Origin of the sequence: Nonomuraea endophytica, assembly GCF_014203235.1 — a bacterium.
Taxonomy (GTDB): domain Bacteria; phylum Actinomycetota; class Actinomycetes; order Streptosporangiales; family Streptosporangiaceae; genus Nonomuraea; species Nonomuraea endophytica.
Genome location: NZ_JACHIN010000001.1, coordinates 228,640 through 342,711, shown reverse-complemented (window position 1 = coordinate 342,711; position 114,072 = coordinate 228,640). Strand labels below are relative to the sequence as shown.

108 protein-coding genes (2 of these 108 cut by a window edge) are annotated in these 114,072 nt (G+C 70.1%); 61 read left to right on the top strand and 47 right to left on the bottom strand.

What is annotated here, in order from left to right; all coding sequences use genetic code 11:
- The 5 genes from eccB to HNR40_RS01515 all read right to left on the bottom strand — a co-directional run.
- Positions 1-630, bottom strand: the beginning of a protein-coding gene (gene eccB, locus HNR40_RS01535) for a type VII secretion protein EccB (protein WP_184957839.1). Its footprint begins 789 nt before the window's first position; 630 of the gene's 1,419 nt are visible here — the first part of the coding sequence; it begins with the start codon at positions 628-630; the stop codon falls past the left edge of the window.
- A 550-nt stretch (positions 631-1,180) separates the two neighbouring features.
- A complete protein-coding gene (locus HNR40_RS01530) occupies positions 1,181-1,597 on the bottom strand; it encodes a YbaB/EbfC family nucleoid-associated protein (protein ID WP_184957838.1) in 417 nt (138 codons plus the stop codon).
- Positions 1,581-2,567, bottom strand: coding sequence for a hypothetical protein (locus tag HNR40_RS01525; protein ID WP_184957837.1), 987 nt, complete (start codon positions 2,565-2,567; stop codon positions 1,581-1,583). Before HNR40_RS01525 ends, HNR40_RS01530 begins: the two co-directional genes overlap by 17 nt.
- Positions 2,560-2,853 (bottom strand): hypothetical protein, encoded by a 294-nt coding sequence (locus HNR40_RS01520; protein WP_184957836.1) that lies wholly within the window; start codon positions 2,851-2,853, stop codon positions 2,560-2,562. The genes HNR40_RS01525 and HNR40_RS01520 overlap by 8 nt, the downstream gene beginning before the upstream one ends.
- Before the next feature lie 557 nt (positions 2,854-3,410).
- The gene (locus HNR40_RS01515) at positions 3,411-8,276 is read right to left on the bottom strand and encodes a type VII secretion EssC family protein (protein WP_221339882.1); all 4,866 of its coding nucleotides are present in this window, start codon (positions 8,274-8,276) and stop codon (positions 3,411-3,413) included.
- Between the two features lie 1,228 nt (positions 8,277-9,504).
- Here HNR40_RS01515 and HNR40_RS01510 point away from each other — a divergent pair.
- The 12 genes from HNR40_RS01510 (at position 9,505) to HNR40_RS01455 (ending at position 19,650) form a co-directional block, all read left to right on the top strand.
- Positions 9,505-10,158, top strand: a complete 654-nt coding sequence (locus tag HNR40_RS01510) for a hypothetical protein (protein WP_184957835.1) — start codon at positions 9,505-9,507, stop codon at positions 10,156-10,158.
- A gap of 1 nt (position 10,159) precedes the next feature.
- Positions 10,160-10,876, top strand: a complete 717-nt coding sequence (locus HNR40_RS01505) for a CpaE/TadZ family protein (protein ID WP_184957834.1) — start codon at positions 10,160-10,162, stop codon at positions 10,874-10,876.
- Positions 10,873-12,141, top strand: coding sequence for a TadA family conjugal transfer-associated ATPase (locus tag HNR40_RS01500; RefSeq protein WP_312896145.1), 1,269 nt, complete (start codon positions 10,873-10,875; stop codon positions 12,139-12,141). The genes HNR40_RS01505 and HNR40_RS01500 overlap by 4 nt, the downstream gene beginning before the upstream one ends.
- On the top strand, positions 12,141-13,010 hold the full coding sequence (locus HNR40_RS01495; RefSeq protein ID WP_184957833.1) for a type II secretion system F family protein: 870 nt from the start codon (positions 12,141-12,143) through the stop codon (positions 13,008-13,010). Before HNR40_RS01500 ends, HNR40_RS01495 begins: the two co-directional genes overlap by 1 nt.
- Positions 13,003-13,923 carry a type II secretion system protein gene (locus tag HNR40_RS01490; RefSeq protein WP_184957832.1) on the top strand — a complete coding sequence of 307 codons (921 nt, stop codon included), beginning with the start codon at positions 13,003-13,005 and terminating at the stop codon, positions 13,921-13,923. Before HNR40_RS01495 ends, HNR40_RS01490 begins: the two co-directional genes overlap by 8 nt.
- Positions 13,923-14,156: a hypothetical protein gene (locus HNR40_RS01485; RefSeq protein WP_184957831.1), complete on the top strand. Its 234-nt coding sequence runs from the start codon at positions 13,923-13,925 to the stop codon at positions 14,154-14,156. The genes HNR40_RS01490 and HNR40_RS01485 overlap by 1 nt, the downstream gene beginning before the upstream one ends.
- On the top strand, positions 14,140-14,565 hold the full coding sequence (locus tag HNR40_RS01480) for a TadE/TadG family type IV pilus assembly protein (protein ID WP_312896144.1): 426 nt from the start codon (positions 14,140-14,142) through the stop codon (positions 14,563-14,565). The genes HNR40_RS01485 and HNR40_RS01480 overlap by 17 nt, the downstream gene beginning before the upstream one ends.
- A 10-nt stretch (positions 14,566-14,575) precedes the next feature.
- Positions 14,576-14,944, top strand: a complete 369-nt coding sequence (locus tag HNR40_RS01475) for a TadE family protein (RefSeq protein ID WP_184957829.1) — start codon at positions 14,576-14,578, stop codon at positions 14,942-14,944.
- Complete coding sequence (locus HNR40_RS01470; protein ID WP_246508286.1) at positions 14,941-15,354, top strand: pilus assembly protein TadG-related protein; 414 nt, start codon at positions 14,941-14,943, stop codon at positions 15,352-15,354. Before HNR40_RS01475 ends, HNR40_RS01470 begins: the two co-directional genes overlap by 4 nt.
- Before the next feature lie 74 nt (positions 15,355-15,428).
- Positions 15,429-18,161 carry a BTAD domain-containing putative transcriptional regulator gene (locus HNR40_RS01465; RefSeq protein WP_184957828.1) on the top strand — a complete coding sequence of 911 codons (2,733 nt, stop codon included), beginning with the start codon at positions 15,429-15,431 and terminating at the stop codon, positions 18,159-18,161.
- Positions 18,158-18,736, top strand: coding sequence for a hypothetical protein (locus HNR40_RS01460; RefSeq protein WP_184957827.1), 579 nt, complete (start codon positions 18,158-18,160; stop codon positions 18,734-18,736). The genes HNR40_RS01465 and HNR40_RS01460 overlap by 4 nt, the downstream gene beginning before the upstream one ends.
- Complete coding sequence (locus tag HNR40_RS01455; RefSeq protein ID WP_184957826.1) at positions 18,733-19,650, top strand: hypothetical protein; 918 nt, start codon at positions 18,733-18,735, stop codon at positions 19,648-19,650. Before HNR40_RS01460 ends, HNR40_RS01455 begins: the two co-directional genes overlap by 4 nt.
- Here the strand turns inward: HNR40_RS01455 and HNR40_RS01450 are convergent.
- Entirely contained in the window at positions 19,647-20,087 is a 441-nt protein-coding gene (locus tag HNR40_RS01450; RefSeq protein ID WP_184957825.1) for a MarR family winged helix-turn-helix transcriptional regulator, read from the bottom strand. The genes HNR40_RS01455 and HNR40_RS01450 overlap by 4 nt on opposite strands.
- 87 nt (positions 20,088-20,174) lie before the next feature.
- On the opposite strand from HNR40_RS01450, the gene HNR40_RS01445 reads away from it, so the two are divergent.
- Positions 20,175-21,332 (top strand): MFS transporter, encoded by a 1,158-nt coding sequence (locus HNR40_RS01445; RefSeq protein WP_184957824.1) that lies wholly within the window; start codon positions 20,175-20,177, stop codon positions 21,330-21,332.
- Positions 21,333-21,385: 53 nt separating this feature from the next.
- Here HNR40_RS01445 and HNR40_RS01440 read toward each other — a convergent pair whose 3' ends face one another.
- From HNR40_RS01440 to HNR40_RS01430, 3 genes are all read right to left on the bottom strand, one after another.
- Positions 21,386-22,228: a hypothetical protein gene (locus tag HNR40_RS01440; RefSeq protein ID WP_184957823.1), complete on the bottom strand. Its 843-nt coding sequence runs from the start codon at positions 22,226-22,228 to the stop codon at positions 21,386-21,388.
- A 70-nt stretch (positions 22,229-22,298) separates the two neighbouring features.
- Positions 22,299-22,799, bottom strand: a complete 501-nt coding sequence (locus HNR40_RS01435) for a methylated-DNA--[protein]-cysteine S-methyltransferase (protein ID WP_184957822.1) — start codon at positions 22,797-22,799, stop codon at positions 22,299-22,301.
- Positions 22,796-24,178, bottom strand: coding sequence for a DNA-3-methyladenine glycosylase 2 family protein (locus HNR40_RS01430; RefSeq protein WP_184957821.1), 1,383 nt, complete (start codon positions 24,176-24,178; stop codon positions 22,796-22,798). The genes HNR40_RS01435 and HNR40_RS01430 overlap by 4 nt, the downstream gene beginning before the upstream one ends.
- Positions 24,179-24,272: 94 nt before the next feature.
- Between HNR40_RS01430 and HNR40_RS01425 the strand changes: the two genes are divergently transcribed.
- Positions 24,273-24,677 (top strand): ArsR/SmtB family transcription factor, encoded by a 405-nt coding sequence (locus HNR40_RS01425; protein WP_184957820.1) that lies wholly within the window; start codon positions 24,273-24,275, stop codon positions 24,675-24,677.
- Entirely contained in the window at positions 24,677-25,573 is an 897-nt protein-coding gene (locus tag HNR40_RS01420; RefSeq protein ID WP_184957819.1) for a cation diffusion facilitator family transporter, read from the top strand. The genes HNR40_RS01425 and HNR40_RS01420 overlap by 1 nt, the downstream gene beginning before the upstream one ends.
- Before the next feature lies 1 nt (position 25,574).
- On the opposite strand, the gene HNR40_RS01415 is transcribed toward HNR40_RS01420, so the two are convergent.
- Entirely contained in the window at positions 25,575-26,789 is a 1,215-nt protein-coding gene (locus tag HNR40_RS01415) for an MFS transporter (RefSeq protein WP_312896143.1), read from the bottom strand.
- A gap of 61 nt (positions 26,790-26,850) precedes the next feature.
- On the opposite strand from HNR40_RS01415, the gene HNR40_RS01410 reads away from it, so the two are divergent.
- Positions 26,851-27,828 carry an ArsR/SmtB family transcription factor gene (locus HNR40_RS01410; RefSeq protein WP_184957817.1) on the top strand — a complete coding sequence of 326 codons (978 nt, stop codon included), beginning with the start codon at positions 26,851-26,853 and terminating at the stop codon, positions 27,826-27,828.
- Here HNR40_RS01410 and HNR40_RS01405 read toward each other — a convergent pair.
- The 3 genes from HNR40_RS01405 to HNR40_RS01395 form a co-directional block, all read right to left on the bottom strand.
- Positions 27,802-28,746 carry an NYN domain-containing protein gene (locus HNR40_RS01405; RefSeq protein ID WP_184957816.1) on the bottom strand — a complete coding sequence of 315 codons (945 nt, stop codon included), beginning with the start codon at positions 28,744-28,746 and terminating at the stop codon, positions 27,802-27,804. The genes HNR40_RS01410 and HNR40_RS01405 overlap by 27 nt on opposite strands.
- A 106-nt stretch (positions 28,747-28,852) precedes the next feature.
- On the bottom strand, positions 28,853-29,386 hold the full coding sequence (locus HNR40_RS01400; RefSeq protein ID WP_184957815.1) for an acyl-CoA carboxylase subunit epsilon: 534 nt from the start codon (positions 29,384-29,386) through the stop codon (positions 28,853-28,855).
- Positions 29,367-30,953: an acyl-CoA carboxylase subunit beta gene (locus HNR40_RS01395; protein WP_184959347.1), complete on the bottom strand. Its 1,587-nt coding sequence runs from the start codon at positions 30,951-30,953 to the stop codon at positions 29,367-29,369. The genes HNR40_RS01400 and HNR40_RS01395 overlap by 20 nt, the downstream gene beginning before the upstream one ends.
- Before the next feature lie 36 nt (positions 30,954-30,989).
- Here HNR40_RS01395 and HNR40_RS01390 point away from each other — a divergent pair, with 36 nt between their 5' ends.
- The 3 genes from HNR40_RS01390 (at position 30,990) to HNR40_RS01380 (ending at position 36,045) form a co-directional block, all read left to right on the top strand.
- The gene (locus HNR40_RS01390; RefSeq protein WP_184957814.1) at positions 30,990-31,793 is read left to right on the top strand and encodes an ABC transporter ATP-binding protein; all 804 of its coding nucleotides are present in this window, start codon (positions 30,990-30,992) and stop codon (positions 31,791-31,793) included.
- Positions 31,790-33,355, top strand: coding sequence for a hypothetical protein (locus HNR40_RS01385; protein ID WP_184957813.1), 1,566 nt, complete (start codon positions 31,790-31,792; stop codon positions 33,353-33,355). Before HNR40_RS01390 ends, HNR40_RS01385 begins: the two co-directional genes overlap by 4 nt.
- A 68-nt stretch (positions 33,356-33,423) precedes the next feature.
- Positions 33,424-36,045 (top strand): phosphoenolpyruvate carboxylase, encoded by a 2,622-nt coding sequence (locus HNR40_RS01380; protein ID WP_184957812.1) that lies wholly within the window; start codon positions 33,424-33,426, stop codon positions 36,043-36,045.
- Here HNR40_RS01380 and HNR40_RS01375 read toward each other — a convergent pair.
- From HNR40_RS01375 to HNR40_RS01355, 5 genes are all read right to left on the bottom strand, one after another.
- Positions 36,008-37,168, bottom strand: a complete 1,161-nt coding sequence (locus HNR40_RS01375; RefSeq protein WP_184957811.1) for a DUF418 domain-containing protein — start codon at positions 37,166-37,168, stop codon at positions 36,008-36,010. The two genes, HNR40_RS01380 and HNR40_RS01375, sit on opposite strands and share 38 nt — an antisense overlap.
- A 115-nt stretch (positions 37,169-37,283) precedes the next feature.
- Complete coding sequence (locus HNR40_RS01370) at positions 37,284-38,711, bottom strand: MFS transporter (RefSeq protein ID WP_184957810.1); 1,428 nt, start codon at positions 38,709-38,711, stop codon at positions 37,284-37,286.
- Between the two features lie 150 nt (positions 38,712-38,861).
- Positions 38,862-39,950 (bottom strand): epoxide hydrolase family protein, encoded by a 1,089-nt coding sequence (locus HNR40_RS01365; RefSeq protein WP_184957809.1) that lies wholly within the window; start codon positions 39,948-39,950, stop codon positions 38,862-38,864.
- A gap of 74 nt (positions 39,951-40,024) precedes the next feature.
- On the bottom strand, positions 40,025-40,864 hold the full coding sequence (fdhD, locus tag HNR40_RS01360) for a formate dehydrogenase accessory sulfurtransferase FdhD (protein WP_184957808.1): 840 nt from the start codon (positions 40,862-40,864) through the stop codon (positions 40,025-40,027).
- A complete protein-coding gene (locus HNR40_RS01355) occupies positions 40,861-43,083 on the bottom strand; it encodes an FdhF/YdeP family oxidoreductase (protein ID WP_184957807.1) in 2,223 nt (740 codons plus the stop codon). The genes fdhD and HNR40_RS01355 overlap by 4 nt, the downstream gene beginning before the upstream one ends.
- 48 nt (positions 43,084-43,131) lie before the next feature.
- On the opposite strand from HNR40_RS01355, the gene HNR40_RS01350 reads away from it, so the two are divergent.
- From HNR40_RS01350 to HNR40_RS01310, 9 genes are all read left to right on the top strand, one after another.
- Positions 43,132-43,962, top strand: coding sequence for a biotin--[acetyl-CoA-carboxylase] ligase (locus tag HNR40_RS01350; RefSeq protein WP_221339880.1), 831 nt, complete (start codon positions 43,132-43,134; stop codon positions 43,960-43,962).
- A gap of 17 nt (positions 43,963-43,979) precedes the next feature.
- Positions 43,980-44,492, top strand: a complete 513-nt coding sequence (locus tag HNR40_RS01345) for a PH domain-containing protein (RefSeq protein WP_184957805.1) — start codon at positions 43,980-43,982, stop codon at positions 44,490-44,492.
- 9 nt (positions 44,493-44,501) lie between these two features.
- Positions 44,502-45,476 (top strand): adenylate/guanylate cyclase domain-containing protein, encoded by a 975-nt coding sequence (locus HNR40_RS01340; protein ID WP_184957804.1) that lies wholly within the window; start codon positions 44,502-44,504, stop codon positions 45,474-45,476.
- Between the two features lie 16 nt (positions 45,477-45,492).
- A complete protein-coding gene (locus HNR40_RS01335) occupies positions 45,493-46,578 on the top strand; it encodes an S-(hydroxymethyl)mycothiol dehydrogenase (RefSeq protein WP_184957803.1) in 1,086 nt (361 codons plus the stop codon).
- 31 nt (positions 46,579-46,609) lie between these two features.
- Positions 46,610-47,218 (top strand): MBL fold metallo-hydrolase, encoded by a 609-nt coding sequence (locus HNR40_RS01330; protein WP_184957802.1) that lies wholly within the window; start codon positions 46,610-46,612, stop codon positions 47,216-47,218.
- A gap of 134 nt (positions 47,219-47,352) precedes the next feature.
- Positions 47,353-47,529, top strand: coding sequence for a (2Fe-2S)-binding protein (locus HNR40_RS01325; RefSeq protein ID WP_184957801.1), 177 nt, complete (start codon positions 47,353-47,355; stop codon positions 47,527-47,529).
- 16 nt (positions 47,530-47,545) lie between these two features.
- Positions 47,546-48,028, top strand: a complete 483-nt coding sequence (gene bfr, locus HNR40_RS01320) for a bacterioferritin (protein ID WP_184957800.1) — start codon at positions 47,546-47,548, stop codon at positions 48,026-48,028.
- 255 nt (positions 48,029-48,283) lie between these two features.
- The gene (locus tag HNR40_RS01315) at positions 48,284-48,952 is read left to right on the top strand and encodes a response regulator transcription factor (protein ID WP_012888073.1); all 669 of its coding nucleotides are present in this window, start codon (positions 48,284-48,286) and stop codon (positions 48,950-48,952) included.
- A gap of 3 nt (positions 48,953-48,955) precedes the next feature.
- Positions 48,956-50,233, top strand: coding sequence for an ATP-binding protein (locus HNR40_RS01310; protein WP_184957799.1), 1,278 nt, complete (start codon positions 48,956-48,958; stop codon positions 50,231-50,233).
- A gap of 27 nt (positions 50,234-50,260) precedes the next feature.
- Here the strand turns inward: HNR40_RS01310 and HNR40_RS01305 are convergent, their stop codons facing one another.
- A complete protein-coding gene (locus tag HNR40_RS01305; protein ID WP_312896142.1) occupies positions 50,261-50,734 on the bottom strand; it encodes a GtrA family protein in 474 nt (157 codons plus the stop codon).
- 232 nt (positions 50,735-50,966) lie between these two features.
- Here HNR40_RS01305 and HNR40_RS01300 point away from each other — a divergent pair, with 232 nt between their 5' ends.
- From HNR40_RS01300 to purE, 3 genes are read left to right on the top strand one after another with little or no spacing between them, the layout of a single operon-like run.
- Positions 50,967-51,998, top strand: coding sequence for a hypothetical protein (locus HNR40_RS01300; protein WP_184957797.1), 1,032 nt, complete (start codon positions 50,967-50,969; stop codon positions 51,996-51,998).
- A gap of 27 nt (positions 51,999-52,025) precedes the next feature.
- Positions 52,026-53,180: a 5-(carboxyamino)imidazole ribonucleotide synthase gene (locus HNR40_RS01295; RefSeq protein WP_184957796.1), complete on the top strand. Its 1,155-nt coding sequence runs from the start codon at positions 52,026-52,028 to the stop codon at positions 53,178-53,180.
- Positions 53,177-53,671, top strand: a complete 495-nt coding sequence (gene purE / locus HNR40_RS01290; protein WP_184957795.1) for a 5-(carboxyamino)imidazole ribonucleotide mutase — start codon at positions 53,177-53,179, stop codon at positions 53,669-53,671. The genes HNR40_RS01295 and purE overlap by 4 nt, the downstream gene beginning before the upstream one ends.
- A 45-nt stretch (positions 53,672-53,716) precedes the next feature.
- On the opposite strand, the gene HNR40_RS01285 is transcribed toward purE, so the two are convergent.
- Together HNR40_RS01285 and HNR40_RS57775 are read right to left on the bottom strand one after the other, a co-directional pair.
- Positions 53,717-54,232, bottom strand: coding sequence for a SecDF P1 head subdomain-containing protein (locus tag HNR40_RS01285; RefSeq protein WP_184957794.1), 516 nt, complete (start codon positions 54,230-54,232; stop codon positions 53,717-53,719).
- Positions 54,233-54,274: 42 nt separating this feature from the next.
- Positions 54,275-54,556, bottom strand: a complete 282-nt coding sequence (locus tag HNR40_RS57775) for a TetR/AcrR family transcriptional regulator C-terminal domain-containing protein (RefSeq protein WP_376773453.1) — start codon at positions 54,554-54,556, stop codon at positions 54,275-54,277.
- A gap of 44 nt (positions 54,557-54,600) precedes the next feature.
- Here HNR40_RS57775 and HNR40_RS01275 point away from each other — a divergent pair, with 44 nt between their 5' ends.
- Together HNR40_RS01275 and HNR40_RS01270 are read left to right on the top strand one after the other, a co-directional pair.
- On the top strand, positions 54,601-55,614 hold the full coding sequence (locus HNR40_RS01275; protein ID WP_184957793.1) for a serine hydrolase domain-containing protein: 1,014 nt from the start codon (positions 54,601-54,603) through the stop codon (positions 55,612-55,614).
- Between the two features lie 46 nt (positions 55,615-55,660).
- Positions 55,661-56,116 (top strand): ribosomal protein L7/L12, encoded by a 456-nt coding sequence (locus HNR40_RS01270; protein ID WP_221339879.1) that lies wholly within the window; start codon positions 55,661-55,663, stop codon positions 56,114-56,116.
- A 139-nt stretch (positions 56,117-56,255) separates the two neighbouring features.
- Here the strand turns inward: HNR40_RS01270 and HNR40_RS01265 are convergent, their stop codons facing one another.
- Positions 56,256-57,569, bottom strand: a complete 1,314-nt coding sequence (locus HNR40_RS01265) for a UDP-glucose dehydrogenase family protein (RefSeq protein WP_184957792.1) — start codon at positions 57,567-57,569, stop codon at positions 56,256-56,258.
- A 124-nt stretch (positions 57,570-57,693) separates the two neighbouring features.
- Between HNR40_RS01265 and HNR40_RS01260 the strand changes: the two genes are divergently transcribed.
- Together HNR40_RS01260 and HNR40_RS01255 are read left to right on the top strand one after the other, a co-directional pair.
- The gene (locus HNR40_RS01260) at positions 57,694-58,857 is read left to right on the top strand and encodes an acyl-CoA dehydrogenase family protein (RefSeq protein ID WP_184957791.1); all 1,164 of its coding nucleotides are present in this window, start codon (positions 57,694-57,696) and stop codon (positions 58,855-58,857) included.
- A 277-nt stretch (positions 58,858-59,134) separates the two neighbouring features.
- Positions 59,135-59,374, top strand: coding sequence for a hypothetical protein (locus tag HNR40_RS01255; RefSeq protein WP_221339878.1), 240 nt, complete (start codon positions 59,135-59,137; stop codon positions 59,372-59,374).
- 31 nt (positions 59,375-59,405) lie between these two features.
- Here the strand turns inward: HNR40_RS01255 and HNR40_RS01250 are convergent, their stop codons facing one another.
- From HNR40_RS01250 to HNR40_RS01215, 8 genes are all read right to left on the bottom strand, one after another.
- Positions 59,406-59,837, bottom strand: a complete 432-nt coding sequence (locus tag HNR40_RS01250; RefSeq protein ID WP_184957789.1) for a nitroreductase/quinone reductase family protein — start codon at positions 59,835-59,837, stop codon at positions 59,406-59,408.
- Between the two features lie 35 nt (positions 59,838-59,872).
- Positions 59,873-60,400: a hypothetical protein gene (locus HNR40_RS01245; RefSeq protein WP_184957788.1), complete on the bottom strand. Its 528-nt coding sequence runs from the start codon at positions 60,398-60,400 to the stop codon at positions 59,873-59,875.
- Complete coding sequence (locus tag HNR40_RS01240) at positions 60,397-60,954, bottom strand: TetR/AcrR family transcriptional regulator (RefSeq protein ID WP_184957787.1); 558 nt, start codon at positions 60,952-60,954, stop codon at positions 60,397-60,399. The genes HNR40_RS01245 and HNR40_RS01240 overlap by 4 nt, the downstream gene beginning before the upstream one ends.
- Positions 60,955-60,975: 21 nt before the next feature.
- Positions 60,976-61,695 (bottom strand): DUF4097 family beta strand repeat-containing protein, encoded by a 720-nt coding sequence (locus HNR40_RS01235; RefSeq protein WP_184957786.1) that lies wholly within the window; start codon positions 61,693-61,695, stop codon positions 60,976-60,978.
- A 76-nt stretch (positions 61,696-61,771) separates the two neighbouring features.
- Entirely contained in the window at positions 61,772-62,611 is an 840-nt protein-coding gene (locus HNR40_RS01230) for an LLM class flavin-dependent oxidoreductase (RefSeq protein ID WP_312896141.1), read from the bottom strand.
- On the bottom strand, positions 62,608-63,438 hold the full coding sequence (locus HNR40_RS01225) for a GNAT family N-acetyltransferase (protein WP_184957785.1): 831 nt from the start codon (positions 63,436-63,438) through the stop codon (positions 62,608-62,610). The genes HNR40_RS01230 and HNR40_RS01225 overlap by 4 nt, the downstream gene beginning before the upstream one ends.
- Before the next feature lie 38 nt (positions 63,439-63,476).
- A complete protein-coding gene (locus HNR40_RS01220; protein ID WP_184957784.1) occupies positions 63,477-63,824 on the bottom strand; it encodes an STAS domain-containing protein in 348 nt (115 codons plus the stop codon).
- Between the two features lie 28 nt (positions 63,825-63,852).
- Positions 63,853-65,307, bottom strand: a complete 1,455-nt coding sequence (locus tag HNR40_RS01215; protein WP_184957783.1) for an LCP family protein — start codon at positions 65,305-65,307, stop codon at positions 63,853-63,855.
- Between the two features lie 82 nt (positions 65,308-65,389).
- Between HNR40_RS01215 and HNR40_RS01210 the strand changes: the two genes are divergently transcribed.
- Positions 65,390-66,406 (top strand): glycosyltransferase family 2 protein, encoded by a 1,017-nt coding sequence (locus HNR40_RS01210; protein ID WP_184957782.1) that lies wholly within the window; start codon positions 65,390-65,392, stop codon positions 66,404-66,406.
- Here the strand turns inward: HNR40_RS01210 and HNR40_RS01205 are convergent.
- Both HNR40_RS01205 and HNR40_RS01200 read right to left on the bottom strand, forming a co-directional pair.
- A complete protein-coding gene (locus HNR40_RS01205; RefSeq protein ID WP_184957781.1) occupies positions 66,369-68,096 on the bottom strand; it encodes a CDP-glycerol glycerophosphotransferase family protein in 1,728 nt (575 codons plus the stop codon). The genes HNR40_RS01210 and HNR40_RS01205 overlap by 38 nt on opposite strands.
- 20 nt (positions 68,097-68,116) lie before the next feature.
- Positions 68,117-69,508 (bottom strand): bifunctional cytidylyltransferase/SDR family oxidoreductase, encoded by a 1,392-nt coding sequence (locus HNR40_RS01200; RefSeq protein WP_184957780.1) that lies wholly within the window; start codon positions 69,506-69,508, stop codon positions 68,117-68,119.
- Between the two features lie 95 nt (positions 69,509-69,603).
- Between HNR40_RS01200 and HNR40_RS56015 the strand changes: the two genes are divergently transcribed.
- The 6 genes from HNR40_RS56015 to HNR40_RS01170 all read left to right on the top strand — a co-directional run bounded on the left by HNR40_RS56015 (position 69,604) and on the right by HNR40_RS01170 (position 75,450).
- Complete coding sequence (locus HNR40_RS56015) at positions 69,604-71,058, top strand: CDP-alcohol phosphatidyltransferase family protein (protein WP_184957779.1); 1,455 nt, start codon at positions 69,604-69,606, stop codon at positions 71,056-71,058.
- Entirely contained in the window at positions 71,055-71,678 is a 624-nt protein-coding gene (locus HNR40_RS56010; protein WP_184957778.1) for a DUF5941 domain-containing protein, read from the top strand. Before HNR40_RS56015 ends, HNR40_RS56010 begins: the two co-directional genes overlap by 4 nt.
- A gap of 156 nt (positions 71,679-71,834) precedes the next feature.
- Positions 71,835-72,566, top strand: coding sequence for a phosphocholine cytidylyltransferase family protein (locus tag HNR40_RS01185; protein WP_184957777.1), 732 nt, complete (start codon positions 71,835-71,837; stop codon positions 72,564-72,566).
- A gap of 11 nt (positions 72,567-72,577) precedes the next feature.
- Positions 72,578-73,636, top strand: a complete 1,059-nt coding sequence (locus HNR40_RS01180) for an iron-containing alcohol dehydrogenase family protein (protein WP_184957776.1) — start codon at positions 72,578-72,580, stop codon at positions 73,634-73,636.
- Positions 73,614-74,381 carry a CDP-alcohol phosphatidyltransferase family protein gene (locus HNR40_RS01175; protein WP_184957775.1) on the top strand — a complete coding sequence of 256 codons (768 nt, stop codon included), beginning with the start codon at positions 73,614-73,616 and terminating at the stop codon, positions 74,379-74,381. Before HNR40_RS01180 ends, HNR40_RS01175 begins: the two co-directional genes overlap by 23 nt.
- 187 nt (positions 74,382-74,568) lie before the next feature.
- Positions 74,569-75,450, top strand: coding sequence for a glycosyltransferase family 2 protein (locus HNR40_RS01170; RefSeq protein ID WP_184957774.1), 882 nt, complete (start codon positions 74,569-74,571; stop codon positions 75,448-75,450).
- Here HNR40_RS01170 and HNR40_RS01165 read toward each other — a convergent pair.
- Entirely contained in the window at positions 75,447-76,163 is a 717-nt protein-coding gene (locus HNR40_RS01165; protein ID WP_184957773.1) for an acetoacetate decarboxylase family protein, read from the bottom strand. The two genes, HNR40_RS01170 and HNR40_RS01165, sit on opposite strands and share 4 nt — an antisense overlap.
- An 89-nt stretch (positions 76,164-76,252) precedes the next feature.
- Between HNR40_RS01165 and HNR40_RS01160 the strand changes: the two genes are divergently transcribed.
- Together HNR40_RS01160 and HNR40_RS01155 are read left to right on the top strand one after the other, a co-directional pair.
- Positions 76,253-76,708 carry an RNA polymerase sigma factor gene (locus HNR40_RS01160; protein ID WP_312896232.1) on the top strand — a complete coding sequence of 152 codons (456 nt, stop codon included), beginning with the start codon at positions 76,253-76,255 and terminating at the stop codon, positions 76,706-76,708.
- Positions 76,708-77,625, top strand: a complete 918-nt coding sequence (locus tag HNR40_RS01155) for a hypothetical protein (RefSeq protein WP_184957771.1) — start codon at positions 76,708-76,710, stop codon at positions 77,623-77,625. Before HNR40_RS01160 ends, HNR40_RS01155 begins: the two co-directional genes overlap by 1 nt.
- Before the next feature lie 46 nt (positions 77,626-77,671).
- On the opposite strand, the gene HNR40_RS01150 is transcribed toward HNR40_RS01155, so the two are convergent.
- The 4 genes from HNR40_RS01150 to HNR40_RS01135 form a co-directional block, all read right to left on the bottom strand.
- Positions 77,672-78,580 (bottom strand): glycosyltransferase, encoded by a 909-nt coding sequence (locus HNR40_RS01150; RefSeq protein WP_246508282.1) that lies wholly within the window; start codon positions 78,578-78,580, stop codon positions 77,672-77,674.
- 108 nt (positions 78,581-78,688) lie between these two features.
- Positions 78,689-79,831, bottom strand: coding sequence for an acyltransferase family protein (locus HNR40_RS01145; RefSeq protein WP_184957769.1), 1,143 nt, complete (start codon positions 79,829-79,831; stop codon positions 78,689-78,691).
- A gap of 171 nt (positions 79,832-80,002) precedes the next feature.
- Positions 80,003-81,604, bottom strand: coding sequence for an LCP family protein (locus HNR40_RS01140; RefSeq protein ID WP_312896140.1), 1,602 nt, complete (start codon positions 81,602-81,604; stop codon positions 80,003-80,005).
- 233 nt (positions 81,605-81,837) lie between these two features.
- Positions 81,838-83,367: a hypothetical protein gene (locus HNR40_RS01135; protein WP_246508280.1), complete on the bottom strand. Its 1,530-nt coding sequence runs from the start codon at positions 83,365-83,367 to the stop codon at positions 81,838-81,840.
- A gap of 109 nt (positions 83,368-83,476) precedes the next feature.
- Between HNR40_RS01135 and HNR40_RS01130 the strand changes: the two genes are divergently transcribed.
- From HNR40_RS01130 to HNR40_RS01115, 4 genes are read left to right on the top strand one after another with little or no spacing between them, the layout of a single operon-like run.
- Entirely contained in the window at positions 83,477-85,744 is a 2,268-nt protein-coding gene (locus HNR40_RS01130) for a hypothetical protein (RefSeq protein ID WP_221339877.1), read from the top strand.
- A 46-nt stretch (positions 85,745-85,790) separates the two neighbouring features.
- Entirely contained in the window at positions 85,791-86,651 is an 861-nt protein-coding gene (locus HNR40_RS01125; RefSeq protein WP_184957767.1) for a hypothetical protein, read from the top strand.
- Positions 86,652-86,693: 42 nt separating this feature from the next.
- Positions 86,694-87,623 carry a glycosyltransferase family 2 protein gene (locus HNR40_RS01120; RefSeq protein WP_184957766.1) on the top strand — a complete coding sequence of 310 codons (930 nt, stop codon included), beginning with the start codon at positions 86,694-86,696 and terminating at the stop codon, positions 87,621-87,623.
- Positions 87,624-88,709, top strand: a complete 1,086-nt coding sequence (locus tag HNR40_RS01115) for a glycosyltransferase family 4 protein (protein ID WP_184957765.1) — start codon at positions 87,624-87,626, stop codon at positions 88,707-88,709.
- Here HNR40_RS01115 and HNR40_RS01110 read toward each other — a convergent pair.
- Genes HNR40_RS01110 through HNR40_RS01100 form a run of 3 tightly spaced genes read right to left on the bottom strand, consistent with a single transcriptional unit; the run spans position 88,616 to position 91,830 of the window.
- Positions 88,616-89,641, bottom strand: a complete 1,026-nt coding sequence (locus tag HNR40_RS01110) for a lysylphosphatidylglycerol synthase transmembrane domain-containing protein (protein ID WP_184957764.1) — start codon at positions 89,639-89,641, stop codon at positions 88,616-88,618. The genes HNR40_RS01115 and HNR40_RS01110 overlap by 94 nt on opposite strands.
- A 9-nt stretch (positions 89,642-89,650) precedes the next feature.
- Positions 89,651-90,721: a TFIIB-type zinc ribbon-containing protein gene (locus tag HNR40_RS01105; RefSeq protein ID WP_184957763.1), complete on the bottom strand. Its 1,071-nt coding sequence runs from the start codon at positions 90,719-90,721 to the stop codon at positions 89,651-89,653.
- 23 nt (positions 90,722-90,744) lie between these two features.
- Positions 90,745-91,830 carry an SPFH domain-containing protein gene (locus tag HNR40_RS01100; RefSeq protein ID WP_221339876.1) on the bottom strand — a complete coding sequence of 362 codons (1,086 nt, stop codon included), beginning with the start codon at positions 91,828-91,830 and terminating at the stop codon, positions 90,745-90,747.
- A gap of 163 nt (positions 91,831-91,993) precedes the next feature.
- Between HNR40_RS01100 and HNR40_RS01095 the strand changes: the two genes are divergently transcribed.
- The 4 genes from HNR40_RS01095 (at position 91,994) to manB (ending at position 96,026) form a co-directional block, all read left to right on the top strand.
- Positions 91,994-92,809, top strand: coding sequence for a class I SAM-dependent methyltransferase (locus tag HNR40_RS01095; protein ID WP_184957762.1), 816 nt, complete (start codon positions 91,994-91,996; stop codon positions 92,807-92,809).
- Positions 92,806-93,702, top strand: coding sequence for a lysylphosphatidylglycerol synthase domain-containing protein (locus HNR40_RS01090; protein WP_221339875.1), 897 nt, complete (start codon positions 92,806-92,808; stop codon positions 93,700-93,702). Before HNR40_RS01095 ends, HNR40_RS01090 begins: the two co-directional genes overlap by 4 nt.
- A gap of 93 nt (positions 93,703-93,795) precedes the next feature.
- The gene (locus HNR40_RS01085) at positions 93,796-94,914 is read left to right on the top strand and encodes a glycosyltransferase family 4 protein (RefSeq protein ID WP_184957761.1); all 1,119 of its coding nucleotides are present in this window, start codon (positions 93,796-93,798) and stop codon (positions 94,912-94,914) included.
- A gap of 32 nt (positions 94,915-94,946) precedes the next feature.
- Positions 94,947-96,026: a mannose-1-phosphate guanylyltransferase gene (gene manB / locus HNR40_RS01080; RefSeq protein ID WP_246508278.1), complete on the top strand. Its 1,080-nt coding sequence runs from the start codon at positions 94,947-94,949 to the stop codon at positions 96,024-96,026.
- A 270-nt stretch (positions 96,027-96,296) separates the two neighbouring features.
- Here the strand turns inward: manB and HNR40_RS01075 are convergent, their stop codons facing one another.
- A complete protein-coding gene (locus HNR40_RS01075) occupies positions 96,297-97,193 on the bottom strand; it encodes a DNA-3-methyladenine glycosylase family protein (protein WP_184957760.1) in 897 nt (298 codons plus the stop codon).
- A gap of 72 nt (positions 97,194-97,265) precedes the next feature.
- A complete protein-coding gene (locus tag HNR40_RS01070) occupies positions 97,266-98,792 on the bottom strand; it encodes an alpha/beta hydrolase (protein ID WP_184957759.1) in 1,527 nt (508 codons plus the stop codon).
- Between the two features lie 137 nt (positions 98,793-98,929).
- Between HNR40_RS01070 and HNR40_RS01065 the strand changes: the two genes are divergently transcribed.
- Positions 98,930-101,476 carry a bifunctional FO biosynthesis protein CofGH gene (locus tag HNR40_RS01065; RefSeq protein ID WP_184957758.1) on the top strand — a complete coding sequence of 849 codons (2,547 nt, stop codon included), beginning with the start codon at positions 98,930-98,932 and terminating at the stop codon, positions 101,474-101,476.
- 81 nt (positions 101,477-101,557) lie between these two features.
- A complete protein-coding gene (locus tag HNR40_RS01060; protein ID WP_312896139.1) occupies positions 101,558-103,285 on the top strand; it encodes a substrate-binding and VWA domain-containing protein in 1,728 nt (575 codons plus the stop codon).
- A gap of 59 nt (positions 103,286-103,344) precedes the next feature.
- Here the strand turns inward: HNR40_RS01060 and HNR40_RS01055 are convergent, their stop codons facing one another.
- The 4 genes from HNR40_RS01055 to cofD form a co-directional block, all read right to left on the bottom strand.
- Entirely contained in the window at positions 103,345-103,800 is a 456-nt protein-coding gene (locus tag HNR40_RS01055; RefSeq protein WP_246508277.1) for a DoxX family protein, read from the bottom strand.
- Complete coding sequence (locus HNR40_RS01050; RefSeq protein ID WP_184957757.1) at positions 103,772-104,512, bottom strand: lytic polysaccharide monooxygenase; 741 nt, start codon at positions 104,510-104,512, stop codon at positions 103,772-103,774. Before HNR40_RS01050 ends, HNR40_RS01055 begins: the two co-directional genes overlap by 29 nt.
- A 97-nt stretch (positions 104,513-104,609) precedes the next feature.
- Entirely contained in the window at positions 104,610-105,698 is a 1,089-nt protein-coding gene (locus HNR40_RS01045) for a coenzyme F420-0:L-glutamate ligase (RefSeq protein ID WP_312896138.1), read from the bottom strand.
- A 224-nt stretch (positions 105,699-105,922) separates the two neighbouring features.
- Entirely contained in the window at positions 105,923-106,861 is a 939-nt protein-coding gene (gene cofD / locus HNR40_RS01040; protein WP_184957756.1) for a 2-phospho-L-lactate transferase, read from the bottom strand.
- A 166-nt stretch (positions 106,862-107,027) separates the two neighbouring features.
- Here cofD and HNR40_RS01035 point away from each other — a divergent pair, with 166 nt between their 5' ends.
- Positions 107,028-109,079: a hypothetical protein gene (locus HNR40_RS01035; protein WP_184957755.1), complete on the top strand. Its 2,052-nt coding sequence runs from the start codon at positions 107,028-107,030 to the stop codon at positions 109,077-109,079.
- A gap of 316 nt (positions 109,080-109,395) precedes the next feature.
- On the top strand, positions 109,396-109,656 hold the full coding sequence (locus HNR40_RS01030; RefSeq protein ID WP_184957754.1) for a WhiB family transcriptional regulator: 261 nt from the start codon (positions 109,396-109,398) through the stop codon (positions 109,654-109,656).
- A 105-nt stretch (positions 109,657-109,761) separates the two neighbouring features.
- On the opposite strand, the gene HNR40_RS01025 is transcribed toward HNR40_RS01030, so the two are convergent.
- Positions 109,762-110,187 carry a metallopeptidase family protein gene (locus HNR40_RS01025; RefSeq protein WP_184957753.1) on the bottom strand — a complete coding sequence of 142 codons (426 nt, stop codon included), beginning with the start codon at positions 110,185-110,187 and terminating at the stop codon, positions 109,762-109,764.
- A 148-nt stretch (positions 110,188-110,335) separates the two neighbouring features.
- Between HNR40_RS01025 and HNR40_RS01020 the strand changes: the two genes are divergently transcribed.
- The 5 genes in view from HNR40_RS01020 to HNR40_RS01000 are tightly spaced (at most 42 nt apart) and all read left to right on the top strand, a layout consistent with a single transcriptional unit that may run on beyond the window.
- A complete protein-coding gene (locus HNR40_RS01020; protein WP_184957752.1) occupies positions 110,336-110,704 on the top strand; it encodes a DUF3499 domain-containing protein in 369 nt (122 codons plus the stop codon).
- Between the two features lie 30 nt (positions 110,705-110,734).
- On the top strand, positions 110,735-112,099 hold the full coding sequence (locus HNR40_RS01015) for a phosphomannomutase/phosphoglucomutase (protein ID WP_184957751.1): 1,365 nt from the start codon (positions 110,735-110,737) through the stop codon (positions 112,097-112,099).
- The gene (locus tag HNR40_RS01010) at positions 112,096-112,269 is read left to right on the top strand and encodes a Trm112 family protein (protein WP_221339873.1); all 174 of its coding nucleotides are present in this window, start codon (positions 112,096-112,098) and stop codon (positions 112,267-112,269) included. Before HNR40_RS01015 ends, HNR40_RS01010 begins: the two co-directional genes overlap by 4 nt.
- Positions 112,266-113,366, top strand: a complete 1,101-nt coding sequence (locus tag HNR40_RS01005; RefSeq protein WP_312896137.1) for a bifunctional phosphoglucose/phosphomannose isomerase — start codon at positions 112,266-112,268, stop codon at positions 113,364-113,366. Before HNR40_RS01010 ends, HNR40_RS01005 begins: the two co-directional genes overlap by 4 nt.
- Positions 113,367-113,408: 42 nt before the next feature.
- Positions 113,409-114,072 carry the 5' portion of a cation diffusion facilitator family transporter gene (locus HNR40_RS01000; RefSeq protein WP_184957748.1) on the top strand. The gene runs 257 nt beyond the window's last position, so only the first 664 of its 921 coding nucleotides appear in the window; the start codon lies at positions 113,409-113,411; its stop codon lies off the right edge, out of view.

The window sequence follows — 114,072 nt, the reverse complement described above, 5'->3', positions numbered from 1 at the left end:
GGAGTCGTTGATCCGCATGCGCTGGTTGTTCCAGATGGCCCACTTCTGACCGTGGTCGTCCATGACCACCATCACCCCGGTGCCGACCGGCCGCCCGCCGACGTCGATCCCGCCGATCATCGTCGTGTACTGCTTCACGCCCCCCGCCGGGTCGGGCCCGTCCACCACACAGACCGACCAGGGCGCCTTGACCAGCTTGTCCCGAGGCGGAAGGGAGTCAGGCAACCCCTGGATGCCGACCAGCGGCCCCCTGGCCAGCTCGTCCAGCGACGCCGACGCCACGCTGCGCGTCTTGACGTCGGGGGTGTCGAGGATCAGGCGCGCCGAGACATAGTTCGCGACCGGCAGCAGCCTGCTCTGCTTCTGGCTGTAGACGTATTTGGCGCCCGTCTCCTTCTCCACCAGGAGCTGGCCCGCTTCGGTGAGCTTCGTGGCACCACCAGGACTGACCAGACCCCAGATCCCGAACACCGCCATGATCAGAACGGCTACCAGAATGCCGCCGAACATCGCGATGTTCTGGCGGCGCAGGGGCGACTCTGGCACATCCGGCTCGGCTTGCAGCAGGGCCATGCCCAGGCGTTGCTGCATCAGGCGGTGCGCTTGGTAGAGGTCCTTCTTGGTCTGCATGTCACCTCTCCCCGATCACACGACGCGCCCCAGAGTAGTGGTGAACCACCTTTCCCCGGACAACACCCACCTTTCTCCCAACCACCACCCCCAACCACCACCCCCAACCACCACCCCCAACCACCACCCCCAACCACCACCCCCCACCACCACCCCCAACCACCCCATCCCCCGCCTCGGTCCCGGCCACCGCGCACCTGCCAGCCACCCGCCTGTCCACTAACCGCTCCACGTTCCGCGCCACGCACTCCGGGCGTCTGGCGTGTCCCGGGCCCATCTTGGGTGTCTCACGCCTCGGGTCCCGCATCCCGCGCCCCAGGCCCACACGCCTCGTGTCCCGTGCCCTCGCGCTCCACGTGCCCCCGTGCCCGCCCCCAGGCCCGCCGCCTCACGTTGTCGTGCTCTCGTGCCGGTGGTCTCGTGCCCGGTGGTCTCAGGCTTTTGAGGCCCGGCAGCCCGCTGGTCCTGGCCTTTGCCGGGTGTCGGGCCAGCGCGCTGTTCTGGTGTCGGGGGCGGCTTGCGGTACCGGCTGAGGTGTTCTTGGCGTGGGCTAGCGGAGGCGGTTGGTGAGGTTGATGGTGTTTTGGAGGCTGCGGGCCAGGGCGTCTTCGGCGGCGGTTGACAGGGTGGTCACGGTGTCTTCGAGGTCGGCGGTGGTGCCCAGGGAGTTGGTGACCAGGTCGGCGGCCTGGGTGCGGAGGTTGGTGCGGGCGGTTTCGATGGCCTCTTGGATGGTTTGGGCCAGCATGTCGGCGCCCAGTCGCATCGCGCGTGGGCCGATCTTGAGGTCGTGGACGCCCTTCAGCTCCGAGTACGCCACCGTCACCTGGCCATCCGCGGCTTGTCCCCGGCCGGTCAGCTCCGCCATCTCCTCCTGCACCTGGCTGAGCGTGGTGAGGAAGTCGCCGGTGAAGGTGTGCAGTTCGTCCGGGTCGAAGCCGAAGGAATGCCTAAGGTCGTCGTTCAATGTCCTCGTATCCCTGGTACGCGCCGCTTTCGTAGCGATCTGGCAGAAGGTGGCCGGTGGGCATGCGGCCGCTGATCACGTCCATGGCGCCCTTGGCGGCGGCGCCGAGCTGCCACTTGTTCGGGGTCAGATCGTGGGGAGACGTGGGCATGGGGCGGGGCTGGCCCTTGGTGCCCGTTCCCGCGCGGGCGTCCCGGCCCGAGAACAGCGGTGAACGTCCGGTCATCATCTTCGCCGTCAGATTGCGCTCCACATGGTTGGCGAACCCCCACACCAGCGCCGGACCCTGATTGATCGTCGCCTGCCGCAGGTCGAGCAGTCCCTGCCGGTCGCCGGTCAGGCTGTCCTTGGTCACCTTGGCCCCGAGACCGGTGGCGATGGCCGTCGCGATCCCGTTGAGCGCCGCCGTCAGCCGCGCCTCCTGCGCCTGCAACCGCGCGAACAACACCCGCGCCTGCTTGCCCGCCGCCACCTGCGCCGCGACGAACCCCACCCCGCCGCCGAACGACGCTCGTATCACCTGTACGGCAAGCCACACCAACCGCAACACAACCGCCGAGGTGTAGACGATGAACGCGAACAACAACGAAGCACTGATAAGCAACATGATCCCGAGCAGCCGCGCCGACATCTCCTCGGACAGCAGATCGCTGCCGAGGGTAAGCATCCAGGCGTCGAAGTCCCGGCGATCATCCCCCGGCCACTGCTCGGCACTCAGCCCGGCCATGAGGTCCGCGATGTTCGTCCGCCCTGTCCAGAGATCGCCCGCCGCGTCCTCAAGCACCTGGTACGCCGCCGCCAGTGCACCCGTGTCGTATTGGTGAACATAGAGCTTGCCCAGCAACGGCCACCCGCCCCACACGACCGCGCAGGCGGCGGTGGCGAGCCCGATGTTGGCATGCGCCAGGTACTTCCCACAGGCCAGCGCGGTGACGGTCGCATCCGGGACGCGCTGCCAGGGATCAGGCATCGAACGTCCTCGGCGACACCGTGCTGGCGTCCTCTCCCCGCTTCCAGTTCTGCCGCCCGTCCATGAGCTTGGCGCTGGCTTCCGAGACCCGTTGCACCCGCCGCCTCACACGTTGCGCCAGATACCCCTCGGCCTCGGTGTAGGCGGCGAACAGGCTCAGCGTGAACGCGGTCGGCGTGGCCTCGATCACCCGAAGTCCCACGATCTTCTCCAACGCCTGGACCAGAGGCGGCGCCCCTTGCTCGGCCAGATCCTCGGCCAGCCGCCGTACCCGGCCCCGGTCCATCCCCGTCTCACCCCAGGGCGAAGCCGCTTCGTCGTCCCTCCACCGCGGCTCGGCCGCACTCATCCTGGGCGAGGCGCCACTGGGCCGTGGGTGTCCATGATTGAGCAGGCTGCCAAGATCGGGCATTGCATCCCCCTTTCCCCCAAACACAACCACTTCATCCGACCCGCTCCGGCGATCTTGACGCCCTCCCTACACCCCATTGACGCGTTCCCAACGCCCAGGGCCCCGGCAACCCGCCCCACGCCCGCCGAGGCCCCCACCCCAACCGGCCAACGACCGTGGCCCCCTCCCAAGCGCACAGCAACGGGCCGACGACTGTGGACCCTCCCAAACCCACGCCAACCCGCCTACGGCCACGGACTCTCCCAACCCCACAGCGCCCCGGCCCACGACCGCGAAGACCCTCCCGACCTCTGCTCGACAACCCGGGATGTGAGCAGGGCAAGCCATCTGTGGGCCCAGGAATGGGTGATGGAGCGGTCGTGGATCTGGTGGTTTCCGGAACGGGCCTTCGGGCGGTCTCAGTGGGGCAGGTTGGGAACTTGCGGAGGGGTTCAGGTGGGGAGGGCGGTTTGGATGGGGGTGGTGGTGCCCATGGTGAGGAGGAGGCCGCGGCCCGGGGGACCGCCTACGGCGCCGCGCGGGAGCCGTACCGTGAAGAGGTCGCCGTCGGCCGGGCTCTGGATGGACAGCAGCAGGCCGGTGCGGGACTTGCGGGCCTCGGCGACGAAGCCGCGATAGGCCGTCGCCAGGTCGCCTGTCGCGCCGGCGATGATCAAGCCGTGGTCGCCGTCCCGGCCGGTGCGGAGGATCTCGTCCAGGGCCATGCCGAGCGGTGCGTCGGGGTTGATGAGTTCGGCATCGTCGACGATCACCACGTAGCTGGTCAGCGGGGCCACCAGGTCCAGGAGGCCGGTGCCGTTGCCGTCCAGGATGGCGGTGGCGCCTTCGAGGTCGCGCAGCGGGCTGCGGCGGGGGACCACCGCGATCACCGGGGTGTTCCGGGCGATCAGGGAGCGGGCGGAGGTCAGCAGGGCCGAGGAGCGGCCGGACCGAGGCGGGCCGGCGATCACCGCGCCCGGACCGTGGGCCAGGAGGTCTATGCCCAACGGGGCCAGGGCGTCGCCGCCCGCGCCGAGCAGGGCCCAGAGCGGGGACGGGGCGGTGAAGGACGGGCGCAGGGCCAACGCCTGGTCGGCGGTGATGCGCATGGGGAGGGCGTCCACACGCAGGGGGTGCTGGTCTTCGTCGAGGCCGGCAGGGGTGGCCGATCTGGACAGTGTTTGCAGGGCCGCGACCTGGGCCTGGCCGGACGGGTCGTCGGTCAGGAGGGCGATCTGGTTTTCCACCACGCCGTGTTCGCCGGTGGACAGGGCGCGGCCGGGGGGCATGGCGGCGGGGAGTTCCTTGAGGGGGAGCCCGGCCAGGGCGTAGTCCGCCTGGTCGGCAAGGCGGAGGATGAGGCGGTCGTCGAAGACCGTGGAGACCTGGCCGAGCAGGCTGGAACGGTCACCGGTCACCACCGCCCGCAACCCCACCGCCGGGCCCTCGCGCAGGAGCTGGAGGAGGGCTTCGGTGAGCCGGCCGTAGTCGTACGCCTCAAAAGCGGCCACGTACCCCTCCCAGCGGTCGAGCATGAGCACCAGCCAGGGCAGCCGGTGTCCCGCCGCCCGGCATTCGGCCAGGGAGGCGTGGCCGGCCTCGGCGAGGATCTGCTGACGGCGGCCCACCTCGGCGCGCAGGCGGGACAGGAGGCGTTCGACCCGGTCGAGCTGGTCGCGGGTGACCACGGCGCCGCAGTGTGGCATCGCGACCAGGGGGAGCAGGGCGCCGGAGCCGCAGTCGATGGCGTGCAGGTGTACGTCGGCGGGGGAGGTGCCGGCCGCAATGGCGCCGGCGATCGTCCGCAACGCCGTGGACCTGCCGCTTCGCGCGGCGCCCGCGATGAGCAGGTGGCCGCCGTGCGCGAGGTCGAGGGTGAGCGGCCGCCGGTCCTGCGCCCAGGGACGGTCGGTGGTGCCGAACACCAGCGGTTCCACCTCGCGGAAGTCACCCGGCTCCGGCGTCTCCCGGTCGAACGGGAGGACGAGCTGGTCGGGCAGCGGCTCCAGCCACGGGCTCGGCTGGGGCGGCACACCGGCCAGCCTCGCGGCCTCCGTCAGCGCGTCGGCCAGCAGGGTGAGGTCGGTGACGGCGGAGGTCTCGGCGGGCTCCGGGGCCGCGGGCAACGACCTGCCGAGAGCACGCCAGTCCAGATCGACCACACGGACCGCGCGCCGCCTGCCGTCCTCGTCGGTGGCCGCGCCGGGCGCACGACCACCCACCCGCCCGGTCTGTACGGCTACCGCCGCCCCAGCCCCCGACTTCACATAGCAGCGACCCGGCGCCGACTTGGGGATGTGGGCCGCGTCCGGCAGGTCGATCACATCCGTGGACTCGACCGGCTCCGTCACCCGCAGCGCGATCCGGAGCGAGGTGTTGGCCTGGATGTCGGCCGTCACGACCCCGGCCGGCCGCTGGGTCGCCAGGATGAGGTGAACCCCCAGCGACCGGCCACGCCGCGCGATGTCGACCAGCCCGGCGACAAAGTCGGGCAACTCCGCCACCAGCGCCGCGAACTCATCAATGATCAGCACCAACCGCGGCATAGCGAGCGGGTCTTCCCCGGCCACCCCCCGATCGAGCGGGTCATCCCCGGACAGGTCCCGGTCGGACCGAGCCTCCCCCGGCAAGTCCCGATCGGACCGAGCCCGTCCGGCGAGCACCCCAGGACTGAGGCCGTCCGCAGAGGAAGCCACGTACGGTCTGCCGAGCCGTGAGCCGGTGATGTCCCGGGGTCCGGGAGGTGGCCGGTGGAGGTCGGTGTAGTCGTCGATGTCCTTGGCGCCCGCATCAAGCAGCAGCCGCTCGCGCCGCCTGATCTCCGCGCCCAGCGAGTCGAGCGCCCGCCTGGTCAGATGCCCGTCGAGGTCGCTGACCATGCCCACCGTGTGCGGCAGCCGGGCGCACTCCTTGAACGCCGCCCCGCCCTTGTAGTCGATCAGGACGAACGCCAGCTGGTCAGGCCGGTTGGCCACGGCCAGCGAGCAGATCAGCGACTGCAGGAGCTCCGACTTCCCCGCGCCCGTCGTCCCCGCGACCAGCCCATGCGGACCGTCGACGCGCAGATCGATCGGGAACGCGCCCTCGGGCCCCATGCCGATCAGCGCCCTGGTGGACCCGGTGTCGCGCCATCCGGCGAGAACGTCCTGCCCAGTCGGGGCACGCAGGCCGAGCAGGTCGAGCAGGCGTACCGACTCCGGCAGGTTGCCCGACGGGTCGTCCCTGCTCACGTCGCGGATCGGCGCCAGCGACCTGGCCAGCCGGTCGCACCACTGTGGGGACACCTGGTCGGCCAGCACCGCGCCGATGGCGTCCAGGCCGCCGCCGCGCAGGCGTACCAGACCGTCGGCCCCGCACGTCGCGACCGTCGCGCACTCCTCGGGCAGCAGGCGCTGGTCCTCGTCGAGCGCGAGCGTGAAGACGCCCGCGCGCGGGCCGTGGCGCAGGACCTGCGGCATGCCCGGCAGCCCGCGCAGGGCCTGGGCACCGTCGAGGACGACCAGGACGTCGTAGGGACGCTCGTCGTAGGTGGAGAAGGCGGGAGGTTCGGGGCCGCCCAGATCGTCCCAGCCTGTGGGGATCTTGCCGAGCTCTGGGATGGCGGTGTTCTGGCGTTCGTCGATGAGGGCGGCCAGCTCGGACACCCGCCGCGCGGCCGAGTCGGGATCGGCGCCGATCAGGACAAGACAGTCTTCACCGCCGCGCGGGGCGCAGTGGGGCAGCCAGCGCACCCAGCTCCAGCGCCGCTCCCCGTCGGCATGCGCGGACAACACCACCACGGCCAGGTCGCGCGGGCTGTGCAGGGTCGCGGCCTGGCCGATCAGCCAGCCCGCGAGCGCGGTCGACGTCTCGCGCGGACCGGTCACCCCGGCCACGCCGAGGCGGCGCATCGGGAGCGCCACGGGCACGCTGGCGCACATCGGCGGGTCCAGCCGGCCGCCGCCGCTCTCCTCGACCAGCTCCAGGTTGGCGGGCAGGTCGGCCAGGCCCACCCGCAGCCGCAGCGCGTCGGGGTCGTGGATGCGCCGCTCCCACAGCCGCCTGCGCGGTCCCGTCGCGGTCAGCAGCACCTCGGCGGGATCGGGGGCGTCGGAACGCCGCGCCACCTCGTCGTCTGCACGGGCCCGCTCGACCGCCCGCTCATACTCCGCCAGCCGCTCCTGATGCTCGCGCATCGCCTGGCGGTGCTGCTTCCTGCCGTGACGCCGGTCGCTCCACCACTGGCCGATCATGATCATCGGGGTCATCAGCGCGATGAGCAGGAAGTACGGCTGACGCAGCACCAGCGCCAGCACCACTCCCAGCACGGCGGGCAGCAGCGCGGCCAGCAACTGCAGCCGCATCCCCTCGTTCTTGCGCGGCTCCGACGGCCGCTCGAACCTGCGCTCCGGCTCCGGACGCCGCAGCCTCGGCGGCCGGTTATACGCCACACCACCCTCGGGAGCCGGCGCCAGATGGGCGTCCCGCGGCTCCACCGCCCCCAGCGCGAACACCGAGGACCCGCACGTCAGCAACGCGTGCTCCGGCCAGTCGGCCGCCTCGGCCAGCGGCTTGCCGTCAAGCTCGGGCGGCCCACCAGGCCAAACGGCCCGCAGATCGTCGTCGGCAGGGGCAAGATAGCGCGCGCGCTCCGACGCCTCCCAGCGGTCGGCCTCGCGCTGGTCGTCGCGCTCGGCCAGCTCGGCGAGCTCCTCTGCGTAGCGGCCCTTGATCCGCCGCCGCCGCGGTCCCGGCGGCGGCTCCCTGCGCACCGGCTCGATCGTGATCGATTCGGGCGTGATGCGCAGCGTCGCCGCCTCAGGCGCCAGCACAGGATCCGGTACGGCTATCGCGCACATGGCATCGGAACCGATCACATGCGAGCCCAGGCTCAGCCGATGGACCGCTCCCGCCCCCGGACCACCCACGATCCGCACCTCGGCCACGCCGAGCGGCTCCTCGTTGAGGGTCGCGCGGGCCAGATGGCGCTCAAGCGTGATCCGGTCGCCGTCATGAAGCACCGCCCTGGCCAGCGCCCGCGAGTCGACCTGCCGCCCGCCGCGCCACAGCGCCGGACCCTCCTGCCCCAGCCCGTCACCCCGCTCGGGCTCGCGCTGCTCGGGAACGCGCGGGATCGCCCGCTCATGATGCTGCGGGTACGGCGGCGCCGACGACATCCCATAAGGCGCCCGGGACCGGGGCAGCTTGACCACCTTGGCCAGCGGCTCCCGCCCCCCGTCGAGGGCCTCGGCCACCCGGGCCACGGTGACGCCGTCGTCGAGCTCGACCACCACGTCACGGTCGCCCTGCTCGCCGAGCACGGTGAGCATGATCCGCATGTGCCGTCTCCTCGCAGGGGGTCGGACCTCGGCGTCACGGTAACGCCAGAAGTGAGGTTAGGCCCGTGGATTGACGGCACGGGCATGATCGGGCTTGCCTGTGGACAACTAAACGGACCTGTGGAAAACATGGGGAGATTTTGCCAGGACTTGGGCCGCGGCCTGTGGATAACTCTGTGGACGCATGCGCTGACCAGGGCCTGGGCCAGGGGGAGCTTGGGGATTGACGGGCGCGTCGGGGCCTCGACGGGCCGCCGGGTGGCATGGGCGGTGGGCAACGAGCGGCCGATTACGGAGCGTGACGGTTTCGGGGAGGGTGGAGACGACAAAGACAGCGAAAAGCCTCCGAGGCGAGGGGAGGCGTGGGCGTGGTGAGGAAGCACCGGTGGGCGTGGGCGCGAGGATGCGCTGACGGGGTGGGGAGCTGACGGGGTGGGGAGGGGGCCGCCTGAGGGGCGTGGGCGTGGTGCGGAGGTGCATGGGGGGCCGTGGACGCCAGGAGGGGCTGGGGGCGAGAAGGGTGGCGGGGAAGCGCCTGCGAGCCAAAGACCGGCGGGGAGGTGCTTGCGGTGCCTGTGGTGTGAGGGAGGTGCTTGCGGTGTGGGGGTGTGAGGGAGGTGCTTGCGGTGTGGGGGTGTGAGGGAGGTGCTTGCGGTGTGGGGGTGTGAGGGAGGTGCTTGCGGTGTGGGGGTGTCTGTTGGGTGAGGGGGTGCTGACGGGTGGTGGGGGGTTAGGGGGATTTTGGGGGGTGGGTTTTGGTGTGGAGGGCGTGGGCTTTTTCTTCCAGGAGTCCCGCATAGGCGTCCACCTCGGAGGTCACCGCCGCCAACCCGCTGGCCGCCCGAGCAGCCTCCCGGCCACCCTCCGCGACACCCGGGCAGAAGCCACCCGCCCCACAAACGCCCGCACACCAGGGCGAGCAAGGAACGACCGCACACGACTGGCCATGCCCGAATGATCCCACAACCTGAACCCGTTCAGAAGATCCCCAAATATCACATCAAGATCCCCCGCACAGTGACACCTGTGACTCCTGTGATTTCTGCGCCCTGTATCACGAAATTTCGGTCTGAATCAACCAACCCAACCCAACCGGTCTACCGATTTGGTGTTGACAGGCCCCCACCTGCGAAACGAGCATTGGTCACCGCATTCCCGCCCCACTCCCGCACGTGGGTGCACATAATGGCGTGAATTCTACAATTTCGCATATGGGAGCCCCCCACCCATGAGGACCAGTGAGAAACCCGCCACGAATTCGGCGGGGCCAAGTGGCGCGCTCTCCGCCGAGCGCAAGCTCCCCGTACCCCCACGCGAGCGCAAGCCCGCACTGGCCGCCCTAGCCGTCCTCCTGATCCTGGGCGGCGCCCTGGCGACCACGCTTCTGGTGATGCGCAGCGGTGACCGTATTTCGGCGGTCCGGGTGATCGAGCAGGTGGGCGCCGGACAGCAATTCACGGAGCAAGCACTGGAAGAAGTCCAGATCGCCGACACCGGCATTGCTTACGTTCCGTGGTCGCAGCGCGGAGAGGTGATCAAATCGTTCGCCTCCGTCACCATCCTGCCCGGCACCTTGCTCACGAATGACATGGGGATAAACGCCAGTAAGGAGCTGGGACCGGGAAAGGCCAAGGTGGGATTGGCCCTGAAACCCGGGCAGATGCCAGAAGGCCTTGCAAAGGGTGACCGTGTCCAGGTCGTGCACGTTCCCAGCCGCAGCGGCACGGAGCGGTCCAGGGTTCTCGCGGCGAGCGCGCTGGTCCACGGCGTCGGGGAGAAGGGCCTGGTCACCGTGATCGTCGACACGGCCGTCTCGGCCGAGGTGGTCGGCTACGCCTCCAGCGGGGAGATCGCCGTGGCCGAACTCCCGGGGGCCCGCTGACGTGGCGCTGATCGTGCTGGCCGCCGACAAGGGCGCGCCGGGCGTCACCACCGCCGCGACGGCCCTGGCCGCCGTGTGGCCGAGGGCGGTGCTGCTCGCCGAGTGCGATCCCGCGGGAGGAGATCTGGCCTACCGGCTGCCGGCCGCCGACGGCGGCGTGCTCAACCCCGGAAAGGGTCTGCTCAGCCTGGGCGCGGTCGCCCGCAGGGGGATCGAACCCGCCCAGATCCACGAGCACACCCAGAAGATCGTGGGAGGGCTCGACGTGCTGGCGGGGCTCACGCACGGTGAGCAGGCGGCGGGTCTCACGTGGCTGTGGGGGCCCCTGGGACGTTCGCTGGCGGGCATGCCCAACGCCGACGTCATCGCCGACTGCGGCCGCCTCGGAACTTATCCACAGGTCAACGACCTCATCAACGAGGCCGCGGTGACCGTCCTGCTGACCAGGCCCAGCCTCGACCACGTGGCCCATCTGCGCGAGCGCCTGTCCATCACCAAGGCCCACGGCGTCGTGGTGATCGCCAACCCGCGCCGCTACCGCGCCTCCATCGAGGAGGTACGCCGCGTCGTCGGCCCGAACGTCAAGTTCGTCCACGGCCTGGCCGACGACCCCAAGGGCGCCGAACTCCTACGCGGCGAATGGGGCGGCCGACTCGACCGATCTCTCCTCATCCGTACGGCACGCGACCTGGCGGGAAGGCTGGTGAGCTACCAGTGATCGACCACTCCCTCGTCAAGCGCTTCCGCCAGGACGTGGGCGACCGCCTGGCCCACCAGCGCCGCATCGACCAGGCCAACGGCCTGCCCGCGATGACCGGCGAGGACGAGCGCCAGTTCGCCAGGGCGCTCATCTCGCAGGTCCTGGAGGAGCACGCGCGCGGCGAGATCGGCATGGGCCGCACCCCGCCGACGATCGAGGAGGAGGAGGGGCTGGCCGCGGGCATCCACGCGGCGTTGTTCGGCGTCGGCCGCCTGCAGCCGCTCCTCGACGACACCGAGGTCGAGAACATCGACATCAACGGCCACGACAAGGTCTTCGTCTCCTACGCCGACGGCCGCGAGTCGATGCACGAGCCGGTCGCCGACTCCAACGAGGAGCTCGTCGAGCTCATCCAGATCCTGGCCGCCTACTCGGGCCTGTCGAGCCGCCCGTTCGACACTGCCAACCCCCAGCTCGACCTGCGCCTGCCCGACGGTTCCCGGCTGAGCGCCGTCATGGACGTCACGGTACGGCCGGCCGTCTCGATCCGCCGCAGCCGCCTGGGCAAGGTCTTCCTGTCCGACCTGGTCGGCAACGGCACGCTGACCCCGGACGTCGCCAGATTCCTCCAGGCGGCCGTCAACACCCGCCAGAACATCATGATCGCCGGATCCACGAACGCGGGGAAGACCACGCTCCTGCGCGCCCTGGCCAACGAGATCCCGTCCGGCGAGCGCCTCATCACCGTCGAGCGCGCCCTGGAGCTGGGCCTCGACCAGTTCCCCGAGCTCCACCCGAACGTGGTCGCCTTCGAGCAGCGCCTGCCCAACTCCGAGGGCCAGGGCGAGATCACCATGGCCGAACTGGTCCGCAGAAGCCTGCGCATGAACCCCAGCCGGGTCATCGTCGGCGAGGTGCTCGGCGACGAGATCGTCACCATGCTCAACGCGATGACCCAGGGCAACGACGGCTCCCTGTCGACCATCCACGCCAACTCCAGCATGGAGGTCTTCAACCGCATCGCCACCTACGCGCTCCAGGCCAACGAGCGCCTGCCGATCGACGCCACCCACATGCTCATCGCCGGCGCCATCGACTTCGTCGTCTTCATCGAGAAGCACAACGACTACGACCAGGGCGGCCGCCTGCGCCGGTTCGTCTCCAGCGTGCGCGAGGTCAACGGGTGCGACGGCCGCGTGCTGTCGAGCGAGATCTTCGCGCCCGGTCCCGACGGCGCCGCCGTACCCCATGCTCCCGTGCAGGCCGACCTGGGGAACTGGTGATGATCAACCTCGACCCCTTCACGATGCTCGCGGGCGCCGCCACCGGCGGCGGCCTGTTCCTGCTCTTCCTCTCCCTGTACGGCATGCGTCCCCACCCCGGCAGGCCCAAGCGCGAGGTCATCAGGATGCTGACCACCCGCACCGCCATCGCCGGCGTCAGCGCCGCGTTGATCATGGTGGTCACCGGCTGGCCGGTCGTCGCGGTAGGGGCGGTGCTGCTGGTGTTCGCGTGGCGCGGGCTGTCAGGAGGCGCCTCGGAGGAACGCGGGGCGATGCGCCGCCTGGAAGGGCTGGCCGCCTGGACCGAGTCGCTCCGTGACACGATCGCCGGCGCGGCCGGGCTCGAACAGGCCATCCCGGCCTCGATCAGGGCCGCCGCGCCGATGCTCAGGCCGCACCTGCGCGGGCTGGTCGACCGGATGCACTCCCGGATGGCGTTGTCCGACGCGCTGCGGCTGTTCGCCGACGAGCTGGACGACCCTTCGGCCGACCTGGTGGTGGCGGCGCTGATACTCAACTCGCGGCTGCGCGGGCCGGGTCTGCGCGACGTGCTGGGGGCGCTGGCCGTCTCGGCGCGCGAGGAGCTCGACATGCGCCGCCGGGTCGAGGCCGAACGCCGCTCCACCCGGCGCAGCGTGCAGATCGTGGTGATCACCGCGCTCGTCTTCGCCGGGCTGCTGGTGGTGTTCAACCCCTCCTACGTCAGCGAGTACAGCTCGTGGCTGGGGCAGGCCGTGCTGCTCGTGGTGGCCGGGCTGTTCGGCGCCGGGTTCGCGTGGATGCGGCGCCTGGCCAGGTTCGACAAGCCGACGCGGCTGCTGGCCCCCCAGGTCGCCGCTGAAGTACCCCAGGCGGTGAAGCATGGTTGAGGGTGTGCTGGCGGGCGGCGCGTTCGGGCTGGGCGCCTTCTTACTGCTGCGGGCGCTGTTCCCGGCCAGACCCGGGCTGGTGGCTCGGCTGCTGGCGCTGGACGCGGTCCGCGAGGACGCGGGCGCGCCCCGGCTGCAGCTCGTCCTTCCCGACGAGGAGGTCAGCGCGTTCCGCCGCGGTCTCGGCGTGCGGCTGGCCCGTTTCCTGATGTCGCGGGGCTGGGAGGCGCGCTCGATCCGGGCGGACCTGGCGCTGGTCGGGCGCTCGTTCGAGGGCTTCCTGGCCACCAAGGTGCTGCTGGCGGCGGCCGGGCTGCTCGCCTTCCCCGTGCTGCTCGGCTGGCTGGTGCTCATGGAGTGGGGCACCTCGCTGGCGATCCCGTTCTGGGCCGCCGTCGTGGTGGCCGTGGTCTTCTTCTTCCTGCCCGACCTGCAGATACGGCGCGATGCCGCGGCCCGGCGGCGTGACTTCCGTCATGTCGTCGGCGCCTTCCTCGACCTCGTGTCGATGAACCTGGCCGGCGGACGGGGCGTACCCGAAGCGCTGGTCATGGCCGTGTCGGTCAGCGGCGAGCAGCCGAACTGGGCGATGTCCCGCATCCGCGACGCGCTGAGCGGCGCGCGGATCGTCGGCATCACCCCCTGGCAGGCGCTCGGCCAGCTCGGCGAGGAGATCAACGTCGACGAGCTGCGCGACCTGTCCGCGGCGCTGGGCCTGGTGGCCGACGACGGCGCGAAGGTGCGCGCCTCGCTCACCGCCCGCGCCGCCACCCTGCGCCGCCGCGAGCTGGCCGAGATCGAGGGGCGCGCGGGCGAACGCTCGCAGTCGATGCTCGTCGCCCAGCTGCTGCTCTGCGCGGGCTTTGTGATCTTTCTCAGTTTTCCCGCCGCTATGAAGATGTTGGGGTCCTGATGCTGAACCATCCTTGGGTCGTTTACCTGGTCGCCTACCTAGGCGTGCGCGTCCATCGCGCGCGCACCGCACCCTCGCGCGGCGCCTCGGCCGTCGAATGGGTGATCATCACCGCGATCATCGCCGGAGTGGCGCTCGGCCTGGCGACGTTGATCAAGACACTGGTCGAGCAGAAGCAGAACGAGATCCAGAACAGCTTCGGCAATGGCGGCGGCGGTGGCGGCAAGGAATGACCGCGGCGCCACGGTCGTGGAGCTGGCGTTCCTCATGCCGGTCATCCTGGCCGTCGCCCTGCTCATCGTGCAGGTCGCGCTCTGGTTCCACGGCAGGCAGGTGGCCGAGGCCGCGGCCAGGGAAGGCGCGCGGGTCGCCAGGTCGGCGCCGGTGAGCGGCGGCTGGGAGGAACCGGCCAAGGCCAAGGCGAAGGCCGTGGTCGGCGCGATCGGCCCGCGCCTGCTGACCAACGCCGACGCCGCCACCTCGACGAGGGAGCCCGACGAGCGCTGGGTGACCGTGACCGGCACCGCCGTACAAGTGATTCCGCTGCTGCCCGAACTGGCGTTCACCGTCAGCGCGACCTCGGGCGGCCCGGTCGAGTGCTTCCGTCCCGACGACGGCGGGCTGGACTGCGATGAGGAGTGACCGGGGGTCGATGGCGGTCGAGACGGTCATGCTCGCGCCGGTGTTCCTGCTGTTCCTCATGTTCCTGGTCGGCGCCGGACGGCTGGTGGAGGCCCAGGGCGAGGTGAACGGCGCGGCCAGGGACTCCGCCCGCGCCGCGTCGGTCCAGCGGACCATGGACACGGCCGAGACCGCCGCGAAGTCGTCGGCCGGGCAGGCGCTCAAGGGCAGCTGCCAGTCGCACGAGGTGTCGTTGTCCGGATCGGAGTGGACCGAGGGCGGCCAGGTGCGCGCCGAGGTCAGCTGCGAGATGGACCTGGGCTTCCTCGGGTTCGGCGCGACCAAGCGGATCACCGGGACGTCGGTGGTGCCGCTGGAGCAGTTCAGGAGGGTCGAATGAGCGGCGGCGAGCGGGGCTCGATGTCGGTGTTCACCGTCCTGTTCTCGGTCGTGGTGTTCATGCTGGCCGGGCTGCTCGTGGACGGCGGCGCCGCGATCAACGCCAAGCTGCGCGCCACCGACATCGCCGAGCAGGCGGCGCGCGCCGCCGCCGACCAGGTCGACGTCGAGCACCTGCGCGCCTCCGGGCAGGCCAGGCTGCTGGGCGAGAGCGAGGTGTGCGAGCGGGCCGACGAGGTGGTCTCCGCGCACGACGCCGACGAGGTCGCGCGCGGCGACTGCGCGGTCTCCGGCGGCGCCGAGGTGCGCGTCACCGTGACCGTCCGCTGGAACGCCTTCTTCCTCGGCGCGCTCGGCTTCACCGGATCGGAGATGGAGGGCGAGGCCACCGCGGCGCCGGACGCCAGATGATCCAGACCGAAACCGGCCACTCGCTGGCCTGGGCGGGCCGTTCATGACAACGCTGGAGCGAGAAGGGAGAGGCGATGCCGACGCGAGAGCCGGTGCGGCCCAGACGGGCGCCCGTGCGCATTCCGACCAGGCGGACCGCGGGTGACGTGCTCGCCGGGCTCGGGGCACTCGTGGTGCTGGTCGCGCTCGTGGGCGGCGTGCCGTACGCGCTGCTCGTGCTCGCGGGCCCGCCGATCACCGCTGAGCTGCTCGACCTCGACCTGCTGACCAGCCGCGTCGGGCCGAGCACGATCGTCGCGCTGCTGGTCCTGCTGGTGTGGCTGGCCTGGTTCCAGCTGCTGGTCTGCGTGGTGGTGGAGGTCTACGCGGGGGTACGACGGGTCGGCATGCCCGCCCGCGTGCCGTTGTCCGGCGGCACGCAGGTGCTGGCCAACAAGCTGGTCTCGGCGGTGCTGTTGCTGTTCACCGCCTCCGCCGCGGTGGTGCCGATCGCCCGGCTGGGCGCGCCGCCGCCGGCCTCGCAGCCGATCGCGACGGTCGCGCTCGCGGCCCCGATCGTCGAGGCGGAGACGGCGAAGAAGGCCAAAAAGGTGTACGTGGTGCAGCCGCCGCACGGCCGTCACCACGAGAGCCTGTGGGAGATCGCCGAGAAGTGCCTGGGCGACGGGCGGCGATATCCGGAGATCTACCGGCTCAACCAGCACAAGGAGCAGCCCGACGGTACCCGGCTGCGGATGGCCGACCTGATCCGGCCCGGCTGGGTGCTGGACATGCCGGACGACGCGCGCAACGTGCACGTCGTGCCCGCCGGGCAGGGCCGGGTGGAGACGCTCCGCGAGCATCCTGGACGCGCGGAGCCGGTCGGCAGGATGCCCGGCAAGGCGGAGAAGTCGGCCACGCAGGAGCAGGCGCCGCTGGTCAAGAAGGAGACGACGACCCCCAGTCAGCCGGAGATCACGAAAAAGCCGGAAATTTCCGGGAACACATCCCTACAGCCCGCAGAAGAGACGAGCCAAGGGCTCGATCTGGTGGACTACCTGGCGGGGGCGTCGCTCGCGGCGGCGGGCCTGCTGGTGGTGCTGGGCAGGCGCAGGCGCGAACAACTGTGGCGGCGCGCGTTCGGCCATCGCGTGGTGCGCCCGCGTGACGACGCCGCCAAGGCCGAGGTGGCGCTGAGGTTCGGCGCGGACGCGCCGGGCACCCGCATTCTCGACGTCGGCCTGCGCCTGCTCGGGGCGGAGCTTGCGGCCCAGGACCGCACACCGCCCACCGTTTACGCGGCTCATCTGTCCGCGCGCCACCTCGACCTGTGGATCCACCCGCCGGACAACAACCCGCCCGCGCCCTGGACGGTTCAGGACGGCGGCCAGGTGTGGCGGCTGCACGCGCACGAGGGCCGCCTGCTGACCGACCAGGGACCCGCCCAGCAGGGCGGCGCGCCGTACCCGGGGCTGGTCTCGCTCGGCACGGACGAGTCGGGACGGGTGCTGATCGACCTGGAGGCGGCGCAGGGCCTGATCAACATCCGCGGCGCGCAGACGACCGCGGCGCTCGGCGCGCTCGCCGTGGAGCTGGCCACCAACCGCTGGTCTGACCGGATGCGGGTCACGCTGGTCGGGTTCGGCGAAGAGCTGACCGCGATCGCCCCCGACCGGATCAAGGCGGTCGGCAGCCTCGCCGAGGTGCTGCCCGAGCTGGAGGCCACGGCCGCGCCGCGCGAGCAGGTGCTCACCGGGCGCGTCAACGGCAGCCCGCGCGACGCCCACTTCCTGCTGTCGGCGGTCGCGCCCACCCAGGAGGAGGCGCGCCGCCTGGCGTTGCTGGCCCGCAAGGACACCGCCGGATACGTGGTGCCCGGCGAGTCGCCGCACGCCACCTGGACGCTGGAGATCACCGACGACGGCCGCGCCCGCATCGCCGAGCTCGGCTTCGAGGTCGCCGCGCAGCTCCTGCCGCGGCGTCACTACAAGGCCCTGGTCGATCTCTTCCGTACGGCTGAGCAGCTCGACGGCGAGGCCATGCCCGACCCGGAACCCCTGGACGAGATGCAGCCCCCGGCCGTCGAGATCAGGCTGCTCGGCCCGATCGAGATCATCGGCCCGGAGCCGCTGGAGGCCGGGCGGATGGCGATCGCCGTCGAGATGCTGATCTACCTGGCCACTCACCCCGGCGGCGTGCACCCAGTGGTGCTCGGCGGCGTGCTGTGGCCGCGCGGCGTCCAGGCCATGGTCAGGGACGCGACCATCGCCAGGGTGGCCGACTGGCTGGGCGCGGAGCACCTGTTCACCGACGACGCCGGAAGGTTGCGGCTCGGGCCGGGCGTGCGTACCGACTGGGTGCTCTTCCGTGAGCTGGTCAGGCGCTCGCACGGGGACGTGACGGCGCGGGCCGTCATACTCGACAAGGCGCTCGGGCTGGTCAGAGGCCCGCTGCTGAGCGGGCGGCCGCCCGGCAGATACGCGTGGCTGGCCGCCGACGAGCTGGAGTACGACGTCGCGGCCGGTGTCGCCGACGCCGCCCACCGGCTGTGCGAGATCCGGCTGGCGCACGGCGAGCCGGACGCCGCCGTCGCGGCCGCGCGGGCCGGGCTGCTGCTGGCCGCCGACGACGAGGGCCTCTGGCGCGACCTGCTGCGCGCCACCCACGCCACCGGCGACCAGGTACGGCTGCGCGCCGTCGTCGACGGCCTGACCAGGAGGTCGTCGTCGCACCCGTACGGCGGCGGGATGGCGCCGGAGACCGAGGCGCTGATCGACGAACTGCTGCCGTCCTGGCGGATCCACATCGTGAGGGAGTCGTCGGCATGAGGCGCGTGCTGATCGTGTTCTGCCTGCTGGCCGCCGGGTGCGCGGCTCAGCCGGACAAGGTCTACACGCCCAGGGTCGCCCCCGCTCCGGCCGGGTCGGTGGCCTCCGCCGTACCGTCGCCGACCACGGAGACGATCGAGGTCGGCGAGAAGCTCACGGTCCAGGTCGAGTGGCCGGCGGCCGCCGACCCGCTGCTGAAGACGTTCACCGACTACTACGTGGACTCGTGGCGGGCGGTGGTCAGCGGCGACGACACCTACCTGGAGCAGGTCGAGGGGCCCGCCGCGAAGGAGTCCTACGACTGGGTGAAGGGCTTCGGCAAAAGCTCGGTGACCGGCACCGCGAAGCTTTACGCGCTGGCCGTGAGCGCGCGGATGGGCGAGGGCGCGCAGATCAACGCGTGTGTGGACGAGACCGGCCTGCGGCTGATCGCCAAGAGCACCGGCCGGGCCTACACCCGCCAGCCCTCGTGGACGCGCGAGACGTACTTGCAGGCCGCGATCACGCACCGCGGCGACGACGGCGTTTGGCGGGTCAAGGACTTCCGCCACAGCAGCGAAGGGTGTGACCGATGAACCGCCTGCTCTCGGTACTGGCCGCGGGAGTCCTGCTGCTCGACCCCGGCGGCACGCGTGGCGACGGCTTCCAGGATGGCCGCACCGCCGGTGTCCGGCTGGAGAACTCCAAGATCGTGATCACCGGCAACGGGGTGAAGGGCGGCAAGAGCGACGGCTACCAGCTCAAACGCCCCTGCTGGTACGAGCCGGGACCCGGCGCCGACGAGATGCTGAAGACCCAGGAGGACGTGCGGGCGTACTGGTTCCGGATGAACCCGAACGGGACCGAGGAGGAGTTCGAGAAGTTCCTCAAGCAGTTCAAGGACAAGATCGGCCAGCCGGGCCGCTGGTGGACGCCCGCCTACAACGAGGCCGACTCGCGGGGCCGGGCGTGCTGGGGCGGTCTGGATGAGTTCGTCTGGGTTCCGCCGGGCACGACTCCGCCCTCGGGCATCACGCTCGCCGAGCTGGCCGAGATCGCCCGTGCCGCGCTGACCGTGCCGGAGCCGAACGTCAAGCTGAACCCCGACGCCAAGAGCTACGTCAACCTGCCCACCTGGGTGTGGCTGGACGGCGTCGGTGAGACGAGCCGGTCGGTGACGGCCTCGATCCCCGGCGTCATGTCGGCGACGGTCCGGGCGACGCTGGAGGACATCAAGATCGACCCTGGCACCGACAAGCGGCGGGCCGAGGTGCGCGAGCAGTGCGGGACGAGCGGCAAGCCGTACGTGAAGGGCGGGGAGTTCACCTGCGGCGTGCGCTACCTGCAGGCCTCCGTCGACCAGGCGCGCAAGGTGTACGTGCTCACGGTCACCACGGTGTGGCCGGTGGAGGTCGTGGACGACGTGGTGCCGTTCCAGTACGCGCCCGTCCAGGTGCAGGCGCAGCGCGACGTCCCGGTAGGGGAGGTCCAGAGCACCGTCCGGCCCTAGTGGTGGTCGGCGATCACGCTGACGAGCGGGGCGAGCTCGGGTAGCCGCGCGGCCTCGTCGAGCACCTCCTTCAGCACGGCGTCGTGCGTGGGACTCGCCTCGGCCAGAAGCGCGCGGCCGGCGGGCGTCACCTCGGAGTAGATGCCGCGCCGATCGTCCTCGCACAGGTACCTGCGCAGCAGGCCGCGGTTCTCCAGCCTGGTGACCAGCCGGGTGGTGGCGCTCTGGCTCAGGACGACCGCCCTGGCCAGCTGCTGCATGCGCATGTGCCAGCCGTCCTGCCGGTCGAGCACGTCCAGCACGGTGTACTCGCTCACGCTCAGCCCGTGCCCCTTCTGCAGCGACTTCTCCAGGCGCTCCTCGATCCGGGCGTGCAGTGCGGCGAGCGTGCGCCAGCCCTGGGCGCGAGCTTCCACGGCGTCGTCGGAGATGGCCACGTTTGACCTCCCAGCTCGTTGTGTGCTCATATAGTCGGCGTGTGCAACTAATGCATGCGCCTACTAGCGTCGTCTAAGGGATATTCTATGCCTCTCGCCTTGTTCGCGCTCGCGATCAGCGCCTTCGGCATCGGAACCACCGAGTTCATCATCAACGGCCTGCTCCCCGAGATGGCCCACGACTTCGGGGTCACCATCCCCGCCGCCGGCCTGCTCGTCTCCGGCTACGCGCTGGGCGTCGCCGTGGGCGGGCCGCCGCTGACCATGCTCGGTGGCCGGTGGTCACGCAAGACCATGCTGCTCGCGTTGATGGTGTTGTTCATCGTCGGCAACCTGCTGTCGGCCCTCGCGCCCGACTACGGCGTCCTGATGGCAGGCCGTCTCCTGGCCGCCTTCGCGCACGGCGCGTACTTCGGCGTCGGCTCCGTCGTCGCCGCCGACCTCGTCGCGCCGCACAGGCGGGCCAGCGCGATCGCGCTGATGTTCACCGGCCTGACGCTCGCGAACGTGCTCGGGGTCCCGCTCGGCACCTGGATCGGGCAGGCGTACGGCTGGCGCTCCACGTTCTGGGTCGTCGTCGTGATCGGCGTCATCGGCCTGGCCGGAGTCCTGGCCCTGGTCCCGCGCCAGGAACGCCGGCCGGTCAGCCTGCGTACCGAACTGGCCACCTTCAAGAAGGGCGGCGTGTGGCTGGCCCTGGCCATGACCGTCTTCGGCTTCGCCCCGGTCTTCGCGGTGATCACCTTCATCGCCCCGATGATGACCGGCGTCGGCGGCTTCTCACCCGGCGCCGTCCCCATCGTCATGGCCCTGTTCGGCGTAGGACTGGTCGTGGGCAACATCATCGGCGGCAAACTGGCCGACCGAGCGCTGATGCCCGCCATCTACGGCTCGGTCGCCGCGCTGACCCTGCTGGCCGTGGTCGTCGCCTGGCTGGCCGGCAACCAGATCGCCTTCGTCGTGGCCATCACGTTGTTCGGGGTGGCCGCCTTCGCCACGGTCCCACCCCTCCAGACCAGAGTCCTGGACGCCGCCGCAGGCGCCCCCACCCTGGCCTCGGCGGCGAACATCGGCGCCTTCAACGTCGGCAACGCGATCGGCTCCTTCGCCGCCGGCCTCACCATCGACGCGGGCCTCGGCTACACCTCACCCGCCTGGACCGCCGCCCTCCTGGGCCTGGTCGGCCTGGGCGTAGCAGGCCTAGCTGGCCTCCAAGCCCGCCGCCACACCCTGGTCACCGCCTGACAGCAGAAGCAGGAGGGCCCCGAAATCGGGACCCTCCTGCTTCTGCTAGTTGCTCAGTCGAAAAGTTCGTCTATGTGACTGATGGTGACGGCGTCGGCCAGCCAGGCGTCGAGCTGTTCGGTGTAGGTGCAGCTCAAGATGAGGTTCTCGGTGTCTTCGGGCACCTCGATGCCGCGCAGGCGCAGGAGCTTGACGATGGACTCTGCCTCACCCAAAGCCTTGCCCTTGGCGACGAACTCGGCTTGGAACTCCCGCATCATCGGGCTCTTGAACTGCTGGGTCGCCACGGACATGAGTTCCCTCCAGAACGCGATGGCTACTTCATAGGGTAGCCCTCCGAGCGCCGCGTCGCAGTAGACGGACCGCTGCTTAACGGGTATTGAGACGAGCATTTGCCGGAAAGTTTCGAACGTCACGGTGGCGTCGCTGGTTTTGCTGTGCATGATGGCCGACAGCGTCGCGAGCTCCGGCCGCTCGAGCGCCTCCTTGACGTCGGATATCACGGGAACCGACCCTGGCCCGACCATGAGCGGGAGCAGGGTCATGCCCGGATGCCCCAAGGGGATGGGCTTGCTGTACCGCTTGGTGGCGTTGGGGCAGGGACAGGCGACCAGCAGGACGACCGGGCATTTCAGCCGGGCGCGCAGGGTCGTCATGTAGACCGGCCACGACCACTCCTTGCGCTTGTCGTGCTTGAGCTGGACCTCGACGATGACGGCGAGTTGTGCCTCTTTCCTGCGCCGAAGCACCATGACGGCGTCGGCGCGGTACTCGGTTGGCTGGATGTCGGGAAAGTCGCCCGACTCCAGGCAGACCTGGTCGTGGGAGGGGATGTCCACGCCGTGCTCGCCCACCAATGTGGGTGCGAGCAGGGGGTGGTTTCTGAACAGGTCCACGAGGGACTCGTGAGCCAATGACGGCATGGGGTGAAGATTACCGACTGTTGATGTCAGATGACGGAGTGTTTCAGATCTTTGCCGACTCATGCGTCAGGAGCCACTGCTTTACCGCTGTGCCGTAGTAATAGCCGCCAAAGCCGCCGCTGCCCGGCAGTACCCGGTGGCAGGGGACGAAGGGGGCGATCAGGTTCTGGGCGCAGGCGGAGCCGGCGGCTCGGGCGGCGGTGCGGGGGAGGCCGGCGCGTTCGGCCAGTTCGCCATAGGTGACGGTGGTGCCGGGCTTCACCTCGCGCAGCGCCTTGTGCAGTGCCTGGCGCTTCGGGGTGCCGGGCTGGGAGACGGGCAGGGTGTCGATGGCCTCCAGGTCGCCGTCCAGGTAGGCCATGGTCAGGCGGGTGATCTCGCCTAGGTCGTCGACTACGTCAAGACCCTCGGACTGCAGGTTCGGGGCCAGGCGGGTGAACATGTCGGCGGGGTCTGCCGTGAAGCCGGCCGCCACCAGGACGCCGTCGCGGGCGAGGAGTGCGAGCGGGCCGGTGGGAGTCGGCAGGACTTGGGCTTCGATCATGTGGAGCTCCACAGGTGTAGGGCGGCGTAGGCGCGCCACGGGCGCCAGCGCTCGACGTGGTCGGCGGGGATGCCCAGGGCGGCCATGCGCTTGTTCAGGACGAGGTCGCCCGTGGGCCAGGCGTCGGGGTCGCGCAGTGCCCGCAGCCCGATGTACGCGGCGGTCCACGGGCCGATTCCGGGGACCTTCAGCAGTTCGGCCACCGCGTGCCCGGGCTCCTGGCCGCCGTCGAGGTCGATGCGGCCGTCGGCGACCCTTTCGGCCAGGTCTTTCATGGTCAGGATGCGGCGCGTGGTGAAGCCCAGGCCGTCGAGGTCGGCCTCGGCCAGGACGGCGGCGCTGGGGAACAGCGGGCCGTGCCGCGTGACGATCCGGCCCAGGAGCGTGCGTGCTCCCGCCACCGAGATCTGCTGGCCGACGATGGCGCGTACCGCCAGCTCGAAGCCGTCGAACGTGCCCGGGACCCGCAGTCCGGGACGGGCCGCGACCAGCGGCTCCAGGGAGGTGGCGCCCAGGGCGGAGGCGATCGCGTCCGGGTCGGCGTCGAGGTCGAGCAGCCGGCGGCAGCGGGCCACCACGCGGGCCAGCTGGCGGGTGTCGTCCAGCTTGACGTCCAGGTGGAACACGCCCGGCCCCGGCGTCAGTGTGAGCGTCCCGCCCGTCACCAGCCGGGTGTAGGTGAGCCCGTCCACGGTTTCAAGACCGGGAATCGCCCGGCTGGCCAGAAAGGCGAAAATGCCCTCCACGTCGTACGGCTCCCGCCGGTGGAGCCGCAGCCGCAACCCCGCCGCGGACGACTCGGACAGAGGCCGAGCGGAGGCGCGGAGTTCGCTGGGCGTGAAGCCGTAGGTCTCCCGCATGGTCGCGTTGAACTGCCGCACGCTGCCGAACCCCGCGGCGAACGCCACCTCCGTCACCGGCAGCCCCGTCTCGGTCAGCAACTGCTTGGCCAGCAGCAACCGCCGGGTCCTGGCCACGGCCAGCGGCCCGACGCCCAGCTCGGTCACGAACAGCCGGTGCAGGTGGCGCTCGGTGATGTGCAGCCGCTTGGCCAGCCCGGCCACGCCGGTGTCGTCGGCGGCCCCGTCGTCGATGAGGCGCAGCGCCCGGCCGATGAGGTCGCCGCGCAGGTCCCAGCCGGGGTCGCCGGGCGACAGCTCGGGCCGGCAGCGCTTGCAGGGGCGGAATCCGGCGGCCTCGGCGGAGGCGGCGTGCCGGTAGAAGCGCACGTTGCGCGAGGCGGGGGTGCGCGCGGGGCAGATCGGCCGGCAGTAGATGCGCGTCGTCTTCACCGCGGTGTAGAAGCGCCCGTCGAACCGGGCGTCCCGTGCGGAGACCGCCCGGTAGCAGGAGTCGAAGTCGAGCTCTACAGGTGCCATGTCATCGACAGTATGTGCCGGACAGGATTGGCGACTGGCGGAAATCAGACGTATGCATTGACAGGAAGATGACCATTTCCGCTAGCCTTAACATATGAACAGCTATTCAGAGGTGCAGATCGATGGCTGCACGGTAAGGGTCGTGGACGCGCCGCGGGTGGAGTCCGTGCGCTCGCGAATGCCGGGCCAGGAAGACCTCGCCGACACGGCCGAGGTGTTCGGGCTTCTCGGCGACCCCAACCGGCTGCGGCTGTTGCTCGCCCTGCTGGATGGCGAGCTGTGCGTGTGCGACCTCGCCGCGGTGACGGGCCAGAGCGAATCTGCCGTCTCCCACGCCCTGCGGCTGCTGCGCGCGCACCGGGTCGTCGCGGTCCGCCGCGCCGGCCGGATGGCCTACTACCGATTGGAGGACGCGCACGTGCGGATGCTGCTTGATCTGGCGATCGCCCACACCGGCCACACACAGGCCATTCATCCCGAGCGTGGGGGGAACGACTGATGGGATCGGGACACGGACACGGCCACGCGGGCGCCAAGCACCGCTGGCGGCTGGTCGTCTCCTTCGCGTTGATCGGCTCGTTCTTCGTGGTCGAGCTGATCTTCGGACTGATCACCGGCTCGCTGTCGCTGCTGTCCGACGCCGGCCACATGGCCGCGGACGTGGTGACGCTCGGCGCGGCTCTGGTGGCCACGCGGATCGCGAGCAGACCGGACACCACCGGCAGGCGCAGCTACGGCTCCTACCGCGCCGAGGTCTTCGCCTCACTTCTCGCCGTCGCGCTGATGATCGGCGTCGCCGTGTACGTCGTGGTCGAGGCCATCGGCCGGATCGGCGAACAGGCCGAGATCTCCACCGGCCCGATGATGATCGTCGGCGCCATCGGCCTCCTGATCAACCTGGTCGCGCTGTTCCTGCTGCGCAGCGGCGCCGCGGAGAGCCTCAACGTCAAGGGCGCCTACCTGGAGGTCATGGCCGACACGGCCGGCTCCGTCGGCGTCATCGTGGCCGGCTGGCTCGTCTCCTCCACCGGCAACCCCGTCTGGGACACGCTCGTGGCGCTGGCCATCGGCGCGTTCGTCGCCATCCGGGCCGTCGGCCTGGGCAGGCAGGTCTTCGCGGTGCTCGGTCAGCACGTGCCCGAGGGCATGAGCGCCGACGAGGTCGCGGGCGACCTGAAGGCCATCGACGGCGTCGAGGACGTCCACGACCTGCACCTGTGGACGCTCACCTCCGGCATGCACGTGGCGACCGCGCACCTGGTCGCCGAGGAGTCGCGCAGCCACGCCGTACTGGATCAGGCTCGTGACGTGCTGCGCGCCCGGCACGGGGTCGCGCACGCGACGTTGCAGGTGGAGCCCGCCAACCACAAGGGCTGCGACGAGATCGGCTGGTGACTCAGCGCTCGGCGCGCAGCGGCGAGAAGTAGATCGGCACCCAGCTGAGGGACATGAAGAGCGCGCCGGCCCAGAGCGCGGCGCGCACGCCCCACAACTCGCCGATCAGGCCCGCCAGCAGGCCGCCGACGCCGACGGCGCCCATGAGGATGAGGCGCATGGTGGCGTTCACGCGGCCGAGCATCTCATCCGGCGTCACCCGCTGGCGGAAGCTGACCAGCAGCACGTTGTTGAGGCCGGTGCGGTAGGTGAGCGCGAACCACGCGGCGGCCGAGACCCAGATCCACGCCCCGCCGTTCAGCAGCGGGACCAGCAGGGACGCGGGCGTCGTGATCAGGGAGACGATCCACACCGCGCGGCCCCGGCCGAGACGGGCGCCGACGTGGTGGGCGGTGGCCGAGCCGGCCAGCGTGCCGACGCCGCCCACCGCCAGGTAAAGGCCGAGTACCCACTCGGGGTAGCCGAGCTGGGAGACGACGAGCACCGGCAGCAGCACCGAATACAACGGGAAGCCCAGGTTCGTCATCGCGCCCTGCAGCACGATCGGCCGCAGCATGGCGTGGCCGAGCACGAAGCCGACGCCCTCGCCGATCTGCGTGGCCAGCTTGGGGCGCGGGCCGAGGGCCGGCGGGGTCTCGACGGCGGGCACCCCGCGCAGGAACACTGCCGAGCAGAGGTATCCGGCCGCGTTCAGCAGCACGGCCGCCGGGGCGCCCGCCGCGCCGACGAGCACGCCGGCGAAGCTGCGGCCGGAGATGTCCATGGCCGCGTTCGTGCCGACCAGCAGCGAGTTGGCCTCGGTCAGCCGCTCCCTGCCGACGAGTCTGGGCACGAGGCTCTGGGCGGCCACGTCGAAGAAGAGCGTGCCCACGCCGGTCAGCGCGGCCACGGCGTACAGGTGTTCCATCGTCAGCCCGCCCAGCCAGGCGGCCACCGGCACGGAAGCCAGCAGGACGGCCCGCACGAGATCGGCCACGATCATCAAGGGCTTCTTGCGCATCCGGTCGATCCACGCCCCGGCCGGCAGCCCGACGACCAGCACCGAGATCGTGGCCAGCGCGCTGAGCAGCCCCACCTGACCGGCGCCCGCGTGCAGGGTGGTCACGGCCAGCAGCGGCAGGGCGACATATCCCACCTGGGCCCCGAAAGCGCTCACGGCCGAGCCGAGATACAGGTTCCGGAATCCGGGTTCGAGCAGCAACGAGGTTGTCTTCACGCCGCCCACGATGGTGAACTACCGTCCACTATCGCGATTGATTAAGTGAGCAGCGAATCGAATGACCCTCGATCTGTCCTTCACCGCCGAGGATGTTGCCAACACCCGCTTCGCGATCTCGCCGCTGTGGGAGGTCGTGGCCAGCGTCCGCGTGCTCAAGGAGCCGTCCGGCCTCAACCGCCCCTGGGCCGAGCGGGTACGCCGCCGGCTGGCCGACGTGGACTGGAGACTGCTGTCCGACCTGGTCCCGGTGCCGACGATCTCCCTGGTCTGCTTCATCAGCCCGCCGCCCGCGACCGCCGTACCTGACCTCGAGCTGGAGCTGGCCGGACTGCTCGCCGCCGAGCACGAGGTACGCGACCAGCTCGACACCTGGCGCCACGGCGGCCCGCGAACCCCCAGGATCCAGGCGCTCCACGACGACCCCGCCGCCGGTCTGGCCCGGCTGGCCGGCGAGATCCGGGCGTACTGGGCGGCCGCCATCGCCCCCTACTGGCCGCGCATCCGCAGCCTGTGCGAGGGCGACGTGCTCTACCGCGCCAAGGCGCTGACGCAGGACGGCGTCCGCGGCATGCTCACCGGCCTCGACGACAACGTCAGCTGGCAGGGCGAGCGCCTGCGCCTGGACCACCGGTTCTGCCACGGCACGCGTGCGCTCGACGGCCGCGGCCTGCTGCTGGTGCCGTCGGTCTTCACCTGGCCGAGGATCTTCTCCATCACCGTGCCGCCGTTCCAGCCGACTCTGCGCTACTCGCCGCGCGGCATCGCCACGCTGTGGGAGCACCGCGAGAGCGACCCGCCGCAGGCGCTGGCGGCCGTGCTCGGCCGCACCCGCGCCCGCCTGCTCGCCTCACTCGACCAGCCCGCCTCGACGCGCGAGCTGGCCGTGCGCACCGGCCTGTCGGAGCCGGGCGCCAGCCAGCACCTCACCGCGCTGCGCAGAGCCGGTCTGTGCAGCGCCCACCGCACGGGGCGCTATGTCCTCTATGCCCGTACGGCTGTCGCCGAGGCCCTACTTGCTGGAGACGCCCACGCCTAGGTCGAACTCCCGGTACACCCGGGCCCAGAACCCGTCACGCAGCCACACGCGCGCCTCCGGGTAGGGGCGCAGCGAGTGCCCGAGCTCCTTCTCCGCCTCTATGAGCAGCTCGGTGTCGATGACCGTCGGCAGGATCGGCCCCGGCAGCAGGTCGCGGATGTTGTCGCGGCCACGGGTGAGGATCCACTTCTGCGCCACGTGCTCGCCCACGTCCTCCACGCGCGGCCGCGACGGGCCGAGCTTGGCCACCTGGCCGGGCTTGACCTGCGGCTTCGGAGTGGCCGGGCGACCGGCGAACACGGTGGCCGGTGAAGGCGCCGCGGCCGGCGGGGTGACCGGGACCGGCTGCGGTGCGCGGCTGAAAAAGGGTCTCAGAAAATCTGCAGAAATCACTTCAACGGTGTCGGACTCCCACACGAGCCGTTCCGCCTGGTTGGTGCCATAAGGGGGTTCGACACCCCACAGGTGTATCCGCACTCCGTAGGCCTGTGCGGCCTCGACGGCGGGCACCATGTCCTCATCGCCCGCCAGCAGGATCGTGTCGGTCACCGCGTGATGCCTGGCCAGCGCTTCAAGGTCGCTCCTGATCTGAGCGTCCACACCCTTCTGCTGGCCACGCGCGTTAAGGTTGCCCAGTCGTACCTTCACCCAGGGCAACTGTGCGATCACTCGCTGATCGACGGTGGGCACTCGGTCGCGTGCGGCGTCATACCAATAGATCCGCAGCAGTTCTCCGGAAATACGTTCCATTGCATGTTTCTGGAGGCTCTGGATGAGCTCATCCGCCGCAACCCGATATTCCTTGCGTTCCTTCGCGCCAAGCAGCACTTCACCTGCGGCGGCATACAGATAACCGACATCCACCAGGACGGCGTACTTCGCTGCCACAGGATGCGGCGTGAGGTCTGGGATGGGCATGTCGTCCTCCAGGCCGCGGCCTTAGTTGATCGGCTGACTATATACGCCTACTTTTCTAGATAGTCCCAACTCTCGGGGAAGTTGACACCCGATTCCAGGGATCCATCTAGGGTAGGGCGCTCAACCGCCAAGCCGACTTCCCTGGCACGAGTCGCCTACGCATGGCTCGGGCTGGGTTTCGCCAAGTTTCGGGCTTACGGCCCGGCGTTTGCGTGGGTTCCGGTTGCCGCGTGGTCAGGACGGTGACCAGAGCGGCGATCTCCTCGGGCGTCGCATCGCCCCGCACGACTTTCAGATGCGCTGTCACAGTGCTCTTTCGCTCTTTCGCTAGCTCCGCCGCAGATCCATCACAGTGTTGTTTGACCAGCTTGGCCCGCGGTTGTGAGGGATGTCCTCGCAGGCGGCGGGATCCCTCACTGTGTTGTTTTGACTCGCTTCGCTCGTGGGTTGTGATGGGTGTCCTCGCTAGGCTGCGGTACCCATCACTGTGTTGTTCTGACTCGCTTCGCTCGTGGGTTGTGATGGGTGTCCTCGCTAGGCTGCGGTACCCATCACTGTGTTGTTCTGACTCGCTTCGCTCGTGGGTTGTGATGGGTGTCCTCGCTACGCTGCGGTACCCATCACAACGGGATGTTCCCATGCTTCTTCGGCGGTAGCGAGGCACGCTTGTTACGGAGGGCCCGCAGAGCCTTCACCACTTGCGGCCGGGTGTCCGATGGACGGATTACGGCGTCGACATAACCCCGCTCAGCGGCGATATACGGATTGGCCAGCGTGTCTTCGTATTCGGTGACGAGCCGGGCGCGCTCGGCGTCGGGGTCGGCGGCGGCGGCCAGTTCGCGGCGGTAGAGGATGTTGACGGCCCCCTGGGCGCCCATGACGGCGATCTGGGCGGTGGGCCATGCCAGGTTGATGTCGGCGCCGAGGTGCTTGGAGCCCATGACGTCGTAGGCCCCGCCGTACGCCTTGCGGGTGATGATCGTGACGAGCGGGACGGTGGCCTCGGCGTAGGCGTAGAGGAGCTTGGCGCCGCGCCGGATGATGCCGTTCCATTCCTGGTCGGTCCCCGGAAGGAATCCCGGGACATCAACAAATGTCACGATCGGGATATTAAATGCATCGCAAGTTCGGATAAATCGTGCGGCCTTCTCTGATGCGTTGATATCGAGGCATCCCGCGAAATGCATCGGCTGGTTGGCCACGACGCCTACAGGGTGACCGTCCACCCTGCCGTAACCGACCACGACATTGGGCGCGAACTGCGCGTGGACCTCCAGAAACTCACCGTCGTCCAGCACGTGCTCGATGACCAGGTGCATGTCATAGGGCTGGTTAGCCGAGTCGGGGATGAGCGTGTCGAGCTCCGGGTCCGGCTCCAGCGCGGCTCCGGCCTCGTAGACGGGGGCCTCGTCCAGGTTGTTGGAGGGCAGGTACGACAGCAGCGCCTTCACGTACTCCAGCGCGTCGTCCTCGTCGGTGGCCAGGTAGTGGGCCACGCCGGACCTGGTGTTGTGGGTGTGGGCGCCGCCGAGCTCCTCGAACGTCACCTCCTCGCCGGTGACCGTCTTGATGACGTCCGGGCCGGTGATGAACATGTGCGAGGTCTGGTCGACCATGACCACGAAGTCGGTCAGCGCCGGGGAGTAAACATGCCCCCCGGCCGCCGAGCCCATGATCAGGGAGATCTGCGGGATCACGCCCGAGGCGTGCACGTTGCGCTTGAAGATCTCGGCGTAGAGGCCGAGCGCGACCACGCCTTCCTGGATACGCGCGCCGCCGCCCTCGTTGATCCCGATGATCGGACAGCCGGTCTTGATCGCCATATCCAGAATTTTCACGATCTTCTCGCCGTAGACCTCACCCAGCGAGCCCCCGAAAACCGTCACATCCTGTGAGAAGACGCACACCTGACGGCCGTCGACGGTGCCATATCCGGTGATCACTCCATCGGAGTAAGGCCGCTTGCCCTCCAGCCCGAACATCGTCGAGCGGTGCCGCGCGAACTCGTCGAACTCCACGAACGAACCCTCATCCAAAAGCGCTACAACCCGCTCGCGCGCGGTCATCTTGCCCTTGGCGTGCTGCTTTTCCACCGCCGCCGCCGACCCGGCGTGCGCGGCCTCGTCCAGCCGGCGCTCAAGGTCGGCGATCTTGCCGGCGGTGGTGTGAATATCCGGCAGTTCCGGCAATTCCTCAGCAGCACTCATGCCCAGAAGGTTAATCCCTCCTTCTAGGCTGGATCCATGACGGAGGCGGTTCACACGCAGGGGCTCTTCAAGCGCTACGGCCAGCAGATCGCGGTCGCGGGAGTGGACCTGGTGGTGCCGGCGGGAAGCTTCGCCGGCCTGGTCGGGCCCAACGGCGCGGGCAAGACCACCACACTCAGCATGATCACCGGACTGCTGCGTCCGGACGGCGGCCGGGCGGTGATCGACGGCCTGGACGTCTGGCGAGATCCGGTCCAGGTCAAGGCCAGGGTCGGCGTGCTGCCGGAGGGCCTGCGGCTGTTCGAGCGGCTGTCCGGCCGCGAGCTGCTCCACTACAACGGACGGCTGCGCGCCATCCCCATGGCCGAGGTCGAGCAGCGCACCGAGGAACTGCTCGGCGTCATGGACCTGCGCGAGGCCGCCGACAAGCTCGTCGTCGACTACTCCACCGGCATGCGCAAGAAGATCGGCCTGGCCGCCGCGCTGCTGCACAACCCGTCGGTGCTGTTCCTGGACGAGCCGTTCGAGGGCGTCGACCCGGTCAGCGCCAACACGCTGACCGACGTGCTCCAGCGCTTCACCGCCTCCGGCTCGACGGTCATCTTCTCCAGCCACGTCATGGACCTGGTGGAGCGGCTGTGCGACTGGGTGTCGGTGATGAGCGCCGGTCACATCGTGGCCCAGGGCCCGCTGGCCCAGGTACGCGGGGACCGTACGCTCAACCAGGCCTTCCTCGACCTCGTCGGCGGCCCGAAGCGGGCCGGTGACGCGGGCCTGACCTGGCTCGGCGCCAACGGTGCCGCGGCGGAGGAGAGCCCGAGCGCCGGTGGTGAGCGGTGAGCACGGCGCTGCTGTTCGCGCGGCTCAAGCTGCGGCTGGTCGCCGGGAACCTGCGCGGGGACCTCGCGCGCAAGCTGGGCTTCGTCTTCACCCTGCTCGCCGCGATCGCGGTGGCGGCTCTCGGGTTCCTGCTGATGAGCCTGCTGCGTCTTGCCGAGCCCGCGATGGCCACCGACCTGGCCATTCTCGCGTTCACGATGTTCTGGATCGGCTGGGCGATCGTCCCGCTGCTGGCGTTCGGGCTGGACGACACGCTCGACCCGGCCAGGCTCTCGCTGTTCCCCCTGCGCACGGGGCGGCTGGCCGTCGGCATGTTCGCCGCCTCCGCGACCGGCGTCTGGCCCGCCGCCACCCTGATCATCACGATCGGCGCGCTGGTCGGGCTGGCGAGCGGGATCGGCGGCGTGCTCGTCGGGATCGGGGCGGTGTTCCTGCAGTTCGCCCTCTGCCTGGTCACCTCCAGGCTGATCACCACGGCCCTTTCGGGCGCGCTGCGCTCGCGTCGCGGCCGGGACGCGCTGGCCGTGGCGGCCATCTTCGCGGTGCTGCTGTTCCAGTTGCCCAACCTCATCGCCAACCGGGGGCTCGGCGACCCGGTCGCGCTCATCACCAGCACCGCGGGAGTGCTCCGCTGGACGCCGCCCGGCCTGGCCGCCCACGCCATCGCCGACGGCGGCCTGATCGGCCTGGCAGAACTGCTCGTCCTCGCGGTGCTCGTGGTCCTGATCGGCTGGCTCTGGATCAAGGCGCTGGCCCACGCGCTCGTCACCGCGGACGCCTCCACCCAGTCGGCCTCGGTCCGCCGCTCCAGCGGGATCGTCGACCGCTTCCTGCCCGACGGCCCGCTCGCCGCCGTGGTCACCAAGGAGCTCAAGTACATCCGCCGCGACCCGCGCTTCCGCGTCGGCTGGTTCGCCTCCATCGTGGTCACCGGCGTGATCGCCTTCTCCATCACCGGTCAGTCCGGCGGGGGCGGCGGCCTGCCGCTGGTGATCGGGCCCGCGTGCCTGGGCGCGCTGATGCTCGCGCTGCAGTCGTGCAACGCCTTCGGCATCGACGGCCGCTCCCTGTGGATGAACACGGTCGCGTTCGGCGACGAGCGCGGCCTGCGCACCGACCTGGCCGGACGGCATCTGGCCGCGGCGCTCATCGCGCTGCCCCTGCTGGCCCTCATGACCGTGGCCGTCTCCCTGTTCGCGGGCACGCCGTCGGCCATCCTGCCCGCCGCCCTGACCGCATGGGGCGTGTACGGCGTGGGCCTAGGCGTGGCCTCCATGACCAGCGTGATCCTGCCGTACACGGTGCCCGACCGGCTCAACGCCTTCACCGGCGCCGCCCCGGGCCAGGGCGGGCAGGCGTTCGCCGGGTCGTTCGCCGCCATGATCGGCATCGCCGGGCTGAGCCTGCCGCTGGTGCTGCCGGTGCTGTTCGGGGTGGCGTGGGTGAGCGTGGCGGCCCTGCCGTACGGCCTCGCGGTCGAGTACTTCGGCCGGAGGCTGGCGGCCACGGTGGGTCACGCGCGCATGCCCGAGGTGCTGGCCGCGGTGTCCCGTCCCACGTGAGCAGTGGTCTAGTCCATTAGGTGAGACCGGTCTGCGCTCGTTCACGGGCACTCTGTACCCTTCGAAACATGACTGACCAGGCAGTTGAACGCCGTAGCGCCGCTGTCGTCGAGATGCCAGACGAGCTCCGCCGAGACGTGAAACTGCTCGGCAGGCTGCTCGGGGACGTGATCGCCGAGCAGGGCGGCAAGGACCTGCTGGCCGACGTCGAGCGGCTGCGCAAGGCCGTGATCGCCGCCAGGAGGGGAGAGGCCTCCGCCGACGAGATCGCCGCGATGGTCGCCGAGTGGGAGATCGACCGGGCGGTGCTCATCGCGCGGGCCTTCACCTGTTACTTCCATCTGGCGAACCTGGCCGAGGAGCACTACCGCATCAGGACGCTCCGGGAGCGCGACGCCGAGGGCGAGGTGCTGAAGGAGTCGCTGGCGCACGCCGTACAGGAGCTCGGCACCGCGCGCGTGCAGGAGCTCGTGGAGGAGCTGGAGCTGCACCCGGTGCTCACCGCGCACCCGACGGAGGCGCGCAGGCGCGCGGTCGTCACCGCGATCCAGCGCGTCAGCACCCAGCTGACCGAGTACAACTCGCCCGGCCGGGGCGCCTCGGAGCGCGAGGAGAGCCTGCGGCGGCTGCTGGAGGAGATCGACCTGCTCTGGCGCACCGCCCAGCTGCGCGACACCAAGCTCGACCCGCTCGACGAGGTACGCACCGCGATGGCCGCCTTCGACGAGACGTTGTTCCGGGTGGTGCCGCAGGTCTACCGCTCGCTGGACGCGGCGCTCGGCGAGGGCACCGGGACCAGGTCGCCGCTGGCGCGGCCGTTCATCCGCTATGGAAGCTGGATCGGCGGCGACCGCGACGGCAACCCCAACGTGACCGCGAAGGTCACCCGCGAGGCCGTGCTCATCCAGGCCGAGCACGTGCTCACCGCGCTGGAGACCGCCACCACCCGCATCGCCCGCACGCTCACCGCCAACGCCCAGTACGCCGCGCCGTCGCGTGAGCTGCGCTCGGCGATCTCCACCGCCGAGGACGCGCACCCCGACCTGGTCTCCGAGCTGGCCACCCGCTCGCCGCAGGAGCCGCACCGCCAGTGGCTGCTCTACGTCGCCGCGCGCATCTCGGCCACCAACCAGCGCGACCTCGACCTGGCCTACCGCGCCCCCGCCGAGCTGCTGGCCGACCTCAGGCTGGCCCAGGAGTCGCTGGCCGGGCACGCCGCCCGGCAGGCGTACGGCGAGCTGCAGCATCTGATCTGGCAGGTGGAGACGTTCGGCTTCCACCTGGCCGAGCTGGAGGTACGCCAGCACTCGCAGGTGCACGCGACGGCTCTGGCGGAGATCAGGGCGGGCGGCGCGCTGTCGCCGATCACCGAGGAGGTGCTGTCCACGATCCGGGTGATCTCCTGGATCCAGGAGCGCTTCGGCGTGAACGCCTGCTCCCGGTATGTCGTCTCCTTCACCCGTTCGGCCGATGACGTGGCCGCCGTCTACGAGCTGGCCGAGGCGGCGCTGGGCATGCGGGCGCCGGTGCTCGACGTGGTGCCGCTGTTCGAGTCGGGCGCGGACCTCGACAACGCTCCCGGTGTGCTCACCGGCATGCTGGAGATCCCGAAGGTTCAGACCCGGCTGGACACCACCGGGCGGCGCATGGAGATCATGCTGGGCTACTCGGACTCGGCCAAGGAGCTCGGTCCGGCCGCGGCCACGCTCAAGCTCTACCAGACCCAGGAGCGCCTCACCGAGTGGGCCCGCGAGCACGAGGTGAAGCTGCGCCTGTTCCACGGCCGTGGCGGCGCGCTCGGCCGTGGCGGTGGCCCGGCCAACCGGGCGGTGCTGGCCCAGGCACCCGGCTCGGTCGCCGGACGCTTCAAGGTGACCGAGCAGGGTGAGGTCATCTTCGCCCGCTACGGCCACATGGCGATCGCCAGGCGGCACATGGAGCAGGTGGCCAACGCCGTGCTGCTGGCCTCCTCGCCCACCAACGGCAGCCGTACCGCCGCTGCCGCCGCGCGCTTCCGTTCGCTGGCCGAGCAGGTGGCCTCCGCCTCCGAGGGCGCCTATCGCGCGCTGACCGAGGCGCCGGGCTTCCCCGAGTGGTTCGCGCTGGTCAGCCCGCTGGAGGAGATCGGCTCGCTGCGGCTCGGCTCCCGCCCGGCCCGGCGCGGGCTCGGCGCGCCCCGGTCGCTGGACGATCTGCGGGCCATCCCGTGGGTGTTCGCCTGGGCGCAGACCCGGGTGAACCTGCCCGGCTGGTACGGCCTGGGCAGCGGGCTGGCCTCGGTCGCCTCGGTCGAGGAGCTGCGGGCGGCGTACGAGGAGTGGCCGTTGTTCAACGCGATGCTGGACAACGCCGAGATGTCGCTGGCCAAGACCGACCGCTCGATCGCCGAGCGCTATCTCGCGCTCGGCGGCCGGAACGACTTCGCCGGGCAGGTGATGGCCGAGTACGACCTCACCCGCAAGCTGGTGCTGCAGGTCACCGGGCACACCCGGCTGCTGGAGAACCGCAAGGTGCTCTCGCGGGCGGTGCAGCTGCGCGACCCCTACGTGGACGCCCTGTCGCACCTGCAACTGCGGGCGCTCACCGCGCTGCGCAAGGGCGAGGTCTCCGAGCGGGAGGCCGAGCGGCTCTCGACGCTGCTCCTGCTGTCGGTCAACGGAGTGGCTGCGGGTCTGCAGAATACTGGGTGAACCCCCGCAGGACCCGTTCGATCGGGCCGTAGCGGTGGTGACGCATCCACCAGGCGCTCAGCAGCAGCAGAACCGTGTAGATCGCCGCGGCGACGCCGATCACCGCGATCGGCGTCAGCCTGCCGCCGAGCGCCAGCCCGTACCCGGTGAAGACGAGGCACTGCAGGATGGACTGCCCGATGTAGTTGGAGGCGGCGGCCCGGCCCGCCGGGGCGAGCGCGGCGCCGACGGCCGGCAGCCGCCGCACGAGCAGCAGGAGCGTCACCACGTACGCGGCGGCCAAGGGCAGGGACAGGATGTTGTTGAGCGCCAGGCCGACGAGTTGCAGCGCGCCCTCGTCGTGGCTGGACCAGGTGAAGAAGACGGCTGCCGGGAGGCCGACGCCGTACCCGATCCAGAGGACGCGCGGTGCGAGGCGCGCCCAGCGCTCGCGGTCCTCCAGCAGCCGCGACTTGCCCGCGGCCATGCCGAACAGGAACAACGCCATCGCCATCGGGCCCTGGCCGAACCAGACGAACGCCGCCAGCATCGGGTAGGTCTGCAGCTGGAACTGCAGGAAGCTCAGCGGGCTGCCGGTGACCTGCGCCTGCGCGGCGGCCATGACGGCGGGGTCGGGCGGCGTCGTCACGCCGGCCGAGGGGTCGAGCATGGTCAGCCCGGCGAGGATGAGCCAGATCGCCGACATGACGCCGATGATCCAGCAGCCGATCTTGACGGCGGTTCTCGGCCGGACGTTGCGCAGCGCCAGCAGGATCAGGCCGAGCGCGGCGTAGAGCGTGAGGATGTCGCCGATCCAGAACAGGATGCCCTGGGTGACGCCGAGCAGGAACAACCCGAGGCAGCGGCGGAGCATCCGCGGCTTGACCTTCTCGCCCCACGAGCGCATCTGCATCGTGAAGGAGTAGCCGAACATGAACGAGAAGATGACGTAGAACTTCGTCAGCACCAGCGTCTGGACCGTCAGGCTCACCGGGTCGCGGTTGAAGTCCATGCTGGAGATGGCCACGGACAGCCCGGGGTCGGCGAAGAAGCTGATGTTCGCGACGAGGATGCCGCCCAGCGCGAAGCCGCGGACGGCGTCGATCTCATGGATGCGCCTTAAAGCCGGCGCCGTGGTGGTCATGTCCGTGACGCTACGGACCGGCGGGGTGGCCCCGCATCCGTCCGAGGGTGCGGACGGCTCCATCCAAAGTCGGAAAGGGCCCGGCGAAATCGCCGGGCCCCTTCGTCCGAAATCCCTAGTGCACGAACTCGGCGTCCTGGCGGGCCTGCTTGGGAAGCATCAGCCCGACGAGGAAGGTGACCACGATCATGCCCGCCGCCACCGCGAAGGTGATCTCGGCGCTGCCGGTCCCGAAGAAGACGGTCCCGAGTACGGCCAGGCCGAGCGCGTTGCCCACCTGCTGGAGCGCGGTCAGCGTGCCGGAGGCCGAGCCGGTCTCCTGCGGGTCCACCGCGGCCAGGACGATGTTGAAGTACGGGCCCATGATCATGCCGCTGCCGAGGCCGACGAAGAGCAGGGCCGGAGCGAGCTGCCAGGGGGTGACGCCCGGCTCGGCCACGATCAGCAGGGCCACGACCGCCAGGGCCATGATGACGGCGCCGGCCAGCAGGACCTTGCGGCCGAAGCGCTGGGTGGACTGGGCGACGATCATGCCCACGATCATGCCGAGGGAGGAGGGGACGCCGGTCAGCGCGGCCTTCAGCGGGTCGTAGTGGAGCATGAGCTGGGTGTAGAGGCCGATGACCATGAACACCCCGCCGAAGGCGGCGAAGTAGACGGTGCCGACGGCCATGCCGGACAGGAACGCGGGCTTGCGGAAGAGCGAGGGCGCCACCAGCGGGTCGCCGCCGCGGGCGGCCCGGCGCTTCTCGTAGGCGACGAAGACGACGAGGGTGACGACCGAGGCGGCCATCAGCGCGAACGACCACCACGGCCAGCCGTGCTCCTGGCCCTGGACCAGCGGGAAGACCATCAGGACGACGCCGGCGGAGGCGAGGATCGCGCCGGGCAGGTCGAGCTTGACGCCGCCGATCGGCGGGGTCTTCGGCAGGAAGCGCAGCGCCGCGAAGACCGCGGCCACGCCGATCGGCAGGTTGATCAGGAAGATCATCCGCCAGCCGGTGCCGAACAGGTCGGCGCTGACCAGCCACCCGGCCAGGATCGGGCCGCCGATGGCCGACAGTCCCATGACCGGGCCGATCAGCCCGAACGCGCTCGCCAGCTCCTTGGGCGGGAACATCTCCTTCATCATCCCCATGCCCTGGGGGATCATGGCCGCGCCGAACAGGCCCTGCATGACCCGGGCCGCGATGATCATCTCCGGCGAGACGGAGACCGCGCAGAGCAGCGAGCCGACCGTGAAGCCGATCATCCCGATGAGGAACATCCGCCGGCGTCCCACGATGTCGCCCAGCCGGCCGCCGGTCAGCAGGCCCGCGGTCATGGCCAGGATGTACGCGGCGCCCAGCCATTGGATGAACGCGTTGCCGGCGCCGAAGTCGTTCCTCATGGTCGGGCCCGCGATGTGGGTGACCGTGGCGTCCAGCAGCTCCATGACGGAGCCGGTCATGATCACGCCCAGGGCCGGCCAGCGCCACTTGTAGGCCGAGGGCTGCTCGGGAGCGGCGGCTGCGGCCACTGGTCGGGTGTCGAGGACGGTCATGGTGTTCCTCCTGGATCGGAACGGCTTGTTCTGTTCCAACAATAGCAGAGCGGAATGCTTCATTCCACTGTTTGGTCAAGATCTTTGGGAGTGCCCCACACTCATGCGAAAGGGCCGTAGCGCTGACGCTACGGCCCTATGCGGAAAGGTTCATTCCGCGTTCCACCGCGCGAAGAAGTCGCGCACATCCTGCGCGAACACCTCCGGGACCTCGTGCGCGGCGTAGTGGCCGCCGACGTCGTAGAAGTTCCACTGGGCGATGTTCTTGTGGTCGCGCTCGGCGAAGCGCCTGATCGACTGGAAGTCGTTGGCGAAGTTGGCCAGCCCGATCGGCGCCGTGGTCGGCTCGGCGGGCTGCTCCAGCTTGGCGTTCTCGTAGTAGAAGCGGGCCGAGGAGGCGGCGGTGCCGTACAGCCAGTGGACGGCGATGTTGCTCACCGCCCAGTCGATGCCGAGCTCCTCGCCCATGAGCTGGCCCATCCAGCCGAGCAGGCCGGCGGGGGAGTCGGCGAGGGCGTGCGCGAGCGTCTGCGGGGCCTGGGACTGCATCGTGTTGAACGCGCCCATGGTCTCCCAGAAGGTCTGCAGGAACTGGACCCTGCCCATGTCCTCCTCGCTCAGCCCCTCGAACTCGGCCGGGTCGCCGGAGGGGAAGGAGAAGATCTGGGTGACGTGCAGGGCGACCGCGTGCTCGGGGTCGAGCCTGCCGATGTACGGCGTGACGATCGAGCCCCCGTCGTTGCCCACGGCGCCGTAGCGGTCGTAGCCCAGGCGCTTCATCAGCTCGGCCCAGGCGCCCGCGACACGGGCGGCGTTCCAGCCGCGCTCCGTGGTCGGACCCGAGAAGCCGAAACCGGGCACGGACGGGATGACCAGGTGAAAGTCACGCGACAGCGGCTCGATCACCTCGACGTACTCCAGGGCGGTGCCCGGCCAGCCGTGGGTCAGCACCAGCGGCAGCGCGTCCTCGTTGGCGGAGCGGATGTGGAAGAAGTGCACGTTCTGGCCGTCGATCTCGGTCGTGAACTGCGGGAAGGCGTTGAGCCTGGCCTCCAGCGCGCGCCAGTCGAACACGTCGCGCAGGTGCTCGACCATGCGGCGGACCCGGCCGGCGCTCACGCCGTAGTCCTCGCCGGCGTCGGGCAGTTCGTCGGTGTAGCGGGTCCTGGCCAGGCGGGCCTTCAGGTCGTCGAGGTCGGCCTGGGAGACGTCGATGCGGTAGGGGCGGATCTCGGCCATGGGAGGTCTCCTTCGGGAAGCGAAGCGTTCCGTTCTGATGAAACTCTATCAGAACGGAATGCTTTGTTCCACATCTAGGCGACCTTGATGCGCTCCATCCCCGCGTAGACGTTGCAGCGCTCGCCGCGCAGGAAGCCCACGAGCGTCATGCCGAACTCCCTCGCCAGGTCCACAGCCAGCGACGACGGAGCCGAGACCGCGCACACCACCGGGATGCCGGCGGCCAGCGCCTTCTGCATGATCTCGTAGCTGGCGCGGCCGCTGACCATCAGGACGTTCGCCGCCAGCGGCAGCTCGCCGCGCAGCCCGGCCCAGCCGACCAGCTTGTCGACGGCGTTGTGCCGGCCCACGTCCTCGCGCGTGGCCACCAGCTCGCCGCCCGCCGAGAACAGGCCCGCCGCGTGCAGGCCGCCGGTCTTGCCGAACACGCCCTGCGACTCCCGCAGCCGGTACGGCAGGCCGTACAGCACCTCCTGGGTCAGCCCCAGCTCCGGCGGCGCGACCGGCGAGCAGCGGTGCCGCAGCGCGTCGAGGCTGGCCGAGCCGCAGATCCCGCACGCGCTGGAGGTGAGGAAGTGGCGTTCCAGCGCGGGCAGATCGGGGATCGGGGTGTTGAGCCGGACCGTGACGACGTTGTAGCGGGCCTCGGGCTGCACATCCTCGTCGGTGCAGTAGCCGATCGCCGCGATCTCGCCCGGCTCCGCGATCCCCTCGCCGTGCAGGAACCCGGCGGCCAGCTCGAAGTCGTGCCCCGGCGTGCGCATGGTGATCGCGGCCGTCCTGCGCTCCCTGCCGGACTGCAGGCGGATCTCCAGCGGCTCCTCGGTGGCCAGGTCGTCGCGGCGGTCGCGGGCCTCGGACCCGGTGATCTCCCGGATCCGTACGCGGGTGGTGGGCCCGGGGCGCTCGCTCACAGCTGCTTCACCGTGACCAGGGCGTTGTAGTCGGGGATCTTGGCGTCGGGGGAGCGGCGGGACTCGTCCAGCAGCACGTTGCCCTCCGGCCAGTGGATCTGCAGGTTGCCGGGCATCAGCGGGGCCCGGAGCACCTTGCCCCGGTAGGTGCGCTGCCGGTCGCCGAGCGAGCTGAGCGCGGTGAGCTCCACGGGCGCGCCGTCGGGCAGGCCGAGGCGGTCGGCGTCGTAGGCGCTCATGAGCACGGCCTCGCGCATCGCGCCGTTGAAGCCGTCGCGGCGCTCGTGGACCATGCTGTTGAACTGCTTGCCGCGCCGCGTGGCCACCATGAACGACCCGTCGGGACGCTCCGGCGATGGCGGTGTGACCGGGGAGAAGGCGGCCAGGCCGTCGGCGGTCTGGAAGCGGCCGTCGGCGAAGAGGTGGCGGCCGCCGTACTGGACGTTGTCGCCGAACACCCGCAGGCCCGCGATTCCCTTGTAGAAGGGGACGGCCCGCTCGATGTCCTCGCGGATATCGGGCGTCCCTGTATAAGTGATTTTTCCGGAAATTTCCGGGCGGACGCGGGCGGCCAGTTCGGTGAAGATCTTCCACTCCGGCCAGGCCTCGCCGATCCTCGGGCCCTCCACCTCGGGAGAGAAGATGATGCGACGCTCGGTGGAGGTCTCGGTCACGCCGCCGACCATCTCGTAGCGGGTCTGCGCGGGCAGCAGCAGCACGTCGCCCGCGCTCGGCACCAGCATCTGCGAGGACAGCACGATGTCCACGTGCACCCGCAGCTTCAGCCGCGACAGCGCCTCGCGACAGTAGGCCGGATCGGGCAGCACCTCGAGGAAGTTGCCGCCGGAGGAGATCAGCACGTCCAGCTCGCCGGCGTGCGCCGCGTCGATCATCTCGGTCGCGGTGAGCCCGGGGGAGTTGGGCACCTCGAAGCCCCACATGTCCGTAAATTTCGTGGCGTTGGGTGGGTTGATCGGCAGGCCACCCGGCAGGCCCGTCGCGTACGCGCCCATCTCCGCCCCGCCCTGCACCCCGCTGTGGCCCCGGATCGGCATCAGCCCGCAGTTGTCACGCCCCACGAACCCGCGCGCCAGCGCCAGGTTCACGATCGAGCGCACGTTGTCCTCGCCGAACGAGTGCTGCGTGATCCCCATCGACCACACCAGCACCGCCGAGCGGGCCCGGCCGAGCAGCTCCGCCATGCGCAGCATCTCGGCCCTGGTGGAGCCGGACAGCGCCTCCAGCGACTCCCACGACTGGGCCGCGACGGCCTGCCGTACCTCGTCGAAGCCCTTCGTGCGCGAGCGGACGAACTCCTCGTCCACCCAGCCCTTCTCGATCAGATGCTTCAGCACCCCGTTGAGGAAGCCGATGTCGCCGCCCACGTTGACGCCGAAGAACTCGTCGGTGATCTTCGTGCCGAACACCGCCGACTCCGCGTTGGACGGCACCCAGTACTTGTCCATGCCCGGCTCGCGGTAGGCGTTGACCATCGCGATCCGGGTCCCGGCCTTCTTGGCGTGGTAGAGGTACTTCATCGCCACCGGCTGGTTGTTGGACGGGTTCGACCCGATGAACACGATCAGGTCGGAGCCGATCCAGTCGGTGTAGGAGCAGGTCGTGGCCGCCGCCCCGATCGTCTGCTTCAGCGCCACCGTCGAGGGCGAGTGGCAGATGCGCGCGGCGTTGTCGACGTTGTTGCTGCCCATCGCGCGCACCGCCTTCTGCGCCGCGAAGTAGTTCTCGTTCGGCACACCACGGCTGGTCAGGTAAACACCGAACCTCGCCTCACGCAGGTGCCGCGCCGCCACCTCCAGCGCCTCCTCCCACGAGACGCGGGTGAAGCCCGCCTCTCCCGCCCTCCTGATCATCGGGTACGGCAGCCGCCCCAGCTCCCGCAACTCCGCGCTCTTCTTGCCACGAAGCCCGGAGACGTCCTTGAGCGCCTTGTACTTCAGCGCCGGCATCGTGTTGAGCGGCAGCAGGCGCAGCCGGATGTTGCACAGGTGGATCTCGTCCATCGTCCAGTCGCGCATGCCCTGGGTCCCGAGCGCGCAGCCGTCGCAGGTTCCCTGGTTGAGAATGCGCCAGGCGTAGCGCCTGTTGCCCTTGACCGATTTGAACGCCTTCCACAACTCCAGATAGTTGTTCGGCTTGCGCAGCCCGATGCCGAACGGCCGCCAAGACGCCCAGTTACGCGGGTCAAGAAGCTTGCTCATCTCCCCATTCTCCCCTCCGCTCGAAGCTGGGGACCAGGCCGTAGGAAGATGGTGGACGTGGCTGACTCGCGTTACTCCGACCTCGATCGCCCGCCTCTGTCCCAGGGCGCGCTCAACCGCGCTCTGGTACGGCCCGGCGGCCTGTGGACCGGCATCACCGTCGTCGACAGCACCGGCTCCACCAACGCCGACCTGGCCCAGGCCGCCCGCGGCGGCGCGGAGCAGGGCGCCGTGCTCATCGCCGAAACCCAGCTCGCCGGCCGCGGCCGCCTGGGCCGGGTGTGGAACGCGCCCGCGCGCTCCGGCCTGACGTTCTCCGTCCTGCTGCGGCCGACTGTCCCGCAGGTCCGGCACGGCTGGCTGCCGCTGCTGTTCGGCGTGGCCGCCGCCTCGGCGGTGCGCCGCCTGGCCGAGGTGGACGTGCGGCTCAAGTGGCCCAACGACCTGCTGATCGGCGAGCGCAAGCTGGCGGGGGTGCTGGCCGAGCGGATCGACGACGCGGTGGTGATCGGGATGGGGCTCAACGTCTCGCTCCAACCGGCCGAGCTGCCCGTCGAGACCGCCACCTCACTGGCCGTCGAGGAGGCCGCCTGCGTCGACCGCGACCCGCTGATCAGAGCGGTCCTGCGCGAGCTGGAGAGCCACTACCGCGACTGGACCGAGGCCGACGGCGACGCCGACGCCTGCGGGCTGCGCGCCGCCTACCAGGCCTCCTGCGCGACGATCGGCCGCCGCATCAGGGTCGAGCTGCCCGGCGAGCGGGTCCTGGAGGGCGTGGCCACCGGCGTCGACCCCAACGGCCACCTGCAGGTCGAGGCCGACGGCAAGGGTCACACGTTGAGCGCGGGTGATGTCGTTCACGTGCGACCGGCACCGTAGAGTGGCACGATTTCCGCATGACTCTCCCAGACCACCACTTGACGCAGGGCGAGCGCCGCATCCGGGCCTTCAACCCGCACTGGAAGCGGCTGATCGGGCCCTTCGCCGCGCTGGTGCTCATCGTCATCGCCTCCGGGGTCGCGATCTACTTCGTGCCCGGCGACTGGCAATACTCCACCTACGGCAGGATCGCGATCGGCATCGTCGCGATCCTGCTGCTGACGATCTGGTCGTTCGTCCCCTACCTGCAGTGGAAGAACACCGGCTACGTCCTGACCACCCACCGCTTCACGATCAGCACCGGCGTGCTGAACAAGTCGACGGACGAGATCCCGCTGACCAAGGTCAACTCGGTCAGCTCCGACCAGTCGTTCGCCGAGCGCATCCTGGGCTGCGGCACGCTGACCGTGGAATCGGCCAGCGACCAGGGGCAGCTCGCGCTGCGTGACATCCCGCAGATCCAGGACGTCCGAGCCGACCTGTTCCGCGCCGTCGAGGACGTCTCCGACGGCGAGGTCGACGGCAAGTAGCCGGCGGGCGTGGAGACACCGGGCCGGCCCACGGCCGAGGAGATCGAGCGGCTGCTGGTCGGCACGCCCGCCCGCTACACGCGCGCGGAGGTGGCCGCCAAGTCCGGGGTCTCCCAGGAGCTGGCCGAGCGGATCTGGCGCGCGCTCGGCTTCGCCACGCTGTCCGACGACGCGGTGGCCTTCAGCGACGCCGACGTGGCCGCGCTCGGGCGGGTGCGCACCATGCTCGACAGCGGCCTGCTCGACGAGCAGACCGTGCTGCGCATGACCCGCGCGCTGGGCCGTACCACCGCCAGGCTGGCGCAGTGGCAGGCCGAGATCATGGTCGGCGCGATGCTGCCCAAGGACACCGAGGCCAGCGACAGCGAGCTGGCGGCGGTGCTGGAGACCGCCCAGAACCTGCTGCCCGACTTCGAGCACGTGCTCGTGCACGTCTGGCGGGCACAACTGGCCGCCGCGGGCACCAGGATGCTCGCGCTGGCCGACACCAGCGACGAGACCGAGACGGCCAAGGTCAACATCGCGGTGGGCTTCGCCGACCTGGTCTCCTTCACCCGGCGCGCCCGCGACCTCGACGAACGGCAGCTTGCGGCGCTGGTGGAAGGCTTCGAGGCGCGGGCGGCGGACGTGGTGGCCGCCCACGGCGCCCGGCTGGTCAAGACGCTCGGCGACGAGGTGCTGTTCAGCGCGCCGTCCGCGGAGGTGGCCGCGCGGATCGCGCTCGACCTGGTCGAGGCGGACGAACTACGCATCGGCCTGGCCTACGGGCCGGTGCTGCAGATGATGGGCGACGTCTTCGGCACCACCGTGAACCTCGCCGCCCGGCTCACCGCCATCGCCCGTCCCGGCACGATCGTCGTGGACGCGGGACTGGCCGCAGAGCTCGCCGGGCAGCCGGGTCTCGACGTGCTCAGGATCCGGCGTCGCCCTGCTCGGGGGCTCGGCGTGGTGCAGCCCTATGTCTTGCGAAGATCTTCCTCTTGAAAGGAAGATGACTGGCATGCCGTACGAAGTCAGTGGCGTCATCGCCAGAGGCAAGGGCCAGGAAGTATCCGTCGAGACCGTGCTGGTGCCGGACCCGGGTCCCGGCGAGGCGGTGGTGAACGTGCAGGCGTGCGGCGTCTGCCACACCGACCTTCACTACCGGGAGGGCGGCATCAACGACGACTTCCCGTTCCTGCTCGGGCACGAGGCCGCCGGCACCGTCGAGGCGGTCGGCGAGGGCGTCACCGGGCTGGAGCCGGGCGACTTCGTGATCCTCAACTGGCGCGCGGTCTGCGGCCAGTGCCGCGCCTGCCTGCGCGGCCGTCCCTGGTACTGCTTCGCCACCCACAACGCCAAGCAGAAGATGACGCTGGCCGACGGCACCGAGCTCTCGCCCGCCCTGGGCATCGGCGCGTTCCTGCAGAAGACGCTGGTCGCCGCCGGTCAGTGCACCAAGGTCTCGGCCGAGGCGCCGGCGCAGGTGGCCGGGCTGCTGGGCTGCGGCGTCATGGCCGGCATCGGCGCCGCGATCAACACCGGCGGCGTCGGCAGGGGCGACAGCGTGGCCGTGATCGGCTGCGGCGGCGTCGGCGACGCGGCCGTCCTGGGCTCCTCGCTGGCCGGCGCGGGGACGATCATCGCCGTTGACGTGGACGACCGCAAGCTGGAGCTGGCCAAGGGCTTCGGCGCCACCCACACCGTCAACTCCCGCTCGCAGGACCCCGTCGAGGCGATCCGCGAGCTGACCGGCGGCAACGGCGCCGACGTCGTGATCGAGGCCGTCGGCCGGCCCGAGACCTACAAGCAGGCCTTCTACGCCCGCGACCTGGCCGGCACCGTCGTGCTGGTCGGCGTGCCGACGCCGGAGATGACGCTGGAGCTGCCGCTGCTCGACGTCTTCGGCCGCGGCGGCGCGCTCAAGTCCTCCTGGTACGGCGACTGCCTGCCCTCCAGGGACTTCCCCATGCTCGTCGACCTGTTCCTGCAGAACCGGTTGCCGCTGGACAAGTTCGTCTCGGAGGAGATCGCGCTGGACCAGGTGGAGGAGGCGTTCGCCAAGATGCACCGGGGCGAGGTGCTGCGGTCGGTGGTGGTGCTGTGACCGTTCCGCCCGCCTGCCTAGGAGACAACGCATGATCGACAAAGTGATCACTTCGGGGACGTTCTCGCTGGACGGCGGGACCTGGGAGGTCGACAACAACGTCTGGCTGGTCGGCGACGCCCGCGAGGTGATCGTCATCGACGCGGCGCACTCCGCGGCGGCGATCGCCGAGCGTGTGGGCGGGCGCCGGATCAAGGCGGTCGTCTGCACGCATGCCCACAACGACCACATCAACGCCGCCGCCGAGCTGGACGCGCCGATCCTGCTGCACCCGGCCGACCAGGTGCTGTGGGAGCAGGTCTACGGCGACTCCGTGACGTACGAGCCGCTGAGTGACGGCGACAAGCTGGAGGTCGGCGGGATCGAGCTGCGGGTGATCCACACCCCGGGCCACTCGCCGGGTGCTGTCTGCCTCTACGCGCCGGAGCTCACCGCGCTGTTCAGCGGCGACACGCTCTTCAACGGAGGTCCGGGCGCGACCGGCAGGTCGTACTCCTCCTTCCCGACGATCGTCGAGTCGATCAAGGAGCGGTTGCTGACGCTGCCCGCCGAGACCCGCGTCCACACCGGTCACGGCGACTCGACCTCGATCGGCGCGGAGGCCCCGCACCTGGAGGAATGGATCAAGCGGGGTCACTGAAACATATCCCCTAGGGGGAATGTCCTCTCTGGTAGGTAGTGTCCGTGTGGCACACCTAACATAGGCAAGCCTTACCGAAGTGAGGTACCTTAGGCGTGCCTAACCTTATATATCGTGCGAGAGGCTTCCCCCGGATGTACGTATGCGTTTGTCGTGCTGTGACCGAGAACGAGGTCCACGACTGCATCGCGTCCGGCGCCAAGAGTGTGCGGCAGATCCGCGACACCACAGGCGCCGGCGGCGACTGTGCATCTTGCGTGCGCAAGATCTGTGCGATCCTGAAGCGGTCTGAAGAACTGACGACCGCTTAGCACGAGGGGCCCGTCCATGCAGGGCGACAAGCAGATCATCGAGTTGCTCAACGAGCAGCTCACCGCCGAGCTCACCGCGATCAACCAGTACTTCCTGCACGCGAAAATGCAGGAGAACTGGGGTTACACCAAGCTCGCCGAGCACACGCGCGCCGAGTCGATCGACGAGATGCGGCACGCCGAGCGCCTCACCGACCGCATCCTCTTCCTTGAGGGCCTGCCCAACTACCAGCGGCTGGGCACGCTGCACATCGGACAGACGGTCGAAGAGCAGCTCAAGGCGGACCTGGACGTCGAGTTGTCGGTGGTGGAGCGGCTCCGGCCGGCGATCCTGCTCATGCGGGAGAAGGGTGACGCGACCTCCGCGCGCATCTTCGAGGACATCCTCGCCGACGAGGAGCACCACATCGACTACCTGGAGACGGAGCTGGCTCTGATCCAGTCGCTGGGCGAGCAGCTTTACCTCGCCCGCTACGCGGAGCCGCCGTCCGCGAGCTAGAGGATTCACCAAGCGCCCGCCGGGGTTCCGGCGGGCGTTTCTCTTCCCTTTACGGCGAAGCCGGATCCCCGTGCGACACGCCGAGGGCCCACAAGCCCATCAGATGGGGAGGGGCATGGGGGTGTTTGGCCGGGTGGGTAAATCGCCAATAACCAACGTATATCATCGTTTGCCCAGGTCAATGGATAGGTCAACGACAAGTCAAACCGCGCGCTGTGCCCGGGAAACGATCGCCTAAGGTCCTACGATCGCTTCATGACCTGCGTACTTCTCGCCGAGGATGACACCTCGATCTCCGAGCCGCTCGCGCGCGCCCTGCGTCGCGAGGGCTATCAGGTTGAGGTGAGCCCCGACGGCCCGCAGGCCCTGGAGAGGGCCCTGTCGGGCGGCATCGATCTCATAGTTCTCGATCTCGGACTACCGGAAATGGACGGCTTGGAGGTCGCTCGCCGGATCCGGGCCGAAGGCCACGGCACGCCGGTGCTGATCCTGACCGCACGCGTCGACGAGGTCGACACCGTCGTCGGGCTCGACGCCGGCGCCGACGACTACGTCACCAAGCCGTTCCGCCTGGCGGAGCTGCTGGCCAGGGTGCGGGCGCTGCTGCGCCGCGGCACCTCGGAGACCCCGGTCGTGCAGGGCGTCCGCATCGACGCCGACTCCCGCCGAGCCTGGATGGGCGACAAGGAGCTGCACCTGACCACCAAGGAGTTCGACCTGCTGCGCGTGCTGGTGCGTGACGCGGGGAAGGTCGTCACCCGGGAGCAAATCATGAGGGAGGTCTGGGACACCAACTGGTGGGGTTCCACCAAGACCCTCGACATGCACATCTCCTGGCTGCGCCGCAAGCTGGGCGACGACGCCGCCAAGCCCCGCTACATCACCACCGTCCGGGGAGTCGGCTTCCGCTTCGAACGCGAGTAGGCGATGCGCCGCCGCCTGCTCTCCTCCACCCTGCTCGTCGCCGTCATCGCGGTTCTGCTGCTCGGGGTCCCCTTGGGCCTCGTGGTCAGCCGCCTGATCGTCGACGAGGCTTCCCAGGAGCTCAGGGCGGAGGCGACGCGGCTGGTGGGTGAGGTCGAATACGCTCGCATCCAGGACACGCCTCTCGACCCCCAGCAGCTGGAGCAGAAGTATCCAGAGCGATATATCCAGATCTACGAGCGGGGCAACCCCCCCAAGGCGACCATCGTCGGCGCGCCGCCGCCGTCCGGTCACCAGATGACGGAGGACGCCCAGTCGGAAAGCGGCATCTACGTCCGGGTGAGCCGCGACAAGGACCAGGTGGAGCAGGACGTGCGCGCACGCCTGCTCCTCATCGTGGCTCTGGCCGTCGCGGCTCTGGCCGTCGCCGTGGGGCTGGCCATCGTCCAGTCCCGCAGGTTGACGCTCCCCCTCCAGGACCTTGCCAAGATCGCCGAACGGCTGGGCTCAGGTGACGCCCGGCCCAGCAAACACCGCTACGGCATACCAGAACTCGACCGGGTGGCGGAGGTCCTCGACCGCAGCGCCACCCGGATCTCCGACCTGCTCACCCGCGAGCGGGAGTTCGCCACCGACGCCTCCCACCAGTTGCGCACGCCCCTGACCGGGCTGACCATGCGCCTGGAGGAGATCGTGGCCGCGGCCGACCACCCCGAGGTCGTGCGCGAGGAGGGCGACGCAGCCATCGTGCAGGCCGAGCGGCTCACCGCGGTGATCGACGAACTGCTCGCCGCCGCCCGCAGGCAGCGGCACTCCCAGGCCGAGCCCATCACCGTGGACGACGTGCTCGTCCAGCAGGTCACCGAGTGGGGGCCGGTCTTCCGCGGCAGCGGGCGCGACCTGCTGCTGGAAGGCGAGCGTGGCCTGGAGGCGCTGGGCACCACCGGCGGCCTCGGCCAGGTCGTCGCCTCGCTCCTGGAGAACTCCCTGCGCCACGGCGGCGGCACGGTCAAGGTCTCGACCAGCCGCAGCGACAACTACGTGGTCATCGAGGTGGCCGACGAGGGCCCCGGCATCGCCGACGACCTGGCAGGACGGGTGTTCGAGCGCAACGTCAGCGGGGGTGGCGGCACCGGTCTCGGGCTGACGCTCGCCCGCGCGCTGGCCGCCGCCGACGGCGGAAGGCTGGAGCTCGTACGGCGCCGCCCCGCGGTGTTCTCGTTGTTCCTGCGCCCGGCGGAGGAGAAGCGCCCGAGCCGGGTGGTGACCGGACCCGCCTGAGGCCTCAGCGGCCAGCGTGCGGTTCGGTCACCGCTGCCGGGTCTCGACCTCGGGCAGCTCGGCGGGGACCGGCTCCGTGGCCTCCAGGAACACCCAGCGCTTGTAGGACCAGAAGCGGAACAGGGTGCCGAGGCCGACGCCGATGACGTTGGCGATGTTGTAGCTCAGCAGGTCGTGCAGGCCGAGCGTGTAGGTGGTGAAGCCGGTCACCAGCAGCCTGATCAGCAGGGCGATGCCGTTGAACAGGAAGAACAGGAAGTATTCTCGGCCGAGGCCGCTCTGCTCGCGGTGCCGGAAGGTCCACCAGCGGTTGCCCACGTAGGCGAAGGTGGTGGAGATGATCGTCGCGAACACCAGCGAGGTCAGCGGGCCGAAGCCCTGCCGGAACAGGTTGAGGGCGACGAAGTCGACGACGAAGGCGAGCGCGCCGATCGTGCCGAACTTGGCCAGCTCGTGAACCAGGGTGGCGAACCGCTGGTAGAGGCGCTTCACAAACTCCACGTCTCGTCCTCGGTCCTTTCCGATCCACTGCGCATATCCGGCAACGTCGCTCCCAGGGTACCGGTCCAGGTCGGGGGGCGGACCCCTAGCCTCAACACGAATCATCAACCACGCACCAAACTAGGGGTCTACAAATATCGTCCTATGACGGGTATTTGCATTTCTGGGGCACTAGTGTGCGGTTCAGCTCGGGGACATGACCCCGGACGGCCATGACCTCAGGGACTCCTCCTTGCCGCGTCAACTGATCGCCCTGCTCGCCGGCCTGTCCATGGCGACGGCCGGTTGCGGCGGCACGGCCCCTCCACCGGCCGCCGGACTGACCTCGCGAACACCGTCCACCGCCCAGCGGATCGACGAGGCCACCGCCGCGCGGACCTTCGCCTCGCTCGCCGGCCTCGACCGGGCCTGGCGCGAGCGCGACTGCGCCGCGGTGGTCATCGCGACGGCCTGGGTGGAGAAGACGCTGGGCGGCCGTGCCTGTGCGGCGACCCGGAACGGCCGCCCAGCTCCTTCCCGGACCACCTACTCCGAGCCGGCCTTCCTGCTGCCGGAGGAGGGCGGCTGGTTCGCCGCTCTGGCCGGCGAGCCGGAGCCCGCCTACTTCGTCTTCGTCCAGGCCCGCGACGGATGGCGCCTCGGCTTCGGCCCCGTCCCGCTCACCGGCTCGGGCAGCGCCACGTCGCCCGTCGCCACTCCGGGCAGCGCCACGTCGACCGTCGCCACTCCGGGCGGATCCACTTCGTCGGGCGCTACCTCGTTCGGCGCCAATTCGCCCGGCGCTACCTCGTCCGGCTCTACTTCGGGCGGCTCTACTTCGGGCGGCGGGCCCGATCCGGCCACTGTGCGGCGGGCCAGGCTGGTGCCGCAGCGTCACCTGACGTACCTCACCGACCCGGCCGGGCTGTCGGGGGTGCGCTTCCCCGACGCGGACCCGGTGCGGAAGCTGCGCGACGAACTCGCCGCCGAGCCCGCCCGGGTGCGTCCCGACCGGCTGACCGTCGACGTGGAGCTCCTCGACGTGCCGCGCACGATCGGGGCGGGCGCGTCGATGCTGGTCTTCCACACGCTGCGGCTGACCTTCCGGCAGCGCGGCGCCGCCCATCCCCGGTACGGCAAGGCCGACCTGCGCGCCTTCACCGGCAAGAGCGAGCTGGACAGGCTGACCGGGATCGAGCTCGTCAGCCTGGTCACCGAGCTGACCCCGGACAACAAGGTGCGGACCGTGGCGCTGCGCAGGGACCTGGCCGACGTACGGCCGTGACAGTGGGCGACGGTATGCTCTGGGCACGTGAGCAGCCCCTCTTACCGCCCCATCGGTCCGGTCGTCGGTGTCGTGGGCGCCGGTCAGCTGGCCAGGATGACGCAGCAGCCCGCGATCGCGCTCGGTGTCGAACTCCGCGTGCTGGCCAACGCGCTCGACGAGAGCGCGGCCCGGGTGATCGTCGACACCCGCGTCGGTGACTACCGCGACCTGAGCGAGCTGCGCGAGTTCGCCAAGGGCTGTGACGCGATCACCTTCGACCACGAGCACGTGCCCACCGAGCACATCAGGGAACTGGCCGCCGACGGGCACGCCGTACACCCTGGAGCCGACGCGCTCGTCCACGCGCAGGACAAAGCGGTCATGCGCGAGCGGCTCACCGCGATCGGCGCGCCGTGCCCCGCGTGGTCGCGGGTGGCCGAGCCCGGTGACGTGGAGCGGTTCGCCGCCGAGCACGGCTGGCCGGTCGTGCTGAAGGCGGTCAGGGGCGGCTATGACGGGCGCGGCGTGTGGGTGTGCCGGGACGCCGCCCAGGTCAGGGAGGCGTTCCAGAGCGGGATTCCGCTGATGGCCGAGGCTTTCGTGCCGTTCGAGCGGGAGCTGGCCGTGCTGGTGGCCCGCTCGCCCCACGGCCAGGGCGTCAGCTATCCCGTGGTGGAGACCGTCCAGGAGGACGGCATCTGCGTCGAGGTCATCGCCCCCGCCCCGATGCTCGACTCCGAGGACGCCGCCCAGGCCCAGCGCATCGCCCTGAAGATCGCCCACGAGCTGGGCGTGACCGGCCTGCTGGCCGTCGAGATGTTCGAGACCGAGCACGGCCTGGTCGTCAACGAGCTGGCCATGCGCCCCCACAACAGCGGCCACTGGACCATCGAGGGCGCGCTGACCTCCCAGTTCGAGCAGCACCTGCGCGCCGTGCTCGACCTGCCGCTGGGCTCGCCGACCATGACAGCCCCCTACGTGGTCATGGCCAACCTGCTCGGCGGGGACGACCCCGACCTCTTCAAACGCTACGAACACGTGATGGCCCACGACCCCGCCGTCAAGGTCCACTTCTACGGCAAGGACGTGCGTCCCGGCCGCAAGATCGGTCACGTGACCGCCCTCGGCAAGGACCTCGACGAGGTACGGGCCCGCGCCCGCCACGCCGCCGTCTACCTCACGACAGGGGAATACACATGATCGGCATCGTGATGGGCAGCGACTCGGACTGGCCCGTGATGAAGGCGGCCGCCGAGGCGGTCGCGGAGTTCGGCGTCCCCTTCGAGGCCGACGTGGTCTCCGCGCACCGCATGCCTACCGAGATGATCGAGTACGGCCGGCAGGCCGACACCCGCGGCGTCCGCGTCATCATCGCCGGCGCAGGCGGCGCGGCCCACCTGCCCGGGATGCTCGCCTCGGTGACCCCGCTGCCGGTGATCGGGGTGCCGGTGCCGCTGAAGTACCTGGACGGGATGGACTCCCTGATGTCCATCGTCCAGATGCCGGCCGGGGTGCCGGTCGCCACGGTCGCGATCGGCGGCGCCCGAAACGCCGGGCTGCTGGCCGTCCGCATCCTGGCCGCCTCCGACGCGGCGCTCAGGCAGCGCATGGTCGTCTTCCAGGAGGACCTGAAGCGGCAGGCGTACGCGAAGGGCGAGAAGCTGCGAGCCGAGGCCGCCGAACTGTCCTAAGCGGCTCAGCCGCCGTCCAGCCGTGTGCGGCCAGTTCCTCGGGGGTTAGCCGCCGCCCAGCCGTGCGGCCAGTTCCTCGGCGCTTTTCCTGTCGAAACCGCCGGTGATCTCCAGTGTTCGTCCGGGAATCGGCTCCAGGACGGACGGCGCGCTGATCACCTTGCCGTCGATGACGATGGCGAGTTGGTTGCGTGGTTGGGGCAGCTGGTGGACCTTCTCGGTCAGTGCCGTGAACTCGCGCCCGTCAGCCTCGTTCAGCGTCACCTGGATGACCCACTGCCCCGACGACGCGCCGAAGTTCGCCGTCGCCTTCTCGGCGGTGACCATCGTGGCCTGGTCGAGCTGGTAGCAGGCGGCGTTGTCCTGGCTGGTGATCCAGCCGGCCGCGCAGGGCGCGGGCCGCAGGTCGAGGACCGGTTGCAACGCGAACGACTCGTTGAGGGACTTCCAGGGGAGCCTGGAGGTCGCGGCGCCGATCACCAGCGTGTAGACGACGACGGTGACGACCCCGATGTTGACGAGCACTCCAGCGACGATCGCGAGAATCGGACCGGGTTTCACGGCATCGCCCTCCGCGTAGGAATCGGCTCACCTGCCATGAGATCACAAAGTGTCGCGGGCAGGCCATCGCCGCCCGAGCTCGGCCTCGATCCCGTCGAGGATCCGCGTGAGCCCGCGCTCGAACCGTTCGTCGCCGGCCATCTGCGTGTCGAGCCGGCGGACGAAGGTTTCGGCGTCACCACCGTCCAGGAGTTGCTGGATGTGCGGGAACTCCCCGGTCTCCAGGCGTGAGGTGACGAAGGCGGCGACGCCGTTGATCCACTCCTCGCCGGGTTGCTCGGCCGGGTTGGCCTGCGTGGTGTAGCCGGCGACGTAATAGCTGATGAGCGCGAGCAGCTCCAGCTTCTCGGCGGCGTCGAAGGGCGTACGTGGAGCATCTGCGGAACGTGAGCGTGCTGTTCGAGCCGGGCACCTGCATTCACTATTCGAACCCGGGATTCGTGCTCGCCGGTCGCATCATCGAGGAGCAGACCGGCCTGCCGTACGAGGTGGCGATCCGGCGTCACCTGTTCGAGCCGTGCGGGATGCGGGACGCCACCGCCGTACAGACCCAGGCGTTCCTGCGCCACACCGCGGTCGGCGCGTTCTTCGACATGGAGACGATGGCGCTGCGCGCGACGTCGCTGTTCAGCGTCCCCGAATCGATCGGGGCCGCGGGCGGGACGCCGATCGTCACCATCGCCGACATGCTCGCCTTCGGCCGCATGCACCTGAACGCCGGAATCGCGGAGAACGGCACCCGCGTGATCGAGGCCGATTCGGTGAAGGCCATGCTGACCCCGACCTTCGACCTGGGCATTCCGCAGGCGCCGCCCATCGGGCTGGGCTGGTGGCTGGAGCCCATCGTCGGCACCACCGCCGCCTTCCACGGCGGCACCTCACCGGGCGGCAACTCGGCCTTCACGATCCTGCCGGAGTACGACACGGTCATCACCAGCTTCGGCACCGGCCCGGCCAACGTCCTGCTCCAGGACCAGCTGCACATCGCCGTGATCGAAGAGGTGACCGGACGCGCGGTGACCCCGCCCTTCGGCGGCCCGCCCGAGCCTCCCGGCCCCGACCTGGCCGGCGAGTACGGCTCGTTCCAGAGCCGCGTCACCGTCGAGGTCGACGATGACGCGCTCCGGGTCACCAACCACTTCGAGCCCTACGACGACGACCACCGAGCCACCTACGAGGCCTGTGGGGTCCCGGCCGGCGCCGCACCGCCGGTCACCTACCGCGGCCTCGCCCCCGGCCTCTACGCGCCGGAAGGCCTGGACGCGTCCGTCTTCTCCGGCGTCATCGGCAGAGGAGCCCTGCTGGCCGCCCTCCCCGCCACAGGCGACCGCCCGGCGGGACTGCACTCCGGCCTGCGTTTCACACCCAAGCGCGCGGGCTGATTTCCGAAGGGTGTCATCGAGTCCGGCCGTGAATATCATGCGGGGCATGGAAATCGGGCTGATGGCGATAGTGCTGATCCTCGGCGTGGTGGGGGCCGCGGTGGCCGTGAGCCTGGTGATGTCGGGCCGGCGCCGGGGCGAACGGAAGCCGCCGCCTTCCCTCCACTCGCCCGCGGACACCGAGCGGGAAGTCCTCCATCTGTTGCAGCAGGGAAAGACCATCCACGCCATCAAGATCGTCCGCGAGCGCAGCCGGCTCGGCCTGAAAGAGGCCAAGGACCTGGTGGAGGACGTGGCCGCGGGCCGCGGCAGGCTCACCGACCACCCGGCCTTCGCCGGCATACGCCCGTCGCTGGCCCGCCGCGGCACGGGCGACCTGGCGGGCCGGGTCCGCCACCTGATAGCCGAGGGCCACCGCCAACAGGCGATCTACCTGGTACGCGGCGAAACCGGTATGGCCGAGGACGAAGCCGAACGCTTCATAACCAGCCTGACGACCTAGGGGTTTTCCGGTCCAGGGGGCCAAGGGCGGCCGTTGCGGTGGGGACCACGTCCGACGTGAGAAGCGATCCCCCCGACCTGCGTCAGCCCGCGTCGGCGGGTGGCGTGGGTCGGGGGCTCGCCGTAAAGGATAGGAAGGGTTAGGGGCGGCCGAGCGCCCGGTAGTGCCAGGCGGCGGCGCGCCAGGCGGTGGGGTCGAGGGCGTTGCGGCCGTCGACGATCTTGCGCTCGGCGACCACCAGCCCCAGGGCTTCGGGGTCGAGGTCCACGAACTCCTGCCATTCCGTGAGCAACAGGACGACATGCGCCCCACGGACCGCATCCACCGCCGAACTGCCGTAATTGAGCTCGGGGTGGGCCTTGCGGGCGTTGTCCAGCGCGATCGGGTCATAGACGGTGACCGCGCCGCCCTGCTCGCCGATCGTGACCGCGACGTCGAGCGCGGGGGAGTCGCGGATGTCGTCGGAGTTGGGCTTGAACGCGGCCCCCAGCACGCCCACCGTGCAGCCGCGGAACGAGCCGCCGGCCAGTTCGCGCGCCAGGTCCACCATGCGGGCCCGGCGCCGCATGTTGATCGCGTCGACCTCTCGCAGGAACGTCAGCGCCTGGTCGGCGCCCAACTCGCCCGCGCGCGCCATGAACGCCCGGATGTCCTTGGGCAGGCAGCCGCCGCCGAACCCGAGCCCGGCGTTCAGGAACTTGCCGCCGATCCGGTCGTCGAACGAGAGCGCGGTCGCCAGTTGCTGCACGTCGGCGTGCGCGGCCTCGCACACTTCAGCCATCGCGTTGATGAAGGAGATCTTGGTGGCGAGGAAGGAGTTCGCGGCGGCCTTGACCAGCTCGGCCGTGGCGAAGTCGGTGACGACCACGGGCACATCACCCAGCGGTTCGTAGATCTCGCGCAGGATCTTCTCGGCCCGCTCGGAGCGCACGCCCATGACGAGGCGATCGGGCTTGAGCGTGTCCTGTACGGCGTGGCCCTCCCGCAAAAACTCGGGGTTCCAGGCCAGCTCCGCCTGGGCGCCGGCCGGTGCGAGCCGGGCCAGCTTGTCGGCCAGCCGGGCGGCGGTGCCGACGGGCACGGTCGACTTGCCGACGATCAGGCACTCACGCGTGAGGTACGGCGCCAGCGACTCGACGGCCGCGTCGAGGTAGGAGGTGTCGGCCGCGTACTCGCCCTGTTTCTGCGGCGTGCCGAGGGCGAGGAAGTGCACGTCGCCGAACTCCCCGGCCTCCTCGTAGGAGGTCGTGAAGCGCAGCCGGCCGGATTCGAGCCCGCGGCGCAGGACGGGTTCCAGCCCGGGTTCGTGGATGGGAAGCTCACCGTTCTGGAGGCGGCGGATCTTGTCCGCGTCGATGTCTAGGCCCAGGACGTCGAATCCGAGGTCGGCCATGCACGCGGCATGCGTGACTCCCAGGTATCCGGTCCCGATCACCGTGAGGCGATATGGCACGAGTGAGCTCCTTTCGATCGCCAGGCATGCTACCGGCCCTCACTACCTCGTCTGTGCCACCTGCATAAACCAGCAAACCGTACCCGCTGGTAACAAGTTGCTCGGACGTCCTAGTATTTGTGCTATGAGCTTCCCTCTCTACGCGCCGGCCGAAGAGCACGACATGCTTCGCGAGACCGTCCGCGCCCTGGCCGATGAGAAGATCGCCCCGCGTGCGGCGGAGGCCGACGAGAACGAGGAATTTCCCTGGGACGTCTACAAGGCGCTCGTAGCGGCCGACCTGCACGCCGTACACGTCCCCGAGGAGTACGGCGGAGCCGGCGCCGACGCCCTGGCCACGGTCATCGTCATCGAAGAGGTGGCCAGGGCCTGCGCGTCCTCGTCCCTGATCCCCGCGGTCAACAAGCTGGGCACCGTACCCCTGCTGCTGTCCGCGTCCGAGGACCTGAAGTCGCGCTACCTGGCCCCGGTGGCCACGGGCGAGGCGATGTTCTCCTACGCCCTGTCCGAGGCCGAGGCCGGTTCGGACGCCGCCGCCATGAAGACCAAGGCCGTCCAGGACGGCGACCACTACGTCCTCAACGGCGCCAAGATGTGGATCACCAACGCCGGCATCTCCGAGTACTACACGGTGATGGCCGTGACGTCACCCGGCGAAGGCGCCCGGGGCATCTCCGCCTTCGTAGTGGAAAAGTCCGACGAAGGCGTCTCCTTCGGTCCCAAGGAGAAGAAGCTCGGCATCAAGGCCTCACCCACCCGCCAGGTGATCCTGGACAACGTCCGCATCCCCGCGTCCCGCATGATCGGCGACCCCGGCACCGGCTTCAAGACCGCCCTGGCCACCCTGGACCACACCCGCATCACCATCGCCGCCCAGGCCCTGGGCATCGCCCAAGGCGCCCTCGACTTCGCCGTGGGCTACGTCAAGGACCGCAAGCAGTTCGGCAAGCCGATCGGCGACTTCCAGGGCGTCCAGTTCATGCTCGCCGACATGGCGATGAAGCTGGAGGCGGCCAGGCAACTCACCTACCACGCGGCCGCCAAGTCCGAACTCGCCATGCACGGCACCCCCCAGAAGGACCTGACCTTCCTGTCCAGCGCCGCCAAGTGCGCCGCCTCGGACGCCGCCATGGAGATCACCACCGACGCCGTCCAGCTCCTGGGCGGCTACGGCTACACCCGCGAGTTCCCGGTGGAGCGCATGATGCGCGACGCCAAGATCACCCAGATCTACGAGGGCACCAACCAGATCCAGCGCATGGTCATGGCCCGCCAACTCCTCAAGTAGGCCGTGCGGAATCCCGGCTTCCTTGTGCTGCGGAGGCCGGGTTTCCTCGCTTCGGGAGTGCTGTTGCCTTGGGGGTGCATCGTCGAGGGGTTGTCGGCGTATGGTTCCCAGCATGTCTGGATCATTCCGCTTCATTCCCCCGCCTTGGCCGGAATCGCGCGCGTGGGCGAACGACCTGGAAGATCAGCTGGTGAAGCATGCTGGCGAACTCGGATTCCGCCCCTCTCATGCCACCAAGGGGGACCTCGAGCTGGTTCACCAAGGTCGCCGGCAGATCGTGTACCTCAACCGCAAGCGGCTCGTGAGCCAGGTCATCGCGGTGATCGTGGCGCCGTGGTCGCCGGTGGACGAGTTGTGTGGGGTCCCCGGCGTGACCTTCAAGGGTGGATACCACCACAGCTCGAACATGCGGACCTTCCCCAAGCGGCTGAACGGCGGGCGGGACGAGATCCACTACGGCTACTCCGTGGAGTGCGCCGACCAGACCAGCTTCGCCCGCCTGCTCGACACGATCTGATGCGTCGGCGTCCTCGTGGCCGGGGTGGACGTTATTGGATGCGGTTCAGGGTCACGATGGGGATTTCCTGGAGGGCTGTGGCGGCGTAGGGGCGGTAGGCGGGGGCCAGGGTGAGCATCATGGTCCACAGGCGGGCGCGTTCGGCGCCGGTGGTGGTTCTGGCGTGGGCCTTGAAGCGGTCGGCGAGGATTTGGACGTCCACCTCCGGGTTCGCCACCGTGTTGAGGTACCAGTCCGGGAGGGGCGCGCCGTACGCGCTGCCTGATGCGACCAGGACGTAGGTGTCGGCGTCCTGGCCGAAGAACAGGCCGGTACGGCGTCGCAGCCCGCTCTTTCTGCCTACCGTCGTCAGGATGAGGTTGGTCATGCCGCCTTCCATGTACCCGTCCCGGCCGTCCGTCGCCAGGTAGCGGCGGACGTGCTCGGCGACGGATCGGTCCCTGCTGTCGGTCGTCTCGGTCATGCGGCCATGGTGTGCCCCGGGACTTCGGGTTTTCTTCAGAGGGGTTGGAGGTGGGCGAGCAGGAGCTTGACGAACAGCACGGGCGCGAGCCAGCCGATCGCCGCCGGGATCGCCAGCGGCAGCGCCAGCCCGATCGCGAGCGCGGTGCAGCCGAAGGCGACCGGCCGCCGGACGTCGGCGGGGACGCTGACGGTGATGACGGCGCCCGCGAGGGCCAGCAAGTAGACGACGGCGGCCGCGGTCCATGTGAAGCCAGGTACGACCAGGGCGAGCAGGAACGGCTGCACGTGGATGGCGACGAATCCGACGTGGTGGCGCCAGGTGCGGCCGGGCCGGTGGAAGTGCCGCTTGGCGGCGGTGGTGGCGTTGACGGCGGCCCCGCCGTACAGGTCGAAGGCCACGATCGCGATCAGCACGAGCGGCAGCGTGGACAGGCCCGCGGCATAGGCCAGGGCGGTGGCCAGGACCGTGCCGGCCACCGCGGTGGAGTAGACGACGGTGCGGTCGTGCGGGGTGGCGCCGGGGGCGATGAGGCGCTCGTCGAGTGTGCGGAGGGTGCTCATGCGCGCTCCCTCAGGCCCTCGACCACGACCTCCAGGACGGGGCCGGCCAGGTCGGCGATCGGCACCTCGGGGTCGACCAGCCACTGCAGCACCACGCCCTCGATGGCGCCGACGATGACGGTGGCGTGCGGCAGGCCGAGGCCGGGGCGGATCTGGGCGATGAGTTCGGCGACGGCCTCGCGGTAGGCCTTGTACGCGGGCCGCATGTGATCGGTCGCCCACAGGTCGAGCAGGGTTCTGGCCAGGTCGGGCGCTCCGGCGATCACGTCGATGGTGCCGCGTACCAGCAGGGCCAGGCGTTCCAGGGGCGGGTCGGTGCTGTTCAGGGCTTGGGCGACGATGGCGTCGGCGTCGGCTGTGTACTGGGAGAAGGCGGCTTCCAGCAGGGCGTCTCTGCTGTCGAAATACAGGTAGACGCTGCCTTTGGCGATGCCGGCCTCTTCGGCGACGTCGTCGATGCGCGAGGCGGCGAAGCCCTTGCGCGCGAAGACGCGGACGGCGGCCGCGAGGATCTCCTGCTTGCGGGCCGCCTTGTCCACTCGTTTCGGTGACATGCGCCTATTATGACTGACCGGTCAGTCATCGTAAAGGACTTTGATGTTGCCGCTTCCGCTTCTGGCCGTGATCGTGTCCGGGCTGTCGCCGTTCTTGACCTTGGAGCTGACCGAGCCGTCCTGGCTCTTGGCCACGACCTTGTACACCCCGTCGGGCACCGTGGTCACCACCCCGCCGTCCCGGGAGAGGACGTCGACGTTCGCCGGCCGTACCGCGAACTGCAGGTGGATCGAGCCGGAGTCGGTGCGCACGCGCACCCGGCCCGAGCGCAGGCGCTCACCGGTGACCATGCCCTCGGTCCGCAGGCGCAGGGCGCCGGCCATGTCCACCACGCGGATCGTGTCCATCGCCGCGATGTCCACGTCCTGCGACAGGCCGCTGGCGATCACCCCGTCGCTGCCCTCGACCACGAGCTTGATGCCGGGCGGCACCGCGATCCGGTAGCGTCCGCCGCAGTCGCCGATGACCATGTTGCAGTTGGCGCTGAGCCGCAGCATGTCCCCGGTCAGCGACCAGGAGGAGTTGTCCGCGTCGGCCGCCTTGCCCTTGAGCCACCGGTCGACCTTGACCACCCCCGGCGAGCCCGGCTCGACCCGGAGCCCGCCGAGCGACGACTTGATCGTGAGGGTGCCACCGGAGTGGGTGAACGTCTGCGCCGAATGCTGCTCGGGCGCGTCGAGTTCCACGCCGCAGCCCGCGAGGAGCGCGATGCCCGCGGCCATCACCGCGATTCGTCTCATGGATGAGATCGTCGCGTGGCCACCGCCTCCCGCCATCGGCCGCGCGGCCGACCCGGCATCGGCCGAACGGCCAGATTCACAGGGCTTTGAGAACCTCGTGCACGTGCCGCAGCGGGGCCGAGCCGACCGGGCGCAGCACGACGGTGTCCACCCCGGCCGACCACAGCGCGCGGACGTGGGCCACGGCCTGTTCGACGCCGCCGACCGCCATGGCCACCTCGTCCGGCGCCACCTTCAGGAACTCGCTGTACTCGGCCACGATCGGCCGCGCCACCTGCTCGGCGTCGTCGCCGACGTACAGGTGAGTGAAGGCGACGAGCTCGTGCGGCCCGTCAGCGGCGATCTGAGCGCGCACCCACGGCACCCGCGCGGCCCCGAAGCCCTCGGGGATGATCGTCCCGTCGGCCACGCGTCCCGACAGCGTGAGCGACCTGGGGTTCAGCACCCCGGCCAGCACGGGCGGCGGCTCCGCGGGCGGGTGGACGAGCGAGACGCCGTCGAGGTGGACGGCCCTGCCGTCCACGACCACACGCTCGCCGCGCAGCAGCGCCCGCACGCTCGTGATCGTCTCCTCCAGCAGAGCCAGCGGAGACGGTACGGCCGCGCCGACCTGCCGCATCCACGCCTGGACACCGTGCCCGACCCCCGCGGCCAGGCGCCCGGGGTAGAGCCTGGCCAGGTTGCCGAACTCCATGGCCAGCAGGGCCGGATTCCGCAGTGGCGCGGGCGCGATGCCGAGGCCGACGCGCAACCGCGAGGTGGCGGCCAGGGCGGTGGCGGCCGAGGAGACGCCGCCGGTCCAGCCGAGGTCCTCCACGACCCACAGGTCGTCCACGACGGTGGCGTCGAGCTCGTGGGCGAAGGGGACGAGCCGCTCGGGCGGCAGGTCGCGGTCGAACATCACGCCAAGTCTCACGGGGCCCTCCAGTAATAGCGGAACAGCCTGCCGACCTCGGAGTACCCGGCCCGCAGGAACGCGTTGGACGTGGGGGTGTTGGCCACGTCGGTGGCGGCCACGATGCGTTCGACTCCGGCCTCGGCGAGCGTGCGGGTGCCGTGGGCGAGCAGGTCGGAGACGTAGCCCTTGCCGCGATGTTCGGGCACGACGCCGATGTAGGCGATGGAGTGGTCGTCGGGGGCGACCAGGCCGATGGGCTGCTCGGCCGCGTAGCCGATGACGAACCAGTCGGGCTTGCCCTTGCGGTTGACCAGGTCGTCGTACATGGACCTGGCCTCCTGCTCGGGGCCCACGGCGGCCAGTTCGACCTGGGTGTCGTGGTCGAGGGAGCCGGCGGAGACGCGTACCAGCAGGTCGAGCAGCTCGCGCTCGGTGTGCCTGCGGGCGGGGCGGTAGGTGAGCCGGCCGGAGTCGGCGGGGATGTCGCTGCCGGAGCGCCATTCCAGCCGCACCCGCTCGACCTCCAGCGTGAAGCCGGCGCCCATCAGCGCGTCGTGCTCGACCGGCCGGTCCACGGTGGGGGTCATCCCGGGGGACAGGGCGATGTCATGGAAGATCTTGGTGATGCCGGTCTCGGCCAGGCCGCGCCGCAGCAGCGCCGCGCCGGTGGCCGGGTCGGGGCCGGGGGAGAAGTGCCACGTGATCACCGGTTGTGCGCCCCGGTAGGGGGCCCAGAAGCACACGCGGGCGTCGCCGTCGGTGAAGCACCACTCGGGCCTGACCTTGCCCTCGTCATGGGCGGCGATGAGCTGGGAGCGCGCGGGCTCGGGGAACTGATCGAACAATGCGAAAGCCTCCACGGACAAAGAACGTCAGTGGGAGCTTAGGCCGCCGTGGTCATCGTGGTGCGCGCGGCGGTGACGGTGGGACTGGTCACGAAGTGCTGGTCGAGGTTGGTGATGGTGAGCAGATGTGTGATCATGCCGGATTCCACGACCAGGACGAGCCGTCCGGACATCTCGCGCACGTGGTTGAGCGCGCCCACGAGCACGCCGAGCCCGACGGAGTCGCAGAACGGGACCTCGGTCAGATCGATCACGAGATGGGGTGGATCGGCGCCGGTCCACACCGCGTCGAGGGCCTCGCTGAGACGGGGCGCCCCGGAGACGTCTAGATCTCCGCGGGCGTGGACGACCGTACAGCCTTCCTCGTACCAGGACCTGACCTCCATGCCCGTCACCTGCCCGGATTGCTGGCTCTTATGCTTGTTTCCGGCAGATGTTCTGGGATGCGGTCTTCGTCGTAGGGGTCGCGCTGGAGCTCGGCTTGGGGCTCGGATCGCCGGACGGCTTCAGCTTCTTGATCTTCGGCTGGTCCGCGCCGATGACCACTTCGATGCCCGGGATGTCGGCCTCGCGCAGCTCAGCGCCGGGGATGGCCGCGGCCACCGTACGCGCGGAGTCGAGCCGGTCGGGGCCGTACCGGATGATCGTCTTCTTGTAGTCCTTCTTCGTCGTGTTGCCCGGCTCACCCGGCACCAGGAAGCCCGACTCCTTCAGCGCGGTCTTGGTACGCGCGCCCAGACCGGTGATCAGCGTGCCGTTGAGCACCTTGACCGAGATGCGCTCCGGCGGGATGGCCGTCGTCGCGGACGGCGACGCGCTGGGCGTCGGCTTGGGCGTGGGCTTGGCGAGGTCCTCGTCGGCGGCGATGCGGCGGAACAGCTCCTTGGCCGCGTCCTTCTCCCACAGCACGGCCGACTCGCCGGTCGGCGTCTTGAAGTCGATGTTGGCCAGGGGCACGGAGGCGAAGCGCACGTCGTCCAGCGACACGTCGCGCATCTGCGTGGCCAGCCCCAGCAGCCCGTCGTCCGGGTCGATCTTGATGGTCCTGAGCGTCGAGTTGACGAACGCGGCCAGCCGCGCCGGGTTGCCCAGCGTGCCGGCGCTGAGCGCCTTGTTGAGCAGCGCCGAGATGACCTGCTGCTGGCGGTCGATGCGGTCGAGGTCGGAGCGGATGGTCGCGCGGGTGCGCGCGTAGCCGAGCGCTTGGGTCCCGGCCAGCTCGTGGGTGCCGGCGACGAGGTTGAGCCCGGTCTTGGGGTCGTTGATCGGCACCGGTGTGCACACGGTCACGCCGCCGAGCGAGTCGACCACGTCGATGAAGCCGAGGACGTTGACCTCGATGTAGCGGTGGATCTTCAGCCCGGTCGCCTGCTGCACCGCCTTGACCGCCAGCGGCGCGCCGCCGAACTGATAGGCAGAGTTGATCTTGTGCTGGCCCTTGCCGGGGATCTCGGTCCAGGTGTCGCGGGGGAGGCTGACCACGGTCACCTTGCGGTGGTCGGCCGACAGATGGATCACCATCATCGTGTCGGTACGCTCGCCGCTTTCCCGGCCGAGCTTCAGCTGGTTCTGCTGCCGGCGGGTGAGGTTGTCGCGTTTGTCCACGCCGACCAGCAGGATGTTCATGGCGCTCGTGGGGGCTGACTCGGTGATGCCGGCGTCGACCCCGGCGATCTGACGCGGCGTCGCCCACACCACACCGGTGCCGACCAGCACCGCGGCCGACAGCGCACCCGCGATCAGCAGGTTGCGCCGCCGGGCCTTGGCGCTCTTGGGCGGCTTGCGCTTGCGGCCGCTCGCGAGCCTGACGCCTCCGTAGGCGTCGCCGCCCACGTGCACTCCCGCGTCCTCCTCGCCCGGCTCGCCCATGCACTGCCCCCTTTATCCTGCCGGAGGGATCTGGCTTTCGATTGCCTTCCTCCCCTGCTCGTACAGTAGCGTGAGGCCCGCCATGAAGCAGTTGCCCGACTCGCCGCACGCGCACGCGGATACGCGCGCCTGGCCACCCATCTCCGTCGTCATGCCCATCCTCAACGAGGAGCGGCACCTCCAAGAGGCCGTCGACATGATCCTGTCCCAGCGATACCCGGGCGAGATCGAGGTCGTGCTGGCCGTAGGACCCTCCCATGACCGCACGCAGGAGGTCGCCGACGCCATCGCGGCGGCCGACCGGCGGATCACGGTCGTCCCCAACCCCACCGGGCGCACCCCCAACGCGCTCAACGCCGCCATCGGCGCCTCCCGCAACAAGATCATCGCCAGGGTCGACGGGCACGCCATGCTGCCCGACGACTACCTGCGCGTGGCCGTGGAGACGCTGGAGGAGACCGGTGCCGACAACGTCGGCGGCATCATGGCCGCCGAAGGGATCACGCCGTTCGAGCAGGCCGTCGCGTGCGCGATGACCTCCAAGATCGGCGTCGGCGCCGCCGCCTTCCACGTCGGCGGTACGGCCGGCCCGGCCGACACCGTCTACCTGGGCGTCTTCCGCAGGGAGGCGCTCGAACGGGTCGGCGGCTACGACGAGCACTTCCAGCGAGCCCAGGACTGGGAGATGAACCACCGCATCCGCCAGACCGGCGGGCTCGTGTGGTTCCAGCCCAGGATGCGGGTCTCCTACCGGCCGAGGCCCAACGTGAAGGCCCTGGCCAAGCAATACTTCCACTACGGACGCTGGCGCCGGGTGGTCTCCCGCACCCACGAGGGCACGATCAACCTGCGCTACCTCGCCCCGCCCATCGCGGTGCTGGCGATGGCGCTCGGGCTGATCGTCTCGCCGTTCTTCCCCCTGGCGCTGATCGTCCCCGGCGGCTACGCGCTGGCCATCGTGGCCGGCTCCGCGCTGACCGGCAGCGGCCTGCCCGGGGCGGCCAAGCTCAGGCTCCCGGTGGTCTACGCGACCATGCACGTCTCCTGGGGCTGGGGCTTCCTCACGAGTCCCAGAAAGCTCGCTCGACCGCCGCGTTGAACCGCGTGAGGGCATCCGGCTCGTCCGGGCCCAGCAGGTAGGCGCGCAGCTTACGCCGCGCGCACGCCAGCGCGTCCTCCCCGTCCACGAACCCGGCCAGGGCCGCGAGGTCCTGGCCCAGCAACACCCCGGCGCCGGTCGTCGGGTAACGCTCGTGGAAGGCCTTGTCCGCCATCCCCGACACGTTCGTCACCGCGTACGGCTTGCCGCTGGCCAGGAAGTCGGCCACCACGCTGGAGATGTCGGTGATCATCATGTCCGCCTGGTTGAAGCACGCGTACAGGTCCGGCTTCGTCACCACGAGATGCTTGACCGGCGCCCTGGTCGCCCCGCCCGACGGATGCCTGGCCTTCGACCTGGCCAGCTCGGCGGCGTCCAGCATCGCCACGATCTCCGCGTGGGCCCGCGCGGCGGCCCGGTCCCGGTGCCCGGTCAGCGGATGCGGCTTGTAGATCACCCGCAGCTTCGGCTCATGGTCGAGCAGCGCCCGCACGATCCTCGGTCCCATCGTGGTCAGCGAGGTGTGGTGCAGGTCGTCCGTCCACCCTTCCCAGGTCGGCGCGTAAAGCACCGTCCGGTACGGCAGGCCCGGCCCCTCGGCCGAGATCCCCTCCAACTGGGGCCGCCCCACCTCGTGCACGCTCTCGTCCCGCACCCCGACCCTGGCCCGCCGGTACCTGTCGCGCCCGGCGGGACCGGCCACCCACACCTCGTCGTAGACCCGCGAGAACGGGTTGAACGACGCCTCCTTGTCGCTGTCGCCGTGCCCGATGAAGACGCTGCGCATGCCGGGGATGCGCAGCATGTGGATGTTCTTGCCGACGTTGGCCACGTACAGGCAGACCCGGGCGCTGGCCAGCGCGTGGAAGCCCATGAGGTCGGCCGACGACGGGATGCACACGACCGGCAGCGTGGTCGGGCCCAGCCGGTCGGCCAGGCCGCGCTCGCGCAGGACCACGATGGCCCGGCGGTCGATCCGCTCCAGCGTGGCCAGCCACATCCTGGCCTGGTAGGCGGCCTCGTTGGCGCCGCTGAAGTACAGGATGACCTCGGGGTGGTAGTCCCTGACCTGCTTGTCGACGACGGCCAGGATGCGGGCGGCGTCGCTCAGCGGGGCGGCCCGCCGTACGTAGGGGATGAGGACCAGCACCCCGGCGCAGCCCAGCAGCAGGCCGAGACCTGCTCCCGCGGCGGCGGCCGGGCCGCCCAGGGCGGCGCCGAGCACGGGCAGGGCGTCGAGGTAGAGGAAGCGCACGCCGCGGTAGTTGGTGAGGAACTCGGGCGGCGTCTTCGGCAGGTTGAGCGCGGTGACGTCCAGGTGGCGGGTGGTGACGGGCATGGTGGCGACGGTCTGGCGCAACCTGATGGCCAGGCCCGTCTGCACCGCCCTGACCCCGTGCATCGCGAACAGTCCCACGGCCAGCGCGGTGAACCACGGCGAGGCGGGGCCCGTGGTCTTGGCCACGAGGAGCAGCGCGGCCATCTCCCTGATCACGAAGCGCACGGTGACGCCCAGGTGCACCCGCGAGAGCAGGTCCACGAACGGCCTGGCCACCCGGGCCGCGGCGTGCTCGGCGAGGTAGGAGATTACGGCCACGGCGGCGAACAGCAGCGGGTGCGGCCACAGGGCGGCCAGCAGCAGGACCGGATAGCTGCCCAGAAGCACGGCCTTGACACAGAGTCTCCGCATGCGTTCGGACAGTAACAGCTTTAGGCCCCGTCGAGCCGGACGTCGATCACCTGCCCCGTCAGGTCGGAAATCAGCACGTCGAGTGAGGTCTGGGCGACGGCGCGCGGAGACAGCAGGGTGTGAGCGGGTTCCTCACCGAAGGCGCGCTCGCGCATGGGCGTGCTGGTGCGCTCCGGATTGACACAGTTGACCCGGATGCCGTCGCCCGCCCACTCGTCGGCCAGCGCCTGGGTCAGGTTGACCACCGCCGCCTTCGTCGAGGAGTAGAGGCTGTAGTCGGCGCGGCCCCTGGTGTAGCTGGAGGAGGTGTAGAGCAGCAGGCAGCCGTTGCTGTCACGCAGGTACGGATAGGCGGCGCGGGCCACGTTGACCGGACCCAGGTAGTTGACCCCGACCGTCTCGGCAATCGTCTCGTCGGTGACCTCGGCCAGCTTGCCCATGTGCAGCACGCCCGCGGTGTTGACCACGTAGTCGACCCTGCCGACCTGGGCCAGCGCCTTGGCCACCGAGGCGAGGTCCTCGACCCGCACGCCGTTCTGGGTGCGCGAGAAGGAGTGCACCTCGGCGCCGTGGCCGCGGGCCAGGTCCACCACGTCGGCGCCGATGCCGTAGCTGCCGCCGAAGACGACCACGCTCCGCCCGGCCAGCGCCTCGCGGTAGTCGCGCGGCTGCGGCGCCGGCGCGCCGGCCGCGGCGAGCTGGAAGAGCTTGTCGGCGATGTACACGTCGACCGGGTGCGTCACCTTCATGTTGTGCTCGCTGCCCGGCACGATGTAGATCGGCACGTCCGGCAGATAACGCAGCACCACACCGCAGTCGTCGGTGGCCGGCTGCTTGTCGAAGTCGGGGTCGGCGAAGGCCCGCTCGTACGCCTCGCGGATCACCGACAGCCGGAAGCACTGAGGCGTCTGCCCGCGCCGCAGCCGCGACCGGTCGGGGATGTCGCGGATGATCTCCCCGCGCGGCCCCGGCACCGCCACGACCACCGTGTCGGAGCTCGGGATGGCCACGTCCACGGCCGAATACGTCTCCAGGGCCCGAACACACTCGGTGAGGATCCGGGGCTCCAGGAGCGGCCTCACAGCGTCGTGCAGGAGCACGTTGCACTCCTGCGGGCCGAGCGCCTTCAGCGCCCGCCAGGTCGTCTCCGTACGGCTCGCGCCACCCTCAATGATCTTGCTGACCTTGCCGTAGCGGCCCCGTGCCACGATCTCCTCGACCTGGTCGGTGAAGCCGGGAGTCATCAGCACCACGATCTCGTCGATCTCCGGCGCGGAGTCGAACAGGGCCAGCGTGTGCTCCAGGATCGTCCGCCCGGCGATCTTGATCAGCTGCTTGGGCGTGTTGAGCCCGACACGCTGACCGACCCCGCCGGCCAGAACCACCCCTACAGAGCGCAACCGAGAGTCCATGCCGCGAGCGTAACGGTCTTGTTCCGTGATATCGCGTCGCCAGGTCGCTACGCTGTGTCCACGCACTCCCTCGCGACTGGGAGGAGACCTGCGCTTTGCCCGATTCACTCACGCGAGAGATCACCGCCACATCCGTGGTCGTACTCGCCACGACACCGGCCGCCACGCTCTCCTGCGCCGACGGAACCCTTCTCGACCGGATCAGCGACCAACTCGTCACGTTGCCCGTGCGCGACGTGCAGGTGCTGTCGTCCGGCAACGGGCTCAGCTCCGACCTGCGCGGCGTGGCCAAGCTGGCGCGCGTCTCCACCGGCCCCGTCGCGGTGCTGCCCGCCGACCTGGTCGCCCACACCGAGGCGCTCGCCCTGGTGCTCGAACATCCGGCCCGTGACTCCGCGGCGCTGATCAGCCACGACCCCTCGACCGCGCCCATGCGCCCGCCCGTGCGGGTCGAGGGCGGCAAGGTCGTGGCCGCGGGCAGTTCCTTCCACCTCGTCCCCGAGGCCAACGCCACCTTCCGCGGCGTCCTTCAGGCAGGCGAGGCCGACCTCGGCTGCCTGGCCGAGGTCGCCGAAGAGCTCGCCGAACTGGCCGAGACCGGCCGGCTCGGCCCGGTCAGCCCCGTCGAGGCGATCGACCTGCTGCTGGTCGGGCTGGTCCGCTACGGCGTGCGGATGCGCGCGGCGGCGATCGGGCCCCTCCACAGCGACCGGGTCACCGCGCAGTCCGCCGCCGACAGCGCCATCGAACGGCTGTCGGAGGTGGACGAGTCGCGGGTGCGGCTCAACTTCGCGGTCAAGGACGACGACGGCTTCTTCGCCACCCACTTCGTCTCCGTCTGGTCGCGCTACCTCATCAGGCCCGCTGCCCGGCTCCGGCTCACGCCCAACGCCATCACCGGGATCTCGATCGGGCTCGCCGTACTGGCCGCGGTGTGGTTCTCGGCGGGGACGCGTGAGGCGCAGGTCGCCGGAGCGGTGCTGCTCTACCTCTCGTTCGTGCTCGACTGCCTCGACGGGCAGGTGGCCCGCTACACGCGCACCTTCTCGCCGCTCGGCTCGTGGGTCGACGCGATGGCCGACCGGCTGAAGGAGTACGTCGTCTATGTCGGGCTCGCCATCGGGTACGCGGCCGGGCTGCCCTGGACCGGCGGCGGCCCCGGCGGCATCTGGTATCTGGCGGCGGCCGCGATGATCCTCCAGGTGGTCAGGCACACCATCGACTTCGCCTTCGGCGGCGCGGTCTCCGACGCCGCCCGGATCGGCTCGTCCTTCGCCCGCCCGGCGCGCTCGCTGCTGGAGTCGGCCGACGGCGGGCGCTACTCCGTGCCGAAGCAGGGGATGCTCGGCCTGGCCCAGCGCATGGAGCGGGAGAGCGTCCTGCGCTGGATGAAGAAGATCATCGTCTTGCCGATCGGGGAGCGGATGGCGCTGATCGCGGTCACCGCCGCGGTGTTCAACGCCCGCGTCACCTTCCTGTCCCTGCTCGTGTGGGGCGGCGTGGCCGCCCTCTACTCGCTCGCCGGGCGGATCGCGAGGTCGACGAAGTGATCACCATCCACATGACTCCGGTCCCCGCCAGCACCGTCGTGGCCTACCGCGACGACGGGCCGCTCTCGCGCGGCATGGGCGCGCTCGTCGCCGGTCAGCTGCCGCCGCTGCCGCCGCTCATCGCGGGCGCCTTCGTCACCGGCATCCTGCTGGTGATCGGCGTCGGCGGCGCCAACGGTCTCGCGGTGTTCGCGCCGGCGGTCACGCTGCTGCTGGCCGGACCCGGCAGCAGCGCGCCCCACGACGGACGGCTCGACTGGCTGTGCCCGCCGATCCTGCGCGTCATCGAGTACTCGTTCGTGGCCAGCTGCGGGTTCGGCCACGGGGTCCACCCCGTGCTGATCTTCATGCTGCTGGGCGCGATGGCCTTCCACCACTACGACCTGGTCTACCGGATCAGGCAGCGGGTCTATCCGCCGCCGTGGCTGACGACCTTCGGGCTCGGCTGGGACGGACGGATGATCGCCGTGTCGCTGGCCGTGCTCGTGTCGCTGCCCACGGCCGGGTTCGCGCTGCTGGCCGTGTATCTCTGGTTGCTGTTCGGCTGGGAAAGCGTGACCTGCTGGCTCGCCGCCCCCAGGTCCGGGGTGGAGGCCACGGATCTGGGGACACAGGACTGACCAGCCGAAACAGCACGGCGGGCGAGCGCGGGTGGAACAATGCCAGCGGACGCCGAAGCTGCCGCGAACGGCCGGCTGGCGCGGATTACCCTCCCAGAGTGAAAAGGCAACTAACCTTTGGGGCCTGGAGAGTAACGCTCGACTGAGGAGTGCACGTTGCTGGGAATGGTGCTGGCCGCTGGAGCCGGACGACGCCTGCGGCCGTACACCGACACGCTGCCTAAGGCGCTCGTGCCGGTCGACGGTGAGACCACGATCATGGACATCTCGCTCCGCAACCTCGCCGAGGTGGGCCTGCGCGACGTCGTGGTGATCATCGGCTACGCGGCCAGGGCGGTCGAGGAGCGCAAGGCCGCGCTGGAGGAACGCCACGGCGTCAACCTCACGCTCGTGTACAACGACAAGGCCGAGGAGTGGAACAACGCCTACTCCCTGTGGTGCGCGCGCGACTACTTCGCGCAGGGCGCGCTGCTGGTCAACGGCGACACCGTCCACCCCGTCTCGATCGAGAAGACGCTGCTGTCCGCGCCGGAGACCAGCGACATCCTGCTGGCCGTCGACGACGTGAAGAAGCTGGCCGACGAGGAGATGAAGGTCATCCTGGAAGGCGGCTCGCTCAAGCGCATCACCAAGCTGATGGACCCGGCCGAGGCCTACGGCGAGTACATCGGCGCCACGCTGATCCGCCCCGGCGCCGCCGACCGCCTGGCCGACGCGCTCAAGACCACCTTCGAGCGCGACCCGCAGCTCTACTACGAGGACGGCTACCAGGAGATGGTCAACCGCGGCGAGCAGATCCACGCCGCGCCCATCGGCGAGGTCGACTGGGTCGAAGTGGACAACCACGACGACCTGGCCAAGGCTCGCACCATAGCCGTCAATTACTGAGGGAGGCGCAGATGCCGCTTCTCGCGAGGATGCTGCCCGCGCCGCTCACCATGGAGGTACGGCGCGGCGCCGTCGCCCAGCTGGGCGCGCTGCTCAACGACAGCCGGGTGGCCACCTCCGGCAGGGTCGCGGTCGCCGTGGGCCCCGGCCAGGGTGACCACATCGAGGGTCTGATCGCCCCCACGCTGGCTCAGGCCGAGGTCTTCCGCGTGGCCGACGGCTCCGTCGACGCGGCCGTCTCGCTCGGCGCCGACCTGCGCAAGGGCGCCTACGAGGTGGTCGTGGGCGTCGGCGGCGGACGCACCATCGACGCCACCAAGTACGCCGCGTCGCTGGCCGGCATCCCCATGGTCGCGGTGGCCACGAACCTCTCCCACGACGGCATCTGCTCGCCCACCGCCTCGCTGGTCTACGAGGGCGGCAAAGGCTCGTTCGGCGTGCCGATGCCGCTGGCGATCCTGGTCGACCTCGACTTCGTCCACGCCGCGCCCGAGTCGCTGGTGCGCTCGGGGGTGGGCGACGTGATCAGCAACCTGTCGGCGATCGACGACTGGCAGCTGGCCAACGTCGAGCGGGGCGAGCCGATCGACGGGCTGGCGTGCTCGATGGCGCGTACCGCGGCCGAGGCGCTGATCGGGCGTAGGGACTCCATCGAGACCGACGCCTTCCTGACGGTTCTGGCCGAATCCTTGATCTTGTCGGGCATGTCGATGGTAATCGCAGGGTCATCCCGTCCTTCCAGTGGCGGGGATCATGAGATCCTTCATGCCGTGGATCAGCTTTTCCCCGGCACTTCCAATCACGGCGAGCTCGCCGGGATCGGCACCGCTTTCTGTTACTTCCTGCGGGATGACGCCGGCCGTCTCCAGCAGGTCGTCGACTGCCTGAGGCAGCACCGGCTGCCCGTCACGCCCGGTGACATCGGGCTGAGCGAGGAGCAGTTCACCGAGGCCGTCATGCTGGCGCCGGCCACCCGCCCGGGTCGCTACACGATCCTGGAGCACATGCGGCTGTCCGAATCCGAGGTGCGTGGACGGGTGGCGGACTATGTCCGGGCCTTCGGTAGCTGAGCTGCGCGCGGTAGCCCAGCCGGAGGGCCACCTCGACCGCAAGAACGGCGAGCACTGGGCGGGCGTGCTCTACATGCGCGCGATCTCGATCCGGGTCACCTGGCTGCTGGCCAAGACCCGGGTCACGCCCAACCAGCTCACCTGGGTGATGACGGTCGCCGGCGTCCTGGCGGGCTTCGCGATGGCCCTGCCCGGGATCTGGGGGGCGTTCCTGGCCGCCCTGCTCGTGCAGGTCTACCTGCTGCTCGACTGCTCCGACGGCGAACTCGCCCGCTGGACCGGCAAGACCTCGCTGACCGGCGTCTACCTCGACCGGGTCGGCGCCTACTTCACCGAGGCCGCCGTGCTGGCCGGGCTGGGCTGGCGGGCCTCGGAGGTGCTGCCCGACTGGTATACGGTGATGGGCTTCGCCGCCGCCCTCGGCGCGATCCTCATCAAGGCGGAGACCGACCTGGTCGACGTGGCCCGTGCCAAGGGCGGGCTCGATTCGGCCAGCGAGGCGTCGGTGGGGCAGTTCCGCTCGGGGCTGCTGGGGCTGGGCCGGCGCATTCTGTCGGCCACCAAGTTTCACCGGATCGTGCAGCCGATCGAGTTGTCCCTGCTCGCGCTGGGCACGGCCGTGATCGACCAACTGGCGGGAAACCTCACGGCGACCCGTGTACTCACCGTAGCCTGCCTGATAGCCGCGGGACTCCAGATGGTGTTGCACCTGGTGAGCATCTTGGCATCGAGGCGGCTTGCGTGAGCTCCCGTCGGAACCGCTCAGGCTCGGCGTCCGTCGTATTGATCGGACGTCCGCTGTTCGGTGGGGGTTCACCCACGGTTCCGATACGCTTAGCTCCACCAATATCAGGAAATATGCATACCAGCAGACTCGGTGATCATGAAAGAATGCTCCGCTCGTGCTCTCAACGCGTCAAGGTGATGACCCGTTGAAGATCTCGTGCGTCATCCTCACCATGGGCAACCGGGTCGCGGAGCTGAACCGGGCGGTCGATTCCGCGCTCAACCAGGTCGACGGCGACGTCGAGGTGGTGATCGTGGGCAACGGGGCCGACGTGCCCGAGGTGACGGCGACGCCACCCGAGGGCTCGGCCGCGATCGTGAAAACGGTCCGCCTTGAGCACAACACCGGCATCCCGGCCGGACGTAACCGGGGCGTCGAGGAGTGCTCGGGCGACGTCGTGCTGTTCCTCGACGACGACGGCTGGTACGCCAACCAGAAAGTCGTCGCCCACGTGCGCGACCGCTTCGCCACCGAGCCCGACCTGGCCGTCATCTCCTTCCGCGTGATGGACCCCGAAGGCGGCGTCGGCCAGCGGCGCCACGTGCCGCGCCTGCGCGCCGGGGACCCGCAGCGCTCCTCGCCGGTCACCACGTTCCTGGGGGGCGCCTCGGCCATCCGCCGGTCCGCGTTCCTCCAGGTGGGCGGGCTGCCCGAGCGCTTCTTCTACGCGCATGAGGAGACCGACCTGGCCTGGCGGCTGCTCGGCGAGGGCTACCGGATCGAGTACGACGCCGAGACCGTCATGTACCACCCGCAGGTGCCGCCGACCCGCCACGCCGACTTCTACCGGCTCAACGCGCGCAACCGCGTGTGGCTGGCCAGGCGCAACCTGCCCTGGCCGCTGGCCGCCCTCTACCTGGTCAACTGGGTCGTGCTCACGCTGGTGCGCGAACGCTCGGGCACGGCGCTGAAGGCGTGGTTCACCGGCTTCTTCGAGGGCCTGCGCAGTTCCGCCGGCGAACGCCGCCCGATGGCGTGGAAGACCGCCTGGCGCATGGTGAAGCTGGGCCGTCCGCCCATCGTCTAGAGGTCCACGGCCGCCCCGAAGGACATGCTGGCCCGCTCCACCGTCGTGCTCAGCAGGGCCCGTTTCGGCAGGCCCAGCTCGCTCAGCTCCTTGGCGATCGGGTGGTTGCCCAGCCTGACCAGGGCGCCTCCCGGCCGCACCCGCACGCCCCTCCCCGACATCTCGGCGGGGACCTTCCTCGTGACGCCGTCGCGATGGGTGTAAGCGATCAGGGGTACGGCCGGCCTCGGCACCGGGAAGCCCGGCTTCAGCAGCAGGTCGATGACCAGACGGCCGTCCTTGCGGACGATGCAGCGCTTGTAGGGGGAGGACAACCTCAGGTCGATCTCGGCCAGTTCCTTGGGGAATCCCCACATCGAACGGCCGGCCTCCATCGTGAACGACTGGTCCACAGGCAGCCAATGGATGAACGCCGCGGCGTTCCGCAGATCGGACAGGCCCCCCGCGCTCGCCGTGCCCGCCGTACCCGGCTGGCGGACCAGGAACGCCACCCCGAACTCGTGGTAGGTGTCCAGGTCGCCGTCACGGTAGTCGACGAAGATCAGCGTGCAGATGGCCTTGCCGGGGAAGACCTCGGCCACGTCCAGTCCCGAGTAGGCGATCACCGCCCGGGCGGCGTCGGCGCGTACCGGGTACATCGTGCTGCAGACCGTCGCGTCTCTCACCTGGACAGGCAGGCTCACCGTTCGGCCCTGGATCAGATGCGATGCCATGACTCCAGTACATCAATCACGGAGCGATGTGACCATTCCTGTCCGGATCCCGTCTGGTCTGATGTGACTGTCCCAGGAACGCGGAGGCCATCATCATCGAGGAGCTCTATCGCGAGCACTGGCCGCTCGTGTGCGGGTTCCTGCTGCGCCGGACCCGCGACCCCCACCTGGCCGAGGACCTCGCCCAGGAGACCTTCGTCAAGGCCACCCGGGCGATGCTCGGCTGGCGCGGCGAGAACCCTGCGGCCTGGCTGCTGGCCATCGCCCGCAACGTCCTGCTCGACCACGTGCGCCGCAGGCGGGTCGAGCTGGCCTTACCCGATCCGGACGAGCTCGGCGTCCCCTCCATCGGTGCCGACGCCCTGGAGGTACGCGACGCCCTCGACCGCCTTCCGCCCCAGCATCGGAGGCTGCTGGAGCTGGTCTACCTGGAGGGCTTCTCCATGGTCGAGGTGGCGGCGATGACCGGCAAGAAGCACAGCACGATCAAGACAGCGGTGTGGCGGGCCCGGGCGGCCTTCGCCGAGATCTATGGAGCCCCCTGATGAGCGAGCTGGACCTGCCCGACTTCGACCCCAAGGCCACCAGGAAGGCGGTGCGGCGCGGGCTGGTCAAGACGGCCTCGCTCGTGCTGGCCGGGCTGCTCGCGCTGACGCTGGTGCTGGTGGTGGCGCCGATCCTGGTGCAGAAGAGCGGCGGGCGCGAGGACCGAATCCACGACGTGTACGGGACGGCGTTCAAGATGTACAACCCGGGCTACCGGGTCGTGCTCGGCGAGTGCTGCGACACGACGCCCTGGTCGTCGAGCCTGCCGCTCTCGGCCAGTCAGCTCAGGGCCTACGGCGGGTTCTCCAGCAGGGTGGAGGTGCCCTACAAGATCACGACGAATCTCTTCGGCGGGCTGGAGCACCTGCCTTTGGGCAACGAAGCCAACACCACGGTGTCCACCGCGCTGAGCATGGTCGGCCACAAGTCGCCCATCGGCAAGGACGGCGCCCGCGAGGTCCTCGCCGGGCTGCCGAAGAGCATGCGGGTCATGGCCCTCGTGGAGTTCAACCAGCCCGCCACGGCGGAGCAACTGGTCACCTTCGGCAAGACCTACCAGACCTGCCCCGAGAGGATCGTCTACGAGGCCAGGCCCGGATCCGTGCCGATCACCTTCGCGTCGATCATGTGGGATCGCACGCCGGTGCCGCAGAAGTCGGGCTCGTGCTACGACACCCCGCCGGACGTCCTGGCGGAGTTCCGCTCCTGGGACAAGATCCTCCAGGACTCCGACGCGGCTGACCTGCGCGCCTTCGACCTCACCCTCGAACGCGTCCGCAAGGCCGCCAAGGACGGGCTCGCCTACGCCTACATCGACCAGGGCGTGCCGGTCGAACGCCTGCGCAAGCTGCTGGAGGATCCGCGGGTGCGTTCGGTGGGGCTCATCGACGCGACCTTCGACATCGTCCGCTTCTAGACGTCGCCCGCTTCTAGACGTCGCCCGTTTCTAGACCGCCCCGTTTCTAGACCGCCAGTGAGTGCGCCACCCCTGCCAGCGACTCCATCCGGGCCACGAAGGCCGGGGCGTGGTCGGGCCAGTGGTGGTGCAGGCGGGCGTAGGTGTGGCCGCGGGCGCCCATGTTGGCCCTGCGGTCGGGGTCTTCCTTGAGGTCGAGTACGGCATGCCGTACCGAGTCCACGTCAAAAGGGACGACGAGCCCGCAGCGAGCGGTCTGCACCAGCGTGCCCGACTGAGGAGTGGTGATGACGGGCACGCCACGCCCCATGTAGTCGAGCACCTTGGTCGGTACGCCCGTGACGTCGGCGGGCGCCAGGGAGATTCCGGCCAAGGCGCCCTCGACCATGCGCAACGCGTGGCGGTTGGGCACATGGCCGTACCAGTCGAGCAGGCCGACCCGCTGGGCGTCGCGCAGCAACACCCGCGCCTCGCGGTCGGCCTGGCCGATGAGATCGAGGCGGATGCCGTGCGGCACCAGCCGTTCGGCGAGCGCGATGAGCTCGGCGGCGCCGCGCTCCGCCGTCAGACGACCGAGGTGGACCACCCTGGTGTCGCCGGGAGGGGGAGGGGCGGGCGACACCAGAGTGGCCTCTGGCACCACGGATGGCGAGATCACGTGGTGGCGGCGCTCCGCGCGTGCGGCCCGCCGGGCGTCTGCCGGTTCGCGCACGTCCCAGACCACCGGCGGGTGCCGGTAGGGCAGGGCGCGCAGCAGGTCGGAGTCGTGCACGAGCAGCAGGTCGGCGCCTCTGACACCGCGGCGCAGGGCGGCCCGCGCCCGGCCGTGCCCGGCTCCGCGCGGTACGTCGATCGCGGTGATCGGCAGCGGTGGTGTCACGTTGAAATAGGTGAACGGCGCCACGTACGTGATGTCGTGGTCCGCATCGAGGAGTGCGCGGATCTGCCGATGCATGATCCTGGCATCCTCGGGATGATGGTCAATCGTCGCGACACATACCCGCATGTCTCTGATGCTGAGGTTTGCCCGGGTCAGTCAGGTGAAGGGCGGTGGAACTGACGATTAACTTCCGGAGGGACGGCGGTATAGCCAGGTCAAGCGTGGCTCAAGAACCCACTTGAAGACCGTTCGCGTCTCGGGCAGGCACAGGACGATGGCCAAGGCGAACGCACTGGAGGCGATCGCGAGCACGCCCAGCGGGCCCTGCAGCCAGGGCAGGTCGAGCCAGCCCTGGTCCTTGGCGATCAGCACGGGGATGCCGTGCAGCAGATAGGCGTAGAGCGTGCGGGTGCCGAGGTCGGAGTACCAGGTTTCGCCGCGCGGGACCAGCGACAGCACGGCGAAGCACATCGCCAGCGAGCAGACCAGCAGGCCGGTGCGCACGCCGAGGCCCATCCACCACGACAGGTCCATGTCCTGGTAGCTGTGCTTGAAGTAGAACGGCTTGAGCGTGGGGTCGAACCGGGCCACCAGGATCGAGCTGGCCGCGGCGCCGACCAGCGTGACCGCCGAGACGATCTTGATCCACTTCCGGTTGAGCAGCTCGAAGTGCTCGGGCCGCATGACCAGGCCGATCACGAAGAAGGGCAGCAGGCCGAAGAAGCGGTCCATGCTGAAGTCGCCGCTGATCTGCGAGAACCCGGCGAACAGGTAGATCGCGATGGCGACCGGGATGGGGAACTTCATCCGCTTCCACACCGGCGTCGACAGCCGCCAGAACAGCAGCGCCAGCAGATACCAGTTGAGCCACGCCGGATCGATGATCGTCAGGCTCCACTTCTGCCCGACGGCGGTGCGGAGCACGGCGTAGCCGACCTCGACGATCACGTACGGGATGACGAACGTGTCGACGAGCTTGTTGGTCTTGGCGTTGGAGTTCCAGAAGTTACGCGACAGGTAGCCGCTGATCAGCACGAACAGCGGCATGTGGAACATGTAGATGAAGATGTACAGCGACCGCGAGGAGTCGGTGTTGAGCGTCGGCACCAGCGAGTGGCCGACGACCACCAGCGCGATGAGCACGAACTTGACGTTGTCGAGATACGGGTCGCGCTTCTTGGCCGGCGGCGGATCCTGCTCCCGCTCGCCCTTCTCCTGTCCCCAGAAATCCGCGTCCTGCCCCGGCAGCGGCCACCGGTTCTTGGCGTCGGTGCTGTCCTGCTGCTCGATGGTGGTGGCAGGGACGGAGGACCGGGTGTCAGTCACGTGGCAGACGCTCAGTTCGTTCGGGGTCGGGGGAACGCGACCGCCTGTCTCGACTGACGCCTGGACGACGTCGTACGAGCGCAGTCGCCGACCTCACAACTTTAGCGCCGCAGGACACTCCTGTCTCGGAAGGAGCGCCAAGAACCCCCTATCCACAGGGAACTTGGAGGTTTAGGAGATGCACACGTTGGACTGGTTGGCGCTCACGGTGTTCTGCTTGACGTCCTCGGAAACCTTGGTCACCTTCACGCCCTTCCAGTCGTCGCCGACGATCAGCTGGATCACCGGCGGCTTCCCGCCGTCGACGGGCTTGCCGGCCGGGACGGTGGAGGTGTAGGGCTCGGTGGTCAGCGGCTCGACGCCGCCCTTGGTCGGGGTGACGGCGGGCGAGGCCGCCTTGCCCACGACGCCGGCGTAGTCGGCGCCGTTGGTGGCCTTCTTGCCGTAGCGCAGCTCGGTCTTGGCCACGCTGCCGGTGGCCGGCTTGTAGTTGCCCAGGCTGACGACCCGGAAGCCCTCCTTGGTCAGTTGGTCGGCGACCTCCCTGGCCTTGCCCTGGGTGGCGGTGCCGTTGAGGACCTGGACCTGGACCTGGTCGGGCTTGAGGGCGAGCTTGGGCTTCGCCGACCCGGTGGGGGTGGGCTCCGGCTCGACGATGTCGACGTCGGTCTTGATCATGTTGAAGAGCTCGTTGGCGGCGGGCTGCTTCCAGACGACGCGGTTGGCGTCGGCGGGGTCGGCGCCCCACGGCACCGTGATGAACTTGACGTCGCCCGCGGTCATCTTCGCCGCGCTCTGCGCGATCTGGATGAGCTTCTCCGGGTCGTCGGCCAGGCCCGGGTCCATGGTGACCGACTGGCCGGCCGCCTTCACGAAGCCGGACAGCTTGGGCACGTTCGTCAGCAGCTCGCCGCTGGTGGCCTTCGCGACGACCTTGCCGAGGAAGAGCTGCTGGCGGCGGATGCGCTGGATGTCGCTGCCGTCGCCGTAGTTGCGCAGGCGGACGAAGCCGAGCGCCTTCTCGCCGTCGAGCACGCTCTTGCCCGGCGGCAGCACCAGCTTGGACTTCTTGTCGTTGACGCCGCTCTTGAGGCAGATCTCGATGCCGCCCAGGGCGTCGACGATGTTCTTGAACCCGCTGAAGTCGACCTCGGCGAAGTGCTGGATGGGGATGCCCGTCAGCGTCTCCAGCGTGGAGATCGTGCAGGCGATGCCGCCGGCGTTGTAGGCCGAGTTGATCATGTCGCGGTGGGGCGGCATGATCGCGCCGGTGGTCTCGTTCTTGCACCGAGGGATGTCCACCATCGAGTCGCGCGGGAAGCTGATGAGCTTGGCGCCGTCGCGGTTGGGCGAGATGTGCATCAGGATGATCGTGTCGGTGCGCTTGCCCGCGCCTCTGCGGGCGTCGAGCTGGCCGTAGCGGGCGTTGCCCTGGCCGTCGCGGGTGTCGGAGCCGACCAGGAGGATGTTGAGCGCGCCGGTGGAGTTGGCCGGGCGCGGGTTGAGGATCTGCTCGTTGACGTTCTTCTTGTTGATGGAGCCGAGCGCGTCGCGGTAGAGCGTGTAGCCGGTCAGCGAGCCGGCCACGACCACGCCGGTGAGCCCGATGCTGACCCAGGCCAGGACGCGCATCTTGTTGGGCCCGCCGCCGCTCTTGGCACGGCGGCCGCGGGGCGGCTGGTCGTCGGGGGGCGGAGGCGGTGACGCCGCTCGACGCGGGCCGCGCATGCCACCCGGGTCGGTCTGGGCGTTCCTTCTGTCCTGGACGGACACACTCCGATGGTCACTCATACGCCCCCCTCAGCTCCAACACGGCCCTCCTCTATTCGAAGAAATCGCCAGGCCGTATCCAGCTGGCTCGGTCGCACACTTGCGGCACGAGACTAGGTCACGTACGGCATGCTCGGAGCCATGAACGACCGAATCGGTCGTGACCCCAGCGTGATGTTACAGGGCCAAAGCATACTCAGAGCTGGACATTTCGTGGAATATCATCGTGAAAGTCTTTACGCTTTTGCCAGGTCGGAGCGGGTGCGAAGGGCCAGAGCAAGACACGCCAGAGGTACGGCGGGCAGCACGTACCGGTAGTCGAATTCGGCCACAGCCGCCGGAATCACGAGCAGCGCCACCGCCGTTGACCAGGGCACGATCCACTCCAGTTCCGGCCGGCGGCGGATTACGGACAGCACGGGCGGCGCCAGCAGCACCAGCAGCAGAACGGTCCCCGGCAGCCGCGCCACATCCTGATAAGCCCGCATCCACCCCGCGTACGGCTCCACCACCCGGGTCGCGATCGGCCCGCCCTCGTAGCGCTCGGCCAGCTCCGCGCCCAACTGCGCCGCGTGCCTGCCGGGCGGGCCCGGCTGCCGCGACGGGAACTCGTAGTAGTCGTAGATCTCCTGGTCGGGGTAGACCGGGCGGCCCCAGGTGAACGTACGGGCCAGCTCGGAGGCGATCGAGGCCGCGTAGTCCAGCGGCTGCGAACGGATGGCCAGCAGCGCGAACCGCCCCGCCAGAGCGTCGTTGGCCCGCGAGAACGTGATGCCGGGCAGCCTGACCAGCGGGGTGTCCTGCGACCAGACGTACTCCTGCGAGGGCGGGCGGCGGTCCGGCGGGCGCGGGTCGCAGAGCACGCGCAGATCGGGCGGCGGGTCCATCTTCTGGCAGTCGGCGAACGACTGCGTCCTGGCGTAGAGGAAGACGCCGTTGGCGCCGACCAGGCCGGCGCGGTCGTAGGTGGCGTAGAACCAGCCCATGTACGCCATGACCGGAACCAGGGCGGCCGCCAGCAGGACGCCGGTCAGGGCGAGCTGCCTGCGGATCAGGAACCAGCAGGCCAGCAGCACGACCAGGGGCTGGCCGATCGTCCTGGTCAGGGTCGCGGCGGCCAGGAACAGTCCGACGGCGGTCGCCGTGCGCCAGGTCGTCCGGTCCCGGATCGCCAGCACCACGGCGGCGGTGACCAGGAACATGAACAGGGTGTCGGAGACCAGCAGATGTTCCAGCTCGATCTGGTACGCGTCCAGGAGGACCGGGGCGGTCGCCAGAGTCCTTACCCAGGGGCGGGCCCTGCCGGCGGCCAGGTAGATCATGACCCCGACCGCCAGGCCCATGAGGTGCTGCACCGCTGTCACGGCGGCGAAGCTGCCGAACGGTTCCAGGAGCTTGAGGAACATGGAGTAGCCGGCCGGGCGTACCAGGTCGGGGCGGGGGCGGAAGACGGTGACGATGTAGGTGTAGGAGTCCGGGAACCACAGGGCCGGACGGAACCCGAGCATCGCCAGCAGTCGCAGGACGGCACCGGCGGCGAACAGCCCCACGAACCAGCGGTGCCGCTTTACAACCCGGACGACCGCCGCCGCTGTCTTGGCGGCCGACTTTCCGAGGCCGGGTCCTTCGGCCGCCGGGGCCGCTGCGCCGGGCTCCTCCGGCGTCGGCATCGCAGCGTCGAGTTCCTCCGACGTCGGCACCGCAGCGCCGGGCTTCTCCGATACCGGCACCGCCGCGCCGGGCTCTTCCGGTGTCGCCTCCTTCAACGGCCCTCCCCTGTTCACCGCCGTCCGGCCGTACGCTACCGGCTTCCATACGTTTCGCGATCTCAGGCGGGCGTGTTGTCGGCCCCGTTGGATACCCTCGCGATCAGCGATGGCACCCTCCCGGCTCCGGCCCGACGAGACGCGGAGGCCGTCGGCGGGCCGGGTGCTCGCGACGGCCTCGCTGCTGCCTGCCCTGGCGGTGGCGGGCTGGCTGCTGGCCGGGCTGCCGCTGCTGATGGCGGGGGCGTTCCGGCCGGTGTTCACGGTGGTGCTGGCGCTGCCGGTCATCGCGCTGCTGTGCTGGGCGGGGCTGCGGCTTCTGCCCGAGGCTGTGGAGGCGACCGGGCGGCAGACGGCCGGGGTGCTGACGATCGCGGTGGGCTCCGGGGTCTTCAACGCGATCTTCCACAGCGAACAGCTCATCGTCCGCCGCGACCCGGCCACCTACGCGCAATACACCGCCTGGATCGCCGAGCACGGCTCGCTGCCCATCCCGTACCAGGAGCAGGCCTTCGGCGGCCCCGACCCGGCGCTCGTCTTCGACAGCGTCGGCTTCTTCGACTTCGGCGGGGCGGTGGTGCCGCAGTTCATGCCGGGCCCGCCCATGCTGTTCTCGGCGGCCGACTGGCTCGGCGGCCTGCTGCTCGGGCCCCCGGTGCTGGGGGCGCTGGCGGTGCTCACGGTCGGCGGGGTGGCGGCCCGGCTGGCGGGCGGCCGGTGGGCGCCGGTGGCGGCGCTGGCGTTCGCGGTGAGCATGCCGATCCTCTACACCTCGCGGACCACGTTCAGCGAGATCCCGTCACTGATCCTCCTGTTCGGCGGCCTCTCCCTGGCCCACGACGCTCTGACCCGCATCTGGACCCCCCACCCGACCGGCCGACCGCGTGTCCTTGCGGCAGGGGGGAAGACCCGGGGTACCACCGCCACGCACGTCCTGCCCAGGCAAGAAGACCCGGCCGTTCCCGGCAGCGGGAGCACCGCGAGCGCGACGACCGGTGATGCCAAGACCCTCACGAGCGAAGAAGCCGCTCCGGAGCTCAGCACCGCAGCAGACGGGTCCGGCTCCGCAGGGGCAGTTCCCGGTGGGGTTCGGTGGGTTGCCGGGCTGGCGGGGCTGGTGTTCGGGTTGGCCACGCTGGTGCGGATCGACGGGTTGCGGGATGTGCTGCCCGTGCTGGCCTTCGCGGGTCTGCTGGTCGCCATGAGCCGGTTCCGGCGGCCGGTCGGCGTGCTGGGGTTGCCGCTGCTGGGCGGGCTGGTGGTGGGCGTTGGGCTGGGGTTCCTGGCGGCTTACACGTTCGCGCGGCCGTATCTGGCCTATCTGTCCCGTTCGGTGGTGCCGCTGCTGTTGATCTGCGGCGTCGTTCTGGTTTTGACGGTTGTGGGTACTGCTGTCGCCCCCCGCCTGGCCAGGATCCGGCTGCCGAGGCGGCTGCCGGAGATCGGTGCGGCGCTGGTGGCCCTGGTGATGGTCGGCTTCGCGGTGCGGCCGTGGGTTCAGACGGTGCATCGGCAGCCGGTGAGCGGGGACGACGTGCGGACGGCGCGGTTCATCGAGCAGACGCAGAAGGCCAACGGCCTGCCGGTCGACGGAACACGGCTGTACTTCGACGAGTCGCTCTACTGGGTGATCTGGTACGTGGGCGTCCCGGTCGTGGTGCTGGCCACGGTGGCGGCCGCCGTTCTGGTGCGCAGGCTGCTGCGTGACGCCTCCGCGTTCGAGTGGCTGCTGCCGCTGGCCGTCATCGGCTGGACCACCGTGACCACGCTGCTGCGTCCCGAGATCACGCCTGACCAGCCGTGGGCGGCGCGCCGCCTGGTTCCGGTGGTGATACCGGGGCTGATCGTGCTGGCGGTGTGGGGGCTCGACTGGGTGCGCGATAAGATCCGCAGGCTCGGGTATGGCTCGCGCGTCCAGGCCTGGACGGCGGGCGTCGGGACGGTTCTCATCCTGGTCCCGCCGGTCATCACCTCCATCGGCACCGCGTTCACCCCGATCGAGCGGGGCGAGCGCGCGGCCGTCGAGGCGATGTGCCGGGCGATCCCGCGCGACGCCTCCGTCCTGATCATCGAGCGGGTGACGGCCGACCGCTTCACCCAGGTGGTGCGTGGCATGTGCGGCGTCCCGGCCGCCGATGTGCGCCGGGAGCAGGGCTCGGACACGGCCAGGAGGGAAGACGTCGACCGGCTGGTCGCCGGGGTGGAACGGGCCGGCCGCACCCCCGTGATCCTCGCGGCGGACGCGGACCAGGTGCGGTTCTACGGCCCGTTCGAGCAGGTCATGGCCCTGTCCACGCGCCAGGACGAACGTTCGCTGACCGAGCCGCCCAACGGCACCTGGAGCCTCCGGATCAACGTCTGGATGTCCAACCCTTAAAACCCCATTTGACCTGGATCGTGGGTGATCGCGATTATGTGTCGCCATGAGGCGTACGTGGGTGGTCGCGGCGTTAACGACGGCGCTGGCGACCAGTGGAGTGGGCTCGGCTGCGGCCGACACCCCGGAGGACAGAACTCTGGGCGAGACCTCGGTGAACGAGGCTCCGGAGAGCAGGGACGCCGAGCCGGGCGCCGGTGACGTGAGCGTGGAGTCCGGGACCGGCGCCGACGGGGTGGTCGCGGCCGCGGTCTCGCCGCTGCAGACGCCCAAGGCCGCCTGGCCGGTGACGGGCCGCCTGACGGTCTACCTGTGCTCCAAGGCCAGTCTCCAGAAGAAGTGCGACGGCCGCGGGCCGACCGATGAGCAGAAGCGGAAGATCGAGCGCCTGCTGAAGCGGCTGTCGGGGCTGTCCGGCGTGCGGTACGTCTCCGAGGACGAGGCCTACCGCAACGCCCGCGAGGACGGCCTGCGGGTGCGGAAGGGCGCCATCCCGGCCTCCTTCCGGGCGGAGGTCAAGGTCCCGGACGTGAAGCTGGGCCCGAAGCTGGAGAAGCTGCCCGGCATCACCACGGCCAGGGTCTGGCGGACGGACTTCTGGGCCGGGAGGGCGCAGGCGAAGGTCGAGCTCTGCGGTCCGGCCAACTGCCCGGGTCGTGGCGCGATCACCGACCACGAGCGGGACGCGGTCTTCGAGGCGCTGCGCACCCTGCAGGGTGTGAAGAAGGTCTACCTGGAGTCGCGCCGGCACGTGATCGACAACTGGCGGCGCGTCACCTACGAGAGCAGGACGCCGGTGGTGGGGGAGATCTTCCATCTCACGCTGACTGACTCGTCGGTGTTCGAGCAGATTCGGCCAGCTCTGCGGGGTCTTCCGGGGGTGGATCAGGTTTCCCGGCATCGCTGATGTGGACGCCGCGTTGTGCTGGGCAGAGTACCCTCGACCGACGTGAGCACGCCTGAGACCCCCCAGAGTGGACCCGCCGTGGAAGAAGCGCCGTACGTCACGATCGTCCTGCCCTGCTACAACGAGCAGGATCACGTCATCGACGAGGTCGAGCGAATCACCAAGGCGATGGACTCCAGCGGCTACACCTACGAGCTGGTGGCCGTCGACGACTGCTCGACGGACGCGACGCTGGCGAAGCTGCAGGAGGCCGCCCCGCGATTCCCGAACATGCGGATCCGGGCGTTCCACCGCAACGGGGGATCGGGCACCGTACGCAGGATCGGCACCCAGGAGGCGCGCGGCGAGATCGTCGTGTGGACCGACGCCGACATGACCTACCCGAACGAGCGCATCCCCGACCTGGTCCAGATCCTGGAGAAAGACCAGACGATCGACCAGGTCGTGGGCGCGCGCACGTCGGAGGAGGGCTCGCACAAGCTGCTGCGGGTGCCGGCCAAGTGGGTGATCAGGAAGGTCGCCGAGAAGCTCGCCGGCCAGAAGATCCCGGACCTCAACTCCGGTCTGCGGGCCTTCCGCAAGTCGGTGGCGCGGCCGTACCTGCGGCTGCTGCCTCCCGGGTTCTCATGTGTCACGACGATCACGCTGTCGTTCCTGTCGAACCAGCACGACGTCTACTACCTGCCGATCGGCTACGCCAAGCGGGCGGGCAAGTCGAAGTTCAGCTTCGTCTCCGACGCCTACCGCTACATCCTGCAGGTCCTGCGGATGATCATGTACTTCAACCCGCTGAAGGTTCTGATGCCGCCGGCGTTGTGGCTGGTCGGCATCGGGATCGTCAAGGGCGTGTGGGATATGGTCCAGCATCCGTTCTACTTCCCGGCCAACACCGTGATGATCTTCCTGTCGGGCATGCTGATCGGCTCGGTCGCGCTGCTGGCCGACCTGATCGTGCGGAGCAGGGGCGAGTAGGTGCGGATCGCGATCGTCGGCCCGACGTACCCGTACAAGGGCGGCGGGGCGCAGCACACCACCGAGCTGGCGCACCGGCTGAGCGCGTTGGGGCACGACGTGGTGATCGAGTCGTGGAAGGCCCAGTATCCGGGCTTCCTCTATCCCGGTCAGCAGACGATCTCGGCTCCTGAGGGCCGGCCGTACCCGAAGACGCTGCGCAGGCTCGACTGGCGGCGGCCGGACGGGTGGGTGGCGTGCGGGCGGCGGTTGCGCGGCGCCGACCTGGTGATTTTCGCGGTGCTCAGCCCTGTGCAGGTGCCTGCTTATCTTGGGATTTTGTATGGCTTGGGCCTGAGGAGCTTGCGACGATACGGCATGGCGGGCAAGGCCACGGCTGTGGCTCTTTGTCATAACGTGTTGCCGCACGAGCGCAAGCCTTATGACAGGCCGCTGATGAAGGCGCTGCTCAAGCGGGTCGACCGGGTGCTGACGCACTCCGAGCAGCAGGCGGCGCTGGCCGGGGAGCTCACATCCAAGCCGGTCCGGGTGGCCGCGATGGCGCCCCACCTTCCCTCGAAAAATGCCGAAAAATCGGGGGAAGTGCACAACAATCTGCTCTTCTTTGGGATCGTCCGGCCGTACAAGGGGCTGGATCTGCTGCTCAGGGCGTTGCCCGACGGGGTCGGGCTGACCGTCGCCGGGGAGTTCTGGGGCGGGCTGGAGGAGACCGAGCGGCTCATCGCGGAGCTGGGCATCGGCGACCGGGTGGAGCTGCGGCCCGGGTACGTGGCCGCCGAGGAGGTGCCGGGGCTCTTCGCCCGCGCCGACGCTCTGGTGCTGCCCTACCGCAACGCCACCGCCAGCCAGAACGTGTGGCTCGGCCACGAGCACGGCGTCCCGGTGATCGCCACCCGCGTGGGCGCGCTCGCCGACCACGTCACCGACGGCGTGGACGGCCTGCTGGCCGAGCCCGAGGACGTCGAAGGGCTCAGGAAGGCGATCGAACGGCTCTACGCCGACCCGGTCGGGTTGCGCTCCGGGGTCAAATCAGTGGATCCCGAGCCGTTCTGGTCGGTGTACACGGCGGCCTTGCTGGACTCCTGACGGCCCAGCAGGAAGGCGACTCCGGCCGCGGTGGCGTCGGCCAGCGTGAAGGCCACGCGCGACAGCAGCGCCACCGCGAAGGCCGCGCCCGTGCCGATCAGCGGGGTGAACACCAGCACCAGCGCGCCCTCGCGCACCCCCACCCCGGCCGGCACCACGAACGTCAGCAGCCCGGTCGCCCAGGCGAAGGCATAAGCGCCGGTCGCCAGCACGTAGAGGTCCCACCGGCCGGCCAGCAGCATGGTGTGCACGCCGTAGATCAGCCAGCCGAGCGCCGTCCACGCCACCGCCACCAGCACGGTACGGCCAGACACCACGCTCCCGTGCTTGTTGTCGCGCCCGCTTCGGGCTCCGTTGGCTCCTTCGTCGCTCTCTCCGCCCGAGCTCCTGCGCTCGAGGGGCTCCTTGCGCGCCAGCCGCAAAGCCAGGTTGAGCCCCCAGGTCAGCACCTTGGGATGCAGGCAGACCACGATGACCGGCACGATCAGCAGCAGATACCAGGCCTTGCGCAGCGCCTCGTGCGTGGCCAGCGTGGCCGCGGCGATCGTCAGCGCCACCCCGAGGTTGATCACCAGCGAGAGCGAGATGCAGGCGAACGTGCGCCGCGGCGGGCTGCCGTGGTCGCGCCCGAGGTCCATCATGGCCGCGTAGGCCCAGACCGAGCCCGGGATGTATTTGCCCAGCTGGCCGACGAACATGATCCGCCCGCTCACCCGCAACGACAGCGGCGAGCCCAGCCCGGCCAGCACCTCCCGCCAGGCCACCAGCATGCAGAACTGCCCGGCCAGCACCGCGGCGAACGCCCCCGCCAGCGCCCAGGGCGACAGACCGGACAGCGCGGCCGTGGTCTCGTCCCAGTTTCTGGCCAGGCCGTACCCGAGGAATCCGAGCGCGACCAGCGCGAGCAGGACACGCAGCAGGCGGCGGAGCATTCGCCAAATCTACGCGCGGTTGGCGATGATTAGCCAGACGACGAGGCCGATGAGCGCGGCGACCGCCAGCACGGTAAGGGTGATTTTGACCCAGCTGTAAGGGCGCTGACCCTGAACCTCCCCGGTGACGCCGTTGATGAGCACCTGGTAGGTCTTGCCGCCGAACAGGTAGCAGCCGATCCACACCGGCAGCAGCAGGAGCTTGAACCTGACATCGGTGTACGTCGTGTCGACCGTGCTCACGCGCTGCTCGTCGCCGCCGATGTCGCGGCGGCAGTCCTGCTCGATGACCTCGGCCATCTCCTGCTTGGCGGTCTCGATGCCCTGTTCCGGCTCGACCTCGTAGCGCAGGGTGTGGTGGCCGGAGATGTAGGCGGGCTCGAAGGGGAGCGCCTGGCCGGTGGGCCACGGCTCCAGCTCGGCCAGCTGCTCGGGGGTGACCCGGTGGGTCGCGGCCACGAGCACGTCGTCGAAGTGGCGCGAGACCGTGCCGGAGGCCGGCCACCAGCGGGTCTTGCGCACCCGGCGGGTCTTGGTCTGGCCGTTCTCCGTGTAGGTCTGGGTGACGTAGTAGTGCTCGCCGCGCGAGCCGGTGTAGTCGGACGTGGTGCCGGAGTCGAAGGTCCAGTGCGGGACGTACGTGGATTTCATCGACTCCGCCTCGCTGACCTTCTTGAGGCGGTTCGGGGCGAACCAGCGGGACTTCACCCACCCGCGCAGCGCCGTGCGCGAGCCGTTCTTGTCCAGCGCGAACGGGACCACGGCCTCAGGCGCGATCTGGTCGCCCGCCGTGGTGTCCGCGACCAGCGCGGCGCCGCAGAACTGGCAGCTCTTCGACAGCGCGTCGCTCTCCGTGCGCGCGCCACACCCGGGACAGGCACTCTGGTGTACGGCTACCGCCGCCACCCGCGGCTTGGCCAGGAAGGCGGCGTAGTCGTGTTCGCGCACGGCCCGTGCCGGGGCGGCGATGCGCTGCTCGAAGCCGCAGTAGGGGCAGCGCTGCACGCTGGTGCCCGGGGCGTAGGCGACGCTCGCGCCGCAGCCGGAGCACGGATGGGTGGTCTGTGCGGGGGAGGACAAGGTCCGGAGCCTTTCTGCGGTCTTCAGGCGGGCGGCAGCGGCGGGGGCGTGTGGGCGAGCAGCCCGGCCAGCTCGGGGACGTCCCGGGCGGGGGCCCACTGCGCCATCCCGGCCTTCCACACCAGCGTCTCGGGGGTGAGGCCGGAGAGCGCTTCCTGGTCATAGGGGCCCTTGCGCTCGCCGCCGACGCCCACGTACCACTGCGCGGAAGGCAGAGGCGGCGGTGCGGCGGGCGGGGGCGCGGCGGGTGGCGGGGTGAAGGCCGAGGCGGCGACCTGCTGGCCGGCGACCATGCCGACGCCGAGTCCCATGGCCCCGTTGGGGTTCTCGGCGGCGGCCTCCACCGCGTTGGCCGCCTGGAACTGGGCGTAACGTCCCAGGTCGCCGACGATGCCCATCTGGGTGCGCTTGTCCAGCGCCTGCTCGACCTCGGGCGGCAGCGAGATGTTCTCGATGCTGAAGTTCGGGATCGAGATGCCCACCTCGGCCAGGTCGGCGCTGAGCACCTCGGCCAGGCGGCGGCCCATCTCGTGCTGGTTGGCGGCCAGGTCGAGCACGGGCACCCCGGCCGTGGCCAGCGCGGGCGCGAGCCGGCTGACGATCATCTGGCGGAGGTAGCCCTCGACCTCCTCGGTCCTGAACTGCTGGTCGGTCCCGGCCAGCTCGGTCAGCAGCTTTCTGGCGTCGATGACCCGGGCGGAGTAGGCGCCGAAGGCGCGCAGCCGGATCGGGCCGAACTCGGCGTCCCTGATCATGACGGGGTTCTGGGTGCCCCACTTGAAGTCGCTGAACTGGCGGGTGCCGACGAAGTACACCTCGGCCTTGAAAGGGGAGTGGAAGCCGTGCTTCCAGCCCTTGAGCGTGGACAGGATCGGCAGGTTCTGGGTTTCCAGCGTGTACGTGCCGGGCGGGAAGATGTCGGCGATCTGGCCCTCGTTGACGAAGACGGCGACCTGCGACTCGCGCACGACCAGGCGCGCGCCCATCTTGATCTCGTTCTCGTAGCGGGGGAAACGCCAGACGATGGTGTCGCGGCTGTCGTCGAGCCATTCGACGATGTCGACGAACTCTCCCCGGATCTTGTCGAACACGCCCACATTTCCCCCCATGGTCGGAAATATCTGGCGGGCACGCTACCAAAGGGCGTTTGACAACTGGTTAACGCGCGAGCCCGGTACCCTTGGGCAGCGTGGCCGGGGCCAACCCGGCGCACCGAGCGGAGTGGTCGCGAGGAACGAGCGCCCGCGGAGAAGGAGGAGCGGCGAGCGACCCATGAGCAGGCAACAGCAGCTCGAATACTCCGAGTTCCAGGCGGCGATGCTCGACGAGGGCAAGCGCCGCCGCAAGGCCGCGAAGATCATCGCGGTGCTGGAGCACTTCCACGGGCCACTCGCGGGGCTGACCGTGGGCGACGTGGGCTGTTCCGCCGGTTTCATCGCCGACGAGCTGGCCGACGCGGGCGCCAAGCACACGCTGGGCATCGACATCGACGTGCCCGGCCTGCGCAAGGCCGCCGACCGCTTCGGCGAGCGGGTGGCGTTCGTCTGCGGTGACGGCACGGCGCTGCCGTTCCCCGACCGCTCGGTGGACGTGCTGGTCTTCAACCACATCTACGAGCACGTGGTCGACCCCGACGCGGTCGTCGCCGAGATGCACCGGGTCCTGGCCGACGACGGTGTCCTCTACCTCGGCCTCGGCAACCGGCTCGGCATCATGGAACCGCACTACAAGCTGCCGTTCCTGTCCTACCTGCCGCCGTCGCTGGCCGACCGGTATGTGCGCGCCTTCGGCCGCGCCGACCACTACTACGAGCGCTTCCGCACCCGGCGCGGGCTCAAGCGCATGCTGCGCGCCTTCCACGTCTGGGACTACACCTTCCCCGTGCTGGCCACGCCGACCCGCTTCGCCGGTGGCGAGCTGTTCCCCGGCGTGCTGGGCAAGGTGGTGCGGGCCGTACTGGCGAAAACACCCCGTGAGGTGCTCAAGCTGCTCCTTCCGGTCGTGCCGACCTACCTGTGGGTGGCCACCAAGACGCCGCGCCGTCCGCGCGGCGCCGCACTCCCGCAGCCGCCGGAAAGAGTGCTTTGAGTACGGCGGAGCCGCGCACGGCCCGCCGCTCCGTGGTGAAGAGGGTCGTCAGGTTCGGCTTCCTGGCCATCGCCCTGGGCTTCGGCACCTGGGCGGTCGCCTCGCAGTGGGACGCCGTGGCCGCCGGGTTCGCGAAGCTGTCGTGGCCCATGGTGGCCGCCTCGCTGGTCGCGGTCGTCGCGGCGCTGCTGGGCGCGATGCTCACGTGGCGCACGCTCCTCGCCGACCTGGGCTCGCCGCTGCCGTTCAGGCCGGCGGCCAAGGTCTTCTTCGTGGGCCAGCTCGGCAAATACATCCCCGGCGCCGTCTGGCCGGTGATCGCGCAGATGGAGATGGGCCGCGACCTCGGCGTCCCCCGCGCGCGCAGCGCCGCCGCGTTCTTCCTGATGATGCCGATCCAGCTGGCCACCGGCCTGCTCGTCACGCTCGGCACCCTCGGCTGGGACCGCTACGGCTGGCTGCTGCTGGCCCTGCCGGTGATCCTCGTGCTGCTGGAGCCCAAGGTCATCAACGCGGTGATCGGCTTCGGGCTGCGCAAGCTCAAGCGCGAGCCGCTCGAACGCCCGCTCACCCGGCGCGGCATGCTGACCGCGCTCGGCTGGGCGCTGGCCGGGTGGACCGCCTACGGCGTGCACCTCTACTTCGTCGCGCCGCAGACCGGGCTGCTCTTCGCGATCGGCGCGTTCGCGCTGTCGTGGTGCCTGGGCATCCTGACGTTCGTCGTGCCCGCGGGGGCGGGGGTGCGCGAGGTGGCCATGGTGGCGGTGCTGTCACCGGTCATGGACAGAGGCTCGGCGATCGCCGTGGCCCTTGTGTCAAGGATTGTCATCATCGTCGGCGATCTGATCTGCGCGGGTATCGCCGGATTCGTTGCGCGTCGCGACCGTGTGTGATTTGGACCACGCTTTTGGGGACGCTGGTCTTAGGCTGAACAAGAGAGGGGGACAACCGGTCCCACGTTGATCTTGAGGGGAGAAGATCTTCGTATGCCTCGTGTACTTGTCGACGCCGCCGCGGTCCCCGCTGACCGCGGTGCGTTGATCCGATATGTAGACGGCCTCATCGGCGCCCTTCACCGGGCCGGGGCCGACCTGGTGGTGGTCTGCCAGCGCTCCGACGCGGAGCGTTACGGCAGGCTGGCGCCATCCGCGCGGATCCTGCCAGGACCCGTCGCCATCACCAACCGGGCCACCAGGCTCGCCTGGGAGCAGACCGGGGTACCACTGCTCGCCCGGCAGACCGGCGCCGACGTGATCCACGCGCCCTATTACTCCATCCCGCTGCGCTCCGGCCTGCCGACCGTGGTGACCGTCCACGACGTCACCTGGTTCACCGAGCCCGACCAGCACGACACGGTCAAGGCATCCTTCTTCCGCTCGGCCACCCGCACCGCGGTGCGACACGCCCGGCGGGTCATCGTGCCGTCAAAGGCCACCCGCGACGAACTCGTCCGCGTCCTGGCCGCCGACCCCACCCGCATCGACGTCGCCTACCACGGCGTCGACCAGGAGATGTTCCACCCGCCGACCGAGGAGGAGACCCGGCGCGCGGCCGAGCGGTGCGGACTGCACGACCAGCGCTACGTCGCCTTCCTCGGCGCGCTGGAACCACGTAAGAACGTTCCCAACCTCATCCGCGGCTTCGCCATGGCGGTCAAGAGCCTGCCCGACCCGCCCGCGCTGGTGATCGGCGGCGGCGTGCACGAGGACGACGTCGACGCCGCCTGCCGGGAGGTCGAGGCCACGGTCAGGGTCATCCGCCCCGGCTATCTGCGCAGCCCCGACCTGCGCGGGTTCCTCGGCGGCGCGCTGGTCGTGGCCTTCCCGTCGAAGGGCGAGGGGTTCGGGCTCCCGGTGCTGGAAGCCATGGCCTGCGGCACTCCCGTGCTCACCACCCACCGCACCTCGCTGCCCGAAGTGGGCGGGGACGCGGTGGCGTACAGCGAGCCGGACGCCGACAGCATCGCCACGGCGCTCGGCCAGCTCCTCGCCTCCTCCGAACGAAGGGCGCAGCTCCACCGGGCCGGACTGGCGCGGGCCCGGGAGTTCACCTGGGACGCCTCGGCCGAGGCACATCTCAGCTCCTATCAACGGGCGGTCGAATAGTTGGATAACCTCGCGGAGTGATGGAGAGCTCTTTGCCAGACCTCGAGGCGATCCTCCTGGTCGGTGGCCAGGGCACACGCCTGCGCCCGCTGACACTGGGCACGCCCAAACCGCTGCTGCCAACCGCCGGTGTGCCGTTCCTGGCGCACCAGCTCGCGCGCGCCCGCTCGTTCGGGGTACGCCGCATCGTGTTCGCCACCTCCTACAAGGCGTCGATGTTCGAGCCGGTCTTCGGCGACGGCGCCGACTTCGGGCTCACGCTGGAGTACATGACCGAGGAGACGCCCCTCGGCACCGGCGGCGCCATCCGCAACGCCGCGCAGGCCCTGACCGTCTCCTCCGACGCGCCCGTGCTCGTGCTCAACGGCGACATCCTGTCCGGCCACGACATCGGCGACCAGATCCGCGACCACGTCGACCGGCAGGCCGCCGTCACCCTCCATCTCACCGAGGTCGACGACCCCACCCGGTTCGGCTGCGTGCCCACCGACTCCACGGGCCGGGTCACCGCGTTCCTGGAGAAGACCCCCAACCCCGTCACCAACCGCATCAACGCGGGCTGCTACGTCTTCACCCGGTCGGTGATCGACTCCATCCCGGCCGGAGAGGTCGTGTCCGTCGAACGGCAGACCTTCCCCGGGCTCATCGAGTCCGGCGAACTCGTGCTCGGTTACGCCGACCGCACGTACTGGCTGGACGTCGGCACACCGGCGGCGCTCGTCCAGGGCTCCCGCGACCTCGTCCTCGGCAAGCTGGCCTCGCCCGCGCTACCCGGCCCGACCGGCGAGCACCTGGCGTTGCCCGGCGCCCTTCTGTCTCCGGAGGCCAAGGTGGTGGGCGGCACCGTCGTGGGCGCCGGTGCCCAGGTCGAGGCGGGGGCCACGGTGACGGGCAGCATCCTGCTGGACGGCTGTGTGGTGGGCGCCGGTGCCACGGTGACCGACTCGGTGGTGGGCGCTGGGGCGCGGATCGCCGCTGGTGCGGTGGTATGTGACGCGCTGATCGGCGACCGGGCCGTGGTGGGAGCGGGCAACGAACTGCAGGCCGGCATCCGGGTATGGCCCGACGTCCACCTCCCGGACTGCGCGGTCCGCTACTCCAGCGACGTCTAACCCACCCACCCCAGACCCGCGCTCCCTGAACACCGGGGGCGTGGGTTGTCGCGTGCGCAGGGTCCCTCCGATGGGACGGACACGCGGCGCCCGGACACCCGGCGCCCGGACACCCGGCGCCCGGACACAGGCGCCTGGACACCCGGCGGAGCGCCCCGCCGGGAAGCGGTGGACCGGGAACCAGAGGGTCACGCCGGCGGTTTCGTGGCAGAGGGCTCGCCGGGAAGGGAGCCCGGAGGGCCGGTGCCGGGGGTCTTGGCGTGGGTGGGGTTAGAAGGTGCGGTAGTCGCGGATGGGCATGCGGGGACCGCGGGGCGGGGGGCGGAGGCCGGTGAGGCCGATCAGGACGGTGGCGCGGTGGCGGTGGCCGGTGTAGGGCTCCAGGAGGCGCATCATGCCGGGGTCGTCCGCCTTTTCGCCGGTCAGGGCGTAGCCGACGATTTTGGCCAGGTGGTAGTCGCCGACGCTGACGGCGTCCGGGTCGCCGAAGGCGCGTTGGCGGACCTCGGCGGAGGTCCACACGCCTATGCCGGGGAGAGCGCGCAGGAGGCGGTCGGCTTCCGCGCTGGTCGATGCGGACTCTAGTTTTTCCACGTGCCAGGCCGCTGTGGCGATGGTCTTGGCTCGTACGGCTTCCGCACCCGACCGGTGCCAGGCCCAGATGGGGATTTCGCGCCAGACTCCGGGTTCCGGCACTACGCGCATGCCTTCGGGAGCAGGGCCGGGGGCGGGTTCGCCGTAGCGGTTGAGCAGCCAGCGCCAGGCCCGCCACGCCTCGCGGCCGACGACCTTCTGCTCCAGGACGGCGGGCACGAGGGCTTCCATGACGCGGCCGGTACGCCCGATCCGCAGGCCCCGATGCTTCCGGAAAACGTCCTCCAAAACCGCATGTTTCACGGTAAATCCGGAAATGTCGTCGTCGCCCCCCATCAACCCGGGCAACGTCTCCAGGAGCCAGTCCGCACCGGGGCCCCACGCGTGGCCGTACACGGTCGAGGACTTGAGGGAGACGCGCAGGGTGCCGGGGCCGGCGGGCGTGCGGGACGTGCGCCAGATCGCGCCGTCGCGCCCCTGCCGCCAGGTGGGGTCGCCGCCGCCGTGCCGGTGCGGGCCCACGACGAGGCCCACGTCAACGGGCTCGTCGGGCGTCCACGCTCGCTCTTTCACGCCTCCAGTGTGCCCGTACCCGCGCGGCCTGGACGACCGCGCGGGCCAGGGGACGGCGTCAGCCGTACCGGATCAGGAGGGGAAGCCCCATCCTGGGGTGCCGGGCTTCGGCGGCGTGAACTGCCGCAGAGACCTGACCTCGGACGGCGGGACCGCGGGGCAGCGGGCGCCGGGCGCGGGCAGGCGCTGGGTGAGCAGGTACGCGTCGATCGTCCCGGTCGCGCAGGCGCCGCGGCCGTAGACGATGTGGCCCCAGCCTTCGTAGGTGAGCAGCCGGCCCGAGCGGCCGAGCTGCCGCGCGGTGCCGAGCGCCCACGGGTAGACCGTGGCCGGGTCGTGCAGCGAGTTGGCCACCAGCAGCGGGGTCTTGGTGCGGACCTTCAGCTCGTGCTGCGGGTTGGGGATCGGGGCGGGCTGGCCGAGGCAGGAGACGACCGGGAAGATCGCCAGGCTGCTGTAGCGCATGTCGGGCGCGATCTTGCTCTGGCGGCGGACGTGTGAGTTCCACTCGCGGAAGTCGCGCACGGGCAGGCGGAAGTCCTGGCAGAAGATCTGGAACGGGTTCGGCTGGACCTCCTGTGCACGGTCGAGGGCCGGGGTCAGGGTGCCCGTGCTCAGCGTTCCGGTGCTGAGCAGCTCGTCGATGCCCTGGGAGAGCTGCGGCCAGCCGCGCGGGTCGTAGAAGTTGCCGACCGCGAAGCCGATGATGTCGAAGGCGGTGAGCTTCACGCCGGGCTGTCCGGGGGCGTGAATCTCGCCGCGGTCGGCGCGGGCCAGGAGGTCCTTCCAGATCGCCCGCAGGTCCTTGCCGTGCTGCAGGCAGGAGGTCTCACGCTTGCACCAGGCGGCGAACTCGTTGAACGCGTCCTGCGCCCCCCACGTCTCGGTGTCCATGAAGCCGCGGGTGCCGAGGCTGTGGTCCATGGTGCTGTCGAGCGTCAGCGCGCGTACACGCTGGGGGAAGTTCTCGGCGTAGAGCTGGCCGAGCAGGGTGCCGTAGGAACCGCCCCAGTAGGTGATCTGACGCTCGCCGAGCGCGGCGCGGAAGGCGTCGAGGTCCTTGGCGGTGCTGAGCGAGTCGACGTGGTCGAAGACCGGGCCGGTGCGGGCCCGGCAGTCGGCGCGCAGCCGCTCGTTGTAGGCCAGCCGCTCGTCGAAGTCGGCCTGGTTCCGCATCAGCGGGTGGGGCGACTCGGCCAGCACCGCGGTGGAGCAGAGCACCGGGTTGCTGCGGTTGGTGCCGCGCGGGTCGAGCCCGACGACGTCGAAGCGGCGCAGGAGCTCGGGGCTGAGGTACTGCGGGGCGAAGAGCACCTCTTCCACCCCGGACCCGCCGGGCCCACCCGCGCCCAGCACGAACGCGCCGATCCTGGCGGACGGGTCGGTGGCCTTGCGCCGCGCCACGCCGACGTTGAAGGTGCCGCTCGCTGGGTTGTTCCAATCCACGGGTACGGCCAGCGTGCCGCACTCGACGGCCGGATCCTCGGGACACGGAGCCCACGCGACGGACGGCTTGGCGGGCGTCGCGGCCGAGGCCGTGGGCGCCAGCAGGGACAGGGGAACCAACAGCCCTGTTAACAGGGCGGCGAATCTTCGCATGACTTGATCATCAGTTGCGGAACCCGGTCAGGGAAAGGGACTTGAGGAGGGTTGGAGGAGTAGGTCGTAGGGAGGAGTGGGCGTCATACCGAGGGCTGGGTGCGCTACAGAGACTCAGAGGGTCGTATCGTGCCGCTATGACTGTGGTCAGTGATTCCGCTCTGCGCAGGGCGCTCGCCCGCGCCCGCGATGGCAAGGCGCTCGACGTCACCGAGGCGACCGTTCTGCTGCACGCCCGAGACGGGCACCTCGACACTTTGCTCGAACACGCCGGACGTGTGCGTGACGCCGGGCTGCGCAACGCCGGGCGGGACGGGGTGATCACGTACAGCAAGAACGTGTTCATCCCGCTGACCCGGTTGTGCCGCGACCGCTGCGGCTATTGCACGTTCGCGACGGCCCCGCACAAGCTGCCCGCGCCGTTCCTCAGCCCCGACGAGGTGCTGGAGATCGCCCGGCAGGGCGCCGCGCTGGGGTGCAAGGAGGCGTTGTTCACGCTCGGCGACCGGCCGGAGGACCGCTGGCACCAGGCGCGCGAGTGGCTGGACGCGCACGGCTACGACGACACGATCTCCTACGTCCGCGCGATGGCGATCCGGGTGCTGGAAGAGACCGGCCTGCTGCCGCATCTGAACCCGGGCGCGCTCACCTGGCGCGACTTCCAGCGGCTGAAGCCGGTCGCCGGGTCGATGGGGATGATGCTGGAGACCACCTCCACGCGGTTGTTCACCGAGAAGGGTGAGGCCCATTACGGCTCGCCGGACAAGGACCCCGCGGTGCGGCTGCGGGTCCTGGAGGACGCCGGCCGCACGAACGTGCCGTTCACGACCGGCGTGCTGATCGGCATCGGCGAGACCGTCCAGGACCGGGCCGAGTCGATCTTCGCGATCAGGAAGGTCGCCCGCGAGTACGGCGGCATCCAGGAGGTCATCGTCCAGAACTTCCGCGCCAAGCCGGACACGGCGATGCGCGGCATGCCCGACGCCGACCTGCGCGAACTGGCCGCCACCATCGCGGTCGCGCGGCTGGTGCTGGGCCCGAGGATGCGCATCCAGGCGCCGCCGAACCTCATCGGCGGCGAGTTCGAGCTGATGGTCAGGGCGGGCATCGACGACTGGGGCGGCGTCTCGCCGCTCACCCCCGACCACGTCAGCCCCGAGCAGCCGTGGCCGCAGATCGACGACCTGGCCGCCCGCACCGAGGCCACCGGGTACGGCATGCGCGAGCGCCTGACCCTCTACCCGGAGTACGTGCTGGCCGGCGAGCCCTGGACCGATCCCCGCGTGATGGCGCACATCAGGGCGCTGGCCGACCCGGAGACCGGCCTGGCCAGGGAGGACGCGGTGCTGACGGGCATCCCCTGGCAGGAGCCGGACGGCGGCTTCTCCGCCTCGGGCCGGGTGGACCTGCACACCGCCGTGGACACCGAGGGCCGCACCAACGACCGCCGCGACGACTTCGACCACGTCTACGGCGACTGGGACGCGCTGCGCGAGCGGCTGCCCGCCGCGGCGCCCGCGGCGATCCTGGGCGACCTGAGCCAGGCGCTGCGCCGCGCCGCCTCCGACCCGGCGGGCCTGAGCGACGCCGAGGCGGTGGCGCTGCTCGGCGCCGACGGCGAGGCCCTCGACGAACTGGCCCGCATCGCCGACGACCTGCGCCGTGAGGCCGCGGGCGACGACGTGACCTTCGTCGTCAACCGGAACATCAACTTCACCAACGTCTGCTACACCGGCTGCCGTTTCTGCGCCTTCGCGCAGCGGCGTACCGACGCCGACGCCTACACGCTCAGCCTCGACCAGGTCGCCGACCGGGCCGCCGAGGCGTGGCAGGCGGGCGCGACCGAGGTCTGCATGCAGGGCGGCATTCACCCCGACCTGCCGGGCACCGCCTACTTCGACATCGCCAAGGCGGTCAAGGCGCGTACTCCGGACATGCACGTGCACGCGTTCTCACCGATGGAGGTGGTCAACGGGGCCAGCCGTACCAACCTGTCGATCGAGGACTGGCTGCACGCGGCGAAGGAGGCCGGGGTCGACTCGCTGCCCGGCACCGCGGCGGAGATCCTGGACGACGACGTGCGCTGGGTCCTGACCAAGGGCAAGCTGCCGACCAGGGAGTGGGTCGAGGTGATCACCACCGCGCACAAGGTCGGCCTGCCGACGACCTCCACGATGATGTACGGCCACGTCGACAACCACCTGCACTGGGTCAAGCACATCAAGCTGATCAGGAGCCTGCAGCAGGAGACCGGCGGCTTCTCGGAGTTCGTGCTGCTGCCGTTCGTGCACCACAGCGCCCCGATCTACCTGGCCGGCATCGCCCGGCCCGGCCCGACCGCGCAGGAGAACCGGGCCGTGCACGCGCTGGCCAGGATCCTCCTGCACGGCTCGATCAAGAACATCCAGTGCTCGTGGGTGAAGCTCCAGGACGACCTGTGCCGGCAGGTGCTCCAGGGCGGCGTCAACGACCTGGGCGGCACGCTGATGGAGGAGACGATCAGCCGCATGGCCGGTTCCGAGAACGGCTCCTACAAGACGATCACGGAGATCGGCGAGATGGTCGCGCCGACCGGCCGTCCCTTCCACCAGCGCACCACCGAGTACGGCCGGCCGGACGCGGAAAGGCTGGCCGCTTCGGCCAAGAGCGACGGCGTCTGCCGTAGCGTCCTCAGGATCGTTTAGTTATAACAAGTTCTACCTGACCTTGCGCCGCCCCCGGGCGGCGCTGGGAGAATCGTCACTCCCGAATGGAGAGGTAGCACCGTGCGGTTGGCTCGACACCGCGCCGCTCCGGCGCCTGAGCAGCGGCGGAGGCAGGCGCTCGGCCGGGGCGTGCTGGCGGGGCTGGCGGCCGTGGCGGTTCTGGTCGCCGGTTTCGTGGTCGTCTTCGGCGGTGGCGGCCCCCTGTGCTCGACACGAGAGCCTGTTCTGGTCAGTGTGGCGGCGGCGGTGGACGTGGCGCCTGTGGCGATGCTGGCGGCCGAGCGCTTCAACGAGACGAAGACGGCCACGGGCGGGCGCTGCGTGCTCGTCCAGGTGACCGAGCAGCCGCCCGCGACCGTCCTGCGCACGCTGATCGGCGACCGCGCGGGCGTGCTGCGCCAGCGGCCCGACGGCTGGATCGCCGACTCCTCCGCCTGGATCCGGCTGGCCCGCAAGCAGGGCGCCAGTGCGCTGCCGGCCGGGCAGAGCACGGTGGCGACCTCGCCGCTGGTCTTCGCCACCCGCCAGTCGCTGGCCGAACGCTTCGCGGTGGGCAGGACCGAGATGAACTGGCGCATGGTCTTCCCCTCGACCGTACGCGGGCGGCTGCGCCCCAACGAGAACGAGCCCGACGTGGTACGCGTGCCCGACCCCTCGCTGGCCGGAGCGGGCATCGCCACCGTCGCCGCGGCCAGGGACGTCGTCGGCACCGGCGCCTCGGCCGACCGGGCGCTGACCGCGTTCGTGCGCTGGGCGCAGGCCGGCTCGGCCCCCGACTACCGCTCGATGCTCGCGGCCGTGGACGACCGGGCGTTCTGGCAGCGGCCCGTGGTGATCGTCCCCGAGCAGTCGGTGTACGAGCACAACCGGCGGCCCTCCGCCGACCCGGTGGTCGCCTTACATCCGCGCGAGGGCACCATCAGCCTCGACTACCCCTACGTCGTCACCGCCACCGACCCCGAGGTGGCCGAGGCCTCCACGGTCTTCGCCGACTGGCTGCGCGGCGACGAGGCGCAGGACCTCGTGCGCCGGGCCGGGTTCCGCTCCGGTGACGGCACGCTCGGGCCTATCTCGCCGGGACCGCAGATCCCCGTGGAGACGCCGCGCACCCGGCCGTCCATCTCGCCGACGGAGATCGACGCGGCGCTGCAGGCCTGGAGCAGGCTGGCGCCGGCGACCAACATCCTGGTGCTGGCCGACACCTCCAAGCACATGACCGACCGGCTCGGCACCGCGCTGGCCGCGGCGAAGATCGGGCTGCAGCTCTTCCCCGACTCGACGCACATGGGGATGTGGGAGTTCGCGGACACGCTGGGCCGTACCAAGGGATATCGCGAGCGGGTGGGGCTCGGACCGATCAACGAGCCGGAGTCCGGCCAGGTCGTACGGCGTGGCCGCCTCGACGAGCTGACCTCGGCCATCACCGTCCACCCCGACCTGGACAGCTCGCTGCACGACGCGATCCTGAGCGGCTTTCGCGAGGTCGGCGGCGAGTTCCGCGAGGAGATGAACAACACGCTCCTCGTCATCACCTCGGGCCGGGACGACGGCAAGGGCCTGACCCGCCGTCAGCTGCTCGACCGGCTGCGCGAGGAGTGGGACCCCGACAAGCCCGTGCAGATCGTCATCATCGCCTTCGGTTCAGGCGTCGACCGCGCCGGTCTGTCGGAGATCACCACCGCCACCAACGGCTCGCTGCACGTCGCGCAGGAGCCGGGGGAGATCATCGAGGTGTTCCTGGCCGCGCTGGCGCGCCGCCTGTGCCACCCCACGTGCAAGACCACCTGAGGGGGGCCGCGGGCACCCGCCACCCGCCGCACGGAGCGGGTGCCCGTCCACAAAGACCGCTAGGGGCCTTGGGGAACTTTCATGCGGCGGCGGAGGTGTGCCACCACCGTGTCCAGCGACCACGGGCCGCTCCCGATGAGAACGAGGATCAGGAACGACCAGCAGAAGAGGGCGGCGAGCTCACCGCCGTTGATGAGGGGAAACAGCCCCTTGGGCTGGTGGACGGTGAAATAGGCGTAAGCCATCTCACCCGCGGCGAGGAACGCCGCCGCCCGGGTGGCCAGTCCCAGCAGGACGAGGCCACCTGTGACGAGTTCGATCACCGCGGCCCACCAGGACGGCCATTCTAAGAAGGCCGGTGGAGTGCCGCCACGAGGTCCGCCGAGCACGCCGAAGAGCTTGGCGGCACCGTGACAGGCGAACAGCAGCCCGACCACGATGCGGAACAGTGACACACCCGCGTCACGAACTTGCTGCTGCATGGATTCAGATCCGCTGCCAAAGAGCCGGGACATTGGGTGGTTCCCATCCCGCTATCGCGGTGTGCGACTGGAGGCAACGGTAGGACTGTCCGGCGTAGGTGACGGTGTTGCCCGGTGCGTAGGCGGTGCCTGCCGCCCAGGTGCCACCGGGGTTGGTGGCGGTGGGAGTCGGTGTCGGAGTGGTGGGGGTGGGCGTGGGGGTCGGTGTGGGAGTGGGGGTGGGCTGGCCGGGGCCGCCGCCGATGTTGACGTCGACGCAGGCGTAGAACGCCATGGCGGTGTCGGCGATGTTCCAGATGGCGAGGACCTTCTGGCGGCCGCTGAAGCCGGACAGGTTCACGTTGTGCGTGACCGTGGCTCCCGGTTGCTGCCCGTTTCCTGCGACGTAGCCGACGCGGGTGCCGCCGATGTAGTACTCGTACGACAGCGTCGCGTGGCGGGCGGTGAACGTCCAGCTGAAGCTGGTGGACGAGCCGACGTTCGTCACCGGCCACGGCTTGCTCTCATCGCTGAGCGGAGCCCAGCGTGAGTCGCCCGCGTGGCAGTTGCGCTGGCCCTTGGCGCCTTCGACGCTCTGCGGCTCCCAGACGATGGGTCCGCAGTTCTGCACCTTGCCGAGCTTGCAGTTGTACTGCCTGCTCGGGGGTGAGTTGACGTAGCCGTGGGCGAGCGCGGGGGAAGCGACGAAGATCGTGGCGGATATCGCCACGAGCATCGCGCTGGCTAACGTGAGCACCCTTCTCATAAAAATGCTCCTCTACATGGGGGGATACCCCGAACATAAAGGAAAGTTTCCTAAGGGTAAATGCCTGCTTTACCCCTAAGTGCTGGGAAGAGTCAGATCAGCGCAGCACGATGCGGGCCGCAAAATCTTGGGGCTCCCGGTCCGCGGGGGTCTCGGCGGGATGCCCCACCGCCACCAGAGCGATCGGCCGCCAGCCCTCGGGAAGATCCAGGATCTCCTCCCCGCCGCCCGGCGGCAGCCACGCCGAGCCGAGGCCCTCCATCGCGAGCTGGATCAGCAAGCTCTGCACGGCCGCGCCGGCCCTGGCCGCCGCCTGCTCGCCCGGCTCCGTCACACAGGCCACGACCAGGTACGGGGCCTTCACCAGCTTCTCCCGTACGGCCGGCGACTCCACCAGGGCGAACCGGGTGTGCCCGGCGCCCGGGGCGGTGAAGGCGGCCTCGACGGCCTGCCGTACCAGCCACGGATCGACCGGGTCGTCGGTGAAGTCGCGGATGGTGCGGCGGGCGGGGACGACGTCGCGGGAGCCGTAGCGGAAGAGGTCCTCGTCGGCGGGGCGGATCAGCGGGCGCACGCCGGGACCGTCCTCCCGGGTCAACAGGTGCGCCAGGCCGCGCACCACCGCGACCGGGACGCCCGCCAGCTTGCCCTTGACCAGCTCGGCCGCCGCGGCGATCTCGTCGGCCAGGGCGGTGACGGTGGCGTTCAGGGGGTTGCCGTAGGAGTCCTCGCCGCCGCGGAAGTCCTCAAGGGGGAGCACGCCGGCGGCGCCGATGGCCACGTCGGTGAGGCCGTTGCGCCACGGGCGGCCGAACGTGTCGGAGATGATCACGCCCACGCCCCGGGGAAGGCCGGCGCGGATGCGCCGGGCGGAGGCGTCGCTGTCCTCCGGCAGGAGCAGGACCGTGCCGGGGGCGACGTTGGAGTTGTCGACGCCCGCTGCGGCCATGACGAAGCCGTGGCGGGTCTGGGCGATGACCATGTCACCGCGCCTGGCCACGACGCGCTCGGTCTCCTCCTCGATGGCGGCGGTGCGGTCGGGGGCGTCCCGGAGACGGTTCTCGGCCTTGCTGACGATCTTCGAGGTGATGACCACGATGTCGCCGGGCCGCAGATCCGCCCCCTTGAGCAACGCGGCCAGGTCGTCGCCGGGGCGCACATCGGGCAACCCCAGAACCGGCACCACCCGAACCTCCCCGGGAACACCCCCCTCCAGGGAAACCCCTTCTAGGGAAACCCCCTCCAGGGAAACCCCTTCCGGGGAAACCCTTCCTGGGACGGCCTCTCCAGGTGGTCCTGGGACGGCCTCTCCTGTGGCAGCTCCTTCGGGGATGGTCCCCTCTGGGGAAACCCATTCCGGGGCGGCCCCTTCCGGGTGTGCTGGTTGGGGGGCCGGGGTTTCGGGGGTGGTCATCGGTTGAGGTCCAGGGCCAGGTCGAGGGCGGCGCGGGCGATGTCGGCCGCGGCGTCGGCGTCGTGCATGATCAGCGGTCGGGCCTGCACCCGGATGCCGTCCACGGCCACCCCGTCGTCCTCCGGCGCGACCAGCCAGCCGTCGACCAGGTCCGCGCCGTAGAGCTCCAGCACCGCCTGGGCGCTGGTCTCCACCCCGATCGCGGTCAGGCACGCGTCGGCCATGCCGCGCACGGGCGCGCCGCCGATGATCGGGGAGACGCCCACCACGGTCTTGGCCAGCAGCGCGTCCCTGATGCCGGGCACCTGGAGGATCGTGCCGATGCTCACGACCGGGTTCGACGGCGGCAGGATCACCACGTCGGCCTCCTCGATCGCCTCCAGGACGCCGGGCGCGGGCCGCGCGGTGTCGGCGCCGATCAGCGCGATCGACTCGGCCGGGATCGAGGCGCGCAGCCTGACCCACCACTCCTGGAAGTGGATCGCCCGCCGCCCCTGCTCGTCGGTGATGACGACGTGGGTCTCGCAGCGGTCGTCGCTCATGGGCAGCAGCCGTACGCCCGGCCGCCAGCGCGCGCACAGCGCCTCGGTGATCTGCGAGAGCGGGTAGCCCGCCTCCATCATCTGTGAGCGCACGATGTGGGTGGCGAAGTCACGGTCGCCGAGCCCGAACCACTGCGGCTCCACGCCGTACGCGGCCAGCTCCTCCTTGACCGTGTGCGTCTCCTTCTCCCGGCCCCAGCCCTGCTCCTCGTTGATGCCGCCGCCCAGCGTGTACATCACGGTGTCCAGGTCGGGGCAGACCCGCAGGCCGAAGAGGGTGATGTCGTCGCCGGTGTTGCCGATGACGGTGATCTGGGCGTCGGGGGCGGTGGCGCGCAGACCGCGCAGGAAGCGGGCGCCGCCGATGCCGCCGGCGAGGGACACGATGTGCATGTCGCCCAGTCTTCCATCTGTCCCAGAGGTCAGTCTTACCCCTCCCCATGCCAGAAAAATCCTCGCAATGAGGGACATGTGAGGAATGAGCCTCCTGGGTTCCCCGCCGCGTAAGTCGGTCATGTGGCAAACTCACTGCGGGCCAAAGGGCTCGATGGGGGTAGTTGTGAGCAAACTTGACGTCGCCCGGCTGAAAGAGCCGGCTGCCTGGATCATGCTGGCTGCCGGCGTCACGTCCACGCTGGTGGCCGTAGGCCGGTTTCTGATCGGCGGAGACGGCGCCTATGGATCGAGCATCGGCCTCACCGAGCGCGGCGCCATCTACTTCTCCAGCCTGACCAGCCCGGTCACGATCGCGCTGCTGATCGGCGCGGTGCTGCTACTGACGAAGTTGGGCACCCCGGCCAAGTCCGCCGGGCCGGTCACGATGGTCGCGGCGATCACGCTGTCGGCCATGGCGCTGTTCGGGGTCCTCGCGCTGTTCGTCGCCCTTTTCGCGGGCAACGGCTTCCGCTCCATCCTCGAACTCCTCCTCACCGGCCTGCCCACCCTCGCCCTGACCGTCCTGGCCGCCCTCTACCTCATGCCGCAGGCCCTGCCCGCGCGCCGTCCGGTGACGACGTTCTCGCCGCAGCCCGGCTTCGGCCAGCCTCAGGGGTACGGCCAGCAGAGCTTCGCCCAGCAGCCCGGCTTCACTCCGCAGCCCGGATTCGGCCAGCCCGAATACGCGCAGCAGCCCGAATACGCCCAGCAGCCGGAGTACGCCCAGCAGCCCGCCTCCGGCCAGGCATTCGCCCAGCCCGCCCCGGGCCAGCCCTACGGCCAGCAGCCCGCATCGGGCCAGCAGCCCGCCTACGCCCAGCCCGGCACGGGTCAGCACGGCTTCTCCCAGCCCGGCACAGGTCAGCCCAGCGCCGGTCAGCAGGGCTTCGGCCAGCCCGGCACAGGTCAGCCCAGCGCCGGTCAGCAGGGCTTCGCCCACTCCGGCACAGGTCAGCAGGGCTTCGGCCAGCCCGATAGCGGCCAGCAGGGCTTCGCCGGTGCCGACCCCGGCCAGCAGCCCGGCTACGCCCAGCCCGGCGCCGGTCAGCCCTACGCCCCGCCCGGTCAGCCCCCCTTCGCCCAGTCCGATCCGGGTCAGCCCTTCGGCCAGCAGGGTTTCGGGGCCGAGCAGGACGCGTACCAGAACTTCCAGCAGCCCGCCGCCCCCGAGCCGCCCGCGCCGCAGCCCAGAGCCGCGCTCCCAGCCGCCCCCGAGCCCCAGCAGTACAACCCGGAGCCCCAGCAGTACAGCCAGGACTCCCAGCCTTACAGCCAGGACCCCTACAGCCAGGAGTACGCCCAGCCCGCCCAGAGCGGCGCGTACAACACGCCCGGCTACTCGTCGCAGGACACCCCCAACGTCTACGCGCCGGAGCCCCCCGCCCAGAACGGCTACGACACGGTCGACACCACGCCCCCCAGCAGTGGCTACGCCCCCTCCGACACGGTGCCCCCCTCGGGCGGCTACACCCCGTCGGAGACGATGCCCGACTCCGGCTACACCCCGGCCCCCTACGTCCCGGCCGACAGCCAGCCGGACGTCTACCGCCAGCAGCCCCAGTCCGGCGCGTACGCCGACCCCAACCCGTACGCCCCGCCGCAGAACCAGGACGCCTACTCCACCCCGAGCTCGTTCGCCCCGCCGGAGCCCACCCCCTACGCTCCGGCGGCCGAGGCCCCCAACCCGTACGCGCCGCCCCAGGACGGTCCGGCGGGCGCGCCGTATTATGAGCGCCCGCCCGCGTTCGAGCAGCAGGGCCAGCCGTTCACCGGCGTGCCGGGCCAGGAGTTCGCCCAGCCCCAGCAGCACTACCAGGAGCCGGACCCGCCCGTGGACCCGCGCTCCCAGCAGTTGCTCGACGCCTACCAGCAGGCCGAGCACTATCAGCACTCGACCGCCGGCACCGCACCCGACCTGCGTGTGCCGGACTACACGGGACAGGCGGGCCCCTACGACGACCCGTTCGGGCACCCCCAGCAGCAGCCCCCGGCACCTCAGCAGCCGCAGCAGGCCTACCAGCCCGGCTGGAACGGCGGCGAGTCGCCGGCCGAGTCGACCGTCCGGCTGGACCAGTCGATGTTTCGCGGCGGCGACGCGCTGAACGACCCGCCCAGGCAGGGGGACGACCCGATCGACCCCACCGCCATATACACCCCCAACGAGCCTCGCAGGTAAGGAACTGACAAAGCAGAGCTAGAGAGAAGGTGGGCCACGGGCGGGCGTCAATCCCGCCCTGGTACGGTTTCGACCGCCGAGAGCGCGGAACACGCCAGGTCAAGGCCATGGTTCATGGAAACCGCCGGGCGCGAACACCACATGCCAAACACACCGGGGCGAGATCTGGTCTTTCCCCGGATACCGGCATGCCGCTTGACGTCACGTACGGCACGCGCGTGTAATTACAACCATGTTGTTACGCCTTCCAGTGGGTGGGTAATAGGAAGGCGTTCATGGGGGGCTCCATTGCGGGCGGGCGGCAGGGAGGTGCGCAGTGACCGATCTGGTCATCGCACAGGACCAGCTTGATGCGGAAGAACTCGGCTGGCAGGAGCGCGCACTTTGTGCGCAGACGGATCCGGAGGCGTTCTTCCCGGAGAAGGGCGGCTCCACACGCGAGGCCAAAAAGGTCTGCCGGACGTGTGAGGTCCGAGCCGAGTGCCTGGAATACGCGCTGGAACACGACGAGCGGTTCGGCATCTGGGGAGGGTTGTCCGAGCGGGAACGTCGGCGGATCAAGCGCCAGGCCGTATAGGCGGATATCAGGTTCAGGGGTCACGCGGCATCGTCCGCGTGGCCCCTCGCCATTGTGGTCACCGCCTTGTGGTCACCGCCTTGTGGTCAGCGCCTTGTGGTCAGCTCAGCCGTGGGTGTCGAAGCCCGGATCGACCTCGTCGGGCGAGCGGCCCAGCAGGAACGCCACCTGCTCCACCACCGTGTCGTGCACCAGCGCGCCCAGCGTCTCCCGGTCACGCGAGCGGGCCTCCAGCGGGCGGCGGTAGACCACCACGGAGGCGGGCTGGGCGCCGCGGGCCGGCTCGGCGCGGCCGAACGGGATCGGGCCCGAGCGGCCGGGACCGTCGCCGAGTTCGCTCAGCGGCGGCACCTCCTCGACCGCGAACTCCACCGCCGCCAGCTGCGCCCCCCAGCGCGGCTTGAGCCGCTCGACCGCGTCCAGGACGAAGTCGTCGAAGCGCTCGCCCCTGGACTTCGCGATGGGCACGTGGGAGGGAGCCAGCGGGCCTCGAAGGCCGCGACCGTGGCGGTCACGGCGTCGTGGAGTCATCCCCACAGTTTACGAGGAGCGGCCGCCGTACTGCAGCATTGGTACAGGTGGGTGTAAAGCCTGCGACAGGTGTCCGAATTGTGGCGACACGCTCGTTAAGAGCGCTCAGATAGTGGCGCCTCGGACTCTTACCAGATACGGTCCCTCCGTGAGCCCCGTCCGCCGCTGTTCCCGCACCGCTTGCAGCCAGCCTGCCGTCTTCACGCTCACGTACGTATACGCCGACTCGACCGCTGTTCTCGGCCCTCTGGCGACGTACGCCGAGCCGCACTGCTATGACCTGTGCGCCGAGCACGCCGAGCGGCTCACCGCCCCCCGCGGCTGGGAGGTGGTGCGGCTGCCCACGGACGGCGCCTCACCCAGCTCGGACGATCTCGAAGCGCTCGCCAACGCCGTCAGGGAAGCGGCCAGGCCGAGTCCCTCCGGCACCGAACCCGTCGGCCAGGGAGTCGAGGTCGGCCGCAGGGGCCACCTGCGCGTGCTCCGCTCCGCCCAGCAGCAACGCGGCGACCGGTAGGCTCGTCTCAACGACGACCTAGGAGCTGGAGTGGGCGATCTCGCCAAGATCTTCAAGGCCTACGACGTACGCGGCGTGGTGCCTGACGAGCTGGACGAGCCGATCGCCGAAGCCGTGGGGGCGGCCTTCGTCGACGTGACCGGCGCGACCTCGCTGGTCGTGACGCGGGACATGCGCGCATCGGGAGTCGCGCTGGCCGGAGCCTTCATCCGGGGGGCCACCGGCCGCGGAGCCGACGTGATCGACACCGGGCTCGGCTCCACCGACCTGCTCTACTACGCCAGCGGCAGCCTCGACCTGCCCGGCGTGATGTTCACCGCCAGCCACAACCCGGCCCGCTACAACGGCCTGAAGATGTGCCACGCGGGCGCGGTGCCGGTCGGCGCCGACACCGGGCTCACCGCCGTGCGCGACCGCGCCGCCGAACTGCTCGCCTCCGAACTGCTCGCCCCCGGCTTGGAGCCGGGCGCGACCCGCGGCTCCGTCACCGAGAAGGACCTGCTCCAGGGCTACGCCGCGCACCTGCGCGGACTGGTCGACCTGAGCGCGATCCGGCCCCTGCGGGTCGTGGTCGACGCCGGCAACGCGATGGGCGGCCACACGGTGCCCGCGGTCTTCGACGGCCTGCCGATCGAGGTGACGCCGCTCTTCTTCGAGCTCGACGGCACCTTCCCCAACCACGAGGCCAACCCGCTGGAGCCGGAGAACCTGGTCGACCTGCAGCGCGCGGTCATCGAGACCGGCGCCGACCTCGGCCTGGCCTTCGACGGCGACGCCGACCGCTGCTGGGTGATCGACGAGCGGGGCCGCTCGGTCTCGCCGTCGGCGGTCACCGCGCTGGTCGCCGCCCGCGAGCTGGCCAAGCACCCGGGCGCCAAGATCATCCACAACCTGATCACCTCGCAGGGCGTGCCGGAGATCGTCCGCGAGCACGGCGGAGTCCCGGTACGCACCCGCGTGGGCCACTCCTTCATCAAGGCCGAGATGGCCGCCACCGGCGCTGTCTTCGGCGGGGAGCACTCCGCCCACTACTACTTCCGCGACTTCTGGTTCGCCGACTCGGGGATGCTGGCCGCCATGCACGTGCTGGCCGCCCTCGGGGAGCAGGCGAGCCCGCTGTCGGAGGTCGTGGCCGCCTACTCGCGCTACCACGCCTCCGGTGAGATCAACAGCACCGTCGCCGACCAGGCGGCCGCGCTGACCAGGGTCCGCGAGACGTTCGGCGGCCGGGGCTCCTTCGACGAGCTCGACGGGCTGACCGTGAGCGGCTCCGGCTGGTGGTTCAATCTGCGTGCGTCCAACACCGAGCCGCTGCTCAGGCTCAACACAGAAGCGGCCGACGAAGGCAAGATGACGGCGATCAGGGACGAGGTCCTCGCCGTCGTGAGGAGTTGAAAGTGAAGATCGACGACTGGCTGCTCGAGATCCTGGCCTGCCCGGCGTGCAAGTCCGCGCTGCGTGCCGAGGCGGAGGCAGACGAGCTGGCCTGCACCGGATGCGGTCGCGTCTATCCCGTGCGCGACGACATCCCCGTCCTGCTGGTCGACGAGGCCAGGACTCCGTGAATTGGGAGTCCGACCGGCTCGATGACCAGCGATTCCTTACCGACAACGATCCCGGCGGCATGCTGCTGGCGGTCGCCGCCTCCGCCGCGCAGGTGCGGATGGGGCAGCGCGCCGCTGCCGAAGCCGGCCTCGCGGAGCTGCGTGGCCGGCCGAGAGCCGTCGTGGTCGTGGGCATGGGCGGCTCGGCGATCGTCGGCGACATCCTGGCGGCCGTCGCCGGTCAGGGCGCGCCGCTGCCGATCCTGACCGTCCGCTCCTATCAGCTTCCCGGCTGGGTGGGCGCGACCGACCTGGTGTTCGCGGTGTCGGCCTCCGGCGGCACCGAGGAGACGCTGTCGGCCGCCACCGAGGCGGTCAGGCGCGGCTGCACGCTCGTGGCCGTCGCCTCTCCCGACTCGCCGCTGGAGTCGGTGGCCAGGCAGGCCGGCGGCATCTTCGTGCCGGTGTCGGCGACCGGGCAGCCTCGGGCCAACGTGTGGCTGCTGGCCGTACCGCTGATCGTGGCCGCGGCGGGGCTGGGGCTGGTGCGCGCGGACGAGGCGCTGATCGAGGGCGTGGCGAAGTCGCTGGAGGACATCGCGCACCGCTGCCGTCCCTCCAGTGAGTCGTTCATCAACCCGGGTAAGCAGCTGGCGATGGAACTTGCCGAGAGCGTGCCCATGATCTGGGGTTCGTCGCAGGTGAGCGGGGTCGCGGCGTACCGGATGGCCTGTCAGCTCAACGAGAACGCCAAGTATCCGGCGGTCTTCGGCGAGCTGCCCGAGGCCAACCACAACCAGGTGGTCGCCTTCGACGGCCCGCTGGCCAAGCGCGACATCTTCGCCGACGACGCCGGGCGCTCGCTGCGGCTGGTGATGATGCGGGACGCCGACGAGCACCCGCAGGTCACCCGGCGGCGCGAGGCGTCGGTGCGGATGGCCAGGGACCGCGACGTCGCGCTCACCGAACTCACGGCCGAGGGCGCTCATCCGCTCGAACGGCTGGCCTCCCTCATCGCACTCGGCGACTTCGCCAGCACCTACCTGGCGCTCGGTTATGGCATCGATCCGACCCCAGTGACAGCGATCACAGAACTTAAGGCAAGAATTTCCCAATAAGATCCGGGGATTGATCGATCGACCTATGAGTGGAGATTCCCAGTGAGCGCGAGTGGCGGTACCAAAGCGATCGTCGCGGCTCTGGCCGCGAACCTGGCCATCGCCGTGGCCAAGTTCGTGGCCTTTGTTTTCACCGGCTCGTCCTCGATGCTGGCGGAGTCCATCCACTCGGTCGCGGACTCGGGCAACCAGGCCCTGCTGCTGATCGGTGGCAAGCGGGCCCAGCGGGAGCGGACCAAGGAGCATCCGTTCGGCTATGGCCGTGAGCGCTATTTCTACGCGTTCGTCGTGGCGGTGGTGCTGTTCACGATCGGCTCGGCTTTCTCGATCTATGAGGGCATCCACAAGCTGGGCTCGCACGAGCCGCTGGGGAACCTCAGCTGGGCCATCGGCGTGCTGATCTTCGCGATCATCGCCGAGAGCTTCTCCTTCCGCACCGCGATCAAGGAGTCGAACTTGGTGCGCGGCAACCAGGGCTGGGTGGAGTTCATCCGCCGCTCGAAGTCGCCCGAGCTGCCGGTCATCGTGCTGGAGGACCTCGGTGCGCTGCTCGGCCTCATCTTCGCGCTGTTCGGCGTCTCGATGGCGGCCATCACCGGCGACCCCGTCTGGGACGCCGTCGGCACGCTGATGATCGGTGTGCTGCTCGGCATCATCGCCATCATCCTGGCCATCGAGACGAAGTCGCTGCTGCTGGGCGAGGGCG

Coding starts and splice junctions, on each gene's coding strand:
- HNR40_RS01525 (WP_184957837.1), bottom strand. CDS start 2,567: ATGCCTGATCCCTGGCAGCGCGTCCCGGATGCGACCGTCACCGCGCTG.
- HNR40_RS01520 (WP_184957836.1), bottom strand. CDS start 2,853: ATGGACCGGGGCCGGGTACGGCGGCTGGCCGAGGATCTGGCCGAGCAA.
- HNR40_RS01515 (WP_221339882.1), bottom strand. CDS start 8,276: ATGCGGATCATGCTCACCGTGCTCGGCGAGCAGGGCGACCGTGACGTG.
- HNR40_RS01510 (WP_184957835.1), top strand. CDS start 9,505: ATGAGGACCAGTGAGAAACCCGCCACGAATTCGGCGGGGCCAAGTGGC.
- HNR40_RS01495 (WP_184957833.1), top strand. CDS start 12,141: ATGATCAACCTCGACCCCTTCACGATGCTCGCGGGCGCCGCCACCGGC.
- HNR40_RS01490 (WP_184957832.1), top strand. CDS start 13,003: ATGGTTGAGGGTGTGCTGGCGGGCGGCGCGTTCGGGCTGGGCGCCTTC.
- HNR40_RS01485 (WP_184957831.1), top strand. CDS start 13,923: ATGCTGAACCATCCTTGGGTCGTTTACCTGGTCGCCTACCTAGGCGTG.
- HNR40_RS01475 (WP_184957829.1), top strand. CDS start 14,576: ATGGCGGTCGAGACGGTCATGCTCGCGCCGGTGTTCCTGCTGTTCCTC.
- HNR40_RS01470 (WP_246508286.1), top strand. CDS start 14,941: ATGAGCGGCGGCGAGCGGGGCTCGATGTCGGTGTTCACCGTCCTGTTC.
- HNR40_RS01465 (WP_184957828.1), top strand. CDS start 15,429: ATGCCGACGCGAGAGCCGGTGCGGCCCAGACGGGCGCCCGTGCGCATT.
- HNR40_RS01460 (WP_184957827.1), top strand. CDS start 18,158: ATGAGGCGCGTGCTGATCGTGTTCTGCCTGCTGGCCGCCGGGTGCGCG.
- HNR40_RS01455 (WP_184957826.1), top strand. CDS start 18,733: ATGAACCGCCTGCTCTCGGTACTGGCCGCGGGAGTCCTGCTGCTCGAC.
- HNR40_RS01445 (WP_184957824.1), top strand. CDS start 20,175: ATGCCTCTCGCCTTGTTCGCGCTCGCGATCAGCGCCTTCGGCATCGGA.
- HNR40_RS01435 (WP_184957822.1), bottom strand. CDS start 22,799: ATGATCGAAGCCCAAGTCCTGCCGACTCCCACCGGCCCGCTCGCACTC.
- HNR40_RS01430 (WP_184957821.1), bottom strand. CDS start 24,178: ATGGCACCTGTAGAGCTCGACTTCGACTCCTGCTACCGGGCGGTCTCC.
- HNR40_RS01425 (WP_184957820.1), top strand. CDS start 24,273: ATGAACAGCTATTCAGAGGTGCAGATCGATGGCTGCACGGTAAGGGTC.
- HNR40_RS01420 (WP_184957819.1), top strand. CDS start 24,677: ATGGGATCGGGACACGGACACGGCCACGCGGGCGCCAAGCACCGCTGG.
- HNR40_RS01410 (WP_184957817.1), top strand. CDS start 26,851: ATGACCCTCGATCTGTCCTTCACCGCCGAGGATGTTGCCAACACCCGC.
- HNR40_RS01405 (WP_184957816.1), bottom strand. CDS start 28,746: ATGCCCATCCCAGACCTCACGCCGCATCCTGTGGCAGCGAAGTACGCC.
- HNR40_RS01400 (WP_184957815.1), bottom strand. CDS start 29,386: ATGGGAACATCCCGTTGTGATGGGTACCGCAGCGTAGCGAGGACACCC.
- HNR40_RS01395 (WP_184959347.1), bottom strand. CDS start 30,953: ATGAGTGCTGCTGAGGAATTGCCGGAACTGCCGGATATTCACACCACC.
- HNR40_RS01390 (WP_184957814.1), top strand. CDS start 30,990: ATGACGGAGGCGGTTCACACGCAGGGGCTCTTCAAGCGCTACGGCCAG.
- HNR40_RS01380 (WP_184957812.1), top strand. CDS start 33,424: ATGACTGACCAGGCAGTTGAACGCCGTAGCGCCGCTGTCGTCGAGATG.
- HNR40_RS01375 (WP_184957811.1), bottom strand. CDS start 37,168: ATGACCACCACGGCGCCGGCTTTAAGGCGCATCCATGAGATCGACGCC.
- HNR40_RS01370 (WP_184957810.1), bottom strand. CDS start 38,711: ATGACCGTCCTCGACACCCGACCAGTGGCCGCAGCCGCCGCTCCCGAG.
- HNR40_RS01365 (WP_184957809.1), bottom strand. CDS start 39,950: ATGGCCGAGATCCGCCCCTACCGCATCGACGTCTCCCAGGCCGACCTC.
- HNR40_RS01355 (WP_184957807.1), bottom strand. CDS start 43,083: ATGAGCAAGCTTCTTGACCCGCGTAACTGGGCGTCTTGGCGGCCGTTC.
- HNR40_RS01350 (WP_221339880.1), top strand. CDS start 43,132: ATGGTGGACGTGGCTGACTCGCGTTACTCCGACCTCGATCGCCCGCCT.
- HNR40_RS01345 (WP_184957805.1), top strand. CDS start 43,980: ATGACTCTCCCAGACCACCACTTGACGCAGGGCGAGCGCCGCATCCGG.
- HNR40_RS01335 (WP_184957803.1), top strand. CDS start 45,493: ATGCCGTACGAAGTCAGTGGCGTCATCGCCAGAGGCAAGGGCCAGGAA.
- HNR40_RS01330 (WP_184957802.1), top strand. CDS start 46,610: ATGATCGACAAAGTGATCACTTCGGGGACGTTCTCGCTGGACGGCGGG.
- HNR40_RS01325 (WP_184957801.1), top strand. CDS start 47,353: ATGTACGTATGCGTTTGTCGTGCTGTGACCGAGAACGAGGTCCACGAC.
- bfr (WP_184957800.1), top strand. CDS start 47,546: ATGCAGGGCGACAAGCAGATCATCGAGTTGCTCAACGAGCAGCTCACC.
- HNR40_RS01315 (WP_012888073.1), top strand. CDS start 48,284: ATGACCTGCGTACTTCTCGCCGAGGATGACACCTCGATCTCCGAGCCG.
- HNR40_RS01310 (WP_184957799.1), top strand. CDS start 48,956: ATGCGCCGCCGCCTGCTCTCCTCCACCCTGCTCGTCGCCGTCATCGCG.
- purE (WP_184957795.1), top strand. CDS start 53,177: ATGATCGGCATCGTGATGGGCAGCGACTCGGACTGGCCCGTGATGAAG.
- HNR40_RS01270 (WP_221339879.1), top strand. CDS start 55,661: ATGGAAATCGGGCTGATGGCGATAGTGCTGATCCTCGGCGTGGTGGGG.
- HNR40_RS01260 (WP_184957791.1), top strand. CDS start 57,694: ATGAGCTTCCCTCTCTACGCGCCGGCCGAAGAGCACGACATGCTTCGC.
- HNR40_RS01250 (WP_184957789.1), bottom strand. CDS start 59,837: ATGACCGAGACGACCGACAGCAGGGACCGATCCGTCGCCGAGCACGTC.
- HNR40_RS01245 (WP_184957788.1), bottom strand. CDS start 60,400: ATGAGCACCCTCCGCACACTCGACGAGCGCCTCATCGCCCCCGGCGCC.
- HNR40_RS01240 (WP_184957787.1), bottom strand. CDS start 60,954: ATGTCACCGAAACGAGTGGACAAGGCGGCCCGCAAGCAGGAGATCCTC.
- HNR40_RS01235 (WP_184957786.1), bottom strand. CDS start 61,695: ATGAGACGAATCGCGGTGATGGCCGCGGGCATCGCGCTCCTCGCGGGC.
- HNR40_RS01220 (WP_184957784.1), bottom strand. CDS start 63,824: ATGGAGGTCAGGTCCTGGTACGAGGAAGGCTGTACGGTCGTCCACGCC.
- HNR40_RS01215 (WP_184957783.1), bottom strand. CDS start 65,307: ATGGGCGAGCCGGGCGAGGAGGACGCGGGAGTGCACGTGGGCGGCGAC.
- HNR40_RS01210 (WP_184957782.1), top strand. CDS start 65,390: ATGAAGCAGTTGCCCGACTCGCCGCACGCGCACGCGGATACGCGCGCC.
- HNR40_RS01205 (WP_184957781.1), bottom strand. CDS start 68,096: ATGCGGAGACTCTGTGTCAAGGCCGTGCTTCTGGGCAGCTATCCGGTC.
- HNR40_RS01200 (WP_184957780.1), bottom strand. CDS start 69,508: ATGGACTCTCGGTTGCGCTCTGTAGGGGTGGTTCTGGCCGGCGGGGTC.
- HNR40_RS01180 (WP_184957776.1), top strand. CDS start 72,578: ATGCCGCTTCTCGCGAGGATGCTGCCCGCGCCGCTCACCATGGAGGTA.
- HNR40_RS01175 (WP_184957775.1), top strand. CDS start 73,614: ATGTCCGGGCCTTCGGTAGCTGAGCTGCGCGCGGTAGCCCAGCCGGAG.
- HNR40_RS01165 (WP_184957773.1), bottom strand. CDS start 76,163: ATGGCATCGCATCTGATCCAGGGCCGAACGGTGAGCCTGCCTGTCCAG.
- HNR40_RS01155 (WP_184957771.1), top strand. CDS start 76,708: ATGAGCGAGCTGGACCTGCCCGACTTCGACCCCAAGGCCACCAGGAAG.
- HNR40_RS01150 (WP_246508282.1), bottom strand. CDS start 78,580: ATGCATCGGCAGATCCGCGCACTCCTCGATGCGGACCACGACATCACG.
- HNR40_RS01130 (WP_221339877.1), top strand. CDS start 83,477: ATGGCACCCTCCCGGCTCCGGCCCGACGAGACGCGGAGGCCGTCGGCG.
- HNR40_RS01125 (WP_184957767.1), top strand. CDS start 85,791: ATGAGGCGTACGTGGGTGGTCGCGGCGTTAACGACGGCGCTGGCGACC.
- HNR40_RS01110 (WP_184957764.1), bottom strand. CDS start 89,641: ATGCTCCGCCGCCTGCTGCGTGTCCTGCTCGCGCTGGTCGCGCTCGGA.
- HNR40_RS01100 (WP_221339876.1), bottom strand. CDS start 91,830: ATGGGGGGAAATGTGGGCGTGTTCGACAAGATCCGGGGAGAGTTCGTC.
- HNR40_RS01095 (WP_184957762.1), top strand. CDS start 91,994: ATGAGCAGGCAACAGCAGCTCGAATACTCCGAGTTCCAGGCGGCGATG.
- HNR40_RS01085 (WP_184957761.1), top strand. CDS start 93,796: ATGCCTCGTGTACTTGTCGACGCCGCCGCGGTCCCCGCTGACCGCGGT.
- HNR40_RS01070 (WP_184957759.1), bottom strand. CDS start 98,792: ATGCGAAGATTCGCCGCCCTGTTAACAGGGCTGTTGGTTCCCCTGTCC.
- HNR40_RS01065 (WP_184957758.1), top strand. CDS start 98,930: ATGACTGTGGTCAGTGATTCCGCTCTGCGCAGGGCGCTCGCCCGCGCC.
- HNR40_RS01055 (WP_246508277.1), bottom strand. CDS start 103,800: ATGTCCCGGCTCTTTGGCAGCGGATCTGAATCCATGCAGCAGCAAGTT.
- HNR40_RS01050 (WP_184957757.1), bottom strand. CDS start 104,512: ATGAGAAGGGTGCTCACGTTAGCCAGCGCGATGCTCGTGGCGATATCC.
- cofD (WP_184957756.1), bottom strand. CDS start 106,861: ATGCACATCGTGTCCCTCGCCGGCGGCATCGGCGGCGCCCGCTTCCTG.
- HNR40_RS01025 (WP_184957753.1), bottom strand. CDS start 110,187: ATGACTCCACGACGCCGTGACCGCCACGGTCGCGGCCTTCGAGGCCCG.